The organism is Blastococcus sp. SYSU DS0510, assembly GCF_054050835.1.
The window spans coordinates 55244-158124 of sequence record NZ_JBJHAC010000008.1 but is presented as its reverse complement, the minus strand read 5'-3'; the positions used below and the strand labels follow the sequence as shown (position 1 = coordinate 158124).

Genomic DNA, 102881 nt, shown 5'->3' with positions numbered 1-102881 from the left:
CCCGCCGCCGCCCCGCCCCCCCCCCCGCCCCCCCCCCCCCCCCCCCCCCCCCCCCCCCCCCCCCCCCCCCCCCCCCCCCCCCCCCCCCCCCCCCCCCCCCCCCCCCCCCCCCGGGGCCGTGCCGCCGGAGGCCCTGGCGGTGATCGCCCCGGTGGCCGCCCCGGCCAACCTGGCCGCCGCCCCAGCACAGGGCGTGGACCTGGCCGGGGTCGACGCGGCGCTCGCGGAGGTGGCCGCGACCCGCCCGCACGCCGAACTGCGCCAGGTGGTGGCCCACTACCTGGCCCGGCTCGATCCTGACGGGCCCGAGCCCGATCCCACCGAGGGACGCTCCCTCACCTTCGTCAAGCACGCCGACGGGTCGGTCTCCTTCCGCGGCGAACTGGATGCCGTGGGCGGGGAGAAGGGGCAGGCCGCCGTGGAATCCATCGTGCAGGCCGCCCGGCCCGCCGGGGACATGCGCACCCGCGCCCAGCAGCAGGGCGACGCCCTGGTCCAGCTCGCCGACAACGCCCTGGCCGCGGGCACCCTGCCGGTGCTGCGCACCCACAAACCCCAGGTGGTGGTCCGGGTCGACCTGGAGGACCTCATCGACCCGGACGCCGGCCCCGGCGCGGCGAAGTTGGGCTTCGGGGCCACCATCTCCGCGGCCCGCGCCCGCTGGCTGGCCTGCGACGGCACCGTCACCCGCATCGTCATCGGCCCCGAAGGCCAACCCCTCGACGTCGGCCGCGCCCACCGCGTCGTCCCCCGGCACCTGCGCCGCGCGGTGGAGGCCCGCGACGGGCACTGCGTCTTCACCGGCTGCCACGCCCCCACCCACTGGTGCGACGTCCACCACATCGTGCACTGGGCCGACGGCGGGAACACCTCGCTGGAGAACTCAGCCCTGCTCTGCGAACGCCACCACACCAAGGTGCACCACGGCTTCCGCGTCGAACGACAACCCGACGGCCGATGGCGCACCTACCGGCCCGACGGCACCGAGATCCTGATCCTCCCCCGCATCACCGCGGACTCGGCCAACTTCCGCGCGGGCTGAGCCCTGTGTCGTGTGCACGACGGGGGCTGCGAGGACGGCGCCCGGCTCTGCCGTGCCGGCCGATACGGTGTCCGGCGTGCAGCTGACCGTCGTCGACCACCCGCTGGCCCGTGCCCGTCTCTCCAAGATGCGTGACGAGCGGACGGACAACGCCATGTTCCGCGCCGCGCTCCGCGAGCTGACGCAGATGCTGGTCTACGAGGCCACCCGCGATCTCGCCATCGCGGAGGAGCCGATCACCACCCCGGTCACCACGACCACCGGGTACCGGCTGGCCGCCCCGCCGCTGATCGTCCCCGTGCTGCGCGCCGGTCTCGGGATGGCCGACACCGCGCACGGGATGCTCCCGGAGTCCCAGATGGGCTTCGTCGGGCTCGCCCGCAACGAGGAGACCTTCCAGCCGGAGGCGTACATGGCCTCGCTGCCCGAGTCGCTGGTCGGCCGCGACGTCTTCGTGCTCGACCCGATGCTCGCCACCGGCGGCTCGCTCGTGCACTGCTGCGAGCTGCTCACCGCCCGGGGCACGACGTCGATCACGGTGCTCTGCGCCCTCGCCGCGCCCGACGGCCTCCGTCGTCTCGAGGAGAGCGGCCTGCCGCTGCGGGTGTTCACCGCGAGCGTCGACGAGGGGCTCAACGACAAGGCCTACATCGTCCCGGGGCTCGGCGACGCCGGCGACCGCCAGTTCGGCGCGGTCTGACCGTGAGGTTCGGGGTGCTCGGCACCGGCTTCTGGGCGAAGGAGATCCACGCGACCGCCTTGGCCGGGCACCCCTCCGCGGAGCTGGTCGGCGTCTGGGGCCGTGACGTCGCCAAGGCGGAGGCGGTGGCCGCCGACTTCGACGTCCCCGGCTTCGCCGACCTCGACGAGCTGCTGGAGCAGGTCGACGCCGTCGCCATCGCGCTGCCGCCGCACGTGCAGGCGCCGCTGGCCGAGCGCGCCGCCGCCGCTGCCGACCGGGTGGTCGCCGCCGTCCGCGACGCCGGTGTCGCCTCCGTCGTCTTCTTCACGTTCCGCTTCCAGACCGCGACGTCGACCTGGCTCACCCAGGCGGCCCGCACGGAGCTCGCCGGCGGCGCCGGGTCCTGGTTGTCGTCCATCGCCGGCTCCCCGTTCGGCGCCTCGTCGTGGCGGCAGCAGCACGGCGCGCTCTGGGACATCGGCCCGCACGCTCTGTCGCTGTTCCTGCCGGCGCTGGGGCCGGTCGTCGCGGTGCAGGCCGGGGCCGGGCTGCACGACACCGTCCACCTGGTGCTCACCCACGAGTCCGGGACGGCCTCCACCGTGACCCTGTCGCACACGGTGGCGCCGATGTCGACCGGCATCGAGTTCTTCGTCCACGGCGACGCCGGCCGGCTGGTGCTCCTGCCCGACATCCAGGCCCCGGTGGACGCCTTCGCCGTCGCCGTCGACGAGCTGACCTCCGCAGCGATCGCCGGTGGCACCCACCCCTGCGACGTGGGGTTCGGCCGGGACGTCGTGGCGGTCCTGGCGACGGCGGCCCGCGCCCTGGACTCGGGGTGCCGCGAGCGCGTCCCGGGGTGACCGCCGCGACGTCGCGGCGGCAGGGGGTCACAAGCCCAGCGCCGCCCTCATCTCCGCCCGCAGCTGGTCCAGCTCGTCGGCGCCGCGGCCGCGCGCGGCGATCAGGCCGGCGTCGTCGTGCACCGGGACGACCGTCTCCAGGTACGCCTTGAGCTTGGGCTCGGTGCCGCTGGGCCGGACGATCACCCGCACGCCGTCGCCCAGCAGGCGGACGGCGTCCACCGGTGGGGTCGACCCGGCGAGGTCGGCGAACTCCACCGGCCGGCCGAGCAGCGACGACGGCGGCCGCGACCGCAGCCGAGCCATCGCCCCGGAGATGACCGAGAGGTCCTCCACCCGCACCGACAGCTGGCCGGTGACGAAGAGACCGTGCTCGGTGGCCAGCTCGTCCAGCCGGTCCACCACCGTGCGGCCCCCGGCCTTGAGCTCCGCCGCCAGCAGGGCCACCGCGAGCGCCGCCGAGATGCCGTCCTTGTCCCGCACCACCGACGGCGCCACCGAGTAGCCCAGCGCCTCCTCGTAGCCGAACACCAGCGGCGCGGCGTCGGAGCCCGCGCGCATGATCCACTTGAATCCGGTCGGGGTCTCCTCCGACGGGACGCCGTGCGACTCGGCGACGACGTGCATCAGCGAGCCGCTCACCAGCGAGGACGCGTAGGTGCCGCGCACCCCGCGGCGCAGCAGCCAGTCGGCCAGCAGCGCCCCCACCTCGTCGCCGGTCAGCTGTCGACCGCCCACGACCACCGAGCAGCGGTCGGCATCGGGGTCCTGCGCGATCGCGACGTCGGCCCCGGACCGCTCGGCCAGCGCGGTGAGCAGGTCCACCGCCCCGGGCTCCTCCGGGTTCGGGAAGGCGACCGTCGGGAACGCCGGATCGGGTGCGTCCTGCTCGGGCACCCCGGCCGGCTCCGCGAAGCCCGCTGCGGCGAACACCAGCCGGGTCGTCGACGCGCCCACCCCGTGCATGGCGGTGTACGCCACCCGCAGCGCCGCCCGGTCGGCGGCCGGCACCCGTTCGGGATCCAGCGCCCGCACGACCGCCGTGACGTACTCGGTGAGGACGTCGTCGCCCAGGACCCCGTGTCCGCCGGCGAGGGGGATCTCCCGCGCAGGGCCCACCGTGGCGATCGACTCCTCGATCGCGCGGTCGGCCGGCGGCACGAGCTGCGCCCCGCCCCGCAGGTAGAGCTTGTAGCCGTTGTCGTCGGGCGGGTTGTGGCTGGCGGTGACCATCACCCCGGCCGCCGCATCGAGCTGCCGGACGGCGAAGGCCAGCACCGGGGTGGGCAGCGGGCGCGGCATGAGCTGCACCTGGAAGCCCAGCCCCGAGAACACCCGGGCCGAGAGGAGGGCGAACTCGTCGGACCGCCGCCGCGCGTCGAAGCCGATCACCACGGTCCCGCCGCCCTCCCCGGTGTCCCGGAGGTACCGGCCCACCCCGGCCGCGGTGCGCAGCACCACGGCGGCGTTCATCCCGGCCGGCCCGGCCCGCAGCGGACCGCGGAGCCCCGCCGTCCCGAAGGTGAGCGGACCGGAGAAGCGGCGGGCGAGCTCGGCGGTGTCGCCGGCGTCGACCAGCGCGAGGATCTCCGCGCGGTCGCCCTCGTGCGGATCGGCGTCGGCCCAGGCGCGGGCCTGCGTCACGACGTCGCTCACAACCGGCCCCCCGCCGCCTCGACGTTCTCGGCGTCGAACTCCGGCAGCGTGTACTGGCCGCCCACCCGCGCGCGCACCGGGTCCTCGGGGTCCGGCTCGCCCTGGGCCGCGATGAGGGCCTCGGCGTACACCTCGGCGTCGTCGGCCGGCTCGTAGCCGATGGCGCGCGCGGCGGTGAGGTCCCACCAGTTGCGGGTGTTGGCCGAGACGCCCCACACCACCGTGCAGCCCGGGTCGGGCGTCCGCAGTGCCGCGTCCACCAGGGAGACGGTGTCGGCCGGGGAGAGCCAGGTGGCGAGCATGCGCACCGTCGTCGGCTCCGGGAAGGCGCTGCCGATGCGCAGGCACACGACCTCCATGCCGTACCGGTCGGCGTAGAGCGACCCGAGCGCCTCCATCGCCACCTTGGCGACGCCGTAGTAGGTGTCCGGCCGCGGCGGCGCGTCGACCTCGCGCAGCAACCCCTCCGCGGGGCGTGCGGTGAAGCCGCTGGCGTGGTTGCTGCTGGCCAGCACCACGCGCCGAACGCCGGCGCGGCGAGCCGCCTCGACGGTGGCGTACGTGCCCTGGATGTTCGCGTGGCTGATCGCCGGCCAGGTGGACTCGCCCACGACCCCGGCCAGGTGCACGACGGCCGCGGCGCCCCGCAGCGCACCGGTCATCGCGTCGAGGTCGGTGACGTCGGCGACCAGGTGCTCCTCGCCGGGCCGGGGCTCGGGCACCGGGACGACGTCGAGGCTGCGCACCGCCCACCCGCGCTCGGGCAGCCCGCCGCGGAGGACCGTGCCGATCCGTCCCGCGGCGCCGGTGAGGACGACCGGCCCCGTCATGGGAGCCGCTCGATGAGCCGTACCAGCAACTCGCCCAGCCGCCCGGCGGCCGCCTTGCCCGCCGCGAGGACCTCCTCGTGGTTCAGCGCCTCGCCGGTGATCCCGGCGGCGGCGTTGGTGACCATCGAGAGGCCGAACACCTCCGCGCCCGCTGCCCGGGCGGCGATGGCCTCCAGCGCGGTGGACATGCCGACGAGGTCGGCGCCCAGGGTGCGCAGCATGCGGATCTCGGCCGGCGTCTCGAAGTGCGGGCCGGGGAGCTGGGCGTACACCCCCTCGACCAGCGAGGGGTCGAGCTCCCGGGCGATCGCGCGGAGCCGCGAGGAGTAGAGATCGGTGAGGTCGACGAAGTTCGCGCCCACGAGCGGGGAGCGCGCGGTCAGGTTCAGGTGGTCCGAGATCACCACGGCCTGGCCCACCCGGTGGTCGGGGGCCAGCCCGCCCGCGGCGTTGGTCAGGACGACCGTCCTCACGCCCGCGGCGGCCGCCGTCCGCACCCCGTGGGCGACCGGCTCGACGCCGCGCCCCTCGTAGTAGTGCGTCCGGCCGAGGAAGAGCAGCACCTTCCGCTCGCCGACCCGCACCGAGCGGATCTCGCCGCCGTGCCCGACGACGGTCGGGGCCGCGAAGCCGGGCAGGTCGCCGATCGCCACCGACCCGGCGGCCTCGCCGAACGCGTCGGCGGCGGGTGCCCAGCCCGAGCCCATGACGACGGCGACGTCGTGCGGGCCGCCGAGCGCGGTGGTCAGGGCGTCGGCCGCCTGCGCGGCCAGGGCGGTGGGGTCGGTTCCGGGGAGCTCGCTCACGCAGGGACGCTAACGCAGCCCGGGAAACGCGGTGGATGCCCGCCGCGCCCGGTGGTCACGACGGGCGGACGTCGTCCTCGACGCCCGGCCGGCGGCCGACCGGGGAACCCGACCCGTCGGGTGCTGGAACGGCCTGCCTGCAAGGGCCCGTGCCGAGCGGAGCGAGGGACGGGGGGCAGGCAGGTCCTTCTAGACTCCCGGAGGTGGAGATCCCCTTCCGTAGCTCGGAGCGCTCCAGCCTCGGCGTGGAGTGGGAGCTGCAACTCGTCGACCGCGAGACGCGCGAGCTCGCACCCGGTGCCGTCGAGATCCTCGAGGCGATGCGCCCCGAGGGGGCCGACGAGCACCCCAAGGCCAAGCACGAGCTGCTGCAGTCGACCATCGAGATCATCACCGGCGTCTGCACCACGGTGCGCGAGGCGAAGGCCGACCTGGCCGGCACCCTGGCCGAGGTGGTCGCCGCCGCCGACGAACGGGGGCTGGGGCTGCTCTGCGCCGGCACCCACCCGTTCACCGACTGGCAGACCCAGGAGATCTCGCCGAAGGAGCGCTACGGGCAGCTCGTCGAGCGCATGCAGTGGCTGGCCCGCCGGCTGCAGATCTTCGGCGTCCACGTGCACGTCGGGGTCCGGGCGCCGGAGAAGGTGATCCCGATCGTCAACGCGCTGTGCCAGTACGTGCCGCACTTCCTGGCGCTGTCGTCGTCCTCGCCGTTCTGGGTCGGCTGCGACACCGGCCTGGCCTCGGCCCGCACGAAGATCTTCGAGGGCATGCCGACCGCGGGGCTGCCCTTCCAGCTCGACGGCTGGGGCGAGTTCGAGGAGTACATGGAGACGCTGATCTCCACGAAGAGCATCGAGAGCGTCCGCGAGGTGTGGTGGGACATCCGGCCCCACCCCGACTTCGGCACCGTGGAGCTGCGCATCTGCGACGGCCTGCCGACCCTCGACGAGATCGGGGCGGTCGCCGCCCTCACCCAGTGCCTGGTCGAGCAGTTCGACACCCAGCTCGACCGCGGCTACACCCTGCCCCGCCCCGAGGAGTGGGTCGTGCGGGAGAACAAGTGGCGGGCGTCCCGCTACGGCCTGGACGCCGAGATCATCGTCGACGAGCAGTACGCCGTCCGGCCGGTGCGCGAGGCGATCACCGAGCTGGTCGAGGAGCTGATGCCCACGGCCAAGCGGCTGGACTGCGAGGCAGAGCTCGCCGACGTGCTCCGCGTGCTGGAGGTCGGCGCCTCCTACCAGCGGCAGCGGGCGGTGGCGCTGGCGAACGACGGCGACCTGGCGCCGGTCGTGGACGGCCTGCTGGCCGAGCTCCGGGACGGGCTGCCCTCCTCGGGCCCCGCCGGGCAGCCCGACGGCCCGGTGCCGGGTCCGGCCTCGTGCGAGGGCGGGCACGCCGCATGACCCCGGTCGTCGAGAAGCTGGGCGCCGCGGTCGACGAGTGGGTCGCCGCGAACGGGCCCGCGCTGTCGGCCACCCGGCGGCACCTGCACGCCCACCCCGAACTCGGTTACGCGGAGTTCGAGACGACCTCCTTCCTCGAGGAGCGGCTGCGCCACCACGGGCTGGTCCCGCGCCGGCTGCCCACCGGCACCGGCCTCAGCGTCGACGTCGGCGCGGGCGGGGGACCGATCGTCGTCCTTCGGGCCGACATCGACGCGCTGCCCCTGAAGGACCTCAAGGACGTGCCGTACGCCTCCACCCGCGAGGGTCTGGCCCACGCCTGCGGCCACGACGTGCACACGACGGTGGTCCTCGGCGTCGCCGTCGCGCTCGCCTCGCTCGACGGGCTGCCCGGCACGGTCCGCTGCGTCTTCCAGCCGGCCGAGGAGACGGTGCCGGGCGGGGCCACCGAGGTGGTGGCCTCCGGCGTCCTCGACGGCGCGTCGCGCGCGTTCGCGCTGCACTGCGACCCGTCCATCCCCGCCGGGAGGATCGGGCTGCGCACCGGCCCCATCACCGCGGCCTGCGACCGGATGGACGTCACGCTCACCGGGCCCGGCGGGCACACCGCCCGGCCGCAGATGACCGTCGACCTCGTCGATGCGCTCGGGCGGATCATCACCGACGTGCCCGGGCTGCTCTCCCGCCAGGTCGACCCGCGGACGGGGATGTCGCTCGTCTGGGGCGCGGTCAACGCCGGTGTCGCGGCCAACGCCATCCCGCAGCGGGGGACGCTGCGGGGCACCGTCCGGGTGCTGGACCGGGAGGCGTGGAAGGACGCCGAGGAGCTGATGCGCTCGCTCGTGGCGCGGGTCGCCGCCACCACCGGCGCCGAGGTCGACGTCGACTACGTCCGCGGGGTGCCGCCGGTGGTCAACGACCCGCGTGCCGTGGCGCTGCTGCGCTCGGCCGCGCTGGGCACCGTCGGCGCGGAGAACCTCGTGCTCTCGCCGCAGAGCATGGGCGGGGAGGACTTCGGCTGGTTCGCCGACGTCATGCCGATCGCGCTGGCCCGGCTGGGCACCCACGGCGGCGGCGCCCCCCTCGACCTGCACCGCGGCACCTTCGACGTCGACGAGCGGGCCATCGGCGTCGGGGTGCGGCTGCTGGCCCGCACCGCGCTGCTCGCGCTGGAGGCCGACGCCGAACCGTCCCCGGGCAGCTCCGGGGCACCCCCTCGCACGCGCAGACCCGCCCCCGGAGACACTTCTGCCCGACGAGCCGTCGACGAGAGGCGGGAACCCCAGGATGAGCACGACCGACGAGACGACCGGCCAGGGGCCGGCGGCGGCTGACGCCGAGGTGCCGGCCGAGCACGCGGTCCCGGAGGACCTCGCGCTCGCGGGCGAGTTCGACGCGGTGACCCGCGACCAGTGGCGCGAGCTCGTGGCCGGCGTGCTGCGCAAGGCCGGTCGCGAGGAGCTCCCCGACCCGGTGGAGGACGCGCTGCGCCGGCCGGTGGCCCCGGGTGTGACGGTGGCCCCCCTCTACACCGCCGAGGACGCCGGTGACCTCCCCGCGGGGGTCGGCGTCCCGGGCCTGCCGCCGTTCGTGCGCGGTGCCCGCCCCGCCGGCGGGCCGGCCGGCTCGGCCGAGGTCACGGCGTCCGGCGGCGCCGAGGGCGGCGCGTCCGGCGGGTGGGACATCCGCCAGCGGCACGCGCACCCCGACGTCGCGGTGACGAAGGAGGCGATCGCCGCCGACCTGGAGAACGGCGTCACCTCGCTGTGGCTGGTGCTCGGCGAGGGCGCGATCCCGGTGGACGCGCTGGGTGAGGTGCTCGCCGACGTCTACCTCGACCTCGCGCCGGTGACCGTGCAGGGTGGGTTCCCGGCCGCCGCGGCCTTCCTCGACCTGGTCGAGGGGCGCTCCGACCTCGCGTCCGGCGGCTCGCTCGGCCTGGACCCGCTGGGCGTCGAGGCGGCCTCCGGGGAGCGGCAGGACCTGACCGGCCTCGCCGACGTCGCCCGCCGCGCCGCCGCGCACCCCGGCCTCCGCACCGTCGTCGTCGACGGCACCGTGTTCCACGACGCCGGTGCCTCGGTGGTGGAGGAGCTCGGCTGCTCGCTCGCGGCGGGGCTCGCCTACCTGCGCGCCCTCACGGACGGCGGGCTGACCGTCGACCAGGCCGCCGTCCAGCTGGAGTTCCGCTACGCAGCCTCGGCGGACCAGTTCACGACCATCGCCGCGCTGCGCGCCGCCCGCCGGCTGTGGGACCGCGTCGGCGAGGTGAGCGGCGCCTCGGCCGAGGCCCGTGCTCAGCGGCAGCACGCGGTCACCTCGTCGGTGATGGCCACCAAGCGCGACCCGTGGGTCAACATGCTGCGCACGACCGTGGCCTGCTTCGCCGCCGGCGTCGGGGGCGCGGACGCGGTCACCGTGCAGCCGTTCGACGCCGCGCTGGGCCTGCCGGACTCCTTCTCCCGCCGGATCGCGCGCAACACCCAGAACCTCCTCGTCGAGGAAGGCCACCTGGGCCGGGTGCTCGACCCCGCCGGTGGCTCCTGGTACGTGGAGTCCCTGACCGACGAGCTGGCCCGCGCCGCCTGGGCGTGGTTCACCGAGATCGAGCGGGCCGGCGGGCTGTCGGCGGCGCTGGCCTCGGGCTTGGTGCGCGACCGGATCGCCCAGGCGTGGGACGCCCGCGCGAAGCGGCTGGCCACCCGCGCTGACGCGATCACCGGCGTCAGCGAGTTCCCCAACCTCACCGAGAAGCTGCCCGAGCGCCGACCGGCCGCCGAGGTGCTGCCGGCGACCGGCGGGCTGCCGCGGGTGCGCGCGGCGCAGGAGTTCGAGGCGCTGCGCGACGCGGCCGAGGCGGCGGGGGAGCGGCCGTCCGTCTACCTGGCGACCCTAGGCCCCATTGCCCGGCACACCGCCCGGGCGAGCTTCGCGGCCAACCTGTTCCAGGCCGGCGGGCTGGCGACCCCGGCCGGCGACGGCGCCACCGCGCTGGCCGACGCGGGCACGACCGTGGCCTGCATCTGCGGCACCGACAAGGACTACGCCGAGCACGCGGCCGGGCTGGCGGCGGAGCTGAAGGCGGCCGGCGCCACCCAGGTGTGGCTGGCCGGCAAGCCCGACCTCGCCGTCGACGGCGTCGACGGGTACGTGCACCCCGGGTGCGACGCCCTCGCGGCGCTGCGCACGGTGCACTCCGAGCTGGGTCTGGAAGGAGAGCGGGCATGAGCGGCATCCCCGACTTCGGTTCCGTCGAGCTGGGCGCACCCTCCGCGGGTGCCGGCTCCTCGACCGCAGGGCCTGGCGAGTGGGCCAAGGCGTTCGAGGAGGCGACCGGCCGCAGCGTCGAGGAGGCGGCCTGGGAGACCCCCGAGGGGATCTCCGTCCCGCCGCTGTACACCCCGGCCGACCTGCAGGGCCTGGACTTCCTCGAGACCCTGCCCGGGCTGCCGCCGTTCCTGCGCGGCCCCTACCCGACGATGTACACCACCCAGCCGTGGACCGTCCGCCAGTACGCGGGCTTCTCGACCGCGGCGGAGTCCAACGCCTTCTACCGGCGCAACCTCGCCGCCGGGCAGAAGGGGCTGTCGATCGCCTTCGACCTGCCCACCCACCGCGGCTACGACTCCGACCACCCCCGGGTGCCCGGCGACGTCGGCATGGCCGGGGTGGCCATCGACTCGATCCTGGACATGCGGCAGCTGTTCGACGGCATCCCGCTGGACAAGATGAGCGTGTCGATGACGATGAACGGCGCCGTGCTGCCGGTGCTCGCGCTCTACATCGTGGCGGCCGAGGAGCAGGGGGTGGGGCCCGGTCAGCTGACCGGCACCATCCAGAACGACATCCTCAAAGAGTTCATGGTGCGCAACACCTACATCTACCCGCCCAAGCCCTCGATGCAGATCATCAGCGACATCTTCGCGTTCACCTCGCAGCGGATGCCGAAGTTCAACTCGATCTCGATCTCGGGCTACCACATCCAGGAGGCCGGGGCGACGGCCGACCTGGAGCTGGCCTACACGCTCGCCGACGGCGTCGAGTACCTGAAGGCCGGCCAGGCCGCGGGCATGGACGTCGACGCCTTCGCGCCGCGGCTCTCCTTCTTCTGGGCCATCGGCATGAACTTCTTCATGGAGGTCGCGAAGCTCCGGGCCGGGCGGCTGCTGTGGGCGAAGCTGGTGAAGGAGGCCGGCGCGCAGAACCCGAAGTCGCTGTCGCTGCGCACCCACTCGCAGACCTCGGGCTGGTCGCTGACCGCGCAGGACGTCTACAACAACGTCGTCCGCACGTGCCTGGAGGCGATGGCAGCCACCCAGGGGCACACCCAGTCGCTGCACACCAACGCCCTGGACGAGGCGCTCGCGCTGCCCACGGACTTCTCCGCCCGCATCGCCCGCAACACCCAGCTGATGCTGCAGCAGGAGTCGGGCACCACCCGCGTCGTCGACCCGTGGGGTGGCTCCGCGTACGTGGAGAAGCTGACCTACGACCTGGCCCGCCGCGCCTGGGCGCACATCGAGGAGGTCGCCGAGCACGGCGGGATGGCCCAGGCGATCGACGACGGCATCCCCAAGCTGCGCATCGAGGAGGCGGCGGCCCGCACCCAGGCCCGCATCGACTCCGGCCGCCAGCCGGTGATCGGCGTGAACAAGTACCGGGTCGACGCCGACGAGGCGATCGAGGTGCTCAAGGTCGACAACGCCGACGTGCTGGCCCAGCAGAAGGCCAAGCTCGAGCAGCTGCGCGCCGACCGCGACGGCCGCGCCGTCACCGAGGCGCTGGGCCGGCTCACCGACGCCGCCCGCGCCGCCGCCGACGGCACGCGCGGCAACGACCTCGACAGCAACCTGCTGAAGCTCGCCGTCGACGCCGCGCGGGCCAAGGCGACCGTCGGGGAGATCTCCGACGCCCTCGAGGTCGTCTACGGCCGGCACGCCGGTCAGGTGCGCACCATCTCCGGCGTCTACCGCGACGAGGCAGGAGCGTCCGGGCCCATGGAGGAGACGCGGCGGCTGGCCGAGGAGTTCGCCGAGGCCGAGGGCCGTAGGCCGCGCATCCTCGTGGCCAAGATGGGCCAGGACGGGCACGACCGCGGCCAGAAGGTGATCGCGACCGCGTTCGCCGACCTCGGTTTCGACGTCGACGTCGGCCCGCTGTTCCAGACCCCGGACGAGGTCGCCCGCCAGGCGGTGGAGGCCGACGTCCACGTCGTCGGCGTCTCCTCGCTGGCGGCCGGACACCTCACGCTGGTGCCGGCGCTGCGCGACGCGCTGGCCGAGCTCGGTGCCGACGACGTGCTGATCGTCGTCGGCGGGGTCATCCCGCCCGACGACGTCCCGACGCTCAAGGAGATGGGGGCCGCGGCGGTCTTCCCGCCCGGCACGGTCATCGCCGAGGCGGCGCAGGAGCTGCTGCGGACGCTGTCCTCCCGTCTCGGTCACTGATGGCTCGAGAGGTCGACGTCCCGGTCCTCGTGGAGGGGGTGCTCGCCGGGGACCGCCGGGTGGTGGCGCGGGCCATCACCCTGGTGGAGTCGCGGCGGGCCGACCACCGCGAGAAGGCGCAGGAGCTGCTGGTCGAGCTGCTGCCGCATGCCGGGGGAGCGCGCCGCGTGGGCATCAGCGGCGTCCCCGGCGTGGGCAAGTCGACGTTCATCGACCAGCTCGGGGTGGACCTGACGGGGGCCGGGTCGAAGGTCGCGGTGCTGGCCGTCGACCCGTCGTCGGCCCGGTCGGGCGGTTCGATCCTCGGCGACAAGACGCGGATGGCACGGCTGGCGGTCGACCCCAACGCGTTCATCCGGCCCTCCCCGACGTCGGGCACCCTGGGTGGGGTCGCGCAGGCCACCCGCGAGTCGATGGTCGTCGTCGAGGCGGCCGGCTACGACGTCGTCCTGGTCGAGACCGTCGGCGTCGGGCAGTCGGAGATCACCGTCGCCGAGATGGTCGACTCCTTCCTCTTCCTGACCATCGCGCGCACCGGCGACCAGTTGCAGGGCATCAAGCGCGGCATCCTCGAGATCGCCGACGTCATCGCCGTCAACAAGGCCGACGGGCCGGCCGCCGCCGACGCCCGCAAGGCCGCCCGGGAGCTCGCGCAGGCGATCCGGCTGCTGCGCGGGCGCGGGAACGCGTGGGACGTCCCGGTGCTCACCTGCGCCGGGCTCACCGGCGAGGGACTGGACGAGGTGTGGGCCAAGCTCGTCGAGCACCAGGAGCGGGCCAAGGTCTCGGGCGAGTTCGACGAGCGCCGCCGCGCGCAGCAGGTGCGCTGGACCTGGCAGCTGGTGCGCGACGGGCTGGAGCACGCGCTGCGCGCCCACCCCGGCGTCCGTGCCGCCGTCCCCGACCTCGAGAAGGCGGTGCTCGCCGGCGAGCTCACCCCGGCCCTGGCCGCCCGGCGAGTGCTGGATGCGTTTCTCGGGCAGCCGGACCCCACATAGCGATCGAAGACGCCGGGCCTGCGGGGCGTCGGCGAGGCCGGTCAAGCGCTTTCCTCACCAGGTGGCAGCCGCTGGCGCTTGACGGAGGCTTGCCTCTTAGGCGCCGCTCATCGCGTCGAACCGACGACGTACTCGGTTGCCGGCGGACGTGGTGACCGGCGGCGCGTCCACGTCGATTAGGCGATCCGTCAGACGCTCGATGGTCCTCTCGATGTGACTCCTGGCCGTCGCGTGCACGGCAGAGCTGAAGGTCACATGGGGGAGCACGACAGCCGCATGATGAATGCCAGGCAGGCAAAGCAGCGGAGGGGCGAGAAAGATCAGTCCGGTCCAGACCGAAAGTATCGCCCTGGCCGAGGGCTCCATGGAGGAATCGGCGGCGAACTGGATGACGGCGTAGATCCCAAACGCCACCCAGGCCGCCAGGTAGACCACGTGCAAGCTCGCGCTCACGAGGCTCCGGTCGACGACGTCGTTGATGCAGGAGCAGACCAGCGCGACCCCCACCGAGCTCAGGACTAGCCCTACACCGACCATAGCCAGACACCCCAGCACTCGGGAGGAGAGCGGCGCATCGCCCAGCAGGAACGCGACGCCTGCCAGCGCTATAAGGGCAGTAGTCATGGCGAGCGCGGGCGGAAGCCACCGCCGCCCAAATTCGGTGATGGGCGGTGGCTCGGCCCCTTCCGCAGCGCCTCCCCAGCGGCTCTGCGCGATCTGGTAGCGCAGAAGTTCCCGTTTCAGCGATGCGGATCGCCTCGACTGTTCGACGTGCGTGAAATCGAAGTCGGTCGAGGAGGCGCTCACAGCCAGCACAAGCAGGGTTCCACTCAGGACGATGAACGGAATCCGGACAAGCACTTCCCCCGCTGTGAGTCCAGCGAGGAGCCCTATCCCCACTAGTGCGCACAGTGCTGCGGCCACTTCGTTGAGCTGTCGCCACAGTCTCTCGCGGGCGTACAGCCTCGCGTCGATCGCGTTGTTCAAGACCAGGCTTCGACCGGTGAGGCTAATGGCGATGATGACGCCGGCCAGGGCTGCCAGGGCGTTCGCCCCTTCACCGATGCCAATGGAGAGGGGGATCGCCGCGAGTTGCTGGAAGTTGCTGCTTTCGAGGAAGCTCTCCTCTAGATGGGCGACCCAGCGAAGTCCGAGGAGCAGGCAGTAGATGAGGATGGCGGCGCCGGCGACTCGCCGCGAGCCGCGCCACTGAGCTCGCTCGTGGCGGAGGATGTCCTCGGCGGGAGGCAGGGTCGGCGTCAGCGATGGCACCGCGGCATCAAAACAGCCCAACGCGCGGGGACAACTACCACCACGCCGGACTGGCCTCCGACCTAGACGCCGGTGGAGCGGCAGTCCCGGGAGCGCAGGTCGCGCACGTAGTCGTCAGGCGCGCCGGCGGCCTCGGCGGCGTCGGCCATCGCGCCCAGGTGCCGGGCCGAGGGCAGCCCGCCCTCGAACGCGTCGAGCACGTAGACGTAGGCGACCACGTCTTCGCCCAGCGTGTGCACCCGCAGGTGCACGCGCCGGTAGAGCCCCGAGTCGGCGCCCTCCCACTCGTCCAGCGCCCGCTCGTCGGCCTCGGTCAGGTCGTAGAGGGCGACGAAGACACCAGGCGAGTCGTCATCCGTGGGCACGAGAGTCGGGAGCGCACCCTCCCAGCCGAGGTCCTCGCCGCCGAACGTCAGCCGCCAGCCGCGGATCCAGCCGGTGCCGGCGTGCGGGGACGACGGACACCGGCGCAGCATCTGAGCGGGGTCCATGTTGGATCCGTAGGCGGCGTAGAGGCCCATCCCGGCGAGACTAGCCAGGCGACCCGGCGGGCGCCGGTGGGCGGGTGACGACGGTCCGGACCGCAGCGGGGAGAATGGCGGAGACCCACCGCTCGGCAACGGAAGATGGACCCATGACCCGCATCGTCATCATCGGTGGTGGCCCGGCCGGCTACGAGGCCGCACTGGTCGCCGCGCAGCTCGGTGCGCAGGTCACCGTCATCGAGCGCGACGGCATCGGCGGGGCCAGCGTGCTCACCGACTGCGTGCCCTCCAAGACCCTCATCGCCGCTGCCGGCGCCATGACCTCGGTCCGCGACTCCGCCGTCCTCGGCCTGCAGGGTGCGGACCTCGCGACCGTGAGCCTCGACCTCGCGTCGGTGAACCAGCGGGTCAAGGGCCTGGCCGTGGCCCAGTCGGCCGACATCCACGCGCGGCTGACCGCCGAGGGCGTGCGCATCGTCGCCGGCCACGGACGGCTGTCCGACGAGAAACCGGGAATGGCGGCGCACACCGTCGAGGTCGTGAACGCCGAGGGGCGGGTGACCGAGGAAGTCGAGAGCGACGTCGTCCTCATCGCCACGGGCGCCGACCCGCGCGTGCTGCCCGGCGCCGAACCCGACGGCGAGCGCATCCTCGACTGGCGCGACGTCTACGACCTGCAAGAGATGCCCGAGCACCTGGTGGTGGTGGGTTCCGGCGTGACCGGCGCCGAGTTCGCCTCCGGCTATCTCGAGGCCGGGGTCCCGGTCACCCTCGTCTCGTCCCGCGACCAGGTGCTGCCGGGTGAGGACTCCGACGCCGCCGCCGTCGTCGAGGAGGTGTTCCGGTCCCGGGGCGGGCGGATCGCCGAGAAGGGGCGGGCCGCCGCGGTGCGGCGCACCGGGACGGGCGTGCAGGTCGAGCTGACCGACGGCCGCATGGTCGAGGGGTCCCACGCGCTCATGACGGTCGGCACCATCCCGAACACGTCGGGCCTGAACCTCGAGCAGTGCGGCGTGCAGACCACCGAGTCCGGGCACATCGTGGTCGACCGGGTGTCCCGCACCTCGGTGCCCGGGATCTACGCCGCCGGCGACGTCACGGGCGTCTTCCAGCTCGCCTCCGTGGCCGCCATGCAGGGCCGCATCGCGATGTGGCACGCGCTCGGCGAGGCGGTGGCGCCGATCCGGCTCAAGACGGTCGCGGCCAACGTCTTCACCCATCCGGAGATAGCCACCGTCGGGGTCCAGCAGAAGGCGCTGCCGGAGTACCCCGACGTCGAGACGGTCCTGCTGCCGCTGGCGACCAATGCCCGGGCGAAGATGAGCGACCTGCACGACGGCTTCGTCAAGATGTTCGCCCGGCGGGCCACCGGCGTCATCGTCGGTGGCGTCGTCGTGGCGCCGGGGGCCTCAGAGCTGATCCTGCCGATCGCGCTCGCCGTCACCCAGCGGCTGACCGTGGACGACCTGGCGCAGACCTTCGCGATCTACCCGTCGCTGTCGGGCTCGATCACCGAGGCCGGGCGCCGGCTGATGGGCGCCGACCACCTGGCGTGAGAAAGGGTCCCTCAGCCCCCCACCGCTCGCCAGCTCGCGGCGGGCCCCTGCCGAGGGGCCGGCCGGGGCAGCCGGGGCGGCTGCGCCGGGTGTGACGGGAGTTCGGCTCAACATCCCCGATCCGGTGCCGACGCGGCCCCGGGCCGCCGAGTCAGGAGTGGATGTCTCCTGACCACGACCTCCGTCGTCCCCGCGGCCTCCGTCGTCCGTCCCGCGCGCTCGGGCTGGCCGGCGCGGTGCTCGCCGCCGCCCTGGGCGTCGTCGTGGTGCCGGGCGTGGCCCTCGCGGACGGCGGCACCACCACGGTCCGCGGCGAGCTCGTGCACGTCTGGGCCGAGGGCTCCGGGGGCCACCACGCCGACGGTGAGGACGACGCGGCCCGGCTGAGCTGGGTGGCCACCGCCGACGGCGCGGTGCGCGTGCCGGCCGAGCAGGTCGCCGACGTCCCGGCGGGTTCCACGGTGGAGCTGACGGTCGGGCGGTCCGTCGAGGACGAGGCGAGCGCCGACGGGCACGACCCCGCCCGCACCGTGCTGGAGAGCGACGTCCTCTCCCCGGGGCCGGTCGCGACGCCCGAGCCGCCGCCCGCTCCGCGCGGCGGCCTGACCAACCAGGTCACCGTGGTCCTGGTGGCGCCGGCGGGGACGGAGCCGGACGGCACGCGGCTCGGCGACGTCGTGACGACCGTCGACGGCCCGGTCTCCCGGTTCTGGTCCGAGCAGACCGGCGGCGCCGTCACCCTCGGCGTGACCGCCCGGCACGCCTGGGTGCGGACGACGGCCGGCTGCACGGACCCCCAGGGGCTCTGGGACGAGGTCGCCGCGGAGGTCGGCTTCAGCGCCGGCCCCGGCAAGCACCTGATGCTCCGGCTGAGCGGCCAGGCCGCCGACCAGCCGGCCTGCTCGTACGCGCTGGCCCAGGTCGGCACCTCGCCGGCGTCCGGCGGGCGCCTCTACGTCCGCGACGGCGGCGCCTCGGTGATCGCGCACGAGCTGGGGCACAACTTCGGCCTCGGGCACTCCTCGGGGCAGCAGTGCGACGGCGCGGTGGAGGGCGGCTCCTGCCGCACCGCCGCCTACCGCGACTACTACGACGTGATGGGCGCCTCCTGGGCCCAGCTGGGCTCGCTCAACGCCGTCCAGGCCGCGGCGCTGGGTGTTCTCCCCGGCGACGCGCAGCGGACCGTGGCAGTCGGGGAGGGCGCCACGAGCGTCTCTCTCGCGCCGCTGGGTGGCGGCGCCGGCCTGCGGGCGCTCCGGCTGGTGGACGCCGAGGGCGACGCGTACTGGCTGGAGTTCCGGGCTGCGACGGGGCCCGACGCCTGGCTCGGCACCCGCGACAACGTCTACCGCCTCGACGCAGGGGTGCTGCTGCGCCGGACGGGTCCGTTCCCCGACACCTCGCTGCTGCTGGACGGGACGCCCGGCCCGGCCGGCCGCTGGGACGCCGATCTGCAGTTCGCACTGCCGGTGGGGGTCGTGATCCCGCTCTCCGGAGGGGACTTCACCCTCACGCTGCGCGGCGTCGACGGCGGCCGGGCCGTGGTGGACGTGGTCCCGGCGGCGCGGCCCGCAGTGGCCGCGGCACAGGCCCCGGCCGGGCAGGACGCCACCCCGCGGGGCGGTGCGGCGGCCACGCCTGTGGCCCCGGATCCCGCCGAGGAGCCCGCCGGGCAGCGCGCCCCCGAGGCGACGCCGCAGCCGCCGCTGCCGCTGGCCCCTCCGGTCCACCTCGCGGCGCCGCGGTCCAGCATCCCCCTGGAGCCGGTCGCCGACAGCTCCAGCTCCTCCGCCGGCTTCGCGCTGCCGGCCGCCGGGGCGGTGCTCGCCGGCTCGGTCCTGCTGCTGGTGCAGGTGGTGCGTCGGCATCGCCTGCGCGGGTGACGGTCCCGTCCGACCGGTTCAGTTCCGCCGGGCGCCCGCCGATGCACAGGGGGTAGTCCCCTCGGCCCAGGAGCTCCGCGTGCGCGTCACCCCCCGATCCCGACCCCTGCGGGCGTCCGTCCTGGTCGCCGCCGGTGCCGTGTCACTCACCGTGCTCTCCGCCCCGGCGACGCAGGCGCAGGACGAGCCCGTCGCAGCCGCCGAGACGGTCACCGGCGAGCTGGTGCAGGCCTGGGCCGAGCCCGAGGACCACCACTCCGCCGGCGACGACCTCTTCGCCCAGCCGCTCACCTGGATCGAGCCGGAGACCGGCGACGCGGTCAGGATCCCGACCGACGACGTCCAGGACATCCCGGTCGGCACCACCGTCGAGGTGACGGTCGGCGAGGAGGTGACCGACGTCGCGGCGGCCGAGGGGGTCATCGAGCCCGCCCGGGAGGTCCTCGCCGCCGAGGTCGTGGAGCCGGCGCCCGCGGAGGAGCCGACGACGGCAGAGGCCGCGACGACGGTGACGAACCAGGTCACCGTGGTCATGGTGGTCGCCGGCGGCGGGACCACCGACAGCACGACGCTGCAGCAGGTCGTCGATGCGGTCAACGGGCCGGTGGCGCAGTTCTGGTCGAAGGAGAGCCAGGGGGCCATCGGCCTGGGTGTCTCCGCCTCCCACGACTGGATCACCACGACCGCGAAGTGCACGGACTACGTGGCGCTCTGGAACGAGGTCGCGGAGGTCCCTTCGGTCAACTTCACGGCCGGCCCGGGCAAGCACCTCATGCTCTACGTGAGCAACGGATCCGCCGACGCCTCCCGGTGCCCCCACGGGCTCGCCCAGGTGGGAACCGGGCCCGGAGCCGGGGGCCGGCTCTACGCCCGGGGCACCGCCACGTCCCTCATCGCCCACGAGTTCGGGCACAACTTCAGCCTCTGGCACTCGTCGAGCCACCAGTGCGACGGGACCGTCGAGGGCGACACCTGCGCGGTCACCGACTACAACGACTGGTACGACGTCATGGGCGTCTCCTGGGAGCAGGTGGGCTCGCTCAGCGCCCCGCACGCTGCTCGGCTCGGGGTGCTGCCGGCCGAGCACACGAAGTCGGTCTCGGTCACGTCGTCCGGGACCCTGGTCACCCTGTCGCCCACCTCAGGACGCACCGGGACCCGTGCCCTGCGGCTGACGGATTCCCACGGACGGGCCTACTGGCTCGAGTACCGCACCCCCGACCTCCAGGACGCGTGGCTGGGGACGGACGCCAACCGCCTGCGACTGGAGAGCGGTGTCCTCCTCCGCCGTGCCGGGACGAAGGAAGACATGGTCGAGCACGGTGCCACGTCGTTCCTGCTCGACGCCACGCCGTCGAGCCTGTCCGGTTGGAGGAGCGATCTGCAGGTCGCCCTGCCGTTCGCCCGGGCGGTGCCGATCTCGGGTACCGACCTGACCGTGACGGTCGTCGCCGCCTCGGCCACCGAGGCGACCGTCCGGGTGGCGACGGCGGGGGATCCCACGGTCCCCACGGCGCCCACCCGGCCGATCGGCTCGTTGGACGCCGTCTCGGCGTCGGGGACCACGCTGACGGTGCGGGGCTGGGCCTTGGACCCCAACACCCCCGATCCGGCGTCGGCGGTGCACCTGTACGTCGACGGTGCCGGGGTGGCGCTGCAGGCCGACGGGGACCGGCCGGACGTGGGGGCGGCGTTCCCGCACGCCGGCTCCGCGCACGGCTTCGGCTGGTCGGCCGACCTGGCGCCCGGGATGCACCGTGTCTGCGCCTACGCCATCGACCGCGAGGTCCCGTCGGCGAACACCTCCCTCGGCTGCCGTGACGTGGCCGTGGCGTTCACCCGTCCGACCGGCAACTGGGACTCGCTGTCGGCCACGGGGACGACGGTGTCGCTGTCGGGTTGGACCTATGACCCGGACTCCCCGACGGGCGCGGTGGACGTGCACGTCTACGTCGACGGCAAGGGGGTCGGGCTCGTGGCCGACCGGGATCGGCCGGACGTGGGGGCGGCGTTCCCGCACGCCGGATCGGCGCACGGTTTCGGCTGGTCGGCCGACCTGGCGCCCGGGATGCACCGGGTGTGCGTGTACGCCATCGACCGCGAGGTGTCCTCCGCGAACACGCCCTTCGGCTGCCGGGACGTGGCGGTGGGGCTGGCCCGGCCGGTGGGCAGCTGGGACACCCTGGCGGCGTCGGGGACGACGCTGTCGCTGTCGGGCTGGGCGTTCGACCCTGACTCCCCGACCGCCCCGGTCGCAGTGCACGTGTACGTCGACGGCGCCGGGGTGGCGCTGCGGGCCGACGGCGACCGGCCGGACGTGGGGAGCGCCTTCCCGCACGCCGGCCCGGTGCACGGGTTCGGCTGGTCCGGCCAGGTGGCGCCGGGGGCGCACAGGGTCTGCGTGTACGCCATCGACCAGGAGGTCTCCTCGGCCAACACGTCGTTCGGCTGCCGGGACGTGACCGTCTGACCGTGCCGGTCCTGCACGGAAGCCCGTGACCGCGTGCGGTCACGGGCTTCCGTCGTGCCGGGTGCGCTACTCCGCGTCGGCGATCGTGCAGATGACCGCACCGCTGGTGACCGAGGCGCCGACCTCGGCGGCCAGACCGGAGATCGTGCCGGCCTTGTGCGCGGTGATCGGCTGCTCCATCTTCATCGCCTCGAGGACGACCACCAGGTCGCCGGCCTCGACGGTGGCGCCGTCCTCGACGGCCACCTTGACGATCGTGCCCTGCATCGGCGAGGTGAGGGAGTTCCCGGAGGCCGCGGAGCCGCCACCCCCGCCGCCGCGCTTGCGGGGCTTGGCGGTCGCGCCGGGGGCCGCGCTCCCGCCGCCGGCGGCGAGCCCGGCGGGCAGCGACACCTCGAGCCGGCGGCCACCGACCTCGACGACGACGGTCTGCCGGGGGGTCTCCTCATCCTGACCGGCGGGCGCGGCGTCGTAGGGCGGGACCTGGTTGTCCCACTCGGTCTCGATCCAGCGGGTGTGCACGGTGAACGGCTCGCTGGTGAACGCCTCGTCGCGGACGACGGCCCGGTGGAACGGGATGACCGTGGGCATGCCCTCGACGATCAGCTCGTCCAGCGCCCGGCGGGCGCGCTGCAGCGCCTCCTCGCGGGTGGCGCCGGTGACGATGAGCTTGGCCAGCATCGAGTCGAACGCGCCGGCGACCTCGCCACCGGTCTCGACGCCGGAGTCCCAGCGGACGCCCGGCCCCTGCGGGATCTCCAGGCGGTCCACCGGGCCGGGGGCCGGCATGAAGTTGCGGCCGGCGTCCTCGGCGTTGATCCGGAACTCGATGCTGTGGCCGCGGGGCGCCGGGTCCTCGGTGATCTCCAGGGGGAGGCCGTCGGCGATGCGGAACTGCTGCCGGACCAGGTCGATTCCGCTGGTCTCCTCCGAGACCGGGTGCTCCACCTGCAGGCGGGTGTTGACCTCGAGGAAGGAGATGGAGCCGTCCGCGCCGACGAGGTACTCGACCGTGCCGGCCCCGTGGTAGCCGGCCTCGGCGCAGATCGCCTTGGCCGAGGAGTGGATCCGCGCGCGCTGCTCGTCGGTGAGGAACGGCGCCGGGGCCTCCTCGACCAGCTTCTGGTTGCGGCGCTGCAGGGAGCAGTCACGGGTGCCGACGACGATCACGGTGCCGTGCTGGTCGGCGAGCACCTGCGCCTCGACGTGGCGGGGCTTGTCGAGGAACCGCTCGACGAAGCACTCGCCGCGGCCGAAGGCCGAGACGGCCTCCCGCACGGCGGAGTCGAAGAGCTCGGGGATCTCCTCCATGGTGCGGGCGACCTTGAGGCCACGGCCGCCACCGCCGAACGCCGCCTTGATGGCGACCGGGAGGCCGTGCTCCTCGGCGAACGCCACGACCTCGTCGGCGCCGCCGACCGGGTCCTTGGTGCCGGGGACGAGGGGCGCGCCGGCCTTGGTGGCGATGTGCCGGGCCTGCACCTTGTCGCCGAGGGCGATGATCGCCTCGGGGGAGGGGCCGATCCAGGTGAGCCCGGCGTCGATGACGGCCTGGGCGAAGTCCGCGTTCTCCGACAGGAAGCCGTAGCCGGGGTGGATCGCGTCGGCGCCGGACTGCTTGGCGGCGTCGAGGATCTTGTCGATGACCAGGTAGGAGTCACCGGGCGTGGTGCCGCCGAGCGCGAAGGCCTCGTCGGCGACGCGCACGTGCAGCGCATCGCGGTCGGGCTCGGCGTAGACCGCCACGCTGGTCAGACCCGCGTCCTTGCACGCGCGGGCCACGCGGACCGCGATCTCGCCGCGGTTGGCGATGAGGACCTTCTGCACCGGTGCTCTCCCTCTTCTGTGGGCCGGTCGAACGATTGTCAGTGCCCGCGTCGGGCGGGGTGGTTCAGCGACGCCGCGATGCTCAGCGACGCCAGAGGTCGGTGATGGTCAGACCTCGCTTGGACAACTGCGTCCGCAGGACCGTCAGGGACAGCCCGACCACGGCCGCGGGGTCGCCCTCGACGCGGCGGACGAAGGGCGCCCCCAGCCCGTCGAGGGTGAAGGCCCCCGCCACGGCCAGCGGCTCGCCGGTGGCCAGATAGGCCTCCACCTCGGCCGGCGTGGGGTCGGCGAAGTAGACGACGGTCGAGGCGACCGCGATGTCCCGGCTCACCACGGCGCCGTCCCGCACGTCGAACAGCGCCTGGCCGGTGTGCAGGATGCCGGAACGCCCGGCCATCCGCCGCCAGCGGTCGCGGGCCTCGGCGGCGTCCGCCGGCTTGCCCTGGGGTTTGCCGCCGAACTCCAGGAGCGAGTCCGCGCCGATGACGAGGGCGTCGGTCTCCCGCTTGGCGACCGCCGCGGCCTTGGCGGACGCCAGGAGGGCGACCTGCTCGGCCACGCGCGGGGCCGAGTAGGCCGACTCGTCGACGTTGCTCACCACGACCTCGGGGGAGAGGCCGGCCTGCCGGAGCAGGGAGAGCCGGGCCGGCGACGCCGAGGCCAGCACCAGCCGGCGGTCCACGGTCACGCGAACCTCCCCGCGGCGCGCCAGCCGCCGTGCCCGGCGGGCTGCGGCCGGCGGTGCGCGTCGCCGTAGGACGCCCAGGCGCCGATCGGCGTCGGCCGGCGGCGGGTGCGCCGCTGCGACATCGCGGCCACGACGACGGTCAGCGCCGCCAGCTCCTCCGCCGTCGGCTCACCCTTCACCACCCGCAGCAGGGGTGCGGTTCCCTCACTCACAGCGGGATGTTCCCGTGCTTCTTGGGCGGGAGGGTCTGGCGCTTGTTGGCCAGCACGCGCAGCGCCTTGGTCACCTGGACGCGGGTGTGCGACGGCGGGATCACCGCGTCGACGTACCCGCGGTCGGCGGCGATGTAGGGGTTGGCGAGGGTGTCCTCGTACTCCGCGATCAGCTCGGCGCGCTTGGCGTCGGGGTCCTCGGCCGCGGCGAGCTCCTTGCGGTAGAGGATCCCGACCGCACCCTGCGCGCCGACGACAGCGATCTGCGCGGTCGGCCACGCCAGGTTCACGTCGGCGCCCAGGTGCTTGGAGCCCATGACGTCGTAGGCGCCGCCGTAGGCCTTGCGGGTGATCACCGTGACCTTCGGGACGGTCGCCTCGGCGTAGGCGTAGATCAGCTTCGCCCCGCGCCGGATGATGCCCTCCCACTCCTGCGACGTCCCCGGCAGGAAGCCCGGCACGTCGACGAAGGTGAGCACGGGGATGTTGAAGGCGTCGCAGGTGCGCACGAAGCGCGCGGCCTTCTCGCTGGCGTCGATGTCCAGCGTGCCGGCGAACTGGGTGGGCTGGTTGGCCACGATGCCGACCGGCCGGCCCTCGACCCGGCCGAAGCCGATGAGGATGTTGGGCGCGAACAGCGGCTGCACCTCGAGGAACTCGCCGTCGTCGAGCACGTGCTCGATGACAGTGTGCATGTCGTAGGGCGTGTTGGCCGAGTCCGGGATGAAGGTGTCGAGCTCGCGGTCCTCGTCGGTCAGCGCATCCGGCAGGACGGTCTCGACCGGCGCCATCTCGACCGCCGGGAGCGGGTCGAGGTTGTTGCTCGGCAGGTAGGACAGCAGCGCCTTGACGTAGTCGAGTGCGTCGGTCTCGTCCTCGGCGAGGTAGTGGGCGACGCCGGACTTGGTGTTGTGCGTGCGCGCCCCGCCCAGCTCCTCGAGCGAGACGTCCTCGCCGGTCACGGTCTTCACGACGTCGGGGCCGGTGATGAACATCTGGCTCGTCTTGTCCACCATGACGATGAAGTCGGTGAGCGCGGGGGAGTAGACGTGCCCGCCGGCCGCCGGCCCCATGACGAGCGAGATCTGCGGGATGACGCCGGAGGCGTGCACGTTCCGCCGGAAGATCTCGCCGTAGAGGCCGAGGGAGACCACACCCTCCTGGATCCGGGCGCCACCGCCCTCGTTGATGCCGATGACCGGGCAGCCGTTCTTGATGGCGAAGTCCTGCACCTTCACGATCTTCTCGCCGTAGACCTCGCCGAGGCTCCCGCCGAAGACCGTGACGTCCTGGGAGAAGATCGCCACCGGCCGGCCGTCGACGGTGCCGTAGCCGGTCACCACGCCGTCGCCGAAGGGCCGCTTCTCGGCCATCCCGAAGTTCGTCGACCGGTGCCGGGCGAACTCGTCGAACTCGGTGAACGAGCCCGGGTCCAGCAGCGCCTCGATCCGCTCGCGGGCGGTCATCTTCCCGGCCGCGTGCTGCTTCTCCACCGCGCGCTCGGAGCCCGCGTGGACGGCCTCCTGCACCCGGCGCTCGAAGTCGGCGAGCTTGCCCGCGGTCGTGTGGATGTCGACGTCGTCGGGGACGTGCTCCCCGGCGCTCTCCAGTTCGGCGGCACTCACGCGTCCTCGTTCTCCTCGCTGGCGCTCGTCGGCCGCCGTGGCGGCGCTGCTGTGCTCGGGGCGTGACCTCGGATGCCGGGCCACGAGATCCGTAGCGTAGGGGAGCGGCTCGTCCCCTTCCTTCCGGTGTCCTGCTGCCGGTGCGAGCGCCCACCGCGCCGCCGTCCCTGGCTACGGTCTCCTCGTGCCCGACACGTCCTCCTCCCGCTGGTCCGACCTCGACCGGCCCGCCCTCGACGCGCCCGCCCTGCAGGCCGCCCTCACGCGCGACAGCGCGCTGTGGCGCTCGGTCGAGGTCGTGGACGAGATCGGCAGCACGAACGCCGCGCTGTCCGCTGCCGCCGCCGACGGCGCCCCGGAGGGCACCGTCCTGGTGGCCGAGCACCAGGTCACCGGCCGCGGCCGGCTGGACCGGGTGTGGACGTCGCCGCCGCGCGCCGGGCTGACCGTCTCCTTCCTCCTGCGCCCCGACGTGCCCGCCGCCCGTCGGGGCTGGCTGCCCCTGCTCACCGGGGTGGCGCTGGCCGAGTCCGTGCGGGAGGTGGCGGGGGTGCTCTCGTCGGTGAAGTGGCCCAACGACCTGCTGGCCGGGGACGGGCGCAAGCTCGCCGGCATCCTCGCCGAGTCGGTCGGCGGGGCCGGGGGGTCCTCCGGCGTCGTCGTCGGGGTCGGGCTCAACGTCTCGACCACCTCCGCCGAGCTGCCGGCGACCGGGACGTCGCTGTCGGTCGTCACCGGCGGGACCGTCGACCGCGGGCCCGTCCTGCTGGCCTTCCTGCGCGCGGTCGAGCGGCGCTACCGCGGCTGGGTGGAGGCACTGGGCGACCCGGTGGTCTCCGGGCTCGCCCGCGACTACCTCTCCTGGTCGTCCACGGTCGGCAGCGCGGTCGAGGTGACGATGCCGGACGGGTCGGCGCTCCTCGGCACCGCGCGGGCGATCGACTGGGACGGCCGCCTGGTGCTGGACACCGCCGAGGGGCAGGTCGAGCTCGCCAGCGGCGACGTCCGGCACGTCCGCCGGGCCTGAACCCGCCCGGACGCGCCGAGGGGGCCGATCGCCCCGCGGGAGGCCGGTCCGGCGTCATCCTGGTGGGGTGCCGTACCCGGACAAGCTGCTCGCCGACGACGAAGAGGTCGTGCGCCACCTGCACCCGCACTGGCTGACCCTCGTCCGGCCGGTCCTCTTCTTCCTGCTCGTCGTCGGCAGCGCGTCCTTCGGCGCGGCGCTGGTGCCCCCGGGGCGGCAGCAGGGGATGTTCCGGCTGGCGATCGTCTGCGTCGCCGTCGTGCTCCTGCTGTTCCTCGTCGTCGTACCCCTGCTCCGCTGGCGGACGACGCACTACGTGGTCACCACCCACCGGTTGCTGTTCCGCGAGGGGATCCTGGCCCGCCGCGGCCGCGACCTGGGGCTGTCCCGCATCACCGACGTCTCCTACACCCAGACGCTGTGGGAACGGATCGTCAACTCCGGCTCGCTCACGATCGAGACCGCCGGAGACAGCGGCCCGACCGTGCTCCACCGGATCCCCGACAGCGACCGGGTGCAGCAGCTGCTCAACGTGATGGTCGAGGAGGACGCCGAGCGGCGGGCCCGGGAGTCCGCCGGCTACATCCGCGGGGACGAGGACTGGCCGCCGCAGGGCGGCTGGCGCTCCACCGAGGTGCTCTGAGCCGGGGACCCGATGTGACGGGGCCGTCACGGCGCGCCTCGGCGGTTCTGTCGGACCCCCTCCTTACCTTGCGCCCATGCGGCTGCTGCACACCTCCGACTGGCACATCGGCCGCACCCTCCACGGCACCGACCTGCTCGCCGAGCAGGAGGAGGTGCTGGGCGAGCTGGCCGCCGTCGTCGCCCGCGAGGAGGTCGACGTCGTCGTCGTCGCGGGTGACGTCTACGACCGGGCGGTGCCCTCGGCCGACGCCACGGCGGTGCTCGACCGGGTGGTCGGCCGGCTCCTGGGCACCGGCGCGCGGGTCGTGCTGACGCCCGGCAACCACGACTCGGCCCGGCGGCTGGGCACCTTCTCGGGGTTGCTGAGCGCCGCCGGCCTGCACGTGCGCGCGGCCACGGCGCGGCTGGACGAGCCGGTCCTCCTGGCCGACGAGCACGGCGAGGTGGCGGTCTACGGGATCCCGTTCCTGGAGCCGGAGGTGGCCCGGCACGAGCTCTGCGTCCCCGGTGCCCGCGGGCACGAGGCGGTCCTGCGGGAGGCGATGGACCGGGTGCGGGCCGACCTCTTCCTGCGGCCGGGGGTGCGTTCGGTGGTGCTGGCGCACGCCTTCGTCGGCGGCGGGGTGGCCAGCGACAGCGAGCGGGACATCTGCGTCGGCGGCGTCGACCTGGTGCCCGGTTCGGTCTTCGACGGGGTCGACTACGTGGCGCTCGGGCACCTGCACCGGCCGCAGACGCTCAGCCCGCGGATGCGCTACAGCGGCTCGCCGCTGGCCTACTCCTTCGGGGAGGCCGGGCAGCAGAAGCAGGCCTGGCTGGTCGAGCTGGACGCCGCCGGCCTGGCGGGGGTGCGTGCGGTGCCGCTGCCCACCCCGCGGCCGCTCAGCGTGCTCACGGGCACGCTCGAGGAGTTGCTCGCCGACCCGGCGCACGCGGCGGCGGAGGAGCACTTCGTCTCCGCCCGGCTCACCGATCCGGCCCGGCCCGCCGACCCCATGCGCCGGCTGCAGGCCCGGTTCCCGCACTGCGTGCACCTGGACTGGACCGGCGCCGGGGCCTCGGCCGGGGGTGGCAGCTACCGCGAACGGATGCGGGGGCGCAGTGCCCTGGAGATCGCCGGGGAGTTCGTCAGTGCGGTGCGCGGCGTCCCGGCCAGCGCCGCCGAGCGCGAGCTGCTCGCCCGCGCCCTCGGTGCCGCCGACCGCCAGGAGGCGGCCCGATGAGGCTGCACCGGCTGTCCCTCACGGCGTTCGGGCCCTTCGCCGGCACCGTCGAAGTGGACCTCGACGAGGTGGGCCGGGACGGGCTCTTCCTGCTGTGGGGGCCGACGGGCGCGGGCAAGACCACGCTGCTGGACGGGGTCGTCTTCGCGCTCTACGGGCGGGTCCCCGGCGCCCGCGGCGAGGAGAAGCGGTTGCGCAGCGACCACGCCGACGCCGCCACCCGGACCGAGGTGAGCTGCGAGCTCACTCTCGGCGACGAGCGGCTCCGGGTCGTGCGGCGGCCGGAGCAGCAGCGGCCGAAGAAGCGCGGTGAGGGCTGGGCGACCGAGCAGGCCAAGCTGGTGGTCTCCCGGCTCACCGACGGCGGGTGGGAGCCGGTCAGCACGCGCATCGACGAGGGCTCCGAGCACCTGCGCACGCGGCTGGGGCTCGACGTGCACCAGTTCTGCCAGGTCGTGCTGCTCCCGCAGGGTGACTTCGCGCGGTTCCTGCGGGCCGAGCCGGAGCACCGCACCGAGCTGCTCCGCACGCTGTTCGACGTCGACCGCTTCGCCCGGGCCGAGGAGTGGCTCGCCGACGAGCGGACGGCGGTCCGCGCGGCCACCGAGGACGCCCGGCACCAGCTGGGCACCCTGCTCGACCGCGTCGCCCAGGCCGCCGGCGTCGAGGTGCCCGAGGAGCTGGCCCCCGAGTCGGTGGGCGCGGGGACGGGGGGTGGCGTGCTGCGCTGGGTGGCAGAGGTCCGCGCGACCGCGGCGGCGCGGCTCGCGTCGGCCACGGCGCGGGCCGACGCGGCCGCCGCGGAGGTGGCCGGCGCCGACGCCGAGCTGACCGAGGCCCGCGCGCTGGCCGCACGGCACACCCGGCGCGACCAGGCCTCGGCGGAGCTCGCGGATCTCGAGCAGCGCGCGCGGACGCTCGCGCCCCTGCGGGCCGAGCGCGACGCCGCTCGCCGGGCCGAACCGCTGCGCGACGTGCTGGAGACCGCGTGCGCGGCCGGTCGGGCGGCCGAACGCGCCGCGGAATGCCTGACCGGCGCCGTCGCGGCGTGGCGGCCGGTCGCGGGGGGCCGTCCGGCCGATGGCGTGGTGGCGCGCGAGCTGCGGGACCGGGCCGCCGAGGCGCGGGCGCTCCTCCCGGAGGTGGAGCGCGCGCGTGCCCTGGAGCGCTCCGTCGCCGCGCTCGCCGGGCAGGTCCGCGAGCTGACCGAGCGGTGCCGCGCGGGGGAGCAGGCCGTCGCCGCCCTCCCGGCACTGCTCGCCGGGCAGGAGCAGGAGGTGGCCCGGGCCCGGGCGGCCGCCGCGGAGCTGCCGGGTCTGCGTGCGTCGCTGGAGTCAGCGGAGGCGGGCCTCGTCGCCGCACAAGCGGCGGCGGACCTGGACCGGGCCCTGCACGTGCTGCGCGACGACGCCGCCCGGGCGCGCGACGACCGGGCCGACGCCCGGGAGCGGTGGCTGGAGCTGCGCGCCCGGCGGCTCGACGGCATGGCCGCCGAGCTCGCCGCCGGCCTCGTCGACGGTGCCGACTGCCCGGTCTGCGGTGCCGTCGAGCACCCGCGCCCCGCGGCACCGGGTGCCGAGCGGGTCACGGCCGCCGACGAGGACGCCGCCCGGGCCCTCGCCGACGCCGCGGAGGCGGCGTTCACCGCGGCGACCGGCCGGCTGGAGGTGGCGGAGCGCGAGCTCGCCGGCCTGCGGGCCCGCGCCGGCGAGCTGCCGCCGGAGCAGCAGGCCGCACGCGTCCTGGAGCTGACCGCGGCCGTGCGCAGCGCGACCGGCCTGGCCGAGCGTCTCGCCCCGGCCGAGTCCCGGTTGCGTGAGCTGGTCGCCGAGCGGGAGGAGGCGGCGGCCCGCCTGGGCGCCGACCGCGAGGAGCTGCGCGCCCGGACCGCCGAGCACCACGCGCTGACCAGCGGCCTCGCGGAGCTGACCGGCCGGCTGGCCGCCGCCCGGGGCGACGACGCCGATCTGGCGGCCCGGGTCGCCCGGCTGTCGGCCGCCGCGGAGGCGTGCGAGTCGGTGGTCGCGGCCGAGGTCGAGGAGCTGCGCGCCCGAGCCGAGGCCCAGGCGGCGAGCCGGGCGGCGGAGGAGCGGGCCCGAGCCGCCGGGTTCGACGACGACCGGGCGGCGGAGTCGGCGCTGGCCGGTCCCGGCCGGCTGGCCGAGCTGGACCGGCAGCTCGACGGTCACGACCAGCGGGTGGCCGTCCTGCGCGCTCGGCTGACCGACCCGGAGCTCGCCGACCTCGCCCCGCGGCCCGACCTCGGCGCGCTGGAGAGCCGCTGCGCCGGCGGCACCCGCCGGCGGGAGGAGGCGGTGGCCGAGCTCGAGCAGGCGCGCCGCTGCACGAGCTCGCTCGAGGACCTGGTGGGACGGGTGAGCGCAGCCGAGCTCACGCTGGCCGAGCTGCGCGCCTGGAGCGACCAGGTCACGGCGCTGGCCGACCTGACGCACGGTCGGGGGGCCAACGCACGCCGCATGCGCCTGCAGTCGTTCGTGCTGGCCGCGCGGCTGGAACAGGTCGCCGAGGTGGCCAGCCGGCGGCTGCTGGACATGTCGGGCGGCCGCTACACGTTCCTGCACAGCGACGCGCAGGGCCGGCACGGCGCCCGCGGTGGCCTGGGCCTGGACGTCTTCGACGAGTACACCGGCGCCCGCCGGCCCACCAAGACGCTCTCGGGCGGGGAGAGCTTCATGGCTTCCCTGGCGCTGGCGCTGGGGCTCGCCGACGTGGTCACCGCGGAGACCGGCGGCGTCCGGATCGACACCCTGTTCGTGGACGAGGGGTTCGGCACTCTGGACGCGCAGGCGCTGGACGCCGTGATGACGGTGCTGGACGAGCTCCGCCGCGGCGGTCGCACGGTGGGGGTGATCAGCCACCTCGAGGAGCTGCGCACCCGCATCCCCACGCGGCTGGAGGTGATCGCCGGCCGCAACGGCTCGCGACTGGCCGGGTGACCCCGGTCCGCATCGACGGACTCGCTCGCGGCCGGGTGCCGGTCCCCACGGAGGAGTCCCCGATCAGACGGTGGCCTCCTCCCGGGCCGGCGCAGGCCGGCGAGGGGGCGGGACGAGGGCGGGCGCGGCGGTGACCGGAGCCGTCGCCGGCGGTGGGAGGTCGGCGCGGGGCCGGCTTCGCCGCCCGAGCGCGACGGCCGGCAGCTCGACCCACCGGTAGGTCAGCTCGCTGACCGCGAGGGTGACGACCACCCACAGCGCCGAGCTCAGCCAGGCGTCGGGCAGCGCGGGCACTGCGGCCAGCACCAGGCATTGCACCAGGTAGACCGAGTAGCTGGTGACGCCCAGCCGGCGCAGGGGGGCCGGCACCGCGCGCCGCCGGAGGGCGATGCCGGCGCAGAACAGGACGTACGCGCCGAGCCAGGCGGTGAGCATCGCCAGGAAGGCCGGAGCCTCCGGCGGCTGCGGCGTCACGACGACCGCCGCGTGCAGCAGGGCGACCCCCGATGCGAGGACGGCGGCCACGCACAGCACCAGGGAGCGCGCGGGCACCGCCCCGCTGTGCCAGCGGTGGAAGACCGTGCCGGTGAGCATGGTGGCCAGGCAGAACGCGCCGGTCGGCGGCGTCGCGCCCACGAGAGAGCCGGCGCCCAGGGCGAGCGCCAGGCACACCGCCGCGGCAGTCAGCGCGAGCGCGACGCTGTGCCGGTGGAGCCGGAGGGCGAACAGGATCGACACGCCCAGGTAGAACAGCATCTCGAAGGCCAGCGTCCAGTAGGACACCAGCGCGTTCGGGACGCCGACAAGCATCTGCACCATGGACAGGTTGGCCAGCCAGTCGCCCACCGACATGGGGGCTGCCGGCGTGGCGACGCCGGAGAAGGCCAGCCAGGCGGCGGCGCCCAGGCTGAGCCAGTAGAGGGGGAAGAGCCGGAAGAAGCGGCTGCGCCAGAAGGCGGCCAACCGGCGGCCGCGCCCGTCCGACACCGGGCCTCGCTCGAGGCTGGCCGGGATGATGAAGCCGCTGCACAGGAAGAACACCATGACGCCCATCTGGCCCAGCAGGACGCCGGAATGCGTCAGCTCCTGGAAGGCGGGGAACGCTCGCTCGCCCACGTGCTGGGCCAGGACGAGGCCGACCGCCACCCCGCGGAGGCCGTCGAGGAAGTCCAGCCGAGAACCCGGACGGGGCGTGCGCGCGCTACCGAGTGCGCACTGTGAAGGAGCCGTCACGCAGGGAGGCTAGAAGCTGCGGCGCTCCGTTCCCCTCCCGACGAGCGGGGAATGGGCTGCCCTTAGTCTCGGCAGTCACCATGGCCACTCCACTCGACTCGCGCACCGGCCTGCCCGTGGTGGCCGTGGTCGGCGGCGGTCAGCTCGCCCGGATGACCTCCCAGGCCGCCGTCGCGCTCGGTCAGTCCCTGCGCGTGCTGTCCGCCGGCCCGGACGAGTCGGCCGCGCTCGTCGCCGCCGACGTGCGACTCGGTGACCACCAGGACCTCGAGGCCCTCCGCGCGGTGGCCGACGGCGCCACGGTGGTCACCTTCGACCACGAGCACGTGCCGACGGAGCACCTCCGCACGCTGGTCGAGGAGGGCATCCGCGTCGCCCCGGGCCCGGATGCCCTGGTGCACGCGCAGGACAAGCTGGTGCTGCGCCGCGCGCTCGCGGATGCCGGGGAGCCGCAGCCGGCCTGGGCGGAGGTGCGGACGGCGGGCGACGTCGCCGCCTTCGCCGGGGCGCACGGCTGGCCCGTCGTGCTCAAGACCCCCCGCGGCGGCTACGACGGCAAGGGCGTGTTCGTCGTGGGGGACGCCGAGGCCGCCGCCGGGCTGCTGGAACGGCACGGCACCCTGCTGGCCGAGCAGCGGGTGGCCATGGTGCGGGAGCTCTCGGCCCAGGTCGCGCGGTCGCCGTTCGGCCAGGTGGCGGTGTGGCCGGTCGTGGAGACCGTGCAGCGCGACGGCGTCTGCGCCGAGGTCTACGCGCCCGCACCCGGGCTCCCCGACGACCTGGCCACCGCGGCCCAGGAGCTCGCCGTGCGCATCGCCGACCGGCTCGGCGTCGTCGGCATGCTCGCGGTCGAGCTGTTCGAGACCGCGGACGGGGTGCTGGTCAACGAGCTGGCGATGCGGCCGCACAACTCCGGCCACTGGACCATCGAGGGCGCGCGCACCAGCCAGTTCGAGCAGCACCTGCGCGCCGTCCTCGACTACCCGCTGGGCTCCACGGAGATGGTCGCCCCGGTCGTGGTGATGGCGAACGTGCTCGGCGGTGCGGCGGCGGAGGAGGGTTGGACCGGCCCGGCGCTCGACGAGCGGATCCACCACTTCATGGCGCACTGGCCCGACGTGAAGCTGCACTGGTACGGCAAGACGCAGCGCCCGGGCCGCAAGCTCGGCCACGTGACCGCCCTCGGCACGGAGCTCGCCGAGGTGCGCGCCCGGGCGGTGGCCGCGGCCCGGTACCTGGCCGACGGGGTCGTCGACCCGGCGTTCGCGTTCGAGCACGAGCACGAGCACTGAGGAGCAGGGCATGAGCGACCCGGTCGTCGGCATCGTCATGGGCAGCGACTCGGACTGGCCGGTGATGCAGCCGGCCGCCGAGGCGCTCGAGGAGTTCGGCGTCGCCTGGGAGGCGCACGTCCTCTCGGCGCACCGGACCCCCCGCCGGATGCTCGACTACGCCGAGGCCGCCGCCGGCCGCGGCCTGCGGGTGATCGTCGCCGGCGCCGGCGGGGCTGCCCACCTGCCCGGGATGGTCGCGGCGGCCACCCCGCTGCCGGTCATCGGCGTGCCCCGGCCGCTGGACCGGCTCGACGGGCTGGACAGCCTGCTCTCGATCGTGCAGATGCCTGCCGGCGTGCCGGTGGCCACCGTGGGCATCGGCGGCGGCCGGAACGCCGGGCTGCTCGCGGTGCGCATCCTCGCCGCCGGCGACGCGGCGCTGCGCAGCCGGGTCGAGCGGTTCCAGGCCGAGCTCGCCGAGAGCGTCGTCGCCCGGGACCTCACCCTCCAGGAGCGCCTCGCTACCCGCGGGTAGTCGGACGTCCTACGATCGTCGGCGTGGGTACGAACAGCGGGCTGTACGCGTTGACCGAGGAGCACGAGGCGATCCGGGCGGCGGTGCGCGACATCGCCGAGCGGGAGATCGCGCCCCACGCCGCCGAGGTGGACGCCGAGTCGCGGTACCCGATCGAGGCGCAGAAGGCGCTCACCGCGGCGGGCTTCCACGCCACCCACATCCCCGAGGCCTACGGCGGCGAGGGCGCCGACGCGATCGCGACGTGCATCGTCATCGAGGAGGTCGCCCGGGTCGACATGAGCGCCTCGCTGATCCCCGCGGTCAACAAGCTGGGCTCGATGCCGGTGATCCTGTCGGCGTCCGAGGACCTCAAGCAGAAGGTGCTCGCCCCCATCGCCGCCGGCGAGGCGATGATTAGCTACGGCCTGTCCGAGCGCGAGGCCGGCTCCGACGCCGCGGCCATGAAGACCCGCGCCCGCCTCGACGGCGACAGCTGGGTGCTCAACGGCACCAAGGCGTGGATCACCAACTCCGGCGTCTCGGAGTGGTACACGGTCATGGCCGTCACCGATCCCGAGAAGGGCGCCAACGGCATCTCCGCGTTCGCCGTCCACCGGGACGACCCGGGCTTCGCCGTGGGTCCCAAGGAGCGCAAGATGGGCATCAAGGGCTCGCCCACCTGCGAGCTCTACTTCACCGACTGCACCATCCCCGCCGACCGGATCATCGGGGCGCCGGGCACCGGCTTCAAGACCGCGCTGCGCACCCTCGACTTCACCCGGCCCACCATCGGCGCCCAGGCCGTCGGCGTCGCACAGGGGGCCCTGGACGCCTCGGTCGCCTACGTCAAGGAGCGGAAGCAGTTCGGCAAGGCCGTCGGCGAGTTCCAGGGCGTGCAGTTCATGCTCGCCGACATGGAGATGAGGATCCAGGCGGCCCGCCAGCTGGTCTACGTCGCCGCCGCCGCGGGGGAGCAGGGGCGTCCCGACGTCACCGGGCTCTCGGCCTCGGCCAAGGCGTTCGCCTCCGACGTCGCCATGCAGGTGACCACCGACGCCGTCCAGCTGTTCGGTGGCGCCGGCTACACCCAGGACTTCCCGGTCGAGCGCATGATGCGCGACGCCAAGATCACCCAGATCTACGAGGGCACCAACCAGGTGCAGCGCATGGTGATCGCCCGCAGCCTGCTCAGGTAGCCGAGCCCTGCGCCGGCGCACCTGCCGGGGGACGGCGGCTCAGTCCAGGAGCCGGGAGACCGCAGCCAGCCGCGCGTCGCCGGCCATGGCGCCGAGCCAGGTCGACCAGCCGGGTCGGCTGCGCATCGCCTCGAGCGCCTGGCGGGCTCCGTCCCGGTCCCCTCGTCGGGATGCGGCGAGAGCGGCGTAGAGGTCGCGGGCACCCTCCGGGGCGAAGAGCGCCAGGTACTCGTAGTCCCGCTCGTCGTACGCCCGCTGCAGGTTGCGCAGCATGCGCAGCTGGGCCACCGGATCGCCGGAGTCGTCGACGCGCAGGTCCGCGCGCAGACCGTCGTCGTCCTCCGTGGCCGGCTCCCCGGCGACGACGAGCAGCGCAGCCGACTGGCGGCCGCGAAGGTCGCCACCGGCCTCCTGACCGGCGAGCAGCGCCGCGAGCAGCCGGTCGGGCAGCGCGCCGGTGGCGCCGGTGAAGGCCTCGGCCATCACGGGCAGCACGCGGTCGGACGCGAGCATGTTCCCCTGGACGCTCCAGCCGTCACCGAGGAGGTGTCCACCGGCGGGGAAGGACCCCGGTCCGGTGTCGGCCGCCACCTGCCCGGTGGCGTCCATGACGGCGAGCTGGCGGTCCCCGTCCTCGGCCGAGTGCGCGGCCCGGCGGACCAGGTCCGCGGGCTCGCTGCCCGCAGCCAGCCCCTCGAGGACGGCGTACCCGGTCCCGCGCGGGCTGCGCGCCTGCACGGCGACGACGCCCACGCCCGGTCGGGCGCCGGGCACCGCGCGGCCGACGGCGAGGATGCAGGACGAGACGGCGACCCCGAGCTCCCCGGTGCCCGGGTCGCGCGCCAGGATCGAGAAGGTCACCGTCGGCGCCCCCTGCTGCGGGGCGGGTTCGTCGCTGCGGTCACGGTCCTCCGGCCTCCGTGGCGGCGGGGTGCGGGCCGCGGCCGGTCAGGCTTCCCGGCCCAGCTCGCGGACCCCGTCGATCCGGTGCCCGAGGGTAGCCGTGACACGCTCGGTGGCGGCGCGGTGCTCGAGGCGCGAGACGTCCGCCGAGCCGACGAGGACCACCGACGCGCCGGTGGCCAGTGGTGCGAGCAGCCAGGCCACCGGGCCGGCCTCGGCGGCGACGGAGGCGTCCACCATCAGGCGGTCGCCGGCCACGATGCCGAGCCGCTCCGCCAGTTCGCCGGCCGCCTGCACGAGGCCGGCGAGGGAGAGCTGCAGGCCGCCGAGGGCGAGGCCCGGACCGTCCGGCCGGGGCGGTGCCCACGGGTGGAACACGTCACCGTGGACCCGCACCTCGAGCGCGAAGTCCCGCGCCGGGCCGGTGTACCCGGTCATGCCCATGCCCAGGGGGTGCAGGGACAGGCCGAGCAGCTCCGCGACCCCCTGCTCCTCGAGGGGCTGCAGACGGTCCTGCGCTGCGAGCACGACGTCGACGTCGTCGAGCCGTCCGTCGTCCTCCGGGGCGGTGTCGACCACCGTGGCCCCGCAGCTCCACACGGCGAGGAGCACGGCCGCGGTCTGCCAGTGCACCGGGAGCGCCAGGGCGACCCGGCTGCCGGGGCCGACGTCGAACTCCTCCTGCAGGAGGTTCGCCGTCTTGGCCACCCAGTTCGCCAGCGTCGCCGTCGAGAGCTCGACCCGCTCCCCGGTGGCGTCGTCGTAGTACGTGAGCAGGGGGGTGGCGGGGGAGCGGTCCAGCGCCCCGGCCAGGAGGTCCGCGGGGGTGAGGGGGGCGGGCATCAGTTGATGCAGGCGGTGTCCGCCGCGGTGCGGGCGTCCTGGCCCTCCACCGGTGCGGTCGGTGCCTGCGGGGTGACGGCCTGACCCACGCCGTTGAAGTCGCTGCCCAGCACGAGCTGCACGCTACCGGTGGCGGCGTCGTCGCTCTCCTCGGCGACCGCGCCGGGGATGGCGGCGGCCACGGTCAGGGCGAGCGCTTCGTCGCCGGCGGCGTGGCGGACGACCGTCTGCTCGTAGTCGCTGGAATCGGCGTTGCCGGTCGTCCCGACGGAGAACCCGCCCGCCGTCAGCGACTCGGCCGCCTCACCGGCCAGACCGGAGATGCCCGAGCCGTTGTAGACGTCCACGGTCACCGTGGCGGGGTCGACGGTGCGCGGCGCCTCGGTCGTCGCCGGGGCCTCCTCCTCCGGCTCGGCCGAGAGGTCGGCGAAGAAGTCGTGGAGCGCGTCCTCGTCCTCGAGCCGCACGATGGACCGGTCCTGGTCGTCGCGGTCGGTCCCGAGGTTGGGCACCGTCTGGAAGTCGACGCCGCCGGCGGTCACCGACTGCATCTGGCCGGCCAGCTCGAAGAGGTCCAGCGACTGGTCGACGGTGAGGGAGTCGGCGGCCGCCTGGACCAGCTCGCGCTGCTTGCCGAGGTCCAGCAGGACGTTGTCGGACAGGATCTTGCGGATCATCCCGGCGATGAACACCTGCTGCCGCACGATCCGGTCGAAGTCACCGCGGAGCAGCCCGTGCCGCTGGCGCACGAAGGCCAGGGCCTGCTCGCCGCTGATCGTCTGCACGCCCGCGGGGAGGTTGACGCCCGAGTAGCCGTCCTTGGCGGGCTCGCAGAGGTTGACCTCGACGCCGCCCACGACGGTGGACAGGTTGAAGAAGCCGAGCAGGTCCACCTCGGCGTAGTGGTCGATCTGCAGACCCGTGAGCTGGCTGATGGTGCGGATGAGCAGCTGCGCGCCCGCCGCCTGCTTTTCGGTCTCCGTGGCGTTCTCCGACGCCTCCTGGGTGTAGCCGTAGGCGTAGGCGGCGTTCAGCTTGTCCCAGCCGTAGCCGGGGATCCGGACGTAGGAGTCGCGGGGGAAGGAGACGAACGACGCGCGGGAGCCGTCGGCGGGGACGTGGGCCAAGATCATCGTGTCGGTGTTGATCCCGTTGCTCGCCTCGGTGTTGAGCGCCTCGAGCTCGTCCTCCGTCGCGCTGGCGCGGCTGTCGTTGCCCACCAGCAGCAGGTTCATGGCCTCACCGGCGCGCCCGAGCCCCTCGTTGCCGCTGGTCGGGATCGCGTCGGTGCGCGTGACGCTGGCATCGGCGACCCGTCCGAGGTACCAGCCCCAGCCCCCGGTCCCGAGCAGCACCAGCGACAGCACCGCGGCGATGGCGCGCACGGCCGTCACGGCGCGAGCGGAGCCGCGACCGGAACCCGCCGCGCCGTCCCGTGAGCGGCGCCGGGTCGAGCCATCGGGGGAGCGACGCGGCCGGCCGGCCCGGGGGTCCAGTCGGGCGGGCAGTGGGCTCGAGGCGCCGTCGGGGCGCTCTGCGGAGCGGGTCACGGGTGGTCCTCACGTCGGGCCGGACTCGGGGCAGGTTCGGGCGTCTCGCCCGTCAGGCTGGACGTGCCGGGACGATACGTCGCACCGGGTGGCCTCGAGGGGAGAGACCGGGTGTTGCCGGCGACTCCGGCACCTCTTCGGTGCCGTCCGTCACGCAGGGCACAACAGGCCCCATCCGTCGCGTGGTGCGGCTCCGGCAGCCGCCCCTCCGGGGTCGACCCGACCGACGGCACGGTGACCCGGCGCCCCGCTGGCACCCATCGAGGCGCTTCGCGTCTCCCGCATCCGGCGACGCCCGACCGTGCGTGTCGATCACGATCTGTCACCTTTTAGTCACTTAGGCTCGTGTCGAGGTCGCGCCGAGCTCAAGTCCGTGTCGCGGTCGACCGATGAGTGGAGTGGGGCTCCTTCCCCGCCAGCTGCCGCCCCGCTGACACCCAACCGGAGGTCGACCGTGCGTCGCGTCATCGCGGGAACCACCGCATTCGTGGCCCTGACCGGCACCCTCCTCGTGCTGCCTGTCTACGCCTCGCCGTTGCCCGAGGCGGAGCCCGTCGAGACGAGCATCGACACCGTCGAGCTCGGCTCCGCCGACGCGCCCACGTCCGTGGCCGACGTGGCACAGGCCGAGGACATCGTGCCCGAACTGGTCGGAGAGGTCGCCGGCGACGCCGGGCCCGGAGCTCAGCCGGTGGCTGCAGAGGACCCGGTCCTGACGTTCGCGCGCTCACGGGGGGAGGAGTTCTCCGCCGTCGGAGTCACCTGGCGTGTCGACGAGGAGGCCAGCGACGTGACGGTGCGGCTCCGCTCGCGCGCCGTCGGTGGCGGATGGGGGGAGTGGGCCGAGCTCCAGGCCGATGACGTCGAGCAGTCCCCGTCCGCGGAGACCGCCGACGTGCGGGCGGGAACCGCGCCGTACTGGACCGGCCCGAGCAGCGGCGTCGAGGTGCAGGTGACCGCGGCCGGCGGCGAGCAGCCGCGAGACGTGCAGGTCGAGCTGATCGACCCGGGCACGAGCGAGGCCGATACCGCGCTCGGCGCTTCCGACGCGGTCGGCCAGGCGCACGCGGCGTCGGCGATGCCGGTGGTGCACAGCCGTGCGCAGTGGGGAGCGGACGAGTCGATCCGGTTCTGGGACCCCGAGTACGCGCCCACCATCAAGGCCGCCACGCTGCACCACACGGCCGACGCGAACGGCTACACCGCCGATCAGGTGCCGGCGATCATGCGGTCGATCTACGCCTACCACACGAAGAGCCGGGGCTGGGGGGACATCGGCTACAACGTGATCGTCGACCGGTTCGGCCGGATCTTCGAAGGCCGTCACGGCGGGCTGTCCAGCACCGTCGTCGGCGCGCACGCCGGTGGCTTCAACACCGGGACCTTCGGGGTCTCGATGCTGGGGGACTACTCGAAGGTCGACACGCCGCAGGCCATGCTCGACAGCGTCGCCGCGATCATCGCCTGGAAGCTGGATCTGTACGGGGTGGACCCCAAGGGCACGACCCAGCTGACGTCCGGCGGTGGCACGTCGCGCTTCCCGGCGGGGCAGGTCGTCACCGTGCCGACCGTCTTCGCGCACCGAGACGTCACCAACACCGCCTGCCCGGGGCAGTACGCGTACAACCGCATGGGCCAGCTCCGGGACATGGTGGGAGGGCGCATCGGCCGGTCCCCCGGCGGGAGTCCGCTCGGCGGCCTGGAGTCCCTGCAGCTCGACGGCGCGGTGCTGTCGTTCTCCGGCTGGACCTTCGATCCCGACTTCCCGACGGGGAGCATCGCCGTGGGCATCGAGGTGGGCGGCCGTCGTGTGGTCACCGCCACGGCCGACCGGTTCCGACCGGACGTCGCGGCGGTGCACCCGCAGGCCGGCCCAGGCCACGGCTTCGCCGGTTCCCTCTCCCTCACACGGGGCCGGCACCAGGTGTGCGTGGTGCTGCTCAACGCCCCGCCTTCCGGTGCCGACGTCTGGACGCGGTGCCAGTACGTCACCGTCGCGACCGACCCGGCGCCGGGGAAGGACCCGGTCGGCAACCTGGAGGCGGCCACGATCTCAGGGCGCACCGTGTCGCTCCGCGGGTGGGCTGTGGACCCGGATGCGCTTACCGCGGCCCTCAGCGTGCACGTGTACGTCAACGGCAGCGCAGTGGGGGCGGTGACCGCAGGGCTGGACCGACCCGATGTCGCCGCGGCGATACGGGACGCAGGACCGGCGCACGGGTTCCAGGCGTCGTTCGAGAGCCCGGGCCCGGGCAGGCACAAGGTCTGCGTCTACGCCATCAACCAGAACGCCGGGACCACCAACCCCGAACTCGGTTGCCGGACGGTGGACGCCCCGGCCGGACCGTGGGCTCCACGCGGCAGCCTGGACACCGCCAGCGCCAGTGGGCGCACGGTGACCGTCACGGGATGGGCCCTGGACGACGACACGCCGCAGGAGGCCTCCGTGATCCACCTGCACGTCGACGGCGTCCCTGCGAAGGCTCTCCGTGCGGACGGTCGCCGGGACGACGTGGCGGCCGCGTTCCCGGCGGCGGGCAGCCGGCACGGCTACGTGGCGACCCTGGATCTGGCACCGGGCGCGCGGTCCGTGTGCGCATACGCACTGAACACCGGCTACGGGACCGTGAACACGCAGCTGGGGTGCCGTTCGGTGTCCGTTGCCGCATCCGCGTGGAACCCCGTCGGCAGCCTCGACGGCGTCGACGCCGGCACCCACGGCGTGGCCGTCCACGGCTGGGCCTGGGATCCCGACCGGGGGGCCGGTGCGACGTCGGTGCACGTCTACGTCGACGGTCGCTGGGGGGCGGCCATCACGGCGGCGGAGACCCGAGCGGATGTGGCAGCGGCCGTGCCCGCCGCCGGCCCGGCCCACGGTTACGCGATCACGCTGCCGCTGGGCAGCGGGCAGCACCAGGTCTGCGCCTACGCCATCAACACCGGGCACGGCTCGACGAACCCGCTCCTCGGCTGCCGCACGGTCCAGGTCTGACCCGCACCGCGACATCCGGATCCCCGGCTCTGGTCCTCATGAAAGGCACGGCCATGTCTCGATCTGCGCACCGCCGCCGGAGGGCAGGGGGTGCCGCCTTCGTCCTCCTGCTCCTCGCGGCGATCGTGACGTGGTGGTGGTGGAGCGGGCATGGTGGCTCTGACCCGGCTCCGGTCGCCGACCCGGGGACAGCCGCCGGGGGGGCCGCGGCCGGGGGTCCGACCCGGACGACCGCCCCCGCCGGTGTCGACCCCGAGCCCACCTCCGCACCGGCGCCGGTTCCCGCGGAGACGTCGACGGTGCGCGCTGCCACGCCGGTGGATCCCGTCGTCACCTTCGCGGCCTGGGTGGAGGACACCGGGGCGGTCGAGGTCAACGGCTACGTCGCGGGAGTCATCGAGTCGCACGGCAGCTGCGTGCTGACGCTGTCACGTGGATCCCAGAGCCTCAGCGTCGAGAACATGGCTGCTCCGGATGCGACGACCACCACGTGCGGGCTCCTGCAGGTCCCAGGTGCCGACCTGGCGGCCGGCACCTGGGAGGCGGTCCTGTCCTACCGGTCGGACACGTCGACGGGTGTCTCCCCGGCCGTGGACGTGGAGGTCCCGGCCAGATGAAGCGGCTCCTGACCCGGTTGGCCCTGGGGATCACGGTGATGGCCACTGCCGCCGGTCTGCTCGTCGCCGGCGGCTCGTCCCCCGACCGGGTCGACCTCGATGTCACCGCGGACCTGGGGCAGTTCAACCCCGGCAACATCATCAGCGACTCGGTGTTCTTCGACGGAGCCGGGATGAGCCCCGACGACGTCCGGAAGTTCATCGAGCTCAAGGGCATGAACTGCCGTGCGGGATCCGACGGGACGCCGTGCCTCAAGGACTACCGCCAGGACACCACCGCCCGATCCGCGGATCAGTACTGCTCCGGCTATGCGGCCGGATCCCAGGAGAGCGCGGCCACCATCATCAGCAAGGCAGCCCGGGCGTGCAACGTCAGTCCCCGGGTGCTCCTCGTGATGCTGCAGAAGGAACAGTCGCTGGTGACCAACACCGGGTCGTCGCTGTACGAGCGGCGCTACCGGGAGGCCATGGGTTACGCATGTCCTGACACGGCCCCCTGCGACCCGGCGTACAACGGGTTCCAGAACCAGGTGTACAGCGCGGCACGGCGGTTCCAGGTCTACAAGGCTCATCCCACGTCGTACGGGTACCGGGCCGGTCGCACCAACACCGTGCTGTACCACCCGAACCGCGACTGCGGATCCAGCCAGGTCTACATCCACAACCAGGCCACCGCGGGCCTGTACATCTACACGCCTTACCAGCCCAACGCCGCTGCCCTCGCCGCCGGATACGGTTCCGGGGACGCCTGCTCGGCGTACGGCAACCGCAACTTCTGGCTGTACTTCACGGACTGGTTCACGTCCACCCAGGCGCCGGGGGAGTCGGCCTGGCAGCCGCTGGGTGCGCTCGACTCGGTGACCGCCCGCACCGGGAACCAGGTGGACATCCGGGGGTGGGCGGTCGACCCGGACACCACGGCCCCGATCAGCGTCCACGTCTACGTCGACGGGCAGCTGCAGGGTTCGGTGACGGCCGATGCTCGCCGCGACGACGTGGCCGCCGCGCTGCCGGCGTGGGGAGGCGCGCACGGCTACGAACGGACGATCGGTGTCACGCAGGGCCTCCACGAGGTCTGCGTGTACGCCATCAACGTCGGCGCTTTCGCCCCGAACACCAAGCTCGGCTGCCGCACCGTGGACACCCGGGGGCTGCCGCTGGGGTCCATCGACGCCGCTGTGCTCCGCGAAGGGCAGGGGGAGCTGACCGGTTGGGCCCTGGACCCGGACAGCTCCTCGCCGACCGCGGTGCACGTCTACGTGAACGGCGCGTGGGCGACGCAGGCTCTCGCCGACCAGCCGCGCCCGGACGTGGCAGAGGCCTACCCGGCCGCGGGGACGGCGCGTGGTTTCCGCATACCCGTACCGCTGCAGCCTGGCCGGAACGAGGTGTGCCTCTTCGCGATCAACGCGCCGTCGGGCGGGCGCAACCCGCAACTGGGGTGCTGGACCACGACGTTGGAGGTGCGACCCGCTGGCCGTGCCGACGTCTCGGGCGGACCACGGGCGATCAGCGTCTCGGGCTGGGCACTGGATCCCGAGACGGCCGGCCCCGTCGACGTCCACGTCTACGTCGACGGGCACTGGGCCGCCGCGCTGCGCGCCGACCAGCATCACGACGGCATCCCTGCCGAGTTCGCGGACCTGGGCAGGCGGCACGGCTTCTCGGGCGACGTCGCCGTCGCCCCCGGTGAGCACGAGGTCTGCACCTATGCCATCAACGTGCGCCAGGGAACCGAGAACCCGCAGCTCGGCTGCTCCACCGCGCTCGTCGGTGTCCCCCCCATCGGGAACCTCGAGGTGGCGTCCGCCGAGGGGGCGACCGTCGCCCTCCGAGGGTGGGCGCTGGACCCGGACACCTCGGCTCCGATCGACGTCCACCTCTACGTCGACGGCCGGATGGTCTCGCACGTCACGGCGGATGCGCCGCGCCCGGACGTCGAGGCCGCGCACCCGGGCACGGGGTCGGCGCACGGGTTCGCCACCACGGTTGTGCTCGCGCCCGGCCGCCACGAGGCCTGCGCGTACGCGATCAACGTCCTCGGTGGCAGCGCACCCAACACCCGGCTGGGTTGTCTCACGGTCACCGTGGCGCCCAGCGTCGAGCCGCGGGGCGCGGTGGACGCGGTGACCGCAGAAGCGGGGCACCTGGTCGTGCGGGGCTGGGCGTACGACCCCGACCTCCCCGCGCGCTCCATCGACGTCCACTTCTACCTGGACGGCCGGTACGCCGGGCGGCTGACCGCGGACCAGTCCCGGCCGGACGTCGCAGCGGCGATCAGCGGGGCCGGGGAGGCCCACGGGTACACCGCCTACCTCGGCCCGCTGTCGGGCCGGCGGACCGTGTGCGCCTACGCCATCGACACGGCCGGTGCGGTCAACCCGCTGCTGGGTTGCGCGACCCTGACGGTCACCGGCTGACCGCCCTCCGATACGCCTCCAGGGTGGCCGCCGCCGTGGCGTGCCAGTCGAACCGTCGGGCGCGCTCGCGGCGCTGCTCGCGCGCGCCCGACGGTTCCGGCTCCGTCGCGGCACGGAGCAGGGCGTCGGTCAGGGGCGCCTCGCGCCCTTCCGGGACGAGCGTCGCGACGGCGGGATCGTGTCCCACCACCTCCCGGATGACCGGCAGGTCGGACGCGACGACCGGAGTGCCGCAGGCCAGGGCTTCGAGCGGAGGGAGCCCGAAACCTTCGTACGCGGTCGGGTAGACCAGGGCGGTGGCGCCGGCGACGGCCGAACGCACGTCGGCGTCCGGGAGGTAGCCGGTGAGGCGGATCCTGGACGGTGGGATCCCCTCCAGGTCCAGCTGCGGCCCCCAGCCCTCCGGCCCGACGAGGACGAGCCCGGGTGCATCCGGGAGGGTGGCCAGCAGGGCACGGTAGGCGGACAGCAGGAGCGGCAGGTTCTTGCGCGGCTCGAGGTTGCCCACGAAGAGGAAGTAGCGCGACGGCAGGTCCAGCCGCCGGCGCATGACGTCGTCCGGCGCTTCCGCGGTGAACCACTCGGCGTCGACCCCGAGATGCGTGACGGCCAGCCGGTCCTCCGCGACGCCGTAGGTCTCGGCCAGCTCCTCGGCCACCGACCGGCTCGGGGTCAGCACCATCCGCGCCCGCCGCAGGCCGAGGGGCACCAGGTCGCGGTAGGCGCGCGCGGCCGGGGTGACCGTGTCCCGCCGGTGGAGGAAGGAGAGGTCGTGCACCGTGACGACGCCCGCGGCACGGCCGGTGGGCGGGAGCACGAAGTTGGTGGCGTGGAAGACGTCGGCGGGGCCGGTGAGCCGGGTCACCGCCGGCCACTCCGACCGTGCCCAGAGCCGGTGCAGCAGGCGGGCCGGGGCGGGCGGCCCGACAGCCGTGGCCCCGGGCGGGAGCTGGGCAGGCAGCGCACGGCGACCGCGCGCGGTGAACGCGACGCAGGCGACCGCGAGGTCGTCATGGCCGACGGCCAGCTCCCGGGCCAGGGAGGCGACGTACCGGCCGACCCCCGTCCGAGGGCCCAGGAGCGGGGTCGCATCGAGAACTACACGCACGTCAGCATCTCCCGGCACAGCCGTTCCATCCGGACGGCCGCCCCCTGGGGGGCCAGGTAGGTTGGGGGCTCCGGTGCCCCTGCCCGTCGCGCGGGGAGTTCCCGGATGAATCGCACAGCCGACCACCACGGGAGCCGTTAATCGTGACCTCCTCCTCGTCCGACGCCTCGCCCGAGGCCCTGGAACCAGTCTCGCAGGCGGTGTCGGACTCAGCAGGGCTGCCGGGTGAACCTGCCACCGTCACCGACGCACCTGTGATCCCGGAGAGCCTGCCGACGGGCTGGAAGCAGCGGGTCAGGGAGACGGTCCGCGACCGGCTGCCCGAGGGGAGCAAGCAGCGCGCGGTGGCGAAGGCCGCGCTGTCGACCTACCGCGAGGTGCTGCACACCGCCGGCACGATCCGGTCGCTGTGGGCCATCCCCGGCGTCGTCGAGCCGACCGCGCCCTCCTACCGCAGCTGGCTGCGCGAGCACGAGGCCACCCCGCAGGAGCGGGAGGCCCAGCGCGAGTACTCCCGTCGCGCCTCGCACCCGGTGTCGGTCCAGGTGATCATCCTGCCCGGCAAGGGTGCCGTCGGCGACACCCTCGCCTCGCTGGAGGAGCAGTCCTGGGAGCACTGGACCGCGGTGGCCTGCGACCCCGTCCTCCCGTCGTCGGTCGAGCCGGCGGTGACCGGACGGGTCGTGCAGGCGGGAGGCATCCCGGTCGAGTCCGCCAACACGCACGTGATCCACGGCGACGCTGACCTGGTCGTCCTGCTCCAGGCCGGTGACCGGCTCCGTCCCGACTGCCTCTACCAGGTGGCGATGGCGGCCCGGCGCGACCCGCTCGTGGACGTCATCACCTGGGACGACGACGTCCTGGACGGCGACCGGCCCACCGATCCGCGGTTCCGGCCGTCGTGGTCCCCCGAGCTCCTGCTCGGCGCTCCCTACGTCGGGCGGGCCTTCGCCATCCGCCGCGCCCGGTACCTGGCCGCAGGGGGTCTGCGGGTCGACGCCGGCGAGGCCGGCCACTGGGACCTCCTCCTCCGGGCGGACTGCGAGCCGGAGCGCGTGACCCGGGTGACCCGTGTCCTGAGCAGCGTCCCCGAGCGGGACCCGGTCCCGGACGACGACGCGGTGCGGATCGTCCAGCAGCACCTCGACCGGAAGGGCATCACCGCGCGGGCGGAGCCGGCGCCCGGTGGAACGGTGCGGCTGCGCTGGACCCCGGCGGAATGGCCGTCGGTCAGCATCATCATCCCGACGCGTCACAACCGGCCGATGCTGTCGACCTGCCTGCCGTCGCTCGAGGGCACGGACTACCCGGCCTTCGACGTGGTGATCGTCGACAACGGCGGGCAGACGCCGGAGAACGAGCAGTGGTACGCCGGACGCGGCCTCGACTACCCGGTCGAGGTCCTGTGGTGGCACGAGCAGCCGTTCAACTACAGCGCCGTCAACAACGCCGCGGTGCGGGCCTCCTCGGGGGAGGTGCTGGTCTTCCTCAACGACGACACCGAGGTCCTCGACCCGCAGTGGTTGAAGGAGCTCGTGGGCTGGGCCATGCAGCCGGAGATCGGGGTGTCGGGTCTCCAGCTCACCGGGCCGGACGGGAAGATCCAGCACGCCGGCGTGATCCTGGGCATGGGCGGGTTCGCCGACCACGTCTTCGAGGGCATGGCGCCCGGCAGCGACTCGATGTACGGGCCGACCGACTGGTATCGCAACGTGCTGGCCGTGACCGGGGCCTGCTGCGCCGTCCGCCGTGAGTTGTTCGAGCAGGTGGGCGGGTTCGACGAGCGGTTCATCCTGTGCGGCTCCGATGTGTCGCTGGGCCTGGACATGGTCCTGGACGGCCGCCGGAACATCTGCTCACCGTTCTCCGGCATCCGGCACCTGGAGTCGGCCACCCGCGGCACGACCGTGCCGACCCAGGACTTCTTCGCCAGCTACTGGCGCTACAACACCTGGCTGTTCGGCGGCGACCCGTACTGGAACCCCAGCCTCTCCCTCGGCAGCCGCACGCCCGCCCTCAAGGGCCGGCACGAACCCAGCCCGCAGCAGCGCCTGGCCGGTCCGCTCGGCCGCGACTTCACCGCGTTCCGGCAGCGCAACGACGCCGCGGAGTCGCGCATGCTCGCCGACATGTGCCGGGCACTGCCGGCCGACGTGGCAGCCATCGACGCGCTGCACCGGGAGAACGCCGAGCCCTTCGCTGTGCGCACGGTCAACTGGTTCATCCCGGACATCGACAGCCCGTTCTACGGCGGCATCAACTCGGCGCTCCGGATCGCGGACGAACTGGCGCGCAACCACGGCGTCGAGAACCGCTTCGTCGTGTGGGGCAGCCCTCCGGACCACTTCGTCCGGTCGGCGCTGGCGGCGGCGTTCCCGTCGCTGGCCGACTCGCAGATCGTCTTCTACGACGGGTCGCGGGAGAGCCTGTCCGACGTGCCCGAGGCCGACGTCGGGATCGCGACGCTCTGGGTCACCGCCTATGCGCTGGCGCACGCACCGAACATGAAGCGGAAGTTCTACCTGATCCAGGACTTCGAGCCGATGTTCTACCCGGCCAGCACGCTGTACGCCCTGGCGGAGGAGACCTACCGCCTGGGGCTGTACGGGCTCTGCAACACCCACAACCTGCAGAAGATCTACGCCGAGGACTACGACGGCAAGGGCATGGGGTTCATGCCGGCCGTCGACGGATCGGTCTTCCACGCCCGGTGGCGGCACGAGCGCACGCCGGGTTCGCCGGTGACCGTGTTCGTCTACGCCCGTCCCGGTCACTGGCGGAACTGCTGGGAGATGGCGTCCCTGGCGCTCGAAGAGCTCAAGCGTCGTCTCGGCGACGGTGTCCGCATCGTGACGGCCGGCGCCTGGGCCACCGGGCAGGGCGCGGACGAGGACATCAAGCCCCTCGGGTTGCTGGCCTACCGGGCGACCGGTGAGCTCTACCGGAACAGCGACGTGGGCCTGGCGCTCACCGTCTCCAAGCACCCGTCGTACCTGCCCCTGGAGCTGATGGCCTGCGGCGTTCCCGTCGTCGCGTTCGACAACCCCTGGGGGCACTGGATCCTCGAGCACGAGGAGAACTGCCTGCTCTCCAAGCGCACGGCGGACGACCTGGCCGACCAGCTGGAGCGTCTGTGCCGGGACAAGGCGCTGCGCGAACGGCTGTCCGCGCGAGGCCTCCAGGACATCGCCGAACGGCACGGGGACTGGGATCGCGCGCTGAGCGGGATCTACGACTACCTCTGCGACCCCGAAGGGAGGGGCGCCTGACCGCCCCGGGCGTCCTCTTCGTCACCGCGGAGCCGCTGGGCGTGCGGATGGCCGGACCGGCCATCCGCACGTTGGAGCTCGCTCGCACCCTCGCGGTGGAGCCGGTGATCGGTGCGGTCACCGTCGCGTCCCTGTCCGAGGTGGGCATCAGCGACCCGGCGGTACAGCTGACCGCCGCCCGCGATGGGGCGCACCTGCGCGAACTCGTCCGGTCGGTGGGGTCGGTCGTCGTCCAGGGAGACGTGCTCGGGCTGCACCCCTGGCTGGCCGAGTCAGAGGTTCCGCTGGTCGTCGATGCGTACGACCCGTTCCACCTCGAGCAGCTGGAACGCACCCGCGGGCTCGGTGAAGGAGCTCGCCGGGCGGTGGTCAGGGACTGCATCACGGCGCTGAACGTCCAGTTGTCCCGTGCCGACCTGGTGCTGTGCGCCTCGCGGCGCCAACGCGCCCTGTGGTTGGGGCACCTCGCCGCGCTCGGCCGGGTCAACCCGGTGACCTACGACCGGGCCCCGGATCTCTCGGACCTCGTGGCCGTCGTGCCGTTCGGCACCCCGCGGCGCCCCCCGGTGGACGGCGACCGGCAGGCCCTGGCCCGTGCGCACCCGTCGATCGCGCCCGGTGACGTGGTCGTCGTCTGGGGCGGCGGGATCTACGAGTGGCTGGACCCGGTCACCCTCGTGCGCGCGATGGCAGAGGTCGAGCACCGTGCCCCGCGGTTGCGTCTCCTCTTCCTCGGGACCCGCCATCCGGTCGCCGGCGTGGAGGGGAACGCAGGGGAGGCCCGCCGGGCCGCCGAGGAGGCGGGCGTGCTGGACCGGACCGTCGTCTTCCACGAAGGCTGGGTGCCCTACGAGGAACGCGATCGGTGGCTCCGCTCCGCCGACATCGCGGTGAGCACCCACTGGGACCACCTGGAGACCGAGTTCGCCTTCCGCACACGGGTGCTGGACTACCTGTGGTGCGGACTTCCCGTGATCACCACGGCCGGCGACGAACTGGCCGACGTGCTGTCGGGCCGCGGCGCCGGCATCGTCGTGCCGCCGGGGGACGTCGAGGCGCTGAGCGCCGCGCTCCTCGAACTGGCCGGATCGCCCGGTGCACGTTCATCGCTCGGGAACGCGGCGGGCGAGCTGTCCGCCGAGCTGGCCTGGGACCGGGTGGCGCGTCCGCTCGTGGCGTTCTGCTCCGCGCCGCGGCGGGCGCCTGACCTGGCGCTCGATGCGGTGGACCGGCTCCAGCTGGGTCTCCGGCCGGCGGGACCTCCGCGAGGCACGCTCCGCCGGCGGGTCGCCGCCGCCCTCCGCGAGGGCGGCGTCGCGCTGGTGGCCCGTCGGCTGCTCGCTCGCGTGCCCCGCCGCTGACCGCCGGGCAGGAGGCCGACGTCAGCCGTCGTCGCGGCGACGCAGCATCTTGAGCCTCGTGAGGGGTGAGCGGCGGGTCTCGTCGAGGGGGCGCGGTGCCGGCACCTGCGCACGGAGCTCCTCGATCTCGTCGTGGAGCTGCTTCACCTCGGCCTCGTGAGCGGTGCGCACCGCCTCGGTCTCCATGCGGGCCTCCTCGCGCTGGGCGATCGCGGCGTCCCGCCGCGCGGCCATCTCGGTGTAGTGCTGCGCCGACAGCCGCGGCAGGAGCAGGAACTCGGCGTGGCCCACCTGCTCGGCGAAGGGCGCGAAACGCCGCTTCTTCCGCATGACCACGATCGAGTCGTAGAACGCCATGCTCGCCACGTGGTCGGTCCAGACCGGCTCGACGGGGCCGGGGCGGTGGTAGCCGTTGATGTCGTCGATGCGGTCCTTGCACCACTCGATGAAGGTCCCCGGACGACCGACCCCACCCTGGTAGGCGTCCCAGTAGGAGGTGTGGCAGTCCTCGGTGAGGAGCACCCCGTCCTCGGCCAGCAGCGGGAACAGGGTCTCCGCGGTGACGATCTGCTGGCGCATCTCGTGCCCGCCGTCGTCGATCACGATGTCGAAGGGCCCGTACTTCTCCACCAGGGACCTGAGGAACTCGGGGTCGGTCTGATCGCCGATCTCCACGACGTGGTCGGGGGCGGCCACCTGCTGGGCGCGCTCGTCGATGTCGGCCCCGACCAGGACGGCATCCGGACCGAAGTACCAGCGCCACATGTCCAGCGATCCGCCGCGGTACACGCCGATCTCCAGGATGCGCACCGGCGTGCCCCGGAATCGCGCGAAGTGCTCCGAGTAGACGGGGAAGTAGTGGATCCACTTGTCGAGGATCCGGCCGGTCCGCTTGGTGGAGAAGTAGCCGAACAAGTCGTCCGAACGCAGCTCGGCGAGCCCGTCGCCGAGGTAGAAGGCGGCCCGGTAGCACTCGTTGGCGAGGTAGTCGATGTCCCCGGCCGCGCGGAGGGTGTCGCCGAGAGCGCGCGCCATGCCCGCCGAGGTGTCGGCGGAGTCCAGCGCCTGCCGGATGGACGTGCGCTCCTCGTCGGTCAGCCCGCCGCTGGAGGTGATGATGCGCTCGACGTCGTCGTGCGTCTTCTCGGCCAGGGCGAGCAGGAGCGACTTGAGGGTTTCTTCGGTGATCATCGGGGTTCCTCGCTCAGTGGGAGGTCAGCTCGTCGGCCGCCGGCAACGCAGCCTGGTGGGTCCAGCGTCCAGACATGCGGATGAGGCCCGGCTCGGTGACGGCGTCCTCCGCGCGCACCTTGAGGACGAAGGCCCGGTCGATGTAGTCGTACATGTGTCCCTTGTCGACGACCGCGGCGCTGACGAGGTACTCGCCCGGCTGCAAGGGCAACGAGTCGAGCGAGTAGTCGACCGTGCCTCGGCCGCGTGGCAGGGCGAAGGTGTCCGGGCCGTAACCGGAGTTCGGTCCGGCGGCCTGGACCCCGGACTCGTGCACGAAGGCGAGCCCGAAGGTGACCTCCGGGATCTCGGTGCCGGCGTCGTAGGAGATCCGCAGCGTGCAGGGGCGCCCGGTCGTGAGGAACTTGCGGTCCGCTCCGTGCTCGTCGAGGTACTGCACCCCGGTCACGCGGACTTCGCCGGAGCCGCGTCGCGGGGTCTTCCCCTCGAAGCCGTCGGGGTCCGCCGCTGACTCGACGAGCGCGTCGCTCTCGCCCTCGCTCTCCTTCTGGTCCGTGGCGGCCTCCTTGGCGTTCACCTCGGTGAGGTAGGAGTCCACCACCTCGCGGGCAGGGCCGACGTGGCGCAGGGTGCCGCCGTCGAGCCAGGCCGCCTCGTCGCAGAGGTCGGACACCAGCGCCAGTGAGTGGGTCACCAGCACGATGGTGACGCCCTTGCGGCGGAGCTGGTACAGGTGGTCGAAGCAGCGGCGCTGGAACGCCTCGTCCCCGACGGCGATGACCTCGTCGATGATGAGGATCTCGGGATCGAGGTTCACCGCGATGGCGAAGCCCAGCCGCACGTACATGCCCGAGCTGTAGACCTTGACGGGGGTGTCGATGAACTCCCCGAGGCCGCTGAACTCGATGATGTCGTCCATGGCGGCGTCGATCTGCCTGCGGGTCATCCCGAGGATGGACCCGTTCAGGTAGATGTTGTCGCGGCCGGACATCTCGGGGTGGAACCCGGCGCCGAGCTCAAGCATGGCCGAGACCCGGCCGGATGCGGTGATCGTGCCGCTCGAGGGGCGGTGGATGCCGGCGACCAGCTTGAGCAGCGTCGACTTGCCCGACCCGTTGTGCCCGATCAGGCCGAAGGTCTTGCCTCGGGGGATGTCCAGGGAGACGCCCTTGAGGGCCCAGAACTCCTCGTGGCGGGACTGACGGCGACGAGCGCTGAAGAGCTCCTTGACGTTCGTCTTCCGGTCGTTGTGGAGACGGAACTTCTTGGTCACGCCCCGCACCGCGATGGCCACGTCGGCGGCTTCGGCGCGGCCGGGTGCGGTGTCGTTGCCCAGTGGTGCGGTCACAGGTCCTCGCTCACGTCGGCGGCCTTTCGCTGGAAGAACCACCACCCCACGGTGAGCATGGCCAGGCTCAGCGTCGCCAGGTATGCGAGCCGGCCCCACCCGGGGAACTGCAGGTCCCAGAGCACATCGCGGAACGCCTCGATGAACGAGGTGATGGGGTTGTACTCGTAGATCCGCAGCCACGGGTGCTCGGCGTAGAGCTCGGTGACCAGGGTGATGGGGTAGATGATGGGAGAGGCGTAGAACAGCAGGCCCAGGAGCACGGTGACGATGTACGCCACGTCCCGGAACCGGGCGTTGAGGATCGCGAGCAGCATGCCGAGACCCAGGGCGAAGGCCCCCAGCATGAGGAGGAGGACGGGGACCATCAGGAACGTCCAGCTGATGTTCCAGACGAGGACGTAGACGAGGAACAGCAGCCCGAACTCGATCGCCGTCTGGTTGAGGACGGCGAGCGCCGAACCCATGACCGGCGCGAACGGCGGGAAGTAGATCTTCCGCAGGAGCGGCCCCGCACTCACCAGTGCTCCCATGCCGCTCGTCGTCACGGCGTGGAAGAAGTTCCACGCCGTGAGGGCGGTGAAGAGGTAGATCGGGAAGCTCTCGAGCGTCCCGTTCCCCGCGACCGGTGTGGGGAACCGGAGGATGAAACCGAAGACGATGCTGTACGTCGCCAGCGTGGCGAGCGGGTTGATCAGGGACCAGGCGGAGCCGAGCAGGCTTCCCTTGTACTTGCCTTTGACCTCGCGGTTGGCGAAATTGCCGATCAGCCCGCGGTACTGCCACACGTCCCGCACAGCCTGCGTCATGCTGCGGATTCCACCTGTCTTCTTCGCGTGCGCCGGTGCGCCGGCAACACGTTGATCACCGCCGATCGGGGTCTCCGAGGGCCCGGACCGGTGTCGTGCTCACTGCGTGCGGGACTCGCAACGCCGTCTGACACACGCTAACACCGGGCGGTGCAGGGCCCCTGCCTTCCGGCGGGTCGCGCCACGGCCGTCGCTCGGGACCCTTCCGTCACGCGGGGGGCGGTCGACGAGCGCCTGACGGGTGCCGGAGTGCCACCGCGCGCGGCAGGTACCGGAGCGCGTCCCGGGCGACGGACAGCCGCAGGGGGAGCCGCATGTTCCAGGGCAGCGCTCCGCTCCTGCTGCCGCGGTGCCGCAGCGCCAGGGAGGTCGTCGTCAGGAGGAACCGGACGTAGGCACGGAGGACCGTCGGCCACGGGGCCCGGCGCATGAGCATCCACAGCCGGTTCCGCTCGTTGTGGTACGCGAAGAGGCGGGAACTCTGGTCGGTGGTCGCGGAGTGGGCGTGCCGGACCACGGCCGTCGGCTGGTACCGGATGGCCCACCCCGCGTCGCGGAGGCGCCACGACAGCTCGGTGTCCTCGTAGTAGAGGAAGAACTCGGTCGCGAAGCCCCCGACGGAGCGGACCGCCTCCGTGCGGAGCAGCGCGGCTCCGCCGCTGAAGCCGAACACCTCCCCGGGGTCGGCGTGGTCCTGGGGCCGTTCGCCGTACCCGATGTCCGTGCCGTACCAGGTGTCGAGCAGCGTGACGCCTGCGTTGTTCACGGTGGGGGCTGCCCGGTCGGCGAGCAGGATGAGAGAGGTGACGGCGGCGCACCCCGGGTGCGCCCGGGCTGCGGTCATCAGCTCCTCCAGCCAGTGGTCGTCGGCCACCGCGTCGTTGTTGAGCAGGGCGACGAACGGGGTGTCGACGACGTCGATCCCGGCCTGCACCCCGCCGGCGAAGCCCAGGTTCTCCACGGTCCGGATCACCCGCACGTCGGGCCGCGCCGCGAGCAGTTCGGCGGTCCCGTCGGTGGACGCGTTGTCGACGACGAGGACGCGGTGGGGGAACGTCTGACGCCGCAACGAGTCCAGGCAAGGCGTGAGGAGGTGTGCCCCCTGCCAGGTCACCACCACGACGGTCACGTCATCGTGGCCGCCGGCCGGAGGGTTCGGCGTGGTCCTCATGGTCGGCACGGTAGGCGTGCCGCTGCCCGTAGGCTGAGACGGGTGCGGGTCGCCGTCGTGCTGGAGCAGGTGCTGTCCCGGGTGCCCGGCGGGACGGGGCGCTACGCCGGTGAAGTCGCCGAGGCCCTGGCGCGCCGGGCGTCCCCGGGCGACTCCGTGACCGCGTGGACCGCGTGGCACCGCGATGCCGGGGCGGCTCGGCGGCCCGGAGTGCGCGGCCCGCGGAGGCTGGCCTTGCCCGCACGGCCGCTGACCGTCGCGTGGCAAGTGGGTGCTCCACCGCGTCCGCGGGGCGCCGACGTCGTCCACGCACCGACACTGCTGGCTCCTCCGCGCCGGCGCGGGGCCCCGCTCGTGGTGACCGTGCACGACGCGGTGCCGTGGACGCACCCCGGGACGCTCACTCCCCGAGGGGTGCGCTGGCACCGCGCGATGGCGCAGCGGGTCGGCCGTGAGGCGGACGCCATCGTGGTGCCCACCGAGGCGGTGGCCCGCGAGTTGCGCGACCACGTCGATCTGCGGGCGCCCGTGGTGGTTGCGGGAGCCGGGGTGAGTGACCGGTTGCGCGCACCCGCCGATGCCGCCGATCGCCTGACGAGGCTCGGGCTGACCGGTGGCCACCTGGTCACGGTCGCGACCCTGGAGCCCCGGAAAGGCCTCGACGTGCTGCTCACGGCGCTCGCCGCGGCGGGTGGCGAACTCCCGCCGCTCGCGGTCGTGGGTCATCCGGGATGGGGTGGGATCGATCCCTCCGCCATGGCGACGGACCTCGGCCTGCCGGACGGCAGCGTGCGCCTGCTGGGCGGCGTGTCCGACGCAGACCTGGCCGCCGTCCTCTCGGGCGCCGTGCTCGCCGTCGTCCCCAGCCGGGCGGAGGGTTTCGGGCTCCCGGTCGTGGAAGCCATGGCCGCAGGGGTGCCCGTCGTGACCTCGGACGCCCCCGCCCTCGTCGAGGTCGGCGGCGGAGCCACCCGGGTGGTGCCCGCCGGGGACGGCAAGGCCCTCGCGGGGGCGCTGGAGGAGCTGATCGCCGATCCCGGGGAGCGGGCTGCGCTGCGTGCCGCAGGGCTCGCGCGTGCCGCCGACTTCACCTGGGACGCGGTGGCCGACCGGCTGTGGTCGCTGTACGCCCGCCTGTGACGCTGGCGCGGGGGGACCGGCGGGCAGCCCGCGGCACGTGTGCGTCCACGGCAGCTACGCCGACGGCAGGTTTCCCCATCGTCCGCCCGCCTGCACCACGGTCGGCCGACCTCGTCGACCGTGGTGCAGCTCAGTCGGTCAGCACGCGGAGCAGGTAGCTCCCGTAGCCGCTCTTGACGAGGGGTTCGGCCAGCGCGCGGAGCTGGGTGTCGTCGATGTACCCCCGACGCCAGGCGATCTCCTCGATGCAGCCGATCTTCCAGCCCTGCCGGTCCTCGACGACCTGGACGAACTCGGCGGCCTGCATCATCGAGACGTGCGTGCCGGTGTCCAGCCACGCCGTCCCGCGGGGGAGGACCGTCACGGTCAGCTGGCCGCGGCGCAGGTACTCGTCGTTCACCGCGGTGATCTCCAGCTCGCCGCGGGAGCTCGGCTGGATCTTGGCCGCGATGTCGACGACCTGGTTGTCGTAGAAGTAGAGGCCGGGGACGGCGTAGGAGCTCTTCGGCGCGGCGGGCTTCTCCTCGATGGAGATGACCCGGCCGGCCTCGTCGAACTCGACGACGCCGTAGTCGCTGGGGTTGGCCACGTGGTAGGCGAAGACGTGCCCGCCCTGCGGGTCGGTGTTCGCGCGCAGGCTCTGGCCCAGGCCGGTGCCGTAGAAGATGTTGTCGCCCAGCACGAGGGCGACCGGCTGGTCGCCGATGAAGTCCGCCCCGATCACGAACGCCTGCGCGAGGCCCTCCGGCCGCGGCTGCACGGCGTAGGACAGCTCGATCCCGATGTCGGTCCCGTCGCCGAGCAGCCGCTCGAACGAGGGCCGGTCCTCCGGGGTGGTGATGATGAGGATCTCCCGGATACCCGCATTCATCAGCAGGGACAGCGGGTAGTAGATCATCGGCTTGTCGTAGATCGGCATCAGCTGCTTGCTGATGCCCTTGGTGATCGGATAGAGCCGCGTGCCGCTGCCGCCGGCCAGAATGATCCCTCGCACCGCGCAAGGATAACTGTGCCCAATCCGCGCGCCTTTTTCGGCGGTAGTTCCCGGGCGGGCGCGCCGGTCGGTCCGGGCGTCCGCCGCTGCCGTTACGTACCGTGGGCGAGCAGGCGGCCGAACGGAGTGGTGATCATGCGCAGCGCCGATGTGCGGGTGCTGATGGACGCCACCGCGGTCCCCGAGAACCGCGGGGGCGTGGGGCGCTACGTGGACCAGCTGATCAGGGGTCTGGGGGACGCCGGCGCCGACCTGGTGGTCGTCTGCCAGCACCGGGACCTGGAGCACTACGGCAAGCTGGCCCCGTGCGCCGACGTGGTGGCCGCCCCTCGGGGTGTCGCCCGGCGCCCGGCGCGGATGCTGTGGGAGCAGACCGGGCTACCCCGGCTGGCCGAGCGGGTGGGCGCCGACGTCGTCCACTGCCCGCACTACACGATGCCGCTGCGCAGCGGTGTGCCCGTGGTGACGACCCTGCACGACGCCACCTTCTTCACGCACCCCGACGTCCACCTGTCGGTCAAGCGGGCCTTCTTCCGCACCTGGACCAGGGCGTCGCTGCGCCTGGCCGCCCGGTGCGTGGTGCCCTCGCAGGCCACGCTGGACGAGCTCGCGCGGGTCACGGGGGCCGTGCACGGCCAGGTCGACGTCGCGCACCACGGCGTCGACCCCTCGACCTTCCACGTCCCGGACGAGGACGGCGTGCGCGCCGCGCGGGAGCACCTCGGACTCCGCGCGTCTCGGTACGTGGCATTCCTGGGCACCATCGAGCCGCGGAAGAACGTGCCCGCCCTGGTCGAGGGCTGGCGCGCCGCGGTCAGCGACCTCCCGGAGCCGCCGGCGCTCGTGATCGCCGGTGGGCGTGGCTGGGATTCCCGCATCGACGACGCGCTGGCGGAGGTGCCGGGGGAGCTGGAGGTCCACATGCCCGGCTACCTCCCGCTCGATCTGCTCTCCGGGTTCCTGGGCGGGGCCGACGTCGTGGCCTACCCGAGCCTCGCCGAGGGCTTCGGGCTCCCCGTGCTGGAGGCGATGGCCTGCGGGGCGGCGGTGCTCACCACCACGTCGCTGGCCCTCCCGGAGGTGGGTGGTGACGCCGTCGCGTACACCGAGCCCACCGCCGAGGGGATCGCCGCCGCGCTGGGCGAGCTGCTGCACCGGCCGCAGCGGCGCGCCGAGCTGTCCGCCGCGGCGATCACCCGCGCGGGCACCTTCACCTGGGCCGCCTGTACCGAACGGCACCTCCGCACGTACTCTCTCGCTGCATCAGCCTGACCGGCGAGCTCCGGTGGGCTCCGTTCGTCGGACGTGGAGGGGAGAGCGGCGCGTGTGGGAGCTCCTCTCGTCGACGCACCGCGCCCGGTGACCGCGCCGAGCATCTCGCTGGGGAGGGCGTTCGGGGACCTCCGGGCCGGCTGGCAGCAGCGCACCCTGTGGGGCCACCTGGGCTGGCAGGACATCCGGCAGCGCTACCGCCGGTCGGTCCTCGGGCCGGTCTGGATCTCGATCAGCATGGCCGTCACGGCCGTGGCGCTGGGCATCCTGTACGCGGGACTGTTCGGCAACCCCCTCGAGCAGCAGTTGCCCTACATCCTGGTCGGCTTCATCGTCTGGGGCTTCATCAGCGGCTGCATCATCGAGGGTGCCGACGTCTTCATCAGCAACGTCGGCCTCATCCACCACCTGCCCGCGCCGCTGAGCGTGCACGTCTACCGGCTCGTGTGGCGGCAGTCCCTGTTCCTCGCGCACAACCTCGTGGTCTACGCGATCATGCTCCTGGTGTTCCCCCAGCCCCTCGACTGGAGCAGCCTCCTGGCGTTGCCGGCCTTCCTCCTCCTCGCCGTGAACGGGGTCTGGGTCGCGCTGTTCTTCGGGATCGCCAGCACCCGCTTCCGCGACCTCACGCCGGTGGTGCAGAGCGTGGTGCAACTGGCGTTCTTCCTCACCCCGATCGTGTGGATCTACGAGGACTTCCTGAACAGCCCCAACCCGACGATCGCCGAACGGGCACGGCTGGTGGAGCTGAACCCGCTCATGCACTTCGTCGAGATCGTCCGGAGGCCGATGCTGGGGCAGGAGCAGGTGTGGCACCACTGGCTGGTGGTCGCGGGCATCACCGTCCTCGGCTGGCTGCTGACCCTCCTCGTCCTGCGGCGGTACCGGGCGCGGGTCGCCTACTGGGTATGAGGGCGCTGCGATGACGACGACGTCCACGAACACGGATGTGGGCATCTCCCTGACCGGAGCCTGCGTCGACTTCCCCGTCTTCGACGGGAAGAGCCGGTCGCTGAAGAAGACCGTGCTCGGCCTGGTCGGCGGCAACATCGACAGCGCGCGGAAGGTGCCGATCGTCGAGGCCCTGCGGGACGTGACCCTGGAGCTGGGCCACGGAGCGCGGGTCGGACTCGTCGGGCACAACGGCGCGGGGAAGTCGACCCTGCTCCGCCTGCTCTCCGGCATCTACGAACCCACACGGGGAACCGCCGAGATCCGGGGCCGAGTCGCGCCCGTCTTCGACCTGGGCGTCGGCATGGACCCGGAGATCTCCGGCTACGAGAACATCCTCATCCGGGGCCTCTTCCTGGGCATGACGCGCCGGCAGATGCAGGGCCGGATCGACGACATCGCCGAGTTCACCGAGCTGGGCGACTTCCTCTCGCTCCCGCTCCGCACGTACTCGACCGGCATGCGCATCCGCCTGGCGCTCGGGGTGGTGACCAGCATCGATCCGGAGATCCTGCTGCTGGACGAGGGGATCGGCGCCGTGGACGCCGCCTTCCTGGAGCGTGCGAAGGAACGGCTCGCGGACCTCGTCGAGCGGGCCGGGCTGCTGGTGTTCGCCTCGCACTCGGAGGACTTCCTGCGCCAGCTGTGCGACTCGGCGCTCTGGCTCGAGCACGGCCAGGTGCGGGCGCAGGGCCCCCTCGACGAGGTCCTGGGGCTCTACCACGGTGGCTCCTCGTGAGCCTGCCCGGTGGCCCGGGGGAGCTCGTGGTGGCCGTCGTCTGCACCAAGGACCGTCCCGCGACCCTGGCGAGGAGCCTGGACGCCCTCTGCCGGCAGTCCCGCCCGGTCGACCACGTCGTGGTGGTCGACAACGGCAACGACATCGAGACCGAGCGGGTGGTGGACTCGATCGGGGTGCCGACGACCTATCTCCCCTCCCGGCGGAACCTCGGCGGGGCGGGTGGCTTCGCCCTCGGCATGCTGTACGCCCTGTCGCTCGGGGCTGACTGGGTCTGGTGCGCCGACGACGACGGCCGGCCGGCCGACGACGAGGTCCTCGCCACCCTCCTGGGGCAGGCGCAGGCCCTGGACCTGGACGAGATCTCCCCGATGGTCCTGGACATGGACCACCCCGAGCGGTTGGCCTTCCCGCTCCGTCGCGGGCTCCGCTGGCGGCACTGGCACGAGGACTTCCGCGGGATCCACCTGCTGGACGGTTACGCCTCGCTGTTCAACGGTGCGCTGTTCCGGGCCCGCGCCCTCGAGGTGATCGGGGTGCCCGACTACCGGATGTTCTTCCGCGGCGACGAGACCGAGATGCACCGGCGGCTCATGCGCTCCGGCCTGCGGTTCGGCACCACGACGGGGACGGCGTACCTGCATCCCAGCGGGTCGCGGGAGTTCAAGCCGATCCTGCGGGGAGCGCTGTCCGCCCAGTACCCCGACGACGAGGTGAAGCGCTTCTTCACGTACCGCAACCGCGGCTACCTGATGGCTCAGCCCGGCATGAGGTGGCTGTGGCCGCTGGAGATGATCCGGTTCAGCTGGTTCTTCCTGGTGTCCCGGCGCGACCCGGCCGGGTTCCGCGACTGGCTGAGGCTGACCCGTGCCGGCCGGCGGGAGCGGTTCGTCCGCCGCTGAACGGCCCGGCGCGGCGGGCGCCGCCCTCCGTCAGTCCTCCAGGCGGCCGTCGAGCGAGGCGCCCTGGTCGAAGAACGGCCGGATCCGGTTGTCGAACATGGTCAGCGCCGACCCGATCGCCATGTGCATGTCCAGGTACTTGTAGGTGCCGAGCCGGCCACCGAACAGCACCCGCTTCTCCGCCGCCTCCTTGGCGGCCAGCTCCCGGTACCGCTCGAGCTTGGCGCGGTCCTCGGGCGTGTTGATGGGGTAGTACGGCTCGTCGCCGGTCTCGGCGAACCGTGAGAACTCCCGCACCACGACGGTCCTGTCGGTCGGGTAGTCGCGCTCGGGGTGGAAGTGCCGGAACTCGTGGATCCGGGTCCAGGGCACGTCCTCGTCCGCGTAGTTCATGACCGAGGTGCCCTGGAAGTCCCCGGTGGGCAGGACCTCGGTCTCGAAGTCCAGCGTCCGCCAGCCCAGCTCCCCGGCCTCGTAGCCGAAGTACTTGTCGATCGGGCCGGTGAACACCGTGGGGACGTCGGCGGGGAGCTCGTCGCGGACGTCGAACCAGTCCGTGTCCAGCCGCACCTCGATGTTCGGGTGGTCGGCCATCCGCTGCAGCCAGGCCGTGTAGCCGTCCTTCGGCAGACCCTCGTAGGTGTCGTTGAAGTAGCGGTTGTCGAACGTGTACCGCACCGGCAGGCGCGCGATGACGGCGGCGGGCAGCTCGGTGGGATCGGTCTGCCACTGCTTCTTCGTGTAGCCGCGGATGAACGCCTCGTAGAGCGGCCGGCCGATCAGGGAGATGGCCTTCTCCTCAAGGTTCGCCGCCTCTGCGGTGTCGAACTCTCCGGCCTGCTCGGCGACGAGGGCGCGGGCCTCGTCGGGGGAGAAGCTCCTGCCGAAGTACTGGCAGATCGTGGCCAGGTTCATCGGCAGCGAGTAGGTCTGCCCCTGGTAGATCGAGTAGACCTTGTGCTGGTAGTTCGTGAACTCGGTGAACTGGTTGACGTACTGCCAGACCCGCTCGTTCGACGTGTGGAACAGGTGGGCGCCGTACACGTGCACCTCGATGCCCGTCTCGGGCTCGGGTGCGGAGTAGGCGTTGCCCCCGATGTGGGACCGGCGGTCGATGACCAGCACGCGCTTGCCGAGCTGGCTCGCGGCCCGTTCGGCGACGGTCAAACCGAAGAAGCCGGATCCGACGACGACGAGGTCAGGGGCGTCCGTGCTCATGCCGCCCGACACTACCGGTGGGGGTCCGGTCCGACCGGGCGAGCGCCGAGGCCCCCGTCTCCCGGGCGTGGGCCGGGCGAGACGTACTGTCCGCAGGGTGAGCGATGTGCCCGCCGACCCGCCGTTGCGCGTGGTGGCCGTGACGTACTCGCCCGGGGAGTCCCTGACCGGGTTCCTGGACACCCTCCGCACGGCGACCACCCGGCCGCTCGACGTGGTCCTCGCGGACAACGGGTCCACGGACGGGGTGCCGGAGCGGGCCGCCTCCGGCGTCGCCGACGTCCGGCTGCTGCGCACCGGTGGCAACGTGGGCTACGGCGCGGCCGTGAACGCCGGGCTCGCCGACGTCCGGTCCGGGTGGGCCCTCGTGGCGAACCCTGACCTCCGCTTCGAGCCCGGGTCGGTCGACGAGCTGATCGCGGTGGCGCGGCGGTGGCCGCGGGCGGCGACCGTGGGTCCCGCCATCCGCTCGCCGGACGCCCGGCTGTACCCGTCGGCGCGTGACCTCCCCTCCTTGTCGACGGGGACCGGGCACGCCCTCCTCGGCTGGGTCTGGCCGGGCAACCCGTGGACCGCCCGGTACCGCCGGGAGCGGGAGGAGCCGCGCGAGCGGACCGCGGGCTGGCTCTCCGGCTCGTGCCTGCTGGTGGACCTCGAGGCGTTCCACTCCGTGGGCGGGTTCGATCCCGGCTACTTCATGTACTTCGAGGACGTCGACCTGGCTGCCCGGCTCGGTGAGCGCGGCTGGCTGCACGTCTACGCCCCGACCGCCGTGGTCGAGCACGAGGGCGGCCACTCGACCCGCCGCGACCCGCACCGGATGCAGCGGGTCCACCACACCAGCGCGCTGCGCTACCTGGTGCGCCGCCATCCGGGGCCGTCGCGGTTGCCGCTGCGCGTGGCCCTCCGCGCCGGGCTCGGTGGCCGGATGCTGGTCTCCTACGTGAGCGCTCGCGTGGGGGCCGGTGCACCGCCCCAGAGGTCCGCGGAGGCGCTGCCCCGCTCGCGCCGGCGTCCGTGGCGCCGGCGGGGTGACGAGGTGGGCGGGGCGTCCCCGGGATGACCGTTCGAGGACGAGGGGGGCCTCCGTGCGCCACGCAGTGATCATGGCCGGTGGCTCCGGTACGCGGCTGTGGCCGCTGTCCCGGGCCGCCCGCCCCAAGCAGCTCCTGGACGTGATCGCCGACGAGGAGCAGGGTGCCGCCACCGGTGCCCCGCGTGGTGCCCACAGCCTGCTCGCCGAGGCGTTCGCCCGTCTCGAGGCGGTGCTGCCCGCCGAGCGGATCTGGGTCTGCACCGCGGCCGGCTACGGCGAGCAGGTGCGCACCGCGCTGCCGCGGCTCGGTGCCGACCGGCTGATCCTCGAACCCGTCCCCCGGGACACGGCGAACGCCGTGGGGCTCGCCGCCGCGCTGGTCGCGGACGTGGATCCGGACGCCGAGCTCGCGGTCGTCAGCGCCGACCACGTCATCCGCCCGGTCGAGCGCTTCGCCACGGTGCTGCGCACCGCGTTCGAGGTGCTCCGCGACCGGCCACGTGCGCTGGTCACGCTCGGCATCACCCCGACCGGCCCGGCCACCGGGTTCGGGTACGTGCGGCGCGGTGCATCCAGCGGCACCGCCGGCGTGGCCGAGGTCGACTCCTTCCGGGAGAAGCCCGACCTGGCGACGGCGCGGCAGTACCTGGCCTCGGGGGAGTACCTCTGGAACTCGGGCATGTTCGTCTGGCGGGCGGGCACGGTCCTCGAGGCGCTGGCCGAGCACCTGCCGGCGTCGGCCGAGGGGCTGGCGCGCATCGTGGCCGCACCGGCGGGGCAGGCGCGCGACGCCGTGCTCGCCGCGGTCTTCCCGACCCTGCCGAAGATCAGCGTGGACTACGCGGTGCTCGAGCCGGCCGCCGCCGAACCCGGGCGGGTGCTGGTCGCGGACCTCGACGTCGACTGGCTGGACGTCGGCTCCTGGCCCGCGCTGGCCCACACCCTGGACCACGACGGCGACGGCAACGCCGTCAGCGGGCTCGCCGTCCTCCTCGACAGCTCCGGCAACGTCGTCTTCAGCGACGACCCCGACCACCTGGTGGCGCTGGTGGGGGTGCGCGACAGCGTCGTGGTGCACACCGCGGACGTGACCGCGGTCTGCCCCGTCGCCGAGGCCGAGCGGGTGAAGCAGCTGCTGACCGCGGTGGAGGAGCGACACGGCCGTCGCTTCAGCTGACCGCCGTGGTTGGCTGCGGGACATGAAGAACTTCGACGTCGCAGCCGTGGTCAGCGGCGGGGCCTCCGGTCTCGGGGAGGCCACCACGAGAGCCCTCGCCGCCCGGGGTGCCGCGGTCACGATCATGGACCTGAACGAAGAGCGGGGGCAGGCGCTCGCCGCGGAGCTGGGTGGGCACACCACCTTCATCCGCACCGATGTCACGGACGAGGCCTCGGTGCAGGCCGCCGTCGCCGAGGCGACCGGCAAGGACCGGCCGCTGCGGATCGCGATCAGCTGCGCCGGGATCGGCCTGGCGCAGCGCACGGTCGGACGCAACGGTGAGCCGCACGAGCTGGGCGGGTTCACGCGGGTCCTGGGCGTGAACCTGATCGGCACCTTCAACGTCCTCCGCCTGGCCGCCGCGGCGATGGCGCAGACCGAGCCGGGCGAGGAAGGAGAGCGCGGCGTCGTCGTCAACACGGCCTCGATCGCCGCGTTCGACGGCCAGATCGGCCAGCTGGCGTACTCGGCGTCCAAGGGAGGCGTCGTCGGCATGACCCTGCCGGCGGCCCGTGACCTCTCCAGCGTGGGCGTGCGCGTCTGCACCATCGCGCCCGGGCTCGTGGACACGCCGCTGCTCGGCTCGCTGCCCGAGGAGGCGCGGGCGGCGCTCTCCGCGGGCATACCCTTCCCCAAGCGGCTCGGCCGTCCGTCGGACTTCGCCGAGCTCGCGCTCGCCATCGTCGAGAACGGTTACCTCAACGGGGAGGTCATCCGGATGGACGGTGCGCTGCGCATGGCCCCCCGCTGAGCACCCGGAGCACCTCCTGAGCACGAGCACGACCCCGGCCACCCGGGCCGCCGAGCACACGGTGGCCTGGGTGCCGGGCTGGCCGCTGGACGTGGGGCGGGCGTTGTCGCCGCACCGCCGGGGAGCGGCAGATCCCACGATGCAGGTCGCCGAGGGCCGTCTGTGGCGGACCACGACCACGGTCGAGGGGCCGGCCACGGTGGCGATCAGCCGCGACGCGGGTGCGGTGCGGGTCGACGCGTGGGGTCCCGGGGCCGAGCGCGCGGCGGCGGCCGTGCCGGGCTGGCTGGGTGCCGACGACCGGCCGGAGGAGTTCCGTCCGGGGGGAGCGCACCCGCTGGTGGCCGAGCTCCACCGTGCGCACCCGGGACTGCGGCTGGGGCGCACCGGCCGCGCGTGGGATGCGCTGGTGCCCGCCGTCCTGGAGCAGAAGGTGACGACGGCGGAGGCCTACCGGGTCTTCCGCGAGCTGTGCCGCCTCGCGGGTGAGCCGGCACCCGGCCCCGCTCCTCAGGGCATGCGCGTGGTGCCGTCGGCGCGCCGGGTGCTCGAGGTGACCGACTGGGAGTGGCACCGCTGCGGTCTCGACGGGGCCCGGCGCCGCGCACTGCGGGCGGTGGCCGGGGTCGCGCACCGGCTGCAGGTCGACGAGGGGTGCGACTCGGCCGAGCTGCAGCGGCGGTTGCGGACGGTCCCCGGCGTCGGTGTCTGGACCGCGGCCGAGGTCGTCCAGCGGGCGTGCGGCGACCCCGACGCGGTGAGCGTCGGGGACTACCACCTGAAGAACGTGGTCGGCTTCGCGCTCACCGGGCGGCGGCACACCGACGACGAGGAGATGCTCGCGCTGCTGGAGCCCTGGCGCGGCCAACGGCAGCGGGTGGTGCGGTTGCTCCTGGCGGGCGGGCCACGGCGCCCCCGGCGTGGCCCGCGCTTCGCGCCGACCGACCACCGGCGCATCTGAACCAAGCGGGCGAGTCACCACTCATCGTGGCGACGCGCCACGCGTTGGGCGGTCGTTCAGGCTGTACCTTCCGGCGTGCGCGGACCGCGGCGGCCATGCCGGAAGGGGCGGCAGAACGCTGAGGAGTGACGTGCGCACGTGCAGGTCTGTGCTCGTGGTCCTGCTGGCCGCTGTCGGGCTCACCGTCGCCTCCGGCGCGGCCGCGTCCGTGCCGCTGGAGCCGGTCGGCAGCTTCGACTCGGCCGGCTACGTCGACCGGCTGATCGTCAACGGCTGGACCTTCGATCCGGAGACGTCGGCGGCCATCTCCGTGCACGCCTACGTCGACGGGCGGTGGGCTGCTTCCGGCACGGCTGACGGGAACCGTCCGGACGTGGCCACCGTCCACCCGTCCTACGGGGCCGCCCACGGTTGGTCTCTCGACCTCGGGTCGCTCCCCCCAGGACCGCACCGGGTCTGCGTGTACGCGATCAACGTCGGGCGCGGGGAGACCAACCCGCTGCTCGGGTGCCGTGACGTGGTGGTGCCCGGCGGCGGCCAGGACCCGATCGGGAACGTGGAGTCCGCCCGGTACGAGGGCCGGTTGCTCCTGCGCGGCTGGGCTCTGGATCCCGAGACCTACGAGCCGATCTGGGTGAGGGGCACGGTGGACGGCCTCCCGATCTCCTACGAGCTGGCCGACCGATGGCGGCCGGACGTCGAGGCTGCCCACCTGGGCACCGGTCCCTGGCACGGCTGGGAGATCGACGCGGGTCCACTGCTGGCGGGGGTGCACCGGGCCTGCATCACGGCGGTGAACGTCGGCGGCGGCACGGGGGACACCCTGCTCGGTTGCTGGGACTTCACCGTCGCTCCGGATCCGGGGCTCAACCCGGTCGGCAGCCTCGACGGTGTGGAGCTCACCGATCGCGGGCTCCTGGTGCGGGGCTGGACCTTCGACCCGGAGACGCCGGCGCCCATCTCGGTCGCCGTCCAGGTGGGCGTCCCGGTCGTCCGTGCGTTGCGGGCGGAGCATCCGCGTCACGACGTGGCCGCCGTCTACCCCTCCTACGGCCCGCACCACGGTGTCCAGGTGCTCGTGGACACGCCCCCGCGGGGAACGCACCGGGTGTGCCTCCTCACGTCGAACCTCGGTGGGGGCACGGTCCGCGAGGTGTACCTGGGCTGCCGGACGGTCACGGTCCCGCACGACGGCGGGCCCCAGACCCCGCCGCGACCGCCGTACCGGTCCTGCACGGACTTCGCGACGCGCGCGGCGGCGCAGCAGTTCTTCGAGGAAGCCCTGCCGTACTACGGCGACGTGAACCACCTCGACCCGGACAACGACCTGGTGGCCTGCGAACCCGAGGAGCTGTGACTGCCGGCTGACCGTCGGGCTCGACGAGGTCTGCCTGGCACCACGATCGACTCTTCGGGAAGGGCACGACATGGTGCCCCCGCAGCTCAATCGCCACTCCCGGCCCACGAGTGCGGTGCCTCATCGCGAGAGCGTCCTGCGGACATCGAGGCGGGCTACTTTCCGTGCGGCCACTGCCCGGTGGCGAGAAGAAACGGGGAGCAATGCGCAAATTCGGCGTCGCAGTCACTGCGGCGATGATGGTTGTCGGCTTGAGCGGGTCGGCCGCAGCCGCCTCGCCGCTCAATCCGGTGGGGAACGTGGACGGATTCAGCTACAACGGCCGACTCCATGTCAGCGGCTGGACCTTCGACCCGGAGACGGCCGCCGCCATCGACGTCCACGCCTACGTCGACGGCCGTCTCGCAGCGACGGCCACGGCCGACGACCCCCGATACGACGTTGCGGCCGCCTACCCGTCGTACGGGCCGCTGCACGGCTGGGCCCTCGACCTGGGCTCGTTGAGCAGCGGTGGACACCAGGTCTGCGTCTACGCGATCAACGTCGGGATCGGTGACGCCAATCCGCTCCTGGGTTGCCGGAACGTCACCGTCGGCGGGTCCGCAGCGCTGAACCCCGTGGGCAACCTCGAGCAGGTCGCCCTGATCGGCCAGGGTCTCTACTTCCGGGGCTGGACCCTCGACCCGGAGACTCCGGCCCCGATCAACGTCCACGCGTACGTGGACGGGGTGTTCGCCGCGGACGTGGCAGCCGGGCAGAGCCGGGCCGACATCGCCGCGGTCTTCCCTGCGTACGGCCCGCACCACGGTTTCTCAGGGATCCTGACCCCGCCGCTCCCCGGCGTCCACCAACTCTGCCTGTACGCGATCAACGTGGGGGATGGCACGCGGAACCCGGTACTCGGCTGCCGGTCCTTCACCGTCTCGCACTTCAACTTCGGCGCTACCGCCACGCTCCCCTACGGAGTCGCTGTCACGGTGCAGCAGCCGCAGCGGGTGCACGTCTCCTCGACGGCTGCGCCATCGCCGTCGGCCGGCTATGTCGGAGTGCTCTTCACCATCACCTTCACGAACAAGACATCGACGACCTTCCAGCCGCTCGATGACGTCATGCTGACCAGTGGAGGTGCGGGGAACGCCGCGTCGCTCACCTTCGACAGCGGTGGATCGGACCCGGACAACTACTTCTCCGGCTCCATCCCACCGGGCGGCAGCCTGACCGCGACGTTCCTGTTCCAGGTGCTCGAGAGCGAGGCCGGTCAGCTCCGCCTGGAGGTCGCGCCGGACTTCTTCGAGGACTCGGTCTTCTTCGGCGGCGCGGTCTGATCCGCGGCCGAGCTGCGGCCGGGGACCCTCAGGTCTCCGCCCGCAGCTCGGCGTACCGGGCCGCGCACTGCTCCATGGTCGGCAGGATCCCCTGCTCCCGCGCCTCGGCCAGCGACGGGGCGGCCTGGTCCTTGGCCGAGAACTCGAACTCCATGTCCCCGGGCCACGGGAGGTCGAGCTCGGGGTCCATCGGGTTGATCCCGAACTCGCGGCCGGGGGAGTAGCCGGAGGACACCAGGTAGGTGACGGAGCTGTTGTCGGCCAGCGACACGAACGCGTGGCCCAGACCCTCGGCGAGGTAGACCGCCCTCGGCTGCTCGCTGTCGAGGAGGACGGAGTCGTGCACCCCGAAGGTCGGCGAGCCGACCCGGACGTCGACGATCACGTCGAGCACCTTGCCGCTGGGGCAGTACACGTACTTGGCCTGCCCCGGGGGGACCAGCGCGAAGTGCACGCCCCGGAGCACCCCGCGGGCGGAGACGCTGTGGTTGGCCTGGGCCAGCGTGAGGCCGAAACCGGTCGCCCCGGAGAGGACGTCGGCCCGGTACCACTCGGTGAAACGACCCCGCGAGTCCCCGTGCGGCACGAGGTCGAGCACGTAGCTGTCCGGGACGGCGAGTTCGCGGATCTCCATGCCGGCAACCTACCTACCGCCCCGTCGACGTCGCCCGGTCACGGTCGGTGCGGGCTGCCCAGCCAGAGCCTGCCGACGAGTGACGTCCCCCCGGCGGTGGCCGCCGGCTCCCAGCGGGTGGCCCAGCCCTCGGCGTGCAGCTGCACGATCGCGGCGCCGACCAGGGCACCGGCGTTGAGGGCGCTCGTCGTCGTCACCGCATCGGGGAGGTGGACGTCGACGGCGCCGTCGCCCTCGCCGCCGTGCCGGAGCACCACGGGGAACTCCGGCAGCGCCGCGCTGGCCACCCGGAACGCCGCCGCTGCGGCCTCCCGGTCCCCGGGGCGCGGCACGAGTTCGGTGGCGGGCTCGCGCGAGCCCACCAGGTCCCGCGCGCCGTAGGGGAACAGGTCGTCGGCCGGCAGGCGCACCAGCGGCCGGGTGCCCTCGTCGGCGTCCTCGGCGGGGGAGTGCAGGGGGAGCCCGCGCACCACCGCGACCGGGACGCCGGCCAGCTTGCCCTTCACGAGGTCCGCGGCGGAGGCGAGCTCGTCGACCACCGCGACCCGGGTGGTCTCCAGCCGGTTGCCGTGGGCGTCGACGGTGCCGCGGTGGTCGTCCAGGGCGGTGATCCCGGCCGCGCCGACCGCGACGTCGGTCAGCCCTTCGCGCCAGGTGCGGCCGAAGGTGTCGCTCACCACGACGGCGACGTCGACCCCGGCGAGCTCGCGCAGCCGGGTCCGCAGCCGCCGGGCGGAGGCGTCGCCGTCCTCCGGGAGCAGCACCAGGGTGTCCGCGGCGACGTTGGACGCGTCGATGCCGGCGGCCGCGACCACCCAACCCTGCCGGGTCTGCACGATCTTCAGCGGTCCGCGGCGGGCGAGCACCCGCACCGTCTCGGCGTCGATCGCCCGCTGCCGGACGGCCTCCCGGTCGGCCCCGGGCTCGACGCGGACCAGCCGCCCCTCCACCTTCGAGACCACCTTCGAGGTGACGACGACGACGTCGCCGTCGGCGAGCCAGGGCGCGGCCGCCGCGACCGCCCCGGCCAGGTCGTCGCCCGGTGCGAACTCCGGCAGCCCGGCGACGGGCAGCACCGAGACGCCGGCCGGCAGAAGGCCCCCGCTCACCGGGCGCAGGCGTCGAGCGCGGCGCGGGCCAGGGCCGTCGTCGCGTCGGGGGAGGACATGAGCAGCGGCAGGCGCCGCACGTCGACGCCCGGGACCTCTGCGGGGTCGTCCTCGGCGACCAGCCAGGCGTCGAGCAGGCCGCCGTCGGCGCGGGCGCCGTAGTGCCGGCCGACGCCCCCGGCGCTCACCTCGATGCCGAGGACGGGCAGGCAGCGGTCGGCCATGCCGCGCACGACCGCGCCGCCGACGACGGGGGAGACGCCCGCGATCCGGGCCGGGGAGGCCAGCAGGGCGTCCCGGAGCCCCGGCACGCCCAGGACGGTGCCGATGGACACCACGGGGTTCGACGGCGCGAGCAGGACGGCGTCGGCGGCGGCCAGCGCCTCGACGACACCCGGCGCCGGGCGAGCCGCCTCGACACCGATCTGCACGAAGGCGGCGGGGTCGAGGGCCGCGTGGTGGCGCACCCACCACTCCTGGAAGTGGATCGCCCGCTGCCGGCCGTCCTCGGGATCGGTGACGACGACGTGGGTCTCGACCCGCTGGTCGCTCATGGGCAGCACCGTCACGCCGGGCTGCCAGCGGTCGGCCAGCGCCGCGGTCACCGCCGAGAGCGGGTAGCCCGCGTCGAGCATCCGGGTGCGGATCAGGTGCGTGGCCAGGTCCCGGTCACCGAGGCCGAACCAGTCGGGGTCGGCGCCGTAGGCGGCGAGCTCCTGCTTGACCGTCCAGGACTCGTCGGCCCGCCCCCAGCCGCGCTCCTCGTCGATCCCGCCGCCGAGGGTGTAGACCACCGTGTCCAGGTCGGGGCAGATGCGCAGTCCGTGCAGCGTCACGTCGTCGCCGGTGTTGACCACGGCCGTGATCTCGGCCCCGGGAGCCGCGGCGCGGACCCCACGCAGGAACCGAGCCCCTCCGGTACCACCGGCCAGCACGACGATCTGCACGAAACGCATCGTGCCCGATGAGCACTTGTCGACTGTTCGCCGGGCGTGTCGGCGGGTGCCACGAGATGTGACGAACGCCCTGGTGCGGATGGGGCTGGTGTGGCGTGTCGCTTACACCGGGCGAAGTTGACGGCCGGGCAACGACACGCGTGTAATTCCCGCGGTGTCGACGAGTGCTGAACGGCCCGGGGACGTCCTGCCGGCCGCGCACCGTGACGAGAGCGAGAGGGGACGCACCGTCATGGCAGAGGTGTCGTGGTTGAGCGACTACGTGAACGGCTCGGAGCGGTCGACCGACCGGCCGGCGGGCTCCGGGCACGGTTCGGGCACGGCCCTGGGCCAGGGCACGGGGCAGCCGTTCGTCGGTTTCCTCGGGTTCGGCCTGGAGGCCGACACCCAGTCGTGGCAGGAGCGCGCGCTCTGCGCCGAGACCGACCCGGAGGCGTTCTTCCCCGAGAAGGGCGGCTCCACCCGCGAGGCGAAGAAGATCTGCACCGGCTGCGAGGTCAAGGCTGAGTGCCTGGAGTACGCCCTCGCCAACGACGAGCGCTTCGGCATCTGGGGCGGCCTCTCCGAGCGCGAGCGGCGCCGCCTGCGCCGCCGCGCCGTCTAAGGACCTCCCTGCCCCCCACTGCTCGCGCGCTCGCAGCGGGCCCCTGCAGGGAGGCCGTTCCAGCAACTCACCTCAGCCGCCGGCGCCCCTCGCCGGCGGCTGTGGTTCTGTTCGGGGCATGGTCGCCCGGATCGCCGTCGGTCGAGCCCGGGTGGTCCGCGAGATCCGGGCCGCGGAGCCGCTCGCCGCGGCGCTGAAGGCGCCGCTGACCGCCCGCGCGCCGTGGCTGACCGCCGTGCTCAACGACGGCGCCACGCGGTGGCCCCCCGCCCGCCCGGCCGCCGTCGTCGTCGACGGCCCCGCGGGCGGCCCACCCCTCGCGGCGGCCTTCCTGGACCTCCGGCGGCGCGGCCTCGTCACCGCGGTCACCGTGCTCGGGCAGCGGCGGCCACCCCTGCCCGGTGGCCGGCCCACGGCGCGGCTCCCGGCGCGCGACGATGAGGCCGCGGAGCTGCTGGCCGCCGGAGTGTTCGCCCTGCTGGACTCCCTGCGCGGCCCCTGGTCGCTGCGGCTCACCGGGCTGCCGCTCGGCGACCCCACCGTCCGTGCGATGTCCGCGCGCCTCCCCACCGCGGTCGTGGCCAACGCCCGGAGCTCGCGCCTGGTCGACGGGCTGGAGGAGGTGGGTGCGGTGCACCGCTCCCGCGATCCCCGGGAGCTGGAGCGGTGGTTGCCGCACCTCCTGCAGGCGGAACCCGATCGCCGGACGCGCGACCACCTCCGGAGCGTGGCCCGGCTGCACGCCGCCGTCGGCCGGGTGGAGGTCGCGGTCGTGCGGCAGGGCGGGCGTGCACGCGCCGGTCTGCTCACCCTCGTCGAGGGGGACGACCGCTGGCCGTGGTGGGGCAGTGCCCCCGACGGCGGGCTGCGGACCGAGCTGGGCGCGCCGGTCGTCGCGCTCACCGCGCCGGCCCGGTCCTGGCCGCGCTGAGGTCGGCGCTGCGGAACGCGCGGCGGGATGCGGTTCGGTTACCGTCGATCCGGACACGACAGCCCGCTGGACGGCGGGTGCCGGTCGGGGCGTCGCCTCGACGGGAGGCGACGACGAAGGGTTCAGCAAGCGATGCGCATGCTCGTCACCGGGGGTGCCGGGTTCATCGGCGCCAACTTCGTGCACCAGACGCTGCGCGAGCGGCCCGAGTACGAGGTGGTCGTGCTCGACGCACTCACCTATGCCGGGAACGAGGCCTCCCTGGAGGGGGTCCGCGACCAGATCGAGTTCCTCCACGGGTCGGTGGCCGACGCCGACGTCGTCGACCGGCTGGTGGGCCGCAGCGACGTCGTCGTGCACTTCGCCGCGGAGAGCCACAACGACAACTCGCTGCGGGACCCCTCGCCGTTCCTGGAGACCAACGTCGTCGGCACGTTCACCCTGCTCGAGGCGGTGCGCCGGCACGGCGTGCGCTACCACCACATCTCCACCGACGAGGTCTACGGCGACCTGGAGCTCGACGACCCGGCGAAGTTCACGCCGGAGACGCCGTACAACCCCAGCAGCCCGTACTCCTCGACCAAGGCCGGCTCGGATCTGCTGGTACGGGCGTGGGTGCGCTCCTTCGGCATCCACGCCACGATCTCGAACTGCTCGAACAACTACGGGCCCTACCAGCACGTCGAGAAGTTCATCCCGCGCCAGATCACCAACGTGCTCTCCGGCCTCCGGCCCAAGCTGTACGGCGCCGGCGAGAACGTGCGCGACTGGATCCACGTGGACGACCACAACTCCGCCGTGCACACGATCCTGGACAAGGGCCGCTCGGGTGAGACCTACCTCATCGGCGCCGACGGCGAGAGGAACAACCTCGAGGTCCTGCGGCTGATCCTGGAGCTGACCGGGCAGCCGGCCGACGCCTTCGACCACGTCACCGACCGGGTGGGCCACGACCTGCGCTACGCCATCGACGCCACCAAGCTGCGCAGCGAGCTGGGCTGGACCCCGCGTTACACCGAGTTCGGCGACGGCCTGGCGGCGACCATCGACTGGTACCGGGGCAACGAGGACTGGTGGCGGCCGCAGAAGGAGCAGGTCGAGGCCGCCTACGCCGCGCGCGGCCAGTGAACGCCGTCGTCCTGGGCGCGGGCGGGCAGCTGGGCCGGGCGCTGGGGCGGGAGTTCCCCGGCGCGGTCGCCCTCGACCGGGCCGCCCTCGACGTCACCGATCCCGCCGCCGTGGCGGCGTTCGACTGGAGCGGCTTCGACGTCGTGCTGAACGCCGCCGCGTGGACGGCGGTCGACGCCGCGGAGGACCCGGCGAACCTGGCCGCGGTCCGCGCCGCGAACGTCGACGCCGTCGGGCACCTGGCGGAGGCCGCCGACCGGGCCGGAGCGGCGTTCGTCCACATCTCCAGCGAGTACGTCTTCGACGGCACGCACCCCGGGCCCATCCCGGAGGACCTGCCGCCCTCGCCGCTGAGCGTCTACGGCCGCAGCAAGGCCGACGGCGACGCGCGTGCGGCCGCCGTCGAGCGCCACTGGCTGGTGCGCACCACCTGGGTGGTGGGGGAGGGTGGCAACTTCGTGCGCACCATGGCCGGCCTCGCCGACCGTGGCATCTCGCCGTCGGTGGTGGACGACCAGATCGGCCGGCTCACCTTCACCGCGGACCTCGCCGCCGGCATCCGGCACCTGGTGGAGACCCGGGCCCCCTACGGCACCTACAACCTCACCGGCGACGGCGAACCCGGCTCCTGGGCCGACGTCGCCCGGCTCGTGTACGCCGCCCGCGGGCGCTCCGCCGAGGACGTGACGGGGGTGAGCACCGCCGAGTACTTCGCCGGCAAGGAGGGCGTCGCACCGCGGCCGCTCAACTCCGTGCTCGACCTGGCGAAGGTCCGCGCGACGGGCTACCGGCCGCGCGGCTGGCGGGACGCGTTGGAGCAGTACCTGACCGGTTCCGTCTGAGCGGCCGGGGCGCGGACCGGCGCCGCCGTCAGCCCGCGGCGCGGACCCGGCTGCCCTCGTCGGCCGGGGCGCTCTCGGTTCCGAGCTCGAGCCGGCCGAGGACGTCCCGCCAGCCTCCGGCGGCGACCTGGTCCCCGGGGGACAGGGTCAGCTGCAGGGGGTAGACCCGGCCGGTGGGCTCCGGTGGTGACCCCGTGGGGTCCGTCCAGGTGGCCAGCTCCCCGCTGAGGAGCAACCGGCCGCCGCTCCGTTCGAGCCGCAGGTCGGGCGTCTGCACGGTGCCCTGCTCGACGGCGGCGGCGACGCACCCGGCCGCTTCCGGGTCGGGCGGAGCGACCGCGGCGAGGCAGTTGTAGGTGGGCAGGCGGATCGTCAGCCGCGTCCCGTCACCGCCGGTGGTCAGCTGCGCCTCGGGGTAGGCGGCCGTGATGCCCACGGCCCGCTGCTCGAGCACCAGGCCGGCGAACGCGAGGTCCGCCTCGAGGGTCCCGGCGTCCGGCTCCTGGCCGGCGGGGCGGGTGGCCACCGGGAGGGTGGATCGCCCCCCGTCGCCACCGGTGGCGACCACCACGGCGCCCGCCAGCGCCAGCGCGGTGACGGCGGCGCCGGCCGCTACCCACCACCGGCGTGCGGTGGCACCGCTGAGCGGGGCGGGTGGTTCCGGCGCGAGACCGACCCAGCCGGCGGCCCGCGGCGGCTCCTCCCGGGTGCCCGGCGGGTGCTCCAGGAAGTCCGCCAGGTCGTCGACGCGGGCGCGCGACCGATCGCGCGCGCGGTCGCGGGTGGATCCGGCCCACGCCAGGGCGAGCGCCACGACGACGGCCCCGAGTGCGATCCCCACGGATGCGGTGCCGACGTCCATCACGCCCAGCATCCCAGCAGCGCCTGCCGGGCAGTCGGCACACCGGTCCGGGCCGCCGGGCGATCAGCCCGCGGGGTCGATCTCCTCGGGGTCGCGGCCCAGCAGGGTGGCCACCTGGTCGACGACGACGTCGCGCACCAGGTCGGCGAGGTCCTCGCGGTCGTGCGCGCGCAACTCCAGCGGCCGCCGGTAGACCACGATCCGCGGCGGCACGTCCTCGCCCTTCTCGCGGCGGGCCGGCAGCAGGCGGGCGAGGGGGACGCCCGCGTCGTCGAGCACGTCGGCGTCCAGCAGCGCATCGTCGGGATCGGTGTGCTCCACCCACGGCACGTCCTCGACGGCGAACTCGACGCCGGCCAGCTCACGCTCCCAGCGGCGCTCCAGGTCCTCGACCGCGTCCAGCACCAGGTCGTCGAACTGCTCGGCGCGGCTGCGCGACAGCGGTACCTGGGCGGGCACCAGGCGCCCTCGCAGGCCGCGACCGTGGCGGTCGCGGCGGGAACGGGGGCGGCGGCGCGAGGGGTGGCTCATGACTGCACGCAGGGTACGGCGGGAGCCGACACGCCGGGGCCCGGGACCGTCCGCCGGAGGTTTCCCCGCATCCGGCCGTGCGGGGCCGCACCCCGCGTCCGACCGGTGACGATGCCCACGGGGTCATCGTGCAGGATGGGGCGCCACAGCCGGTTTCCCGGTGCGCCTGCTGTCGCGCACCGCCGGGCGCGATTACTGTGCCCTGCGTGAGGAACCGGTGGTGAGGCAGTCACGGCGCTGCTCGCGCAGCGGCTGCGCGCAACCGGCAGCGGCGACCCTGACCTACGTCTACGCGGAGTCGACCGCTGTCGTGGGCCCGTTGGCGACGTACTCCGAACCGCACAGCTACGACCTGTGCGAGTTCCACGCCGAGCGGCTGACCGTCCCGCGCGGCTGGGAGGTCGTCCGGCACGAGATCGACATCGACGACGTCGGGCCGACCGGCGACGACCTGCTCGCCCTCGCCGATGCCGTCCGCGAGGCCGCCCGGCCCGAGCCGCCGCGCGACCCCGCCGACGACGGCAGCGGCATCCGCCGCGGCCACCTGCGGGTCCTTCCCGACCTGCCCTAGAGGGACCTCGCCCCACCCCACGACGCGCTCCGCACGCCGCGGGACCCTGGGACGAGGCCGGTTCCAGCACCTCGCCAGGCGCGCCGATAGTGTCGTGGGGTGCGAGATCTCTCGGCCCTCATCAAGGCCTACGACGTCCGCGGGGTCGTCCCCGACCAGTGGGACGAGGACGTCGCCCGCGCGATCGGCGCGGCCTTCGCCGAGTTCGTGCACGCCGAGACCGGCGCGACGGCGGTGGTGACCGCCCACGACATGCGCGAGTCATCCATCCCGCTCTCCCGCGCCTTCGCCGAGGGCGTCATCGGGCGCGGCGTCGACGTCGTCGAGGCGGGGCTGGGCTCCACCGACCTGCTGTACTTCGCCGCCGGCTCACTGGACCTGCCCGGGGCGATGTTCACGGCCAGCCACAACCCCGCGCAGTACAACGGCATCAAGCTGTGCCGGGCCGGGGCCGCCCCCATCGGCCAGGACTCCGGGCTGGTCACCATCCGCGAGTGGGCCGAGCGGGACGCCTACGAGCGCGCCCCCGAGCGGGTCGGTGCGGTGTCGTCGCGGGACGTCCTGCCCGAGTACGCCGCCCACCTGCGTTCGCTGGTCGACCTCTCCGGTATCCGGCCGCTGAAGGTCGTCGTCGACGCGGGCAACGGGATGGGCGGGCACACGGTGCCCGTCGTCCTCGCCGACCTGCCCCTGGACGTCGTCCCGATGTACTTCGAGCTGGACGGCTCGTTCCCCAACCACGAGGCCAACCCGCTGGACCCGGCGAACCTGGTCGACCTGCAGCGCGGCGTCGTGGAGCACGGCGCCGACATCGGCCTGGCCTTCGACGGCGACGCCGACCGGGTCTTCGTCGTCGACGAGCGGGGTGAGCCGGTGAGCCCGTCGGCGATCACGGCGCTGGTGGCCGTGCGGGAGCTGGCCAAGGGGCGCGGGACGACGATCATCCACAACCTGATCACCTCGCGGGCGGTGCCCGAGATCGTCCGCGAGCACGGCGGGCAGCCGGTGCGCACGCGGGTGGGGCACTCGTTCATCAAGGCCGAGATGGCCCGTACCGACGCCGTCTTCGGTGGCGAGCACTCGGCGCACTACTACTTCCGCGACTTCTGGCGGGCCGACACGGGCATGCTCGCGGCCATGCACGTGCTGGCGGCGCTGGGCGAGCAGAGCCGGCCGTTGTCCGGGCTGACCGCCGCGTACGCGCGCTACGCGGCCTCCGGCGAGATCAACTCGACGGTCGCCGACGCGGGGGAGCGGACGGCGGCGGTGCGCGAGCTCTTCGAGAAGGAGGACGGCGTGACGGTCGACGAGCTCGACGGCCTGACCGTCGAGCTGCCCGACGGCGCGTGGTTCAACCTGCGGGCCAGCAACACCGAGCCGCTGCTGCGGCTCAACGTCGAGGCGCCGGACCAGGCGCGGATGAGCGAGGTGCGCGACCGAGTGCTCGGCACCGTGCGCGCGGGACAGGAGCGGGAATGACCGGAACCCAGAGCACCCCGGCCGGCGGCCCCCTGGGGCTCGACCCCGAGCTGCTGGCGATCCTCGCCTGCCCGGACACCCACCACACGCCGCTGACCGTCGACGAGGCGGCCGGCGAGCTGGTCTGCGGCACCTGTGACCGGGCCTTCCCCGTCCGCGACGGCATCCCGGTCCTGCTGCTGGACGAGGCGCGGCAGCGCGGATGAGGACCGGCACGCGGTGACCTCGCCGGAGTTCGCCGAGGAGGTCCTCGACGACCTGGAGCTGCTGCGCGCCCGCGACCCGCGCGGCCTGCTGCCGGCCGTCGCCGGGGCGGGCGCGCAGGTGCGGGAGACCACGCGGCTGACCGAGGAGGCCGGCCTGGAACGGGTCACCGGGGGCGGCCGGCCCCGCGGGCTGGTCGTCGTCGCCCGGCGGGAGGGCGCCGTCGCCGCCTCCGTCCTGCGGGCTCTCCTCGGCCCCTCGAGCCCGGTCACCGTCGACGTGGTCCCCGGTCCGGCGCTGCCGGTGTGGACCGGCCCGAGCGACATCGCCGTCGTGGCGACCCGCACCGGGGCCGGCGCCTACGCGGTCGCGCCGGCCTACGAGGCCGCCCGCCGCGGGGTCTCCCTGGTCGGCATCGGGGGCGACGACGCACCGCTGCGCAGCGTGTGCGCCTCCGCGCGGGCGCCCTACGTGGCGCTGCCGCGCACCCGGGTCCGGCACGCCACCCTGTGGTCGCTGCTCACCCCGATGCTGCAGCTGGCCACCGACCTCGGGCTGCTGGCGCAGGGGGTGGCCGACCCGGAGGTGGTCGCGGCCGCGCTGGACGAGGTGGCCGGGGAGTGCGGCCCGGCGCGGGAGACGTTCGTGAACCCGGCCAAGAGCCTGGCCCTGGAGCTGCTCGACGCACTGCCGGTGATCGCCTCGGAGGGGCCGCTGGCGGGCGCTGCCGCCACCCGGATCGCCGACCAGCTCGCCACCCTCGCGGGTCTGCCGGCCACCGAATTCCGGCTGCCCGACCAGCGGGTGGCCGCCTGCGCCGTCCTCGGGGGGCCGCTGGCGCCCCAGGACGCCGCCGACGACTTCTTCCGCGACCGCGCCGACGACACCGGCCGGCGGCTGCGGCTGCTGACGATCCGCGACAGCGAGGCCGGCGGGCAGGACGACGCCGGGGAGCGGGAGCCGCGCTCGGCGGGGGAGGCGATGCAGCAGGTGCTGAGCACCGCCGCCGCCCGCAGCGTGCCGGTCAGCGGCCTGGCCGAGCACGGGGAGCCCGAGCGGTTCGGCCGGCTGCCGCGGGTGGCGCGCCAGCTGGCGGTCGCCGACTTCAGCGCCGTCTACCTCGCGCTCGCCCTCGATCTCGAGCGCGCCCAGCGCCCCTGAGGACGCGCGCGGGCCCCGGACGGTCCACCATCATTGCGACAGCACACCGGTGCTGACCGATCGGAAGGAACTTCCTTGGCGGGTGGACTCGTAGCCCTGCTCGACGACGTCGCAGTGCTGGCGCGCGCGGCCGCTGCCTCCATCGACGACATCGGCGCGGCCGCCGGGCGGGCCAGCATGAAGGCCGCCGGCGTCGTCGTCGACGACACGGCCGTCACCCCTCAGTACGTGCACGGCCTGAACGCCGAGCGCGAGCTGCCGATCATCCGGAAGATCGCGCTGGGCTCGCTGCGCAACAAGCTGCTGGTCATCCTCCCGGCGATCCTGCTGCTGAGCCAGTTCCTGCCGTGGCTGCTGACCCCGATCCTGATGATCGGCGGCGCCTACCTCTGCTACGAGGGCGCGGAGAAGATCTGGCACCGGGTCAGCGGCCACCAGGAGTCGCACGCGACGGTGGAGGACGCGCTCCCGGACGAGAAGACGATCGTCTCCGGGGCGGTGCGCACCGACTTCATCCTGTCGGCCGAGATCATGGTCATCTCGCTGAACGAGGTGGCCGCCGAGGCGTTCTGGTCACGGGCGATCATCCTCCTCGTCGTCGCCGTGGGCATCACCGTCCTCGTGTACGGCGTGGTCGGCGTGATCGTGAAGATGGACGACGTCGGGCTCAGCCTGGCCCAGCGGACCGGCAAGCGCGTGGCCGCGTTCGGCCGCGCCCTGGTGCGGGGCATGCCGAAGCTGCTGTCCGCCCTCACCGTCGTCGGCACCGCCGCGATGCTCTGGGTCGGCGGGCACATCATCCTGGTGGGTACCGAGGAGCTGGGCTGGCACGGGCTGTACGACGTGGTGCACCACCTGGAGGAGGCCGCCCACGACGCCACCGGCGCCCTCGGCGGGGTCGTCGGGTGGCTGGTCAACACGCTCGCCAGCGCGCTCCTCGGCCTCGTGGTCGGGGCCCTGGTCGTGTTGGTGATGAACCTGACGGTGCACCGCTCGAAGGCCGGTGCCGAGGCGCACTGAGAGAGGCTGGGGGTGGACTCGCTGCCCCTCGGGGGGTGAGTTGCGCCCGGCGGGGCGGGGGCGGGCCGTAATCTGTCCGGACGATGTGGCAGCTGAGCAACGGCGTGCGGTTCTACCCGTGGGGGAGCCGGACCGTCATCCCCGAACTCCTGGGTGAGCCCGTCCCCGCGGACCGCCCGCACGCGGAGCTGTGGGTGGGCGCGCACCCCGATGAGCCCAGCGTGCTCTCCGACGGCCGCCCGCTGGACAAGGCGATCGCCGAGGAGGCCGACCGGCTGCTCGGCCCCGCGGTCGTGGAGCGCTTCGGCGCGCGCCTCCCCTTCCTGATGAAGGTGCTCGCCGCCGAGACGCCGCTGTCGCTGCAGGCCCACCCGACGACGGCGCAGGCGGAGGCCGGCTACGCGGCCGAGGAGGCCGCCGGCATCCCGCACGACGACCCGACGCGCACCTTCAAGGACCCCTTCCACAAGCCCGAGCTCCTGCTGGCGCTCACCACGTTCGAGGCGCTCTGCGGCTTCCGGCCGGTCGAGGAGTCGCTGCACTGCCTGGCCAAGCTGCAGGTGCCCGAGCTCAAGCCGACCATCGCCGCCCTGGCGCGCGGTGGCCTGCGCGCGGCGATCCCGCAGCTGCTGGCGCTGACCGGCGAGCGGCGCACCGAGCTGGTGTCCGCCGTCGCCACGGCGGCCGCCCGCTTCGTGGCGGCGCACGACCCCGAGTTCATCAACACCTACCGGTGGGCGGCGACCCTCGCGGAGACCTACCCGGGTGACCCGGGGGTGGTCATCTCGCTGATGTGCAACCACCTCAAGCTGGCCCCCGGCGAGGCGGTCTTCCTCCCCGCGGGGAACCTGCACGCCTACCTCTCGGGCGCGGGCGTCGAGGTCATGGCCAGCTCGGACAACGTGCTGCGCGGTGGGCTGACGGCCAAGCACGTCGACCTCGCGGCGTTGATCGAGGTCCTCGACTTCACCGACGGCAAGGTCCCGGTGATCCACCCGGTGCTCGCCCCCGGCGGGCTCCGCTACCCGGTCCCCGTGCAGGACTTCGACCTCACCCGCGTGCACCTCGACGAGCAGGCGGGGGTGCTCACCACCCGGGGGCCGCAGCTGCTGCTCTGCACGGAGGGGGCCGCGGTCCTCGCCTCGGTCGACGGTGAGCTGACCCTGGAGAAGGGGCGCGCCGCCTTCCTCCCGGCCGGCGCACCGGTCACCGCGCGCGGCCCCGCCGTCCTCTACCGGGCGACGACCAACCTCAGCTGAGACGCCGGCCACCCCCGGCGTTGCGCCGAGGGGCGGCCGTGCTCCCGGCCTAGCGTCGGCCCGGTCGCCGTCCGGCTGCTGGGGGAGTTGCGTGCACGTCCGACCCGGGTCCCGCTCCCGCCGGCTCGCCGGTCCGGTTCTCGCGCTCGGTCTGCTGACCGGGTGCGAGGTGGTCGACGTCGCCGGCAGCGGCGACCGGGCCGGGGCGACGGCGGAGGCTCCCGCGCCGGTCGCCGGCTCGGCCCTGGCCGCCCTGGAGGGGGTGGAGGTGAAGGGCCGCGCCCCCAGGACCGGCTACGACCGCGGCGAGTTCGGCCCCGGCTGGGTCGACACCGACCGCAACGGCTGCGACACGCGCAACGACGTCCTGGCCCGCGACCTGACCGGGGAGACGACCGAGCCGGGCACCCGGGACTGCGTCGTCCTGACCGGCACCCTCGCCGACCCGTACTCGGGGCGCACCATCGCCTTCCAGCGCGGCCAGGACACCAGTGACGACGTGCAGATCGACCACGTGGTCGCGCTCTCGGACGCCTGGCAGAAGGGCGCCCAGAGCTGGGACGAGGAGCGACGGATCCGCTTCGCCAACGACCCGCTGAACCTGCTCGCCGTCGACGGGCCGCTCAACATGCAGAAGGGTGACGGCGACGCCGCGACCTGGTTGCCACCGGACGGTCGGTACCGCTGCGCCTACGTGGCCCGGCAGGTCGCCGTGAAGGCTGCCTACGGCCTGTGGGTGACCGCGGCCGAGCGTGACGCGATCGCCAGGGTGCTCGCCGGATGCCCGGGTGAGCCGCTGCCGGTCGGTGCGGGGCCGGCGGCGAGCGAGACCGCACCGGGAACCGCCGCCTACGGGGACTGCTCCGCGGTCCGTGCCCACGGCGCAGCTCCGATCCGCGCCGGTGACCCGGGGTGGTCGCCGGGCCTGGACGGCGACGGCGACGGCGTCGGCTGCGAGTGATCCGCCCCGCCGTCGGGCCGAGGGCAGCCGCGACCCGGTGGTCCGGCGGGCGGGATGGCCGGCGGCGTAGCAACCTGGACCGATGACCGTGGTCCGGTCCGTGTCACGGTCCGCGGTGACCTGGGAGGCTGGGAGCCGGACCGGAGGAGGAACAACGCATGCTGCTGTCCGTGGTGGTGCCCTGCCACAACGAGGAAGAGGTGCTCCCGCAGCTCGTGTCGCGTGTCTTCGACGCCGTGGAGAACGCCGGGGTCGACGTGGAGATCGTCCTGGTCGACGACGGCAGTCGTGACCGGACGATGCGGGTGGTGCGACTGCTGCACGACGCCGATCCGCGGGTGCGCTACGTCTCCCTGAGCCGGAACTTCGGCAAGGAGTCGGCGATGCTGGCCGGCCTGGCGTACGCCGCCGGCGACGTCGTCGTGATCATGGACGCCGACCTCCAGCACCCGCCGCGCCTGCTCGTGGAGATGCTCTCGTTGCACCGGCAGGGCTACGACCAGGTCGTGGCCCGGCGCACGCGGGAGGGGGATGCGCTCGCCCGGACCGTGCTGGCCCGGCTCTACTACCGCCTGGCGAACTCGCTGGTCGAGGTGCAGATGGAGGACGGCGTCGGGGACTTCCGGCTGCTGAGCCGCCGCGCGGTCGACGCGCTGCTGCAGATGGGGGAGTACAACCGGTTCTCCAAGGGGCTGTTCTCCTGGATCGGCTTCCCCACCGCGCACGTGGACTACCGCAACGAGTCCCGGCAGGGCACCGGCGGGAGCAAGTGGACGCTGCGCCGGCTGCTCAACTACGGGGTCGACGGCATCATGTCGTTCAACAACGCCCCCCTGCGCCTGGCGATCTACGTCGGTCTGCTGGTGACGGCGTTGTCCTTCACGTACGTGGGCTACCTGATCGTCGCCGCCGTCTTCGGGGGCATCGCGGTCCCCGGCTACATCACGCTCGTCACGGCGATCCTCGGTCTGGGTGGCCTCCAACTGCTCTTCCTGGGGGTCATCGGCGAGTACGTCGGGCGGATCTACTTCGAGGCCAAACAGCGCCCGCACTTCATCGTCGCCGAGGCGAGCGACCACGAACCCGGGGTGCAGGCGCCCCGCCGCACCCGGGCGCCGGTGCGCGAGACGCTGCTGTTCGAGAACAACGTGGCCTCCGCGGTGCCTGGTGGGCCGGGAGCCCACGGTGGCGCCGTCGGTGGGGACGCGGAGGACCCGTGGCAGTCGGAGCCGGTCACCGGGCAGCGGGAGTCGAGGGCCGGCCGCGGCTGATGCTCCACCATGTCGCCAGGTTCGCCGTCGTCGGGGTGATCAACACCGGCGTCTACTACGGCACCTACCTGCTCCTGCACGTCGTCCTGCCGTACCTCGTCGCCCACCTGCTGGCGTTGGTCGTCGCCATGGTCGGCTCCTTCTTCCTGAACACGCTGTGGACGTTCCGGACCCGGCCCACGTGGCGGAAGTTCGCACTCTGGCCGCTCACCAACGCGACGAACTACCTCCTGACCACGGTCGGGGTGGTGGTCCTGGTGGAGTGGCTGGGCCTGGCCGAGCGCGTCGCCCCGCTGGTCGCCGCCGCGGCCGCCATCCCCGTGACCTTCCTGCTCTCCCGCCGGCTGCTCGCGGGCCGGCCGGCCGGGCCCGCCGGTGACATCGGCAGCGGTGCCGTGTCGCCGTCCGGGGGCCGACGGTGAGCGCCGAGGTCGCCGAGGCCACCGGGGCCTCGGTCGCGTCGGAGACGGCCGGTCGGTCGGCGCCGCGGCAGCGGGGTGGTCGCCTCGGACCTCTGCTGCGGGCGCCCGACTGGCTCGTCGCGCTCGGCGTCGGCGTCCTGACGGCGGTCATCGGGACCATCCCGCAGTGGCGGGGCGAGCACTTCTTCTACGTCGGGGACCAGGTCGAGCAGTTCGCACCGCTCTGGCACGTCTTCGGCGAGCAGCTGCGGGACGGCCGGTGGCCGACGATGGACCCGGCGGGATGGGTGGGCGGGAACTACGCCGCCGAGGCGCTGCTGGGCATCTGGAACCCGGTCAACCTGCTGAACTTCGTCCTGGTGTCCTTCTTCGAGGACCTCTCGCTGGCCTCCGCCGTGGTCATGATCGAGATGCTCGCCGTCCTGGCAGCCGGCGTGTTCCTGCTGGCCCGGGAGTACGGGGCAGGCCGCATCCCGGCCGTCCTGGTGGCGACCGCGGTCCCGGTGTCGGGCTTCACGCTCTGGTACGAGGCATCCGGCTGGCCCGCCGGGCTGTTCGCGTTCACCTGGGTGACCCACTTCTGGTGGGCGGCCCGCCGGCACTCCCGTGGCCGGCTCAACCCCTTCGTGCCCTTCCTCTTCGGTGCGCTGGCGATGACCACCGGCAGCCCCTACGCGGCGCTGGGCCTGGTGGTGGTGCTGGGGGCGATCGCCGTCGAGCTGCTCCTCCAGCGGCGGTTCGCGAGGCTGGCCCACCTGGTCGTGATGGGCGCCTGCGTCGGAGCGCTCGCCCTGGCGGTGTTCCTGCCGTTGCTGGGCACCAACCCGGTGTCGGCCCGGCAGACCCTGGCGGTGGTCGCCAACGACACGTTCCTCGTCCCGGACGTGGGCGACCTGGTGGCCGCCAGCTCGCCCACGTACCTGCCGGCCATGCTCAACTGGAACGGCGCGCTCGTGGAACGCGTCCCCTCCACCTACTTCGCCTGGTTCGTGCTGCCCCTGCTGCCCTGGCTGCGGTGGCATGCGCTGCGCCGCCCGCCCCGCTCGCTGGTCAGCCTCGCCGTCGTCGGTGGCTTCTTCCTCCTGGCCACCCTGGGCCCCTCCAACCTGTGGCTGTTCCGCTGGCCCGTCCGGCTCATCGAGCACCTGTACCTCGCGGCCGCGGTCTGCTTCGCCGTCGTGCTGTCCGCCGGCCTCGCCACCGACCGCGTCCGGCGACGCGCAGCCGCCAGCGGTGCCGTCGTGCTGGTCGGCGCGTACCTCGCCTGGGCGGTGCGACCGGCCGAGATGGACCGCATCCACCTCGCCGGGCTGCTGCTGGTGGCCGCACTCGTCGCTGCGGCGCTGGCGTCGGGGCTGCGCCGCGGGATGCCGGCGCTCGGAGCGGTCGGCGTGGTCGGCACGGTCCTCGTGCTGTTCCTGCAGACGAGCACCCTGCCGCAGCCTGCTCCCGACCCCGCGACCTACCCGCCGCACGACCTGGACCGCATGGCGGCGGGTGCCGTCGGCTACGAGGGGACGGTGCTCCAGCTGGCCGCGCTCGAGGGTGTCACGAGCGAGCAGATGGCCCGGGGGGAGATCCTGTTCGGCAACCTGCCGCGCGCCGCCGGTGCCCGGGCCGTCGGCAGCTACAGCGGTATCGGGTTCCTCGAGTTCGGCACGGAGCTGTGCATGGACTACCGCGGCGCCGTCTGCCCGGAAGCGTTCGACCGCCTGTGGGAACCGGCCGGTGAGGGGATCCCGGTGCCCTTGGTCGACGCGATGCAGGTCTCCACGCTGGTCATCCAGCGCTCGCTGCTGCCCGGCCCGGCGGCGCAGGAGCCCCCGCCGGGGTGGCAGGTGCTCGAGAGGGACGACGTCCGGACGGTGTGGGTGCGCGAGCAGCCGCTCGACGACACGGGGCGGGTCTCGTGGAGCTCGCCCGGCGTGGAGGTCCTGGAGACCACGGCCGGTCCGCAGCGGGAGACGGTCCGCTACGACGCGGGCCGGGCCGGGCGCATCGCGTTCGCGCGGCTCGCCTGGCCCGGCTACACCGCGACCGTCGACGGCCGGGAGGTGGAGCTCGTCGACGGGCCGGCCGGCCTGATCGTGGCCGAGGTCCCGGAAGGTGAGGGGACGCTCGTCCTCACCCACCGGCCGCCGGGACTCCGGGCCGGCGCCGCCGTGGCCGCGGGAGCGGCGACGGTGGCCGCGCTCCAGACGCTCCTCTGGTTCCGCTCGCTGCGGCGGCGCACCAGCCGAGGTGAGACGGGAACAGGGGTTCGCTCTCCGTGACGACCCCCGGCCCGTGCGTCCGCCCCGGGGGCGCTGCTCTGCCGAACCGCGTGAGCCCGTCTAGCTTTGATCATCAAGGGCGCCCTCGGGCGCCGTTCGTCTGGTGGGAGGATCGTTCGGCCCATGGTTCTGCACACGCGTGAGGCGACCGGCCCGGAGGGTCGGGACGGCGGAGGGCCGCCCGGTCCCGGCAGGCTGGTCGCGCAGCGGACCCTGTTCCGCGGCCCCACGCCCCAGGCACCCGACGAGCTGTACAGCGTGGCCACCCAGGGCGTCATGCTGCGCGACCGCGACCGGGTGGTCGTCGACGGGCACGCCGTCGTCACCACCAACACCTACTTCGGTCGTTTCCCGGCGTCCTACTGGCAGCGCTGGACGTCGGTCCGCGAGGTCGAGGTCACCGCCGTCGTCAGCGGGTCGGGGACGCTGCGGGTCGTCGCCTCGGACGGCGACGGCAGGCCGCGCACGGTGGCGGCGCACAGCGCCGTCGACGCCTCGCAGGACACCGTGGCGCTCACCGTCGCGCTGGACCGGTTCGTCGACGGCGGGGCGCTGTGGCTGGAGCTCCAGACCGCCGACTCGGGGATGACCGTCGAGCGGGTCCGCTGGTCGGTGGCGGCCCACCGGCCGCGCCGCGAGACCGCGGTGGTCATCTGCACCTTCAACCGGGCCGACGACTGCCTGGCCACCCTGGAGACGCTCGCCTCCGATCCCGAGGTCGCCGGTGACCTCGGGGCCGTGTACGTCGTCGACCAGGGGACCGACACCGTCGACTCCCGTGCCGGCTTCGCCGCGGTCCGCGATGCGCTCGGCGCCGCGCTGCGCTACGTCCGGCAGCCCAACCTCGGCGGTGCCGGCGGCTTCACGCGCGGCATCTACGAGGCCCTCGGGGAGGCGGCGGGCAGCCCGGTCGACCTCCTGCTCATGGACGACGACATCCGGCTGGAGCCCGACAGCGTGCTGCGGCTGCGGGCGCTCGCCGACTGCGCCGACGAGCCGCTGCTCGTGGGCGGTCAGATGCTCAACCTGCTGCACCCCGACCGGCTGCACGTGGGTGCGGAGACGGCCGATCTCGCCATCCTGCGCGCCGGCCGGCCGGTGCCGCGCGCCCTCGCCGACGCCGACCTCACCGAGGAGCAGCAGGACGTCCGCGTGGACGCGGACTACAACGCGTGGTGGACCTGCCTGGTGCCCTCGGAGGTCGTCCACGCGATCGGGTACCCGCTGCCGATGTTCTTCCAGTGGGACGACATCGAGTACGGCCTGCGTGCGCGGGCCGCCGGGTTCCCCACCGTGACGCTCCCCGGGGCGGGCGTCTGGCACGCCGACTTCGCGTGGAAGAACTGGGACGACTGGTCGCGGTACTTCAGCTTCCGCAACTCCCTGATCGTCAGCGCCCTGCACAGCGACTTCGACCGGCGTCGCATCGTCGAGCACCTGGCGCGCCAGCTGACCGACTACCTGGTGTCGATGCGGTACGGCCTCGCAGCGCTCATGCTGCGGGCGGTGGAGGACTTCCTGAGCGGCCCCGACGTCCTGGCGGACGGCGGGGCGGAGACCGTCTCGGTGGTCCGGAAGCTGTGGAGCGAGCACCCGGAGACGGCCACCCACCCGGCGTCCGCGGTTCCCGGGATCCCCGCCGCGGCGATGCCCAAGGAGGTCTCGGCGGGAGACCCGTCCATGGTGCGCGCGGTCCTGGGGAAGCGGATCCTGTCGCAGCTGCTGCGCCGGCCGCGGGGAACCGCCGCGATCGCCGCCGGCGACGCCCAGTGGTGGCACGTGGCCCGGTTCGACACCGCCGTCGTCACCGACCCGTCGCAGTCGGGCGTGCGCGTCCGCTCCTTCGACCGCGACCGCATGCTCGAGCTCGCCCGGCAGGGGGCCGCGGTCCTGTGGCGGCTGGCGCGCGAGGGTGAGCGCGCCCGCGACGAGTACCGCCGTCGTCTGCCGGAGCTGAGCAGCAGGGACACCTGGGCGCGGCTGTTCGACGACCGGTAGCAGGACCCATCGGCGAGACATCGCGGGAGCCGGTTCGCGCCGGGTGCCGCGGAAGGGAGAGCGCATGGCGGACGGGCAACGTGCCGGCACCGTGAGGGCTGCCGTGCGGCGGCGGATCGACGGCTGGTTGGTGCGCCCCTTCGAGGAACGGATGACCCGCATCGTCCGCTCCGAGGTGGAGCGGATCGTCGGGGAGGCGGAGTTCCGGGCCAGGCGGGACCTGCTGGCGGCCGGTGAGCGGGAGGCCGCGCTGAGCTCTGCCCGCTGGGTGCGCCAGGCCATGCCGACCGGCCGGGAGTTCCACGACCCGGAGAGCACGCTGCGGTACGCGCTCGAGCTCGCGCCCCCGGGCGGGATGGCGCTGGAGTTCGGCGTCTTCCAGGGCCGCTCCCTCCGGATCATCGCGGCGGCCCGCGAGGGGAGGGAGGTCTACGGCTTCGACTCCTTCCAGGGCCTGCCGGCGGACTACCGGCCGCACGTGCGCGCCGGTGCCTTCGCCGTGGACCGGATCCCCGAGGTCGAGGGGGCGGAGCTGGTCACCGGCTGGTTCGACGAGACGCTCCCCGGCTTCCTCGACCAGCACCCCGGGCCCGTCCACTTCCTGCACGTGGACGGCGACCTGTACTCCTCGGCGGTGACCGTGCTGTCGCTGGTCGGGCCGCGGCTGGTCGCCGGGTCGGTGGTGCTCTTCGACGAGTACTTCAACTACCCGGGCTGGCAGGAGGGTGGCGAGCACCTCGCCTGGCAGGAGTACCTGGAGGCCTCCGGCGCGACCGTCTGCTACGAGGCCTACACGTCCAACAACGAGCAGGTGGTGGCCCGGATCGTGACGCCGGGGACGCCCCTGCGGCAGGACCGCCGGGCCTCACCGCCCGCGGATGGCCGTGCGACGACGTAGGCTGGACCACGGCACGAGCCCCGCCGAAGCCTCGGCATGCTCGCTCTCCCCGCCGTGGGCGGGGATCGCAGCGACCACGCATCCGACCCGAGGCCCGGCTCCTCAGCCGGGCCGGACCTGGAGCTTCTCTTGACCGCCAGCACCGGCACCCGCACGCTGACCGACGGCGACTTCAAGGTCGCCGACCTCTCCCTCGCGCCGTTCGGGCGCAAGGAGATCCAGCTCGCCGAGCACGAGATGCCCGGCCTCATGGCGCTGCGTGCCGAGTACGGCGACGCGCAGCCCCTCGCCGGCGCGCGGATCGCCGGCTCCCTGCACATGACCGTGCAGACCGCCGTCCTCATCGAGACGCTGACCGCGCTGGGCGCCGACGTCCGCTGGGTCAGCTGCAACATCTTCTCCACCCAGGACCACGCCGCCGCCGCGATCGTCGTCGGCGAGGGCACCCCCGAGCAGCCGGCCGGCGTGCCGGTCTTCGCCTGGAAGGGCGAGACGCTCGAGGAGTACTGGTGGTGCACCCAGCGGCTGTTCGAGTTCCGTGACGAGGCCGGTGAGGTCGTCGGCCCGAACATGCTGCTCGACGACGGCGGCGACGCCACCCTGCTCGTGCACCTGGGCACCCGCTTCGAGGCCGACGGCGTCGTCCCCGACACCACCGACGCCGACTCCGAGGAGTACGGCGTCATCCTCGACGTCCTCCGCGGCACGCTGGCCTCCGACGCCGGGTACTGGACCCGCATCGGCCAGGGCATCAGGGGCGTCACCGAGGAGACCACCACCGGCGTCATGCGCCTGTACGAGCTGGCCCGCGACGGCCGGCTGCTCTTCCCGGCGATCAACGTCAACGACTCGGTCACCAAGAGCAAGTTCGACAACCTCTACGGCTGCCGGCACTCGCTCATCGACGGCATCAACCGCGCCACCGACGTGATGATCGGCGGCAAGGTGGCCGTGGTCTGCGGCTACGGGGACGTCGGCAAGGGCTGCGCGGAGTCGCTCCGCGGCCAGGGTGCCCGCGTGATCGTCACCGAGATCGACCCGATCAACGCGCTGCAGGCGGCGATGCACGGCTACGAGGTGACCACGCTCGACGAGGTCATCGGCAAGGCCGACATCATCATCACCGCGACCGGCAACAAGGACATCATCTCGGCCGAGCAGCTCGGCCGGACCAAGCACCAGGCGATCATCGGCAACATCGGGCACTTCGACAACGAGATCGACGTCGCCGGCCTGGCCCGCACCCCCGGCGTCGAGCGGACGACGATCAAGCCGCAGGTCGACGAGTGGCGGTTCGCCGACGGCCACACGATCATCCTGCTGTCGGAGGGGCGGCTGCTGAACCTCGGCAACGCCACCGGGCACCCCAGCTTCGTCATGAGCGCCTCCTTCTCCAACCAGGTGCTCGCCCAGATCGAGCTGTGGAACAACCGCGCCGCCTACGAGGGGCAGACCCCCGGCGTCACGGTGCTGCCGAAGAAGCTCGACGAGCACGTGGCGCGGCTGCACCTCGGTGCGCTCGGCGTGAAGCTGACCGAGCTGACCAAGGTGCAGGCCGACTACATCGGGGTCCCCGTCGAGGGCCCCTACAAGAGCGACCACTACCGCTACTGAAAGGACCCCCTCGCCCCCCACCACTCGCTCCGCTCGTGGTGGGGCCCTGCGAGGCGGCCGTTCCAGCACGTCACCAAGGGGGGCACAGGAAGCTCCGCCTGCGTCTTCGGGCCCTGATGCGCAGGTGGAGCTTCCTGTGCCCTGCGGTGGCAAGGGGGTCCCATCCGTCCCGGCAGCCACCCTGGCGGGTGGGGTGCAGCCCCCTCGACGCCCTGAACAGCGCAGAATGGTCGCCGTGCCCCCCACCGCTCCGCAGAACGGGCCCAGCCGCGGCCGTGTCCTCGTCGTCGACGACGACGCCGCCCTCGCCGAGATGCTCGGCATCGTGCTGCGGCGCGAGGGGTACGAACCCGCCTTCGTCTCCGACGGCAACCGGGCCGTCGGCGTCTTCCAGCAGACCCGGCCGGACCTGGTGCTGCTCGATCTGATGCTGCCCGGCCGCAACGGCCTGCAGATCTGCCAGGACATCCGCACCCAGTCGACGGTGCCCATCGTCATGCTCACCGCGAAGGGCGACACGATCGACGTCGTCCAGGGGCTGGAGGCCGGGGCCGACGACTACGTCACCAAGCCGTTCAAGCCCGTCGAGCTCGTCGCCCGCGTCCGGGCGCAGCTGCGCCGCGGGGAGACCGGGCAGGCGGAGAACCTGAGCATCGGCGACGTGCAGATCGACGTCCCGGCGCACCAGGTCAGCCGGGACGGCGTCCCCATCGCGCTGACCCCGCTGGAGTTCGACCTGCTGGTCGCGCTGGCCCGCAAGCCGCGCCAGGTCTTCACCCGCGAGCTCCTGCTGGAGCAGGTGTGGGGCTACCGGCACGCCGCCGACACCCGCCTGGTGAACGTGCACGTGCAGCGGCTGCGCGCCAAGGTCGAGAAGGACCCCGAGAAGCCCGAGGTCGTGCTCACCGTGCGCGGCGTGGGCTACAAGGCCGGCCCACCGTGAGCCGCGGCACCGCGACCGGGGGCGAGTCGCGCGCCACCCTGTGCGGGCTCCCCGCTTCGGGCGCCGGCCGGGTGACACTGGAGCGGTGACCGCCACCCGGACCCCCGAGACGGGCACGGGTGCGGGTCGCCCCCCGCAGGGGGCCGGTGGCCGGCCGGGCACCCGCGACGAGCTCGTCCGGCTCGGGCGCGGGCTGCGCCGTCGGGCCGGGCGGGCACGCCGCCGCACGCGGCGGACCCTCCACGAGCTGGGCGCCCGGGCGGCGCAGACCTGGCGCTCGTCGCTGCAGGTCCGCATCGGCGCCATCACCATGCTGCTCGCCGGCACCGTGGTGGTGATCGTCAGCCTGGTGCTGTTCAGCCAGATCAAGGACCAGCTGCTCGACGTCAAGCGGCAGGCCGCGATCGACCAGGTCCAGGCCGGTGTCGTGTACGCCCAGAGCGAGGTCGCCGGCATCGCGACCGGCGACGCCGCGAGCGTCCGCGCCACCCTGGCCCGCACGGTGAACCAGCTGCTGGACCGCGGCGGCGCGGCCGGCGACTTCGACGTCGTCATGGTCTACCGGCCCTCCGCCGGGGCCGAGATCCCCGCCACGAACCGCCGGCCCCTCACCGCCGCGCTGCCCGAGGAGCTCCGGGCCGCGGTGGACGCCGGCAACCAGGCCTCGAAGTACGACATGGTCCCCGGCGACGTCGGCGACCCCCGGCCGAGCCTGGTGGTGGGCGCGCCGGTCACCGGTGACGCCACCGGCCCCGACCGCATCGAGCTCTACTACGTCTTCCCGCTCCAGCAGGAGCAGGAGAGCCTCGGCCTGATCCGCACCACGGTGCTCATCAGCGGGGTCGCCCTCACGCTGCTCGTGGTCGGCATCGGTGTCCTGGTCACCCGGCTGGTGGTGGACCCGGTGCGGCAGGCGGCCGGCACCGCCCAGCGGCTCGCCGAGGGGCAGCTCGAGGAGCGCATGGTGGTGCGCGGCGAGGACGACCTCGCGCGGCTGGCGACCAGCTTCAACGCGATGGCCGACAGCCTCCAGCGGCAGATCACCCAGCTCGAGGGCCTCTCGCAGCTGCAGCAGCGGTTCACCTCCGACGTGTCCCACGAGCTGCGCACGCCGCTGACCACCGTGCAGATGGCCGCCGAGGTGCTGCACGAGGCCCGGGGCGACTTCCCCGCGCACGTGGCCCGCTCGGCCGAGCTGCTGAGCGCCGAGCTCGACCGCTTCGAGGCGCTGCTCACCGACCTGCTGGAGATCAGCCGGTACGACGCCGGCGCCGCCGTGCTCGACTCCGCGCCGGCCGACATGGGCGCGCTGGTCGGCCGGGTCGTCGACGGGATGAGCGCCCTGGCCGAGCGGCACGCCTGCGACCTCGTGGTCACCCGGCCGGACGAGGCGGTCCTGGCGGAGGTCGACGTCCGCCGGGTGGAGCGGATCCTGCGCAACCTGGTCGGCAACGCGATCGAGCACGGGGCCGGGCACCCGGTGGAGATCACCCTGGCGGCCAACCGGTCGGCGGCCGCGGTCACCGTCCGCGACCACGGGGTCGGCCTCAGCCCGGGGGAGGCGCAGCACGTGTTCGACCGGTTTTGGCGCGCCGACCCCTCCCGCGTGCGCACCGTCGGCGGCAGCGGGCTGGGCCTCTCCATCAGCCTCGAGGACGCCCGTCTGCACGGCGGCTGGCTGCAGGTGTGGGGCCAGCCCGGCGCCGGTGCGCAGTTCCGGCTCACGCTGCCGCTGGTGGCCGGCACCGACCTGACCAGCTCGCCGCTGCCGCTGCGGCCGGTGAAGCTCCGCCGGCCGGGGGCGCTGCGGTGAGCCGCCGTCGCCCCGCGGTCGTCCTGGCGCTGCTCACCGCGCTGCTGACGCTCGTCTCCTGCTCCACCGTGCCCACCGACTCCGCGACGGTCCTGATCACCCAGGCGCCGGCCCGGGTGCCCGAGGCGGTCGGCATCGAGCCCGTCGCCCCGGTGCCCGGGGCCAGCGCCGAGGAGATCGTGCGCCAGTTCATCGATGCGGCCGCCAGCACGGTGCGCCGCCACCCGGTGGCCCGGCAGTACCTCGCGCCCGGACCGGCCGAGACGTGGGCCGACGACAGCGGGATCAGCGTCATCGGCACCGACTACGCCGTCGTGACGACGGACGAGGGTGCGGTCACGGTGACCGCCAACCTGATCGGGACGGTCGACCCCCGCGGGGTCTTCACCGTCGCCGAGCGGGGCGTCTTCACCCGCGACTTCACCCTGCAGCAGGTCGACGGCGAGTGGCGGATCACCAACCCACCCGACGGCCTGATCATGCTCGAGCCCGACTTCCGGCGGCTCTACGATCCGATCCACGCCTACTTCCTCGACCCGACCGCGTCGCGCGTCGTCCCCGACCCCCGCTACCTCATCCGCGGGGAGTCCCAGCCCACGGCGCTGGTGGAGCGGCTGATCACGGGGCCGTCGGCGCCGCTGGCCGCCGGTGTCCTCAACCCCCTCAGCGGGGTCGAGCTGGGCTCCACCGTCACGGTCGAGGGGCAGACCGCCACCGTGGAGCTCAGCGGCCTGCCGGCGGAGCCCGCGCCGATCCTCGCCGAGGTCTGCGCGCAGCTGGTCTGGAGTCTGCAGCAGCTGGTCCGGCCGCGGATCACCAACGTCGTCGTCCTGCTCGACGGCGAGCCGGTGACCCCCAGCGGCGTGCCCCGGCAGCAGACCGTCGAGGACTGGGCCTCCTTCGACCCGGACGCCGTCCCCGTCGACGGGGTCGGCCACTACGTCGAGGCCGGGGCCGTCCGCACGGTCCCGCGGGGCGACGCGGTCCCCGGCCCCGCGGGGGAGGGGCGCTACGACCTGGACAGCGCCGCCGTCGCGGCGGCCAGCGGCCAGCTCAACTTCCTCACCGGTGTCCGCAGCGACGAGGCCGGCGCCGAGCTGCTCGCCGGGCCCTACGGGGGCGAGCTGGCCCCCGTGCTCGGCGGGGGCTCGATCAGCGCGCCGACCGTCGCCGCGACGCGCACGGAGGCGTGGGTGGTGCGGGACGGCGCCGAGCTGGTCCGGGTGCCCGCCGGGGGGCCGCCGCAGCCGGTCGCCGCGCCGACCCTCCCCGGGCTGGGGCGGGCGGACGTGCTGCAGCTCTCGCCCGACGGCGTCCGTGCCGCGGTCGTCGTCGAGGGGGCGCAGGGCCGCCGGCTCCACGTCGGCACCGTCGTCCGCTCCGAGGGGGACAGCGCGGTGGTGCTGCGCGACCTGCGGGACGTCGCGCCCACCCTGTCCGGCGTCATCGACGTCGGCTGGCGGGACAGCGGCAGCCTCATGGTGCTCGCGGGGGACGCGGGCGAGGACCGGATCGTCCCGTACACCGTCGGGGTCGACGGCTGGGGCCTGGCCCCGGTCTCCACGTCCGGGCTGCCCAGCCAGCCGACCGCGCTGGCGGTCGCCCCCTCGCGGCAGCCGCTGGTGAGCGCCGGCGGCACCGTCTGGCAGCTGTCCGGAGGCCGGTGGGTGACGCTGGTCCCCGGCGCCGAGCCGCTGCGGGGGACGGCGCCCTTCTACCCGTCCTGAGCCGGGCGCCGTCCACAGGAGGAGGCCCCGTCTTCCTCAGGCCTCGCACGCTCGACCCGAGCCTCGGGACGGGGCCATAGGCTGCCGTGGTGCTCAGCGCGACGATCGGCAGGGTGGGGGCGGCGCTGGCCGACCTGGTGCTGCCCCGCTGCTGCGCCGGGTGCGGGCTCCCCGGCGCGGTCCTCTGCCCCGGCTGCGCCCGGCTGCTGGCCGCGCCGCACCTGGCCTCGCCCCGGCGCTTCCCGGCGGGCTTCCCGCCCACCGTGGCGGCCGCCGCCTACGCCGGCCCGGTGCGCCCGGTGGTCAACGCCTTCAAGGAGCACGGGCGGGCGGAGCTCGCGGTGCCGCTGGGTGCCGCGCTCGCCCTCGCCGTCGCCGCCGTCCGGCTCGGGGTGGACGGCGAGCCGCCGCTCCTGCTGGTGCCGGTCCCCGCGTCCCGCGACGCCCTCCGGAGCCGGGGCCGGGACCACGTGCGCGAGCTGACCGGCCGGGCCGTGGCCGAGCTGCGGGCGGCCGGCCTGGCGGCCGGCGAGTGCCGGGCGCTGCGCCGGCGCGGCCGGGTCCGCGACTCCTCGGGGCTCTCCGCGGTCGAGCGGCGGGCCAACCTCGCCGGCACGTTCGAGGTGACCGGTGCCCGACGCCCGCCCGGTGCGGTGCTGGTCCTGGTCGACGACGTGGTCACCACGGGGGCCACGCTGACCGAGGCGGCGCGGGCCCTGGACACCGCTCCCGGGGCCTCGGGCACGGTCGTGGCGGCGGTCGTGGCCGCCACCCCGCGGGCCCCCGCCGGGCCCGCGCGGGGCGCCACCGGGAGGGCCCGGTACCGGTCCGGGACCGTCCTCCACCACGACCTCGATCGACTGTCGCGGTCCCAGGGGAGGGACTAGCGTCGAAGCGACCAATCCCCGTCCCCCACCGGGAGGTCTCATGGAGATCGTGGTCCGTGGTCGCAACGTCGAGGTCCCTGAGCACTACCGCCAACACGTCGAGGACAAGGTCGGTCAGCTGGAGCGGTTCGACGCCAAGCTGTCCCGCATCGACGTCGAGCTCTTCCACGAGAAGAACCCCCGCCAGTCGGCCAGCTGCCAGCGCGTGGAGATCACCCTGCGCGGCAAGGGCCCGGTGGTCCGCGCCGAGGCCGCGGGCCCGGACTTCTACGCGGCGCTCGACCTGGCCTGCGGAAAGCTGGACAACAGGCTGCGCCGGGCGGCGGACCGCCGCCGGGTGCACCACGGCCGGCGGACCCCCGACAGCGTGCGCCTGACCGGCGCCGCGCCGGACACCGGCCACCCCGAGCTCACCATCGAGCAGCAGCTGGAGCTCGACCGCGAACTGGCCACCGGGCCGCACGTCACCGACCTCGACGAGCACCTGCCCGGCCAGATCGTGCGGGAGAAACACCACCCGGCGACGCCGATGACCGTCGACCAGGCCCTCCACGAGATGGAGCTGGTCGGCCACGACTTCTTCCTGTTCCAGTGCGCCGACACCGGCCAGCCGACGGTCGTCTACCGCCGGCACGCCTACGACTACGGGCTCATCCGCCTCGCCCCCGTGTCGCAGGACGGCGCCTCCCCGGCCTCGGCGCCCAGCGCCGCGCCGCAGCCGGCGAACGTCTGACCGGGCGGGGCGCGGCCCCTGGCCGTGCCCCGCTCAGTCGCCGGCGAGCCGGCCGAACAGCACCGCGTCGCTCCGGCTGCCGTCACGCTGGTCCAGGCAGCCCCGGACCACGCCCTCCTCGCGGAACCCCGCACGGCGGGCGACGACCCGCGACGCGAGGTTCCCCACGTCGACGAACAGGTGCACCCGGGGCGCGCCGAGCCCGAGGGCCCACTCGGCGAGCGCGTGCGCGGCCTCCGCGGCGTAGCCGTGGCCGCGCGCCCACGGTGCGATCGTGTAGCCGATCTCCGGGCCGAGGCGCCCGGGGCGCAGGTACAGCCCGGCGGTGCCGGCCAGCTCGCCGTCGGCCTCGACGACGGCGGAGAGCCCCGTGCCGTCCGTCCGCTCGCGCATGGCCACCTCCTCCACGTAGTGGCGGGCGTCCTCGCGCGTGTAGGGCACCGGGATCGTCGAGATCCAGCGCTGGGTCTCGGGGTCCTGCGAGGCCCGGTGCACCGCGTCGACGTCGGAGGACCGGTAGGGGCGCAGCACCAGCCGCTCGGTGCGCACCGTCTCGTCGACGAGCGAGAGGACCCCGGCCCACTCACCACTCGCAGGCTCGCGGTGAGCCTCCGGCCGGGTCCGCGGATCCCACGTCATGTGGGCATCGTCACGCGTTGCCCAGGATCCGGTCCACCGAGATCTCGATGACGACGCGGGCCGGGTTCTCCCGCGGCGGGCGGTACCGCCGCGCGTACCGCTCGACCGCGTCGGCCACCGAGGCGGCGTCCTCGCGCACCACCGCCGTCCCCTCGAGGGTGGTCCAGCGGCGCCCGTCGACCTGGCAGACGGCGACCCGCGCCTGCCCCTCCCGGACGTGCCGGGCCTTGGCGGAGGTGCCGGAGGTGATCACCCGGGCGGTCCTGGTCGGCGCGTCGTAGGTGACCCCGACCGGGACGACGTGCGGCGTGCCGTCGGGACGCAGGGTGGTCAGCGTCGCCAGGTGCCGCTCGGTGAGGAACTCGAGCAGCCCAGGGCCCGGGTCGGACGGATCGCGTGCCATCGCTGCAGCGTACGGATGGGACGCGTGGTGCCCCGGGCGGTCGCCGCGTCCGCAGCCGGGGCCGGGCCGCCTACGCTGGGGTCGTGCTGTTCTCGAAGATCCTCCGTGCCGGTGAGGGCAAGCTCGTCCGACGCCTCGGCAGAATCGCCGACGCGGTGGAGTCGCTCGCCGACGACTACACCGACCTCTCCGACGCGGAGCTGCGGGCCAAGACCGACGAGTTCAAGGAGCGCCACGCCGAGGGCGAGTCCCTCGACGCGCTCCTGCCCGAGGCGTTCGCCGTCGTCCGGGAGGCGGCCACCCGCACCCTGGGGCAGCGGCACTTCCGCGTGCAGCTGATGGGCGGCGCGGCGCTTCACTTGGGCAACATCGCCGAGATGCGCACCGGTGAGGGGAAGACGCTCACCGGCGTCCTCCCTGCCTACCTCAACGCGCTGTCCGGCAAGGGCGTGCACGTGGTCACGGTCAACGACTACCTGGCCAAGCGCGACGCCGAGTGGATGGGCCGCGTGCACCGCTTCCTCGGGCTGTCGGTCGGCAGCATCCTCTCCGGCCAGACCCCGGCCCAGCGGCGCGAGCTCTACGCCTGCGACATCACCTACGGCACGAACAACGAGTTCGGTTTCGACTACCTGCGCGACAACATGGCGTGGAGCAAGGCCGATCTGGTCCAGCGCGGGCACCACTACGCGATCGTCGACGAGGTCGACTCGATCCTCATCGACGAGGCCCGCACCCCGCTGATCATCAGCGGCCCGGCCGAGACCAGCGCCAAGTGGTATGGCGAGTTCGCCCGCCTGGTCCCGATGATGAAGCGCGACGTCCACTACGAGGTGGAGGAGGACAAGCGCACCGTCGCCGTCACCGAGGAGGGCGTCGAGTTCGTCGAGGACCAGCTCGGCATCGACAACCTGTACGAGGCGGCGAACACCCCGCTGATCAGCTACCTCAACAACGCGCTCAAGGCCAAGGAGCTGTTCAAGAAGGACCAGCAGTACATCGTCAGCAACGGCGAGGTCCTCATCGTCGACGAGTTCACCGGCCGCGTGCTGGCCGGCCGCCGTTACAACGAGGGCATGCACCAGGCCATCGAGGCCAAGGAGAAGGTGAAGATCAAGGACGAGAACCAGACGCTCGCCACGATCACCCTCCAGAACTACTTCCGGCTCTACGAGAAGCTCTCCGGGATGACCGGCACGGCCCAGACCGAGGCCGCCGAGCTCTCCCAGACCTACGCCCTGGGTGTCGTGCCGATCCCCACGAACCGGCCGATGGTGCGCGCGGACCGCGCCGACGTCATCTACAAGACGGAGAAGGCCAAGTTCGAGGCCGTCGTCGACGACATCGCCGAGCGGCACGAGGCCGGCCAGCCGGTGCTGGTCGGCACCGCGAGCGTCGAGAAGTCCGAGGTCCTCTCGAAGTTCCTGCTGCGGCGCGGCATCCCGCACGAGGTCCTCAACGCCAAGAACCACGCCCGTGAGGCGGCGATCATCGCCCAGGCCGGCCGCCCGGGCGCGGTCACGGTGGCCACCAACATGGCCGGCCGGGGCACCGACATCCAGCTCGGCGGGAACGCCGAGTTCATCGCCGACGAGGCCCTGCGGGCCCGCGGGCTCTCCCCGACGGAGACGCCGGAGGAGTACGAGGCCGCCTGGGACGAGGCGCTCGACGCGGCCAAGGCGCAGGTCAAGGCCGAGCACGAGGAGGTCACCGAGGCCGGTGGGCTGTACGTCCTCGGCACCGAGCGGCACGAGAGCCGGCGCATCGACAACCAGCTGCGCGGCCGCTCCGGCCGGCAGGGCGATCCGGGGGAGTCGCGGTTCTACCTGTCCCTGGGCGACGACCTCATGCGCCGCTTCAACGGCCCGATGCTCGAGTCGATGATGAACACCCTCCGGGTGCCCGACGACCAGCCGATCGAGTCCAAGATGGTGAGCCGGGCGATCCTCTCGGCGCAGACCCAGGTGGAGCAGCAGAACTTCGAGGTCCGCAAGAACGTCCTCAAGTACGACGAGGTGCTCAACCGCCAGCGCACCGTCATCTACGACGAGCGGCGCAAGGTGCTGGAGGGCGCGGACCTGCACGAGCAGGTGGCCTCCATGGTGGACGACGTCGTCTCCGCCTACGTGGACGGCGCCACCGAGACCGGGTACGCCGAGGACTGGGACCTCGACCAGCTGTGGACCGGGCTCAAGGCGCTCTACCCGGTCGGGATCACCGTCGAGGAGATCGTCGAGCAGACGGCCGGCGGCGAGCAGTCCGACCTCTCCGCCGAGGACCTCAAGAGCGCGATGCTCGACGACGTCCACCGCGCCTACGAGGAGCGGGAGGCGGCGCTGGGCTCGGAGGTCATGCGCGAGCTGGAGCGGCGGGTGCTGCTCAGCGTGCTCGACCGCAAGTGGCGCGAGCACCTCTACGAGATGGACTACCTGCGGGCCGGGATCCACCTGCGCGCGATGGCCAACCGCGACCCGGTCGTGGAGTACCAGCGCGAGGGCTACGACATGTTCGTGGCGATGCTCGACGGCATCAAGGAGGAGTCCGTCGGCTTCCTGTTCAACCTCGAGGTGAAGACCAAGGACCAGCAGGAGGCGGAGGCCAAGGCCAAGCAGGCCGAGGCCGAGGCGAAGGCCCTGGCCGCCGCGCAGGAGGGCACGGCCAAGGTGCTCGCGCGCCAGGCAGCCGCGGCGCGGGCCGCGGCCGGCACGGCGGCGGCCGCGACCGCCCGCCGCTCCGCTCCCGCCCCCGCCCCCGAGGCGCCGGTGGCCGCGGCAGCCCCCGTCGCGGAGGCAGCCCCCACCGCCCCCGCGGCCGAGGCGCCGGCTCCCGCGGCCCCCACGGCCGAGCAGCCGGTGGCCGAGGAGCCGGTGGCCGAGGAGCCGGTGGCGGAGAAGCCCGCCCCGGAGCTCACGGTCGAGGGGCTCGACGAGCCGCGCCGCGCACCGGAGAACCTCACCTACTCCGCGCCCAGCCTCGATGCCTCCCCGGCCGAGAGCGGCCGGGCGAAGGCCGCCAAGACTGCGACGGTCACCGGCACCAAGGAGACCCCGCGCAACGCCCCCTGCCCGTGCGGGTCGGGCCGGAAGTACAAGCAGTGCCACGGGGCGGCCGGCAGCTGACGAAGGACCTCGCCCCGCCGACCAGCCGGTCGGCGGGGCGTCGTCGTGCCGCGGTCACCCGGCCGGCATCCCGGGCGTCCCACCGGCGAGGAGCGCGGCCCGGTGCAGGCCGTCGTGGCCCCACCGGGCCTTCGCGGACAGGTAGGTCACGTTCGCGGGGGAGACGTGCACCCCGGTCGGGACCCGTTCCGCAAGGGTGAGCCCGAGGCGGGTCAGCTGGGCCGCCTTGTCCGGGTTGTTGCTCAGCAGGGACAGCGCGGGCACGCCCAGGGCGCGCAGCATCTGTGCGGCGGCCGTGTAGTCCCGTTCGTCCGGGTCGTGCCCGAGGGCGACGTTGGCCTCGTACGTGTCGAGACCGGTGTCCTGAAGCGCGTAGGCGTCGAGCTTGTCGTAGAGGCCGATGCCCCGCCCCTCCTGGCGGAGGTAGAGGAGGTACCCGCCGGCCGCCGTGATCCGCTCGACCGCCTCCCGCAGCTGGGGCCCGCAGTCGCAGCGCTGGCTGCCGAAGACGTCCCCGGTCAGGCACTCGCTGTGCAGGCGGACCAGCGGGACGGCCGCGGGTTGGCCCAGCCCGAGAGCCAGGTGCTCGCGGCCGTCGACGAGGCCGCGGAAGCTG

General features: G+C 73.7%; 85 protein-coding genes (1 of these 85 cut by a window edge). 57 read left to right on the top strand and 28 right to left on the bottom strand.

The features are described 5' to 3' along the window. The first annotated feature begins 139 nt into the window (after positions 1 to 139). The 3 genes from ACI79P_RS09005 to ACI79P_RS08995 all read left to right on the top strand — a co-directional run bounded on the left by ACI79P_RS09005 (position 140) and on the right by ACI79P_RS08995 (position 2587). The gene (locus tag ACI79P_RS09005) at positions 140 to 1042 is read left to right on the top strand and encodes a DUF222 domain-containing protein (RefSeq protein ID WP_456580699.1); all 903 of its coding nucleotides are present in this window, start codon (positions 140 to 142) and stop codon (positions 1040 to 1042) included. Between the two features lie 76 nt (positions 1043 to 1118). Further along, the gene (upp, locus tag ACI79P_RS09000; RefSeq protein WP_456580698.1) at positions 1119 to 1742 is read left to right on the top strand and encodes a uracil phosphoribosyltransferase; all 624 of its coding nucleotides are present in this window, start codon (positions 1119 to 1121) and stop codon (positions 1740 to 1742) included. Between the two features lie 2 nt (positions 1743 to 1744). Further along, entirely contained in the window at positions 1745 to 2587 is an 843-nt protein-coding gene (locus tag ACI79P_RS08995; RefSeq protein WP_456580697.1) for a Gfo/Idh/MocA family protein, read from the top strand. 27 nt (positions 2588 to 2614) lie between these two features. Here the strand turns inward: ACI79P_RS08995 and ACI79P_RS08990 are convergent, their stop codons facing one another. Genes ACI79P_RS08990 through ACI79P_RS08980 form a run of 3 tightly spaced genes read right to left on the bottom strand, consistent with a single transcriptional unit; the run spans position 2615 to position 5879 of the window. Beyond that, positions 2615 to 4243, bottom strand: a complete 1629-nt coding sequence (locus ACI79P_RS08990) for a phospho-sugar mutase (RefSeq protein WP_456580696.1) — start codon at positions 4241 to 4243, stop codon at positions 2615 to 2617. Beyond that, complete coding sequence (locus ACI79P_RS08985) at positions 4240 to 5073, bottom strand: NAD-dependent epimerase/dehydratase family protein (protein WP_456580695.1); 834 nt, start codon at positions 5071 to 5073, stop codon at positions 4240 to 4242. The genes ACI79P_RS08990 and ACI79P_RS08985 overlap by 4 nt, the downstream gene beginning before the upstream one ends. Continuing rightward, on the bottom strand, positions 5070 to 5879 hold the full coding sequence (locus tag ACI79P_RS08980; RefSeq protein WP_456580694.1) for a purine-nucleoside phosphorylase: 810 nt from the start codon (positions 5877 to 5879) through the stop codon (positions 5070 to 5072). The genes ACI79P_RS08985 and ACI79P_RS08980 overlap by 4 nt, the downstream gene beginning before the upstream one ends. Positions 5880 to 6082: 203 nt before the next feature. Here ACI79P_RS08980 and ACI79P_RS08975 point away from each other — a divergent pair, with 203 nt between their 5' ends. The 5 genes from ACI79P_RS08975 to meaB are packed head-to-tail and all read left to right on the top strand — an operon-like array spanning position 6083 to position 13733. Then, positions 6083 to 7288 (top strand): glutamate--cysteine ligase, encoded by a 1206-nt coding sequence (locus ACI79P_RS08975; RefSeq protein ID WP_456580693.1) that lies wholly within the window; start codon positions 6083 to 6085, stop codon positions 7286 to 7288. After that, positions 7285 to 8622, top strand: a complete 1338-nt coding sequence (locus ACI79P_RS08970) for an amidohydrolase (protein WP_456580692.1) — start codon at positions 7285 to 7287, stop codon at positions 8620 to 8622. Before ACI79P_RS08975 ends, ACI79P_RS08970 begins: the two co-directional genes overlap by 4 nt. Then, positions 8576 to 10516 carry a methylmalonyl-CoA mutase family protein gene (locus ACI79P_RS08965; protein WP_456580691.1) on the top strand — a complete coding sequence of 647 codons (1941 nt, stop codon included), beginning with the start codon at positions 8576 to 8578 and terminating at the stop codon, positions 10514 to 10516. Before ACI79P_RS08970 ends, ACI79P_RS08965 begins: the two co-directional genes overlap by 47 nt. After that, positions 10513 to 12735 (top strand): methylmalonyl-CoA mutase, encoded by a 2223-nt coding sequence (scpA, locus tag ACI79P_RS08960; RefSeq protein WP_456580690.1) that lies wholly within the window; start codon positions 10513 to 10515, stop codon positions 12733 to 12735. Before ACI79P_RS08965 ends, scpA begins: the two co-directional genes overlap by 4 nt. Continuing rightward, positions 12735 to 13733, top strand: a complete 999-nt coding sequence (gene meaB / locus ACI79P_RS08955; protein WP_456580689.1) for a methylmalonyl Co-A mutase-associated GTPase MeaB — start codon at positions 12735 to 12737, stop codon at positions 13731 to 13733. Before scpA ends, meaB begins: the two co-directional genes overlap by 1 nt. A 96-nt stretch (positions 13734 to 13829) precedes the next feature. Here meaB and ACI79P_RS08950 read toward each other — a convergent pair whose 3' ends face one another. Next, the gene (locus ACI79P_RS08950) at positions 13830 to 15005 is read right to left on the bottom strand and encodes a hypothetical protein (protein WP_456580688.1); all 1176 of its coding nucleotides are present in this window, start codon (positions 15003 to 15005) and stop codon (positions 13830 to 13832) included. Positions 15006 to 15067: 62 nt separating this feature from the next. Then, a complete protein-coding gene (locus tag ACI79P_RS08945) occupies positions 15068 to 15526 on the bottom strand; it encodes a gamma-glutamylcyclotransferase family protein (RefSeq protein WP_456580687.1) in 459 nt (152 codons plus the stop codon). Between the two features lie 113 nt (positions 15527 to 15639). Here ACI79P_RS08945 and ACI79P_RS08940 point away from each other — a divergent pair, with 113 nt between their 5' ends. The 3 genes from ACI79P_RS08940 (at position 15640) to ACI79P_RS08930 (ending at position 21399) form a co-directional block, all read left to right on the top strand. Next, complete coding sequence (locus ACI79P_RS08940; protein ID WP_456580686.1) at positions 15640 to 17046, top strand: NAD(P)H-quinone dehydrogenase; 1407 nt, start codon at positions 15640 to 15642, stop codon at positions 17044 to 17046. A 161-nt stretch (positions 17047 to 17207) separates the two neighbouring features. Then, a complete protein-coding gene (locus ACI79P_RS08935; RefSeq protein WP_456580685.1) occupies positions 17208 to 18929 on the top strand; it encodes a reprolysin-like metallopeptidase in 1722 nt (573 codons plus the stop codon). A gap of 79 nt (positions 18930 to 19008) precedes the next feature. Beyond that, a complete protein-coding gene (locus ACI79P_RS08930; RefSeq protein WP_456580684.1) occupies positions 19009 to 21399 on the top strand; it encodes a hypothetical protein in 2391 nt (796 codons plus the stop codon). Positions 21400 to 21465: 66 nt separating this feature from the next. On the opposite strand, the gene ACI79P_RS08925 is transcribed toward ACI79P_RS08930, so the two are convergent. From ACI79P_RS08925 to ACI79P_RS08910, 4 genes are all read right to left on the bottom strand, one after another. After that, a complete protein-coding gene (locus ACI79P_RS08925; RefSeq protein WP_456580683.1) occupies positions 21466 to 23226 on the bottom strand; it encodes an acetyl/propionyl/methylcrotonyl-CoA carboxylase subunit alpha in 1761 nt (586 codons plus the stop codon). An 82-nt stretch (positions 23227 to 23308) separates the two neighbouring features. Next, the gene (locus ACI79P_RS08920) at positions 23309 to 23917 is read right to left on the bottom strand and encodes a Maf family protein (protein WP_456580682.1); all 609 of its coding nucleotides are present in this window, start codon (positions 23915 to 23917) and stop codon (positions 23309 to 23311) included. Then, positions 23914 to 24129: an acyl-CoA carboxylase subunit epsilon gene (locus tag ACI79P_RS08915; RefSeq protein WP_456580681.1), complete on the bottom strand. Its 216-nt coding sequence runs from the start codon at positions 24127 to 24129 to the stop codon at positions 23914 to 23916. Before ACI79P_RS08915 ends, ACI79P_RS08920 begins: the two co-directional genes overlap by 4 nt. Then, positions 24126 to 25754: an acyl-CoA carboxylase subunit beta gene (locus ACI79P_RS08910; protein ID WP_456580680.1), complete on the bottom strand. Its 1629-nt coding sequence runs from the start codon at positions 25752 to 25754 to the stop codon at positions 24126 to 24128. Before ACI79P_RS08910 ends, ACI79P_RS08915 begins: the two co-directional genes overlap by 4 nt. 184 nt (positions 25755 to 25938) lie before the next feature. On the opposite strand from ACI79P_RS08910, the gene ACI79P_RS08905 reads away from it, so the two are divergent. The 4 genes from ACI79P_RS08905 to ACI79P_RS08890 all read left to right on the top strand — a co-directional run bounded on the left by ACI79P_RS08905 (position 25939) and on the right by ACI79P_RS08890 (position 31606). Further along, positions 25939 to 26781, top strand: a complete 843-nt coding sequence (locus ACI79P_RS08905; protein WP_456580679.1) for a biotin--[acetyl-CoA-carboxylase] ligase — start codon at positions 25939 to 25941, stop codon at positions 26779 to 26781. Positions 26782 to 26848: 67 nt separating this feature from the next. Next, entirely contained in the window at positions 26849 to 27424 is a 576-nt protein-coding gene (locus tag ACI79P_RS08900) for a PH domain-containing protein (RefSeq protein ID WP_456580678.1), read from the top strand. Positions 27425 to 27500: 76 nt separating this feature from the next. After that, positions 27501 to 28649, top strand: a complete 1149-nt coding sequence (locus ACI79P_RS08895; protein WP_456580677.1) for an exonuclease SbcCD subunit D — start codon at positions 27501 to 27503, stop codon at positions 28647 to 28649. Then, complete coding sequence (locus tag ACI79P_RS08890) at positions 28646 to 31606, top strand: AAA family ATPase (protein WP_456580676.1); 2961 nt, start codon at positions 28646 to 28648, stop codon at positions 31604 to 31606. The genes ACI79P_RS08895 and ACI79P_RS08890 overlap by 4 nt, the downstream gene beginning before the upstream one ends. A 63-nt stretch (positions 31607 to 31669) precedes the next feature. Here ACI79P_RS08890 and ACI79P_RS08885 read toward each other — a convergent pair whose 3' ends face one another. Continuing rightward, positions 31670 to 32839, bottom strand: a complete 1170-nt coding sequence (locus tag ACI79P_RS08885) for an acyltransferase family protein (protein WP_456580675.1) — start codon at positions 32837 to 32839, stop codon at positions 31670 to 31672. An 80-nt stretch (positions 32840 to 32919) separates the two neighbouring features. Between ACI79P_RS08885 and ACI79P_RS08880 the strand changes: the two genes are divergently transcribed. Genes ACI79P_RS08880 through ACI79P_RS08870 form a run of 3 tightly spaced genes read left to right on the top strand, consistent with a single transcriptional unit; the run spans position 32920 to position 35826 of the window. Next, a complete protein-coding gene (locus ACI79P_RS08880) occupies positions 32920 to 34131 on the top strand; it encodes a 5-(carboxyamino)imidazole ribonucleotide synthase (RefSeq protein WP_456580674.1) in 1212 nt (403 codons plus the stop codon). Between the two features lie 10 nt (positions 34132 to 34141). Beyond that, entirely contained in the window at positions 34142 to 34648 is a 507-nt protein-coding gene (gene purE / locus ACI79P_RS08875; protein ID WP_456580673.1) for a 5-(carboxyamino)imidazole ribonucleotide mutase, read from the top strand. A 23-nt stretch (positions 34649 to 34671) separates the two neighbouring features. After that, positions 34672 to 35826, top strand: coding sequence for an acyl-CoA dehydrogenase family protein (locus tag ACI79P_RS08870; RefSeq protein WP_456580672.1), 1155 nt, complete (start codon positions 34672 to 34674; stop codon positions 35824 to 35826). Between the two features lie 39 nt (positions 35827 to 35865). Here ACI79P_RS08870 and ACI79P_RS08865 read toward each other — a convergent pair whose 3' ends face one another. The 3 genes from ACI79P_RS08865 to ACI79P_RS08855 form a co-directional block, all read right to left on the bottom strand. Then, the gene (locus ACI79P_RS08865; protein WP_456580671.1) at positions 35866 to 36687 is read right to left on the bottom strand and encodes a DUF1028 domain-containing protein; all 822 of its coding nucleotides are present in this window, start codon (positions 36685 to 36687) and stop codon (positions 35866 to 35868) included. 87 nt (positions 36688 to 36774) lie between these two features. Next, positions 36775 to 37572: a TIGR03089 family protein gene (locus ACI79P_RS08860; protein WP_456580670.1), complete on the bottom strand. Its 798-nt coding sequence runs from the start codon at positions 37570 to 37572 to the stop codon at positions 36775 to 36777. Then, a complete protein-coding gene (locus tag ACI79P_RS08855; RefSeq protein WP_456580669.1) occupies positions 37572 to 38966 on the bottom strand; it encodes an LCP family protein in 1395 nt (464 codons plus the stop codon). Before ACI79P_RS08855 ends, ACI79P_RS08860 begins: the two co-directional genes overlap by 1 nt. Positions 38967 to 39576: 610 nt before the next feature. Here ACI79P_RS08855 and ACI79P_RS08850 point away from each other — a divergent pair. The 3 genes from ACI79P_RS08850 to ACI79P_RS08840 all read left to right on the top strand — a co-directional run bounded on the left by ACI79P_RS08850 (position 39577) and on the right by ACI79P_RS08840 (position 45151). After that, positions 39577 to 42114, top strand: a complete 2538-nt coding sequence (locus ACI79P_RS08850; RefSeq protein WP_456580668.1) for an N-acetylmuramoyl-L-alanine amidase — start codon at positions 39577 to 39579, stop codon at positions 42112 to 42114. Between the two features lie 299 nt (positions 42115 to 42413). Beyond that, positions 42414 to 42731, top strand: a complete 318-nt coding sequence (locus tag ACI79P_RS08845; protein ID WP_456580667.1) for a hypothetical protein — start codon at positions 42414 to 42416, stop codon at positions 42729 to 42731. Further along, positions 42728 to 45151 carry a hypothetical protein gene (locus ACI79P_RS08840; RefSeq protein ID WP_456580666.1) on the top strand — a complete coding sequence of 808 codons (2424 nt, stop codon included), beginning with the start codon at positions 42728 to 42730 and terminating at the stop codon, positions 45149 to 45151. Before ACI79P_RS08845 ends, ACI79P_RS08840 begins: the two co-directional genes overlap by 4 nt. Here the strand turns inward: ACI79P_RS08840 and ACI79P_RS08835 are convergent. Beyond that, positions 45141 to 46259 carry a glycosyltransferase family 4 protein gene (locus tag ACI79P_RS08835; protein ID WP_456580665.1) on the bottom strand — a complete coding sequence of 373 codons (1119 nt, stop codon included), beginning with the start codon at positions 46257 to 46259 and terminating at the stop codon, positions 45141 to 45143. The genes ACI79P_RS08840 and ACI79P_RS08835 overlap by 11 nt on opposite strands. Before the next feature lie 254 nt (positions 46260 to 46513). Here ACI79P_RS08835 and ACI79P_RS08830 point away from each other — a divergent pair, with 254 nt between their 5' ends. Continuing rightward, positions 46514 to 49528 carry a rhamnosyltransferase WsaF family glycosyltransferase gene (locus ACI79P_RS08830; protein WP_456580664.1) on the top strand — a complete coding sequence of 1005 codons (3015 nt, stop codon included), beginning with the start codon at positions 46514 to 46516 and terminating at the stop codon, positions 49526 to 49528. A gap of 47 nt (positions 49529 to 49575) precedes the next feature. Then, positions 49576 to 50889, top strand: a complete 1314-nt coding sequence (locus ACI79P_RS08825) for a glycosyltransferase (protein WP_456580663.1) — start codon at positions 49576 to 49578, stop codon at positions 50887 to 50889. A 21-nt stretch (positions 50890 to 50910) separates the two neighbouring features. Here ACI79P_RS08825 and ACI79P_RS08820 read toward each other — a convergent pair whose 3' ends face one another. The 4 genes from ACI79P_RS08820 to ACI79P_RS08805 all read right to left on the bottom strand — a co-directional run bounded on the left by ACI79P_RS08820 (position 50911) and on the right by ACI79P_RS08805 (position 55408). After that, the gene (locus ACI79P_RS08820; protein ID WP_456580662.1) at positions 50911 to 52080 is read right to left on the bottom strand and encodes a class I SAM-dependent methyltransferase; all 1170 of its coding nucleotides are present in this window, start codon (positions 52078 to 52080) and stop codon (positions 50911 to 50913) included. A gap of 13 nt (positions 52081 to 52093) precedes the next feature. Beyond that, the gene (locus tag ACI79P_RS08815; RefSeq protein WP_456580661.1) at positions 52094 to 53428 is read right to left on the bottom strand and encodes an ABC transporter ATP-binding protein; all 1335 of its coding nucleotides are present in this window, start codon (positions 53426 to 53428) and stop codon (positions 52094 to 52096) included. Next, a complete protein-coding gene (locus tag ACI79P_RS08810; RefSeq protein ID WP_456580660.1) occupies positions 53425 to 54237 on the bottom strand; it encodes an ABC transporter permease in 813 nt (270 codons plus the stop codon). The genes ACI79P_RS08815 and ACI79P_RS08810 overlap by 4 nt, the downstream gene beginning before the upstream one ends. A gap of 208 nt (positions 54238 to 54445) precedes the next feature. Continuing rightward, positions 54446 to 55408 carry a glycosyltransferase family 2 protein gene (locus ACI79P_RS08805; protein WP_456580659.1) on the bottom strand — a complete coding sequence of 321 codons (963 nt, stop codon included), beginning with the start codon at positions 55406 to 55408 and terminating at the stop codon, positions 54446 to 54448. A 42-nt stretch (positions 55409 to 55450) separates the two neighbouring features. On the opposite strand from ACI79P_RS08805, the gene ACI79P_RS08800 reads away from it, so the two are divergent. Further along, positions 55451 to 56548 (top strand): glycosyltransferase family 4 protein, encoded by a 1098-nt coding sequence (locus ACI79P_RS08800; protein ID WP_456580658.1) that lies wholly within the window; start codon positions 55451 to 55453, stop codon positions 56546 to 56548. 130 nt (positions 56549 to 56678) lie between these two features. Here the strand turns inward: ACI79P_RS08800 and rfbA are convergent, their stop codons facing one another. Then, the gene (gene rfbA / locus ACI79P_RS08795) at positions 56679 to 57542 is read right to left on the bottom strand and encodes a glucose-1-phosphate thymidylyltransferase RfbA (protein WP_456580657.1); all 864 of its coding nucleotides are present in this window, start codon (positions 57540 to 57542) and stop codon (positions 56679 to 56681) included. A 135-nt stretch (positions 57543 to 57677) separates the two neighbouring features. Here rfbA and ACI79P_RS08790 point away from each other — a divergent pair, with 135 nt between their 5' ends. The 4 genes from ACI79P_RS08790 to glfT1 all read left to right on the top strand — a co-directional run bounded on the left by ACI79P_RS08790 (position 57678) and on the right by glfT1 (position 61406). Then, positions 57678 to 58814: a glycosyltransferase family 4 protein gene (locus ACI79P_RS08790; protein ID WP_456580656.1), complete on the top strand. Its 1137-nt coding sequence runs from the start codon at positions 57678 to 57680 to the stop codon at positions 58812 to 58814. A gap of 87 nt (positions 58815 to 58901) precedes the next feature. Further along, positions 58902 to 59726 (top strand): galactan export ABC transporter permease subunit Wzm/RfbD, encoded by an 825-nt coding sequence (gene wzm, locus ACI79P_RS08785; protein ID WP_456580655.1) that lies wholly within the window; start codon positions 58902 to 58904, stop codon positions 59724 to 59726. Between the two features lie 10 nt (positions 59727 to 59736). Continuing rightward, complete coding sequence (gene wzt, locus ACI79P_RS08780; protein WP_456580654.1) at positions 59737 to 60504, top strand: galactan export ABC transporter ATP-binding subunit Wzt/RfbE; 768 nt, start codon at positions 59737 to 59739, stop codon at positions 60502 to 60504. Beyond that, positions 60501 to 61406 carry a galactofuranosyltransferase GlfT1 gene (gene glfT1, locus ACI79P_RS08775; RefSeq protein ID WP_456580653.1) on the top strand — a complete coding sequence of 302 codons (906 nt, stop codon included), beginning with the start codon at positions 60501 to 60503 and terminating at the stop codon, positions 61404 to 61406. Before wzt ends, glfT1 begins: the two co-directional genes overlap by 4 nt. A 30-nt stretch (positions 61407 to 61436) precedes the next feature. Here glfT1 and glf read toward each other — a convergent pair whose 3' ends face one another. Continuing rightward, positions 61437 to 62624, bottom strand: coding sequence for a UDP-galactopyranose mutase (gene glf, locus ACI79P_RS08770; RefSeq protein ID WP_456580652.1), 1188 nt, complete (start codon positions 62622 to 62624; stop codon positions 61437 to 61439). Positions 62625 to 62721: 97 nt separating this feature from the next. Here glf and ACI79P_RS08765 point away from each other — a divergent pair, with 97 nt between their 5' ends. The 6 genes from ACI79P_RS08765 to ACI79P_RS08740 all read left to right on the top strand — a co-directional run bounded on the left by ACI79P_RS08765 (position 62722) and on the right by ACI79P_RS08740 (position 69273). Further along, positions 62722 to 63687: a glycosyltransferase family 2 protein gene (locus ACI79P_RS08765; RefSeq protein WP_456580651.1), complete on the top strand. Its 966-nt coding sequence runs from the start codon at positions 62722 to 62724 to the stop codon at positions 63685 to 63687. A 25-nt stretch (positions 63688 to 63712) separates the two neighbouring features. Next, entirely contained in the window at positions 63713 to 64837 is a 1125-nt protein-coding gene (locus tag ACI79P_RS08760) for a mannose-1-phosphate guanylyltransferase (protein ID WP_456580650.1), read from the top strand. 22 nt (positions 64838 to 64859) lie between these two features. Next, positions 64860 to 65630, top strand: a complete 771-nt coding sequence (locus tag ACI79P_RS08755; RefSeq protein WP_456580649.1) for an SDR family NAD(P)-dependent oxidoreductase — start codon at positions 64860 to 64862, stop codon at positions 65628 to 65630. After that, on the top strand, positions 65605 to 66591 hold the full coding sequence (locus tag ACI79P_RS08750) for a DNA-3-methyladenine glycosylase family protein (protein ID WP_456580648.1): 987 nt from the start codon (positions 65605 to 65607) through the stop codon (positions 66589 to 66591). The genes ACI79P_RS08755 and ACI79P_RS08750 overlap by 26 nt, the downstream gene beginning before the upstream one ends. Before the next feature lie 130 nt (positions 66592 to 66721). After that, positions 66722 to 67948, top strand: a complete 1227-nt coding sequence (locus tag ACI79P_RS08745) for an excalibur calcium-binding domain-containing protein (protein WP_456580647.1) — start codon at positions 66722 to 66724, stop codon at positions 67946 to 67948. 164 nt (positions 67949 to 68112) lie between these two features. Then, positions 68113 to 69273, top strand: coding sequence for a hypothetical protein (locus ACI79P_RS08740; protein WP_456580646.1), 1161 nt, complete (start codon positions 68113 to 68115; stop codon positions 69271 to 69273). 28 nt (positions 69274 to 69301) lie between these two features. Here the strand turns inward: ACI79P_RS08740 and ACI79P_RS08735 are convergent, their stop codons facing one another. Genes ACI79P_RS08735 through cofD form a run of 3 tightly spaced genes read right to left on the bottom strand, consistent with a single transcriptional unit; the run spans position 69302 to position 71963 of the window. After that, the gene (locus ACI79P_RS08735; RefSeq protein ID WP_456580645.1) at positions 69302 to 69907 is read right to left on the bottom strand and encodes a dTDP-4-dehydrorhamnose 3,5-epimerase family protein; all 606 of its coding nucleotides are present in this window, start codon (positions 69905 to 69907) and stop codon (positions 69302 to 69304) included. Positions 69908 to 69945: 38 nt separating this feature from the next. After that, on the bottom strand, positions 69946 to 71016 hold the full coding sequence (locus ACI79P_RS08730) for a coenzyme F420-0:L-glutamate ligase (RefSeq protein WP_456580644.1): 1071 nt from the start codon (positions 71014 to 71016) through the stop codon (positions 69946 to 69948). Next, positions 71013 to 71963, bottom strand: coding sequence for a 2-phospho-L-lactate transferase (gene cofD, locus ACI79P_RS08725; RefSeq protein ID WP_456580643.1), 951 nt, complete (start codon positions 71961 to 71963; stop codon positions 71013 to 71015). The genes ACI79P_RS08730 and cofD overlap by 4 nt, the downstream gene beginning before the upstream one ends. A 382-nt stretch (positions 71964 to 72345) precedes the next feature. On the opposite strand from cofD, the gene ACI79P_RS08720 reads away from it, so the two are divergent. From ACI79P_RS08720 to ACI79P_RS08705, 4 genes are all read left to right on the top strand, one after another. Beyond that, positions 72346 to 72576 carry a WhiB family transcriptional regulator gene (locus ACI79P_RS08720; RefSeq protein ID WP_456580700.1) on the top strand — a complete coding sequence of 77 codons (231 nt, stop codon included), beginning with the start codon at positions 72346 to 72348 and terminating at the stop codon, positions 72574 to 72576. 118 nt (positions 72577 to 72694) lie between these two features. Next, the gene (locus ACI79P_RS08715; protein ID WP_456580642.1) at positions 72695 to 73507 is read left to right on the top strand and encodes a GNAT family N-acetyltransferase; all 813 of its coding nucleotides are present in this window, start codon (positions 72695 to 72697) and stop codon (positions 73505 to 73507) included. A 132-nt stretch (positions 73508 to 73639) separates the two neighbouring features. Next, the gene (gene rfbB / locus ACI79P_RS08710) at positions 73640 to 74635 is read left to right on the top strand and encodes a dTDP-glucose 4,6-dehydratase (RefSeq protein WP_456580641.1); all 996 of its coding nucleotides are present in this window, start codon (positions 73640 to 73642) and stop codon (positions 74633 to 74635) included. After that, a complete protein-coding gene (locus tag ACI79P_RS08705; protein WP_456580640.1) occupies positions 74632 to 75477 on the top strand; it encodes an SDR family oxidoreductase in 846 nt (281 codons plus the stop codon). Before rfbB ends, ACI79P_RS08705 begins: the two co-directional genes overlap by 4 nt. 28 nt (positions 75478 to 75505) lie before the next feature. Here the strand turns inward: ACI79P_RS08705 and ACI79P_RS08700 are convergent, their stop codons facing one another. Both ACI79P_RS08700 and ACI79P_RS08695 read right to left on the bottom strand, forming a co-directional pair. Beyond that, the gene (locus ACI79P_RS08700) at positions 75506 to 76339 is read right to left on the bottom strand and encodes a hypothetical protein (protein WP_456580639.1); all 834 of its coding nucleotides are present in this window, start codon (positions 76337 to 76339) and stop codon (positions 75506 to 75508) included. 63 nt (positions 76340 to 76402) lie between these two features. Then, on the bottom strand, positions 76403 to 76870 hold the full coding sequence (locus tag ACI79P_RS08695; RefSeq protein ID WP_456580638.1) for a metallopeptidase family protein: 468 nt from the start codon (positions 76868 to 76870) through the stop codon (positions 76403 to 76405). Between the two features lie 220 nt (positions 76871 to 77090). Here ACI79P_RS08695 and ACI79P_RS08690 point away from each other — a divergent pair, with 220 nt between their 5' ends. The 18 genes from ACI79P_RS08690 to hpf all read left to right on the top strand — a co-directional run bounded on the left by ACI79P_RS08690 (position 77091) and on the right by hpf (position 98104). Next, positions 77091 to 77441, top strand: coding sequence for a DUF3499 domain-containing protein (locus ACI79P_RS08690; protein WP_456580637.1), 351 nt, complete (start codon positions 77091 to 77093; stop codon positions 77439 to 77441). A 99-nt stretch (positions 77442 to 77540) separates the two neighbouring features. Continuing rightward, positions 77541 to 78920 (top strand): phosphomannomutase/phosphoglucomutase, encoded by a 1380-nt coding sequence (locus tag ACI79P_RS08685; RefSeq protein ID WP_456580636.1) that lies wholly within the window; start codon positions 77541 to 77543, stop codon positions 78918 to 78920. After that, the gene (locus ACI79P_RS08680) at positions 78917 to 79126 is read left to right on the top strand and encodes a Trm112 family protein (protein WP_456580635.1); all 210 of its coding nucleotides are present in this window, start codon (positions 78917 to 78919) and stop codon (positions 79124 to 79126) included. The genes ACI79P_RS08685 and ACI79P_RS08680 overlap by 4 nt, the downstream gene beginning before the upstream one ends. 13 nt (positions 79127 to 79139) lie before the next feature. Next, complete coding sequence (locus ACI79P_RS08675; RefSeq protein ID WP_456580634.1) at positions 79140 to 80285, top strand: SIS domain-containing protein; 1146 nt, start codon at positions 79140 to 79142, stop codon at positions 80283 to 80285. A 75-nt stretch (positions 80286 to 80360) separates the two neighbouring features. Then, positions 80361 to 81305 carry a DUF808 domain-containing protein gene (locus ACI79P_RS08670; protein ID WP_456580633.1) on the top strand — a complete coding sequence of 315 codons (945 nt, stop codon included), beginning with the start codon at positions 80361 to 80363 and terminating at the stop codon, positions 81303 to 81305. Between the two features lie 83 nt (positions 81306 to 81388). Next, positions 81389 to 82564 (top strand): mannose-6-phosphate isomerase, class I, encoded by a 1176-nt coding sequence (gene manA / locus ACI79P_RS08665; protein WP_456580632.1) that lies wholly within the window; start codon positions 81389 to 81391, stop codon positions 82562 to 82564. 91 nt (positions 82565 to 82655) lie between these two features. Continuing rightward, a complete protein-coding gene (locus ACI79P_RS08660) occupies positions 82656 to 83525 on the top strand; it encodes an HNH endonuclease family protein (RefSeq protein WP_456580631.1) in 870 nt (289 codons plus the stop codon). Positions 83526 to 83683: 158 nt separating this feature from the next. Then, positions 83684 to 84796, top strand: coding sequence for a glycosyltransferase family 2 protein (locus ACI79P_RS08655; RefSeq protein ID WP_456580630.1), 1113 nt, complete (start codon positions 83684 to 83686; stop codon positions 84794 to 84796). Further along, positions 84796 to 85218, top strand: a complete 423-nt coding sequence (locus tag ACI79P_RS08650) for a GtrA family protein (RefSeq protein ID WP_456580629.1) — start codon at positions 84796 to 84798, stop codon at positions 85216 to 85218. The genes ACI79P_RS08655 and ACI79P_RS08650 overlap by 1 nt, the downstream gene beginning before the upstream one ends. Next, positions 85215 to 87491, top strand: coding sequence for a hypothetical protein (locus ACI79P_RS08645; RefSeq protein WP_456580628.1), 2277 nt, complete (start codon positions 85215 to 85217; stop codon positions 87489 to 87491). Before ACI79P_RS08650 ends, ACI79P_RS08645 begins: the two co-directional genes overlap by 4 nt. A 123-nt stretch (positions 87492 to 87614) precedes the next feature. Next, a complete protein-coding gene (locus tag ACI79P_RS08640; RefSeq protein ID WP_456580627.1) occupies positions 87615 to 89489 on the top strand; it encodes a glycosyltransferase in 1875 nt (624 codons plus the stop codon). 91 nt (positions 89490 to 89580) lie between these two features. Continuing rightward, a complete protein-coding gene (locus ACI79P_RS08635) occupies positions 89581 to 90387 on the top strand; it encodes a class I SAM-dependent methyltransferase (RefSeq protein ID WP_456580626.1) in 807 nt (268 codons plus the stop codon). A 129-nt stretch (positions 90388 to 90516) separates the two neighbouring features. Continuing rightward, on the top strand, positions 90517 to 92001 hold the full coding sequence (gene ahcY, locus ACI79P_RS08630; RefSeq protein ID WP_456580625.1) for an adenosylhomocysteinase: 1485 nt from the start codon (positions 90517 to 90519) through the stop codon (positions 91999 to 92001). 226 nt (positions 92002 to 92227) lie between these two features. Continuing rightward, on the top strand, positions 92228 to 92944 hold the full coding sequence (gene mtrA, locus ACI79P_RS08625; protein WP_456580624.1) for an MtrAB system response regulator MtrA: 717 nt from the start codon (positions 92228 to 92230) through the stop codon (positions 92942 to 92944). An 85-nt stretch (positions 92945 to 93029) separates the two neighbouring features. Then, positions 93030 to 94757 (top strand): MtrAB system histidine kinase MtrB, encoded by a 1728-nt coding sequence (gene mtrB / locus ACI79P_RS08620; protein WP_456580623.1) that lies wholly within the window; start codon positions 93030 to 93032, stop codon positions 94755 to 94757. Then, positions 94754 to 96484 (top strand): LpqB family beta-propeller domain-containing protein, encoded by a 1731-nt coding sequence (locus ACI79P_RS08615; RefSeq protein ID WP_456580622.1) that lies wholly within the window; start codon positions 94754 to 94756, stop codon positions 96482 to 96484. Before mtrB ends, ACI79P_RS08615 begins: the two co-directional genes overlap by 4 nt. Before the next feature lie 89 nt (positions 96485 to 96573). Further along, complete coding sequence (locus ACI79P_RS08610) at positions 96574 to 97371, top strand: ComF family protein (RefSeq protein WP_456580621.1); 798 nt, start codon at positions 96574 to 96576, stop codon at positions 97369 to 97371. Positions 97372 to 97411: 40 nt separating this feature from the next. Then, positions 97412 to 98104 carry a ribosome hibernation-promoting factor, HPF/YfiA family gene (gene hpf / locus ACI79P_RS08605; RefSeq protein ID WP_456580620.1) on the top strand — a complete coding sequence of 231 codons (693 nt, stop codon included), beginning with the start codon at positions 97412 to 97414 and terminating at the stop codon, positions 98102 to 98104. Positions 98105 to 98137: 33 nt separating this feature from the next. On the opposite strand, the gene ACI79P_RS08600 is transcribed toward hpf, so the two are convergent. Beyond that, positions 98138 to 98743, bottom strand: coding sequence for a GNAT family N-acetyltransferase (locus ACI79P_RS08600; RefSeq protein WP_456580619.1), 606 nt, complete (start codon positions 98741 to 98743; stop codon positions 98138 to 98140). A 10-nt stretch (positions 98744 to 98753) separates the two neighbouring features. Next, complete coding sequence (locus tag ACI79P_RS08595; RefSeq protein ID WP_456580618.1) at positions 98754 to 99146, bottom strand: pyridoxamine 5'-phosphate oxidase family protein; 393 nt, start codon at positions 99144 to 99146, stop codon at positions 98754 to 98756. Between the two features lie 83 nt (positions 99147 to 99229). Between ACI79P_RS08595 and secA the strand changes: the two genes are divergently transcribed. Beyond that, entirely contained in the window at positions 99230 to 102265 is a 3036-nt protein-coding gene (gene secA, locus ACI79P_RS08590; RefSeq protein WP_456580617.1) for a preprotein translocase subunit SecA, read from the top strand. A 54-nt stretch (positions 102266 to 102319) separates the two neighbouring features. On the opposite strand, the gene ACI79P_RS08585 is transcribed toward secA, so the two are convergent. Then, positions 102320 to 102881, bottom strand: the 3' portion of a protein-coding gene (locus tag ACI79P_RS08585) for a GTP cyclohydrolase II (RefSeq protein WP_456580616.1). The gene runs 92 nt beyond the window's last position; the window shows 562 of its 654 coding nt (coding positions 93-654); its start codon lies beyond the right edge, outside the window — the gene reads right to left on this strand; it ends in the stop codon at positions 102320 to 102322.

Bases quoted from the DNA above. Each gene is read 5' to 3' on its own strand.
- ACI79P_RS08985 (WP_456580695.1), bottom strand. From the start codon at position 5,073: ATGACGGGGCCGGTCGTCCTCACCGGCGCCGCGGGACGGATCGGCACG.
- ACI79P_RS08970 (WP_456580692.1), top strand. From the start codon at position 7,285: ATGACCCCGGTCGTCGAGAAGCTGGGCGCCGCGGTCGACGAGTGGGTC.
- ACI79P_RS08965 (WP_456580691.1), top strand. From the start codon at position 8,576: ATGAGCACGACCGACGAGACGACCGGCCAGGGGCCGGCGGCGGCTGAC.
- scpA (WP_456580690.1), top strand. From the start codon at position 10,513: ATGAGCGGCATCCCCGACTTCGGTTCCGTCGAGCTGGGCGCACCCTCC.
- meaB (WP_456580689.1), top strand. From the start codon at position 12,735: ATGGCTCGAGAGGTCGACGTCCCGGTCCTCGTGGAGGGGGTGCTCGCC.
- ACI79P_RS08945 (WP_456580687.1), bottom strand. From the start codon at position 15,526: ATGGGCCTCTACGCCGCCTACGGATCCAACATGGACCCCGCTCAGATG.
- ACI79P_RS08940 (WP_456580686.1), top strand. From the start codon at position 15,640: ATGACCCGCATCGTCATCATCGGTGGTGGCCCGGCCGGCTACGAGGCC.
- ACI79P_RS08935 (WP_456580685.1), top strand. From the start codon at position 17,208: ATGTCTCCTGACCACGACCTCCGTCGTCCCCGCGGCCTCCGTCGTCCG.
- ACI79P_RS08895 (WP_456580677.1), top strand. From the start codon at position 27,501: ATGCGGCTGCTGCACACCTCCGACTGGCACATCGGCCGCACCCTCCAC.
- ACI79P_RS08890 (WP_456580676.1), top strand. From the start codon at position 28,646: ATGAGGCTGCACCGGCTGTCCCTCACGGCGTTCGGGCCCTTCGCCGGC.
- ACI79P_RS08880 (WP_456580674.1), top strand. From the start codon at position 32,920: ATGGCCACTCCACTCGACTCGCGCACCGGCCTGCCCGTGGTGGCCGTG.
- purE (WP_456580673.1), top strand. From the start codon at position 34,142: ATGAGCGACCCGGTCGTCGGCATCGTCATGGGCAGCGACTCGGACTGG.
- ACI79P_RS08860 (WP_456580670.1), bottom strand. From the start codon at position 37,572: ATGCCCGCCCCCCTCACCCCCGCGGACCTCCTGGCCGGGGCGCTGGAC.
- ACI79P_RS08840 (WP_456580666.1), top strand. From the start codon at position 42,728: ATGAAGCGGCTCCTGACCCGGTTGGCCCTGGGGATCACGGTGATGGCC.
- ACI79P_RS08825 (WP_456580663.1), top strand. From the start codon at position 49,576: ATGGCCGGACCGGCCATCCGCACGTTGGAGCTCGCTCGCACCCTCGCG.
- ACI79P_RS08820 (WP_456580662.1), bottom strand. From the start codon at position 52,080: ATGATCACCGAAGAAACCCTCAAGTCGCTCCTGCTCGCCCTGGCCGAG.
- ACI79P_RS08810 (WP_456580660.1), bottom strand. From the start codon at position 54,237: ATGACGCAGGCTGTGCGGGACGTGTGGCAGTACCGCGGGCTGATCGGC.
- ACI79P_RS08805 (WP_456580659.1), bottom strand. From the start codon at position 55,408: ATGAGGACCACGCCGAACCCTCCGGCCGGCGGCCACGATGACGTGACC.
- ACI79P_RS08790 (WP_456580656.1), top strand. From the start codon at position 57,678: ATGCGCAGCGCCGATGTGCGGGTGCTGATGGACGCCACCGCGGTCCCC.
- wzt (WP_456580654.1), top strand. From the start codon at position 59,737: ATGACGACGACGTCCACGAACACGGATGTGGGCATCTCCCTGACCGGA.
- glf (WP_456580652.1), bottom strand. From the start codon at position 62,624: ATGAGCACGGACGCCCCTGACCTCGTCGTCGTCGGATCCGGCTTCTTC.
- ACI79P_RS08755 (WP_456580649.1), top strand. From the start codon at position 64,860: ATGAAGAACTTCGACGTCGCAGCCGTGGTCAGCGGCGGGGCCTCCGGT.
- ACI79P_RS08735 (WP_456580645.1), bottom strand. From the start codon at position 69,907: ATGGAGATCCGCGAACTCGCCGTCCCGGACAGCTACGTGCTCGACCTC.
- ACI79P_RS08715 (WP_456580642.1), top strand. From the start codon at position 72,695: ATGGTCGCCCGGATCGCCGTCGGTCGAGCCCGGGTGGTCCGCGAGATC.
- rfbB (WP_456580641.1), top strand. From the start codon at position 73,640: ATGCGCATGCTCGTCACCGGGGGTGCCGGGTTCATCGGCGCCAACTTC.
- ACI79P_RS08700 (WP_456580639.1), bottom strand. From the start codon at position 76,339: ATGGACGTCGGCACCGCATCCGTGGGGATCGCACTCGGGGCCGTCGTC.
- ACI79P_RS08695 (WP_456580638.1), bottom strand. From the start codon at position 76,870: ATGAGCCACCCCTCGCGCCGCCGCCCCCGTTCCCGCCGCGACCGCCAC.
- ACI79P_RS08680 (WP_456580635.1), top strand. From the start codon at position 78,917: ATGACCGGAACCCAGAGCACCCCGGCCGGCGGCCCCCTGGGGCTCGAC.
- manA (WP_456580632.1), top strand. From the start codon at position 81,389: ATGTGGCAGCTGAGCAACGGCGTGCGGTTCTACCCGTGGGGGAGCCGG.
- ACI79P_RS08655 (WP_456580630.1), top strand. From the start codon at position 83,684: ATGCTGCTGTCCGTGGTGGTGCCCTGCCACAACGAGGAAGAGGTGCTC.
- ACI79P_RS08650 (WP_456580629.1), top strand. From the start codon at position 84,796: ATGCTCCACCATGTCGCCAGGTTCGCCGTCGTCGGGGTGATCAACACC.
- ACI79P_RS08640 (WP_456580627.1), top strand. From the start codon at position 87,615: ATGGTTCTGCACACGCGTGAGGCGACCGGCCCGGAGGGTCGGGACGGC.
- mtrA (WP_456580624.1), top strand. From the start codon at position 92,228: ATGGTCGCCGTGCCCCCCACCGCTCCGCAGAACGGGCCCAGCCGCGGC.
- hpf (WP_456580620.1), top strand. From the start codon at position 97,412: ATGGAGATCGTGGTCCGTGGTCGCAACGTCGAGGTCCCTGAGCACTAC.
- ACI79P_RS08600 (WP_456580619.1), bottom strand. From the start codon at position 98,743: ATGACGTGGGATCCGCGGACCCGGCCGGAGGCTCACCGCGAGCCTGCG.
- ACI79P_RS08595 (WP_456580618.1), bottom strand. From the start codon at position 99,146: ATGGCACGCGATCCGTCCGACCCGGGCCCTGGGCTGCTCGAGTTCCTC.